We start from the raw sequence: 114,591 nt of genomic DNA on the forward strand, positions 1-114,591 counted from the left end.
CTCGGCGTGGCGCTCGCCGCGCGTACCGGCCCGGTCGGGCGGGCCGCTGTCCTGGCCGTGCTCGCCGGGCTCACCGCCGCCAGCGAGAAGGTCAGCTTCACCGCCGTCATCCAGCGCACCCCCGGCCTGCGCGAGCTCGACGAGCTGGGCCGGCGATCCGACTGACGTGACCAGACCGGCACCCCTCGCCGGCGCCGGCCGGGTGGCCGGAGCGGCCGCCCTCATCGCCGTACTCACCGTGGTCGCCCGACTGGCCGGCTTCGGGCGCACCGCCGTGTTCACCTGGACCCTCGCCCCGACCGACCTGGGCGGGGCGTACGTGGTGGCCAACGCCGTGCCGAACGTCATCTTCGAGATCGTCGCCGGTGGGGCGCTGGCCAGTCTCGTCGTACCGCTGCTGGCCGGGCCGGTCGCGGCCGGTGACCGGCGGGCGGTGAACGCCACCACCGGCGCCCTGCTCACCTGGACGTTGACCCTGCTGGTGCCGCTGGCGGTGCTGGTGGCGCTCGCCGCCGGCCCGATCGTCGGGCTGCTCGGCGAGGGCCTGACCGACGCCCAGCAGGCCAGCGGCGAACGGATGCTGCGGGTCTTCGCCCCGCAGGTGCCGCTCTACGGCGTCGGCATCGTGCTGACCGGGGTGCTCCAGGCGCACCGGCGCTTCGCCTGGCCGGTGATCGCGCCGCTGCTCAGCAGCATCACCGTGATCGTCGTCTACCTGACCTTCACCGCCGTCGAGGGGCGGCTGGCCACCGTGGGCGGGGTGAGTCCCGGCGGCGAGCTGATCCTCTCCGGCGGCACCACCGCCGGGGTGGTCGTGCTGTCGCTGTCGCTGCTGGTCCCGCTGCGCCGGCTCGGGCTGCGGCTGCGCCCCGGGTACGGCTTCCCGGCCGACGCCCGTGCCCGGGTCGGCGGGCTGGCGGTGGCCGGGGCGGTCACCGTCACCACCCAGCAGATCGCGCTGGTCGTCAGCCTCAACCAGGTCACCTACGGCGCCACCACCAATCCCGGCGTCTACCAGCTCGCCCAGACGGTCTACCTGCTGCCCTGGGCGGTGCTGGCGGTGCCCCTGGCCGTCGCCGCGTACCCGACCCTGGCCGCCGCCCGGGCCGCCGACGACGAGCCGGCGTACCGGCGGACGCTGGCCCCCGCGGTCCGGGGGGTGCTGGTCTTCAGCAGCCTCGGCGCCGCCGCGCTGGTCGGTGTGGCCGCGCCCATCGGCTGGTTCTTCTTCCCGGCGGACGCCGCGCCCGCCGCCGCCGCGGCGGTCGCCGGCTTCGCCCCGGGGCTGCTCGGCTACGGCCTCTTCGCCGTGCTCACCCGGGCCCTCTACGCCCGGGGCGAGACCCGGACGGCGACCTGGGCCACCGCCGTGGGCTGGCTCGCGGTGCCGGTCGCGGTGCTGCTGCTCGGCGCGCTCCTGCCGCTGCGCGACCGGGTGCTCGCCGTGGCCCTGGCCAACTCCGCCGGCATGCTCCTCCTCGGTGGCCTGCTGCTGCTCGCGGTGGCCCGCGCGGCCGGCCGTCCGGCGCTGGCCGGGGTGGGCCGGGCGGCGGCCGCCGGACTGGCCGCCGCCGGACTGGCCGCGCCCGCCGGGGCGGCCACCGCCCGGTGGCTCGCCGACCTCGGCGGCGGCACCCCGACGACAGCGCAGGCGCTCGTGCAGGGCATGCTGTCCGGGGCCGTGGTCGGGGCGGTGTTCCTCGCCGTGGCCTGGCTGACGGACCGGCCGGACGTGCAGCCGCTGCTGGCCGGGGCGCTGCGCCGCCTCGGCGGTCGCCGCCGGACCCCGCCGCGCGACCGGCAGGACGGCGGCGCGCCCGGACCAGGGGACGGGAAGGAGACGGTGTCCCGGTGAGCGCGAGGAGTGAGCCGGGTTTGCGAGCCCCGCAGTCGCGAACGACGGTGGGTCGGGTGAGCGCGAGGAGTGAGCCGGGTCTGCGAGCCCCGCAGTCGCGAACGAGAGGTGAGCACGGATGACCGACGCGACGCCGGCGCCGGGCCGACCCGGCACGGTGGTCCTGCTGCTCGCCTCCAGCACCGGCGGGGTGGGCCAGCACGTGCGCTCCGTGGCCCGCGGTCTCGCCGCGGCCGGCACCCCGGTGCTGGTCTGCGGACCCGCCGCCACCCAGGACCAGTTCGACTTCACCGGCGTCGGGGCCCGTTTCGCGCCGGTGGAGATCCCGGCCAGCCCCACGCCCGCCGACGCGCGGGCCGTCTCGGTGCTGCGCCGGACGCTCGCCGCCGAGACCGTCCAGGTCGTGCACGCCCACGGGCTGCGCGCCGGGCTGGTCGCCGCGCTCGCCCGGCCCGCCGCGCCGCTGGTCGTCACCTGGCACAACGCGGTGCTCGCCGGCGGGCTGCGCGGGCAGCTCTCCCGGCTCGCCGAGCGGGTGGTCGCCCGCGCCGCCCGGGTCGCGCTGGGCGCCTCCACCGACCTGGTCGAGCGCGCCGCCGCGCTGGGCGCCGCCGACGCGCGGCTCGCCCCGGTCGCCGCGCCGGCCCTGCCCGCCCCACGCCGCCGCCGGGCCGCCGTGCGCGCCGAGTTCGGTGTCGCCGCCGACCAGCCGCTGGTCCTCTCGGTCGGCCGGCTGCACCCGCAGAAGCGGTACGACGTGCTGGTCGACGCCGCCGCCCGGTGGCGGGCCCGGACCCCGCCGCCGGTGGTCGTCATCGCCGGCAGTGGGCCGGCGTACCTGCAACTGGCCGCCCGGATCTCCACCGCCCGCGCGCCGGTGACCCTGCTGGGCCACCGCACCGACGTGGCGGACCTGCTCGCCGGCGCGGACGTGGCCGTGGTGACCAGTGACTGGGAGGCACGCCAACTCTTCGCGCAGGAGGCGCTGCGGGCCGGCGTACCGCTGGTGGCGACCGCCGTGGGCGGGCTGCCGGAGCTGGTCGGCGACGCCGCGGTGCTGGTGCCGGCGGGCGACGTCGACGCGGTCGACGCGGCGGTGCGCACCCTGCTCGACGACCCGAGCCTGCGGGCCGACCTGGCCCGCCGCGGCGCCGCCCGGGCCGCGATCTGGCCCACCGAGGAGGACACCGTCGCCGCCCTGGTCGCCCTCTACGCCGAGCTCGGCCCCGATTCCGCCGGGCCGGCGACGCCCGGCGCGGACACCCCGTCGACGGGACGCCGGTGATGCTGCGCAGACTCACCCCGCTCCTGCTCACCCTGCTCGTGGTGGTGCTCGGCGTGACCGCGCTGGCGGCGCGTCCGGAGACCGGCGCGCCCCGGCGCACCGCCGACTTCGTGGTGCTGGCCGGGGTCGCCGGGCTGCGGTGGGAGGACGTCGACCCGCAGCACACGCCGACGTTGTGGCGGATGGCCCAGCAGGGCTCGATCGGGTCGCTGTCCACCCGTTCCGCACACCGCCCCACCTGCCCGGTGGACGGCTGGCTCACCCTCGGCGCGGGCAGTTACGCCGCCTGGAACGGCAGCCGCCAGCCGGGCGCCTGCCCGCCGGCCAACGTCGCGATCGAGCAGCCCGACGGGATCGGCGCGAACCTGCCGGACCAGGGCAGCGTGGTCGCCCACAACGCCGACCGGCTGCCGTGGGGCACGGTGCCCGGCTCGCTGTCGGAGTCGGTGCGCTGTTCGGTGGCGGTCGGCCCGGGCGCCGCCGTCGCCGCCGCCCGTCCGTTCGGGCGGGTCGACCGGTACGCCGCCGAACTGCCCGAGGACCCCGCCGACCTGCTCGGCTCCTGCGTGCTCAGCATCGTCGACCTGGGCACCGTGGCCGGCGACGACCCGGCGGTGCGCGCCGAGGAGGCGCGGGCGGCGGACGCCGCGCTGGCGAAGGTGCTCGCCGCCCGCCCGCCCCGCTCCCTGGTCATGGTGGCCGGGGTCTCCGACACCGAGGCGCCGTCGCGGCTGCACGTGGTGGTCGCCGACGGGCCCGGTTGGGAGGGGGGCTGGCTCACCTCGGCCAGCACCGCCCGCGAGGGCTACCTGCAACTGGTCGACCTGGCGCCGACGGCGCTCGCCGCGCTGGGCCGGCCGATGCCGGAGCGGCTCTTCCTCGGCCGCCCGGCGGTCCGGGTCGCCGACCGCCCCGACGACCTGGCCGCCGCGATCGCCGCCCCCGCCGACGCCGACCGGGAGGCCGGCGCCCAACGAACCGTCGCCGGGTGGTTCTTCGCCCTGCTCGCCCTGGCCGAGGTGGCCCTCCTCGTGGCGGTGCTGCCGCTGCTGCGCCGGGCCCGCCGGCTCGCCGGCCCGCACAGCCCGCCGCCGGTCTCCCGGCGGGTGGTGGCGAGCGTCGAACTGCTGCTCATCGCCGTCGCGCTCGCGGTGCCGGCCGCCCTGCTCGCCGACGCGGTGCCGTGGTGGCGCGGCGACGACGCGGGCTGGTGGTTCGGGCTGGTCACCCTGGCGCTGATCGTGGCCACCACCGCCCTGGTGCGCTTCGCGCCCGGCCACGACCGGACCCTCGGGCCGCTCGGCGCGGTCGCCGGGCTGGCCACGCTGATCGTCGGGGCGGACGTGCTCAGTGGCGCGCGGTTGCAGCTCAACGGCGTGGTCGGCTACTCGGCCCTGGAGGGCGGCCGGTTCTCCGGCCTGGGCACCGTGGGCCTGGGGGTGTTCCTCGCCGGCTCGCTGCTCAGCGCCGGCTGGCTCGCCCAGCGGGTCCGCCGGGGGTGGCGGCCGATGGTGGTGGTCGCCGTCGGCGGCACGGCGGTGGTGGTGGTCGGCAGCCCGTACCTCGGCGCGGACCCGATCGGCGCGGTGGCGCTGACCGCCGGGGTGGCCGTGGCCGCCGCGATCAGCACCGGCGGCTGGTTGACCGTGAGCCGCCTGGTCTGGGCCGGCATGGCCGGCCTCGCGCTGACCATCGGATACGCCGTGGTGGACCTGCGCCGGCCGGCGGAGGAGCGGGGCGCGCTGGGCCGTTTCCTGGCCGCTCTCGGCGACGGCACCGGCGGGTTGACCCTGCACCGGTCCAGCACGGCGAACTTCGACACGCTGGTGAACAGCCCGCTGACCGTGCTGGCCGTGGTGGGCGCCCTGGTGGTCTGGTTCGCCCTGCTCCAGCCCTGGGGCGGGCTGATGCGGCTGTTCGGCATCTACCCGGCGGTGCGGGCCGCGATGGCCGGCACCGCGGTGGCGGCGGTGATCGGCGGGGTGCTCGGTGGCTCGGCCCTGGACGTGGCCGGGGCGGCCGGTGCCCTGGTGGTGCCGATGGCGGCGCTGGCCTCGCTGCGGGTGCTCGACCACTCCACCGACCGCACCCGGCCGGGGACCGGCCGGCAGCGCGGCGACGGGCCGGACGCGCCGGCCGGCGGTGGCACGCCGGACGGCGGACCGGACGGCGGCAGCGCCCCGGCCACCGGTGGGAGCGACGGCGCGGACGCCGCCGGGCGCAGCCCGGCCCGGCCCGGCGTGGACGGCGGCGGCTCGGGGGACGACGACGCCCCGGCGCCCGGCGACGATCGGCGCGGGGAGGGCCGCGACGGCGACGGCCCGGGCGCCGGTGGCCGGTCGGCGGGGGAGGGCGACGACGCCGGTACGGGTGGGCCGGTCCTGCCCGCCGCGCGCACCCCGGACCGGGCCGGTCGAGCGTCGACCGAGGTCGCGACGGGGTGACCGGATGAGGCTCGGGGCGTGCCAGGTCGGGTGCGACGCCGGGTCGGGGCCGGAGAGGTGTTACCGTGGAATCCCGTGGATCGCGTGATCACTTTGCTGATCGGCACGGCGGTTCGCACGACCGCTACGGACGACACGGGAGCAGGCCTTGGCCCCTTCAGCACGGACGACCAGGCACATTTTCGTCACCGGGGGCGTCGCCTCCTCGCTGGGTAAGGGCCTCACCGCCTCCAGCCTCGGCAACCTGCTGACCGCGCGCGGGCTGCGCGTGGTGATGCAGAAGCTCGACCCGTACCTCAACGTCGACCCGGGGACGATGAACCCGTTCCAGCACGGCGAGGTCTTCGTCACCGAGGACGGCGCGGAGACCGACCTCGACGTCGGGCACTACGAGCGCTTCCTCGACCGGGCGCTCTCCGGCAAGGCGAACGTCACCACCGGCCAGATCTACTCGGACGTGATCGCCAAGGAGCGGCGCGGCGAGTACCTGGGCGACACCGTCCAGGTCATCCCGCACATCACCAACGAGATCAAGTCCCGGATCCTCGGCATGGCCGACCCGGACGCCGACGGCCAGGCGCCCGACGTGGTGATCACCGAGGTCGGCGGCACGGTCGGCGACATCGAGTCGCTGCCGTTCCTGGAGGCGATCCGCCAGGTCCGCCACGACCTGGGCCGGGACAACTGCTTCTACCTGCACGTGTCGCTGGTGCCGTACCTGGCCCCGTCGGGCGAGCTGAAGACGAAGCCGACCCAGCACTCGGTGGCGCAGCTGCGCAGCATCGGCATCCAGCCGGACGCGCTGGTGCTGCGCTGCGACCGGGACATCCCGGACAAGGTCAAGGAGAAGCTGTCGCTCTACTGCGACGTCGACTCCGAGGCCGTCGTCGCCGCCCCGGACGCGCCGAGCATCTACGACATCCCGAAGGTGCTGCACCGCGAGGGCCTCGACGCGTACGTGGTGCGCCGGCTCGGGCTGTCCTTCCGTGACGTGGACTGGGCCAGCTGGGACGACCTGCTCGACCGGGTGCACCAGCCGCACCACACCGTCACCGTCGCGGTGGTCGGCAAGTACGTCGACCTGCCCGACGCGTACCTCTCGGTCAGCGAGGCGATCCGGGCCGCCGGCTTCGGCCACCGGGCCCGGGTGCAGCTGCGCTGGGTGCCCAGCGACGACTGCGTCACCCCGGCCGGCGCGGCGGCCGCCCTGGCCGGCGCGGACGGCATCCTCATCCCCGGCGGCTTCGGCGTACGCGGCATCGAGGGCAAGATCGGCACCGCCCGGTACGCCCGGGAGAACGGCATCCCGCTGCTCGGCCTCTGCCTCGGCCTGCAGTGCATGACCATCGAGGTGGCCCGTCACCTCGCCGGCCTCGACGGGGCGAACTCGCTGGAGTTCGACGAGGAGGCCACGCACCCGGTCATCGCCACCATGGCCGACCAGGAGGACATCGTCGCCGGCAAGGGCGACCTGGGCGGCACCATGCGGCTCGGGGCGTACCCGGCGAAGCTGGCCGAGGGGTCGATCGTCGCCGAGGCGTACGGCAGCACCGAGGTCAGCGAGCGGCACCGGCACCGGTACGAGGTGAACAACGCCTACCGCGACCAGCTCACCAAGGCCGGCCTGCACATCTCCGGCACCTCGCCGGACGGGCGGCTGGTGGAGTTCATCGAGCTGGACCGCAGCCTGCACCCGTTCTTCGTGGCCACCCAGGCCCACCCGGAGCTGAAGAGCCGTCCGACCCGTCCGCACCCGCTCTTCGCGGCGTTCGTCAAGGCGGCCGTGGCGTACTCCGAGGCGGACCAGCTCCCGGTCGACCTGGACGCGGTGGCCGACGCCCCGGCGGCGAAGAAGCCGTCGCGCAACGGCGCCTCGGCGAAGGCGGCGTCGGCGTCGTGAGCGCCGTCGCGCACCGCTACGAGCTGCGGGACCGGCAGGAGCGCTACCGCGGGCGGATCTTCGACGTGGTCACCGACGAGGTGACCATGCCCGGCGGCGGCACCGCCACCCGCGACTACGTCCGGCACGTGGGCGCGGTCGCCGTGGTGGCGCTCGACGACGCCGGCCAGGTGGTGCTGGTGCGGCAGTACCGGCAGCCGGTCGGGCGGCACCTGTGGGAGCTGCCCGCCGGGCTGATGGACGTCGACGGCGAGGACCTGCCGGCCGCCGCGGCGCGGGAGCTGGCCGAGGAGGCCGACCTGACCGCGGGCAGGCTCGACCTGCTGGTGGACGTGCACACCTCGCCGGGCTTCTCCGACGAACTGGTCCGGGTCTTCCTCGCCCGGGACCTGGCCGACGTCCCCGCCGCGCAGCGCCACGAGCGCAGCGAGGAGGAGGCGGACATCCAGATCGTCCGGCTCGACCTCGACGAGGCCGTCGGCATGGTGCTCGCCGGGGAGATCACCAACGGCCCGTGCGTGGCCGGGCTGCTGGCCGCCGCCCGGGCCCGCGACGCCGGCTGGTCGGCGCTGCGCCGGGCCGACGCCCCGCTGCCCCGCTGACCGATCTCGGGTACGCCCGCGAAGGGGCCGCACGGTACGCCGTGCGGCCCCTTCCGCGTCCCCTGCCTTCCGCGTCCCCTGCCTTCCGCGTCCCCTGCCTTCCGCGTCCCCTGCCTTCCGCGTCCCCTGCCTTCCGCGTCTCCGCGTCTCCGCGTCTCTCTGCCTCGGTCCGCGCCCGCGCCTCGGTATCTCGATCCGTGCCGTGCGTCCGGGCCGGGTGGTCCGCCACTGTGCGTCCGTGTCCGCAGGGCCGTCGGTGGCGTCGGCGGTGGGGCACCGGCCGGATACGGAGCGTGTCGGATGGTACCCAGGGGCACGGTGTCGACACCCGCTGTGCGTCCTCCCGCTTCCGACCGGCGGCACCCGCCACACGGTGCGACGATGAGGGAGAACGCCGAGCGGGGGCGCGGGCCGTACGCCTGACACATCGTCAGGCGGATCGGGCACCGGGTGTCACTGTGCTGGCTCCCGGAGCGAGGTCGCGCGCCTAGACTGCCGCCGGCGGGACCGGTCGACCGCGCCGGCAATGGGGCCGGCGCGGGGCCGAGCAGTCGGGGAGTGAGCAGCCCCGGAGAGAGGTGTCTGCATCGTGAAGGTCGGAATCCCACGCGAGGTCAAGAACCACGAGTACCGCGTGGCGATCACGCCGGCGGGCGTCAACGAGTTCGTCCGCAGCGGCCACCAGGTCTTCGTCGAGTCCGGCGCCGGCGTCGGGTCGAGCATCACCGACGACGAGTTCGCGGCGGCCGGCGCCAAGATCCTGGCCACCGCCGACGAGGTGTGGGACACCGCGGAGCTGGTGCTCAAGGTCAAGGAGCCGATCGCCGAGGAGTACCACCGGATGCGCGAGGGGCAGGTGCTCTTCACCTACCTGCACCTGGCCGCCTCGAAGGAGTGCACGGACGCGCTGATCGACCGCAAGGTCACCGGCATCGCGTACGAGACCGTCGAGCTGCCGGACCGGTCGCTGCCGCTGCTCGCCCCGATGTCCGAGGTGGCGGGCCGGCTCGCCCCGCAGGTCGGCGCGTTCTACATGATGCGCACCGGCGGCGGGCGCGGCGTGCTGCCCGGCGGCGTCTCCGGCGTGTACGCGGCCAAGACCGTGGTCATCGGCGCCGGCGTGTCCGGCATGAACGCCGCCGCCATCGCGCTGGGCCTGCAGTCCGAGGTGCTGCTGCTGGACAAGAACGTCGCCCGGCTGCGCCAGGCCGACGCCATCTACCGGGGCCACCTGCAGACGGTCGCCTCCAACGCGTACGAGATCGAGCGGGCCGTGCTCGACGCGGACCTGGTCATCGGCGCGGTGCTGGTGCCCGGCGCGAAGGCCCCGACCCTGATCTCCAACGAGCTGGTCAGCCGGATGAAGCCCGGCAGCGTGCTCGTCGACATCGCCATCGACCAGGGCGGCTGCTTCGAGGACTCGCGCCCCACCACGCACGCCGACCCGGTGTACAAGGTGCACGACTCGATCTTCTACTGCGTGGCGAACATGCCCGGCGCGGTGCCGAACACCAGCACGTACGCGCTGACCAACGTCACCCTGCCGTACGCGCTGGAGCTGGCCAACCAGGGCTGGCGGGAGGCGCTGCGGGCCGACCCGGCGCTGGCCCTGGGCCTGAACACCCACGACGGGCAGGTCGTCTACGGCCCGGTCGCCGAGGCGCACGGCATGGCGACGCTGCCGCTGGCCGAGGTGCTGGCCTGACCGCGACGCACGAGCGGGCCGACGCGGGCGGGCAGCCCGCGCCGGCCCTGCGCCGTGCCGTGCGCGGCTACCTCGACCACCTGACCGTCGAGCGCGGGCTCTCGGCGAACACGCTGTCGTCGTACCGCCGGGACCTGGAGCGGTACCTGGCCACCCTGGCGGCGGCCGGGGTCACCGACCTGGCCGCCGTCGGGCCCGGCGTCGTCGAGTCGCACCTGGCCCGGCTGCGGGCCGGCGACGACGCGCACCCGCCGCTGGCGGTCTCGTCCGCCGCCCGGGCCGCCTCCGCCGTGCGCGGGCTGCACCGCTTCGCCCTGCGCGAGGGGATGGCCGGCGCGGACCCCAGCCGGGACGTCCGCCCGCCCACCCCGCCGCGCCGGCTGCCCCGGGCGCTGCCGGTCGACGACGTGGTCCGGCTGCTGGAGACCGCCGGGGCCGCCACCGGGGACGGCGCGGCGCTCGCGCTGCGCGACCGGGCGCTGCTGGAGTTCCTGTACGGCACCGGCGCGCGCATCTCCGAGGCGGTCGGCGCGGCGGTCGACGACCTCGACGTCGACGAGGGCACCGCGACGCTGCGCGGCAAGGGCGGGCGCACCCGGCTCGTGCCGATCGGCGGGTACGCCGTCGAGGCGCTGCGCGCGTGGCTGGTGCGGGCCCGTCCCGGGCTGGTCGCCGCCGGGCGGGGCACCCCGGCGGTCTTCGTCAACGCCCGTGGCGGCGCGCTCACCCGCCAGGGCGCCTGGACCATCCTGCGCCGGGCCGCCCAGCGGGCCGGGCTGCCGGTGGACGGGCCGCACGCGGTCTCCCCGCACACCCTGCGCCACTCGTACGCCACCCACCTGCTCGACGGCGGCGCCGACGTGCGGGTCGTGCAGGAACTGCTCGGTCACGCCTCGGTGACCACCACCCAGGTGTACACGCTGGTGACCGTGGACCGGCTGCGCGAGGTGTACGCCACCGCGCATCCCCGCGCCCTCGGCTGAGCACCGGAGCGCACCCGGCCGGCGGGGACGCCCGACACGCCGGACCGGTACCGAACGCGCCGCTGGTCGGTGGCGTAGAGTCGGCTTCGGCGCGGACCTCCTGGGAGCGACATCCGGGGTGCGCAGCGGCGCCGCGAAGGACGTCGGACGGCTCCGACGCCGGGTGGTCGTCGGGAGGGGGCAACGAGGACATGGCTGGCAACGGTGACCGTGCCGACGCCTGGACGTCGGAGCTCCGCGAGCAGCAGGCGTCGCTCGGCGCCGACCTGGGTCCGGCCGACCCGGCGGCCTACACGATGCGCAAGCCGATCCCGGAGCCGATGCCCACCGACCGGCACGGCCCGGCGCGGATCATCGCGATGGCCAACCAGAAGGGCGGCGTCGGCAAGACCACCACCACCATCAACCTGGGCGCCGCGCTCGCCGAGTACGGCCGCAAGGTGCTGCTTGTCGACTTCGACCCGCAGGGCGCCCTGTCGGTGGGCCTCGGCGTCAACCCGCACAACCTCGACCTGTCGGTCTACAACCTGCTCATGCAGGACGACGTCACCGCCGAGGACGTCCTGATCAAGACCGACGTCGCCGGGCTGCACCTGCTGCCGGCCAACATCGACCTCTCCGCCGCCGAGATCCAGCTGGTCAACGAGGTGGCCCGGGAGATGGCCCTGGCGCGGGTGCTGCGCAGCATCCGCAAGGAGTACGACTTCATCCTGATCGACTGCCAGCCCTCGCTGGGCCTGCTGGCGATCAACGCGCTGACCGTGGCGCACGGGGTGCTCATCCCGCTGGAGTGCGAGTTCTTCAGCCTCCGTGGCGTGGCGCTGCTGCTGGACACCATCGACAAGGTGCGCGAGCGGCTCAACTTCGACCTGGAGCTCGAAGGCATCCTCGCCACCATGTACGACAGCCGCACCACCCACTGCCGCCAGGTGCTCCAGCGGGTGGTCGAGGCGTTCGGCGACAAGGTCTACCAGACCGTGATCACCAAGACGGTCAAGTTCCCCGAGTCCACCGTGGCCGGGGCGCCGATCACCACCCTCGACCCGGCCTCCTCCGGCGCCCGCAACTACCGGCAGCTGGCCCGTGAAGTGATCGCCGCCCAAGCCGACCGGTAGCCGGAGCGCTGGACGTCCGCGACGTGGACTACGGTCTTCCGGTGACCGCGCCACCCCTCGACCCGCCCACGACGCCGCGGCAGCCGCCCGTGGTGGCGGCCGAGGCCGCCGCCGAGGTGGCGACGGACGCGACGGGTGTGCCGGCGGCGGAGCAGAGCAGCGGCTTCACCGTCCGGCTGGCGAACTTCACCGGCCCCTTCGACCTGCTGCTGCAACTGATCAGCAAGCACAAGCTCGACGTCACCGAGGTGGCGCTGCACCGGGTCACCGACGAGTTCATCGCCTACATCCGGGCCATGGGCGACCAGTGGGACCTCGACGAGACCAGCGAGTTCCTGCTGATCGCGGCCACCCTGCTGGACCTGAAGGCGGCCCGGCTACTGCCCGCCGCCGAGGTGGAGGACGAGGAGGACCTCGCCCTGCTGGAGGCGCGGGACCTGCTCTTCGCCCGGTTGTTGCAGTACAAGGCGTACAAGGAGGCGGCGGCGCACATCGCCGCGCTGGAGGCGGTCGGCGGACGGCGGTACCCGCGCGCGGTCACCCTGGAACCCCGCTACGCCGAGGCGCTGCCCGACCTGGTGCTCGGCATCGGCCCGGAGCGGCTGCGCGCGCTGGCCGTACGGGCGATGACTCCGAAGCCGACGCCCGAGGTGTCCATCGCGCACGTGCACATGGTCCGGGTCAGTGTCCGCGAGCACGCCGAGATCATCACCGGGCGGCTGCGCCGGGCCGGCACGGCCACCTTCTCGCAGCTCTGCGCCGACTGCGAGATCACCCTGGAGGTGGTGGCGCGGTTCCTGGCGCTGCTGGAGCTGTACCGGCAGGGGCTGGTCGCCTTCGTCCAGGAGCAGGCGCTGGAGGAGTTGACCGTCCGGTGGACCGGCCCGGCCGAGGGCGACACCGAACTGCACGTCGACGAGTACGCCGGCGCGACCGAGGCGTCCGACGCCGACCCGGCCGCGACCGTGCCGGGCGACACCCTGCCGACCCGCCCACGAGCGGCCTCCGACGCGGCCGGCGTGGTGGCCTCGGGCAGTGCCACCGACTCGGCTGTCGACGCCGGCCTTTCCGGCGACAGTCGCGGCGGCGGTGACCCGGGCGACGGCGACGACGACCGTCGTGGCGACGGCGGCCCGGCTGTCGGCGGTGACCAGGGCGACAACGGCGACCCCGGCGGCACCAACGGTGACCTGGGTGGGAACGACGAGGAGCAGCGCGATGAGTGACGAGGAGCGCCGGGACTCGCTGGCCGACCAGGCCGCCGCCTGGATCCCCCCGTGGGAGCGCCCCACCCCGCCCAAGGAGCCCGCCCCCGACCCCGCCACCCCGGCCGAGGCGCCCGACGAGCGGGCCGAGGCCGAGATCTTGGCGAGTTACCGTTCGCCAGGAACGGTAACTCGCCAAGATCTCGCCGCTGACCCGGCTGACCCGGCTGACCCGGCTGACCCGGCTGACCCGGCTGACCCGGCTGACCCGGCTGACCCGGCTGACCCGGCTGACCCGGCTGACCCGGCTGACCCGGCTGACCCGGCTGACCCGGCTGACCCGGCTGACCCGGCTGACCCGGCTGACCCGGCTGACCCGGCTGACCCGGCCGACCCGGCCGACCTGGCAGACCCGGCCGCACCGGCCGACCCGGCCGCACCGGCCGCACCGGCCGCCGCCGGCGCCCAGCCGGCCGGCGGTCCGGACAGCGCCACGCTGTCCGGCGCCGGCCAGAGCGCCGCCGTCGACGTCGACGCGGGGGTGAGCGACGCGGGGACGCCCGGCGCCGCCGCGCACAGCGCCGTGCTGCCCGGCACCGAGTCGAGCGACGTGGGCGCGAGCGCCGCCGCCGTGCACACCACCGCGCTGCCCGCCGCCGCCGACGTCGCCGATGCCGCCGACGCCAACGCCGCCAACGCCGCAAACGCCGCAAACGCCGCAAACGCCAGCGATGCGGCAAACGTCGACGCCGCCGTGCCGGCCGGGGAGACGCCGGCGGAGGGCGGCGGCGCGCCGGGCGTACCGAAGCGGGGACGGCGGCGGGTGATGCCCGCGCCGGAGCCGACGCCGGTGCTGGACGACGCCGAGCTGCGCGGCGCGCTGGAGGCGATCCTGCTGGTGGTGGACGAGCCGGTCAGCGAGTTGACCCTCGCCCAGGTGCTGGAGCAGTCCCCGGAGCGGATCGGCCCGGTGCTGGACGAGATCGCCGCCGGGTACACCGCCGCCGGGCACGGCTTCGAGCTGCGCCGGGCCGCGGGTGGCTGGCGTCTCTACACCCGGCCGGAATACGCGACCTACGTCGAGCGGTTCGTGTTGGACGGGCAGTCGGTGCGGCTGACCCAGGCCGCGCTGGAGACGCTCGCGGTGATCGCCTACCGGCAGCCGGTGACCCGTTCGCGGATCGCGGCCATCCGGGGTGTGAACTCTGACGGGGTCATCCGTACCCTGGTCTCCCGCGGGCTGGTCGAGGAGTGCGGCGCCGAACCGGACAGCGGGGCGTTCCTCTATCGGACCACCACGATGTTCCTGGAGAAGCTGGGGCTGAACTCGGTCGCCGACCTTCCCCCGCTCGCCCCGTTCCTCCCCGACGACGTAGAAGAGCTTGCCGATGCGACGCGATGACCGTGCCCCGAAGCCCGACGCCCCCGTGTACGAGGGCGCCGAGCGCCTGCAGAAGGTGCTCGCCGCCGCCGGCGTGGGCTCCCGGCGTGCCTGCGAGGACCTGATCTTCCGGCGTCGGGTCACCGTGAACGGGCGGGTCGCGCAGCTCGGCGACAAGGCCGATCCGACCCGGGACGTCATCCACGTCGACGGGGAGCGGCTCCAGGTCGACACCCGACTGGTCTACCTGGCGATGAACAAGCCGCGCGGGGTGGTTTCCACCATGGCGGACGAGAAGGGACGCACGGCGCTCGCCGACTTCCTCGGCAACCGGGTGGAGCAGCGGGTCTACCACGTCGGGCGGCTCGACGCGGACAGCGAGGGCCTGCTGCTGCTCACCAACGACGGCACCCTGGCGCACCGGCTGATGCACCCCTCGTACGGCGTGCCGAAGACGTACCTGTGCGAGGTGTCCGGGCCGATCCCGCGCAACCTGGGCAAGCGGCTGGCGGCCGGGGTGGAGCTGGAGGACGGGCCGGTGACGGTGGACTCGTTCAAGGTGGTGGACACCCTGGGCAAGACCGCCCAGGTGGAGCTGACCCTGCACGAGGGGCGTAAGCACATCGTCCGGCGGCTGCTGGCCGAGGTGGGGCACCCGGTGGCCCGCCTGATCCGTACCTCGATCGGGCCGATCCGCCTCGGTGACCTGCGGGCCGGGCGGACCCGGCGGCTGACCAACGCGGAGGTCGCCGCCCTGTTCAAGGCCGTGGGTGACTGACCCCCTCGATCGGGGTACCGCTGCCGGTAGGCTTCGACGCGGCCGACGGGCCGACGGGTGGCGCGGGTCGCCCCCGGCGGCGTCGCGCGTGGCCGGCCCGCGAGGCGCGGGCATGATGGACGATGGACAACCGCTCAACGGCGCCGGAGATCACCGGTGACCTGCGAGGTACGGGCTGAGGAGGACAACGGTGGAGGAAAACGTACGGACCGGGCGCTGCGTGGTCGCTGTGGACGGGCCGTCCGGTTCGGGTAAGTCCACCGTCTCGCGCCGGCTGGCCGCCGGCATCGGTGCCCGCTACCTCGACACCGGCGCGATGTACCGGGCGATCACCTGGGCGGTGCTGCGCTCCGGGGTCGACCTGACCGACGCCGAGTCGGTGGCCAAGGTCGCCGGTGAGGTGGACCTGCGCATCGGCACCGACCCCCGGGGGTACGGCGTGACCGCCGACGGCGTGAACGTCGACGCCGAGATCCGCGGTCCCGAGGTGACCGGCGCGGTCTCCGCCGTGGCCGCCGTGCCGGCGGTGCGCGCCCTGCTGGTCGCCCGGCAGCGCCAGATGATCGTCAACGCGGGCCGGATCGTGGTCGAGGGTCGCGACATCGGTTCCGTGGTGGCCCCCGACGCCGACCTGAAGGTCTACCTGACCGCCTCCGAGGCGGCGCGCGCCCGGCGGCGCAGCGCGGAGGACGCGGCGGACGTCGCGGCGACCGCCGCCGACCTGGCCCGCCGGGACAAGCTCGACTCGACCCGCAAGGCCGACCCGTTGCAGCAGGCGCCGGACGCCGTGGAGCTGGACACCACCGAGCTGGGCATCGACGAGGTCGTCGCGAAGCTGCGCGAGCTGCTCACCGAGCGGGGAGTGGCATGAGCGACGACAACGGCGGCTGGGTGGAGCTGCGTGAGCCGGACCTCGACGTCGAGGAGCCGTCGGGGCCGCAGCCGGTGGTGGCCGTGGTGGGCCGCCCGAACGTCGGCAAGTCCACCCTGGTGAACCGGATCATCGGCCGCCGGCAGGCGGTCGTCGAGGACATCCCCGGGGTGACCCGGGACCGCGTCCCGTACGACGCGCAGTGGAACGGCCGGTCGTTCACCGTGGTGGACACCGGAGGTTGGGAGCCGGACGCCAGGGACCGGGCCGCGGCGATCGCCGCGCAGGCCGAGATCGCCGTCGCCACCGCCGACGTGGTGCTGTTCGTGGTCGACGCGATGGTCGGCTCGACCGATGTGGACGAGGCCGCGGTGAAGATGCTGCGCCGCAGCGCCAAGCCGGTCATCCTGGTCGCCAACAAGACCGACAACACCGCCATCGAGATGGAGGCGACCTCGCTCTGGTCGCTCGGCCTCGGTGAGCCGTACCCGGTCTCCGCGCTGCACGGCCGGGGCTCGGGTGAGCTGCTCGACGCCATCATGGACGCGCTGCCCGAGGCGCCGAAGATCGTCGAGAACCGCCCGCGCGGCCCGCGCCGGGTGGCGCTGGTCGGCCGCCCCAACGTCGGCAAGTCGAGCCTGCTGAACCGCTTCTCCGGTGAGGAGCGGGCGGTGGTCGACTCGGTCGCCGGCACCACCGTCGACCCGGTCGACAGCCTGGTGCAGATCGGTGGGGAGACCTGGCAGCTGGTGGACACCGCCGGCCTGCGCAAGCGGGTGGGCAAGGCCTCCGGCACCGAGTACTACGCCAGCCTGCGAACCGCCTCGGCGATCGAGGCGGCCGAGGTCGCCGTGGTGCTGCTGGACTCCAGCGAGGTGATCAGCGAGCAGGACCAGCGCATCCTCTCCATGGTGGTCGAGGCCGGGCGGGCCCTGGTGATCGCCTTCAACAAGTGGGACCTGGTCGACGCCGACCGCCGGTACTACCTGGACAAGGAGATCGACCGGGAGCTGCGCCGCATCCCCTGGGCGATCCGGCTGAACCTGTCGGCGCAGACCGGCCGGGCGGTGGACAAGCTCGCGCCGGCGCTGCGCAAGGCCCTGGCGAGCTGGGAGACCCGGGTGCCGACCGCGCAGCTCAACCAGTGGCTCACCGCCCTGGTGCAGGCCACCCCGCACCCGGTGCGCGGCGGCCGGGCCCCGAAGATCCTCTTCGCGACCCAGGCGGGCGTCGCCCCGCCCCGCTTCGTGCTCTTCACCACCGCGCCCCTGGACGCCGGCTACCAGCGCTTCGTCGAGCGCAAGCTGCGCGAGGAGTTCGGCTTCGAGGGCAGCCCGGTGGAGATCTCGGTACGCCCGCGCAAGAAGCTCGGCCCCGGCGGTCGGGGCAAGGCGCACGGCTGACCCTGGCACACCGGACGCCGGGTGGAGCAGCACGCTCCACCCGGCGTTCCCTTCTGCCCCATCCTCCTAGGCGAAGGTGTTGGCAACAGCGACCCGGGCCGGGTCGGGGTTGGCCCAGCTCCAGTTCGGGTGGGCCCGGTTGGTGAGCAGGACCAGGACCCTGCGCCGGTCCGGCTCGACCAGCATCGAGGTCCCGGTGAATCCGGTGTGTCCGAAGGTGGTGGGCCGGGCGAGTTTGCCCATGAACCAGGGTTGGTTGAGTACCACGCCGAGTCCGTGGTCGGAGGTGCGTCCCGGGCGTTCCGGATCGACTGCGGGCAGTCCGGTGTTGGCATTGCGCAGCATTCGGGCGACGGTGTCCTCGGCGAGGATGCGCGTCCCGCCGTAGCTGCCGCCGTTGAGCAGCATCTGCCCGATGACCGCGACCTCCGCGGCGGTGCCGAAGAGGCCGGCGTGGCCGGCGATGCCGCCGAGGTGGTTGGCCACGTCGTCGTGCACCACGCCGCGCAGCAGGCCCCGGGAGGAGCGGGCGTCGGTGGCGACCAGCCGGTTGGCCCGGTCGGTCGAGCTGAGCCAGGTGTTCGGGTTGAAGCCGGTGTACCGCAGCCCCAGTGGCTCGGTCAGGTTGACCTTGAGGGCCCGGTCGAGGCTGAGGCCGGTGACCTTCTCGACGAGCTTGCCGGCGACCATCAGACCCACGCTGGAGTAGCGGAAGACTGTGCCTGGTACCGCTCCGCTGACCAGTGGTGTGGTCAGCACCGCGCGCCATCGCTCGGTCATCGTGGTGTAGCCGGTCACCTTCGCCCCGACCGGCAGGCCGCTGGTGTGGGCCAGAAGCATCGCGACCGTGACGGCGGACTTGCCGGTGCCGGTGAATTCGGGGAGGTAGCGCACCACGGGCGCGTCGAGGTCGATGCGGCCCTTGTCGACCTGTTGCAGGGTGAGGATCGCGGTGTAGACCTTGGTGAGCGAGGCCAGGTCGAAGATCGAGTCGAGCCGCATGGCGACCCGCTTCGCGGCGGGCAGCAGCACCGGGCCGGCGTCGTAGCGTAGGGCCTCACCCACCGCCAGATGATCGGTCGGCTCACCGTCGGCCAGCGCCCAGACCACCGCACCGGGGTACGTGGGGTGGTTCGGGTTCTCCGGGGTCGGCTGGAGGTACCGCTGGAGCACCACCGAGAGGGTGCGTGGCTTGACGCTGCCCCTGGGCGCGGTCCCTCGGCCCGCAGCCGCAGCGCCCTGGCCGCCGTCACCCGCGCCTGCGGTGTTCCAGGAACCGGCCTGCCCGGCCGGCGGGTTCTTCGCGCAGCCGGTCAGGCCGACGGCGGCAGCGAGTCCGAGACCGAGGACCGAACGGCGATGAATCGACACGGCAGGCATCGTCGCACCCCCGGCATGGTCAAGGCCAGCGACTGCCAGCCCCAACGGCTGCCTTCTCGGCGGACAGCCGCGAGTGACGGCACGGCCGAGCGCCCCGACGTCAACGGCGCCCCGGCTCCACCGCGATCGTCATGGCCTCGGCTGCTGGGCGCGAGCAATTCGACGCCTGGCGCGGTACTCGAGGATCGAGTGGGTGAGCATGAGGACCACCGCGGCCAGCAACAGCACAGCGGCGGCCCACCGGCTCGGAGTGCGCCAGGTGCTGGGTGTGACTTCCGTGAGATGTCCGAGCCCGAGGAGAACGTAGAAGCCCATGCACGCTGCCGCTGCGGCCCACAGCCGGGGGTGATGCAGGGTCCGCCCGAGCAGCCGAACCGTTGGCGGGCGTCGGACGGCCACCCAGGCAGCGCACCCGACCAGGGCGACAGCAGCGCCGGCGAGCAGGATGTCCACGACCGCTGCGACTGCCTCGTAGATCGTCACGGGCCTCACGGTAGCGGGCACCGTACAGCGCCGTCTCGGTGCTCGGACAGCCCTCGTCCGACGCGACGGAGCGCTGCGATGCCGACGGGAGGCCGGCGGCGGCCACCGCGCGGGCGCGGCGACTCGACACAGTAAGGAGGGACTCGCCCTGACCGGTGAAGCGTCACCGACGATCACGCGGCACCGGGCCGGCTCGCACCTGACTGATCGTGGTCCCCGGGAACGCGAAAGGGCCGACCCGAAATTCGGATCAGCCCTTCGGCCTGTGTCGGGACGGCCGGATTCGAACCGACGACCCCTTGACCCCCAGTCAAGTGCGCTACCAAGCTGCGCCACGTCCCGATGCTCCCGCGCGGTGCTCCCCGCGACAGCCGGTACAGCTTAGCGCAGGATCTTCGTTCCGCGCGCACAGGCCCCTGCCGCGTCGCGGCGGCCCGACGGTCACTCGTACGGGTCGCGGGGCGCCGGCACCTGCCGCCAGCTCTCCACCTCCAGGTAGGGGATCTCGAAGTCGTTGACCGGGTCCCGGGCGAGCTGGCTGCTGTAGCGGCCGGTCACCTCGATCCAGGTGTCGTCGGCCAGCCCCGAGGGCGTGTTGCCGCTCAGGGCGACCTTGGTGGGTAGGCCGTCGGCGGCGCAGCAGGACAGCCGCATCCGGGTCAGCACGGGCCGCCCGTCCCGGCCGGCGACGGTGAATCCGGTGACCTTGACCCGCCGGTCGCCGATCGACTGTCCCTTGTCGAACACGGCCCGGACGGCGTAGTCGTACACGGTGATGACGGCCGGGTCGCCCTCGGGCAGCGGCGGGTACTCGGGCAGTTTCCCGGCCGCCAGCGAGGTGCCGGACTGGTTGGCCGCGTACGCGCCGAGGGCCGGCGGGGCGACCAGCAGCAGGCCCAGCGCCGGCAGGATGAGCAGCCAGGCCACCCGTGGCTCGTGGTGCCCGTGCCCGTCGTGGTCGTCGTGGTGCGCGTCGCCGGGGTCCGCGTCGTCCGCCGGGGCCCGGCGCAGGGCGGGGCGCAGGTCGTACCAGAGGGTCATCACCGCCGCGGCGATCAGCAGCAGGCTGGCTGCGATCAGGAAGGGGCGCAGCTCCTCCTTGACGTAGCGCAGGTAGAGGTCGGTGAGGCTGGCGCGCAGCACCGCCCCGCCGAGCAGCAGCAGGACGCATGCCTGGGCCTGACGGTTCACAGCAGCACCATCCCGGTGACGGCGGCGACGACGACCGCGACGACGAACGTGGTGGGGGCGAAGCGGGCGGCGAAGCCGCGCCCGAAGATCCCGGTCTGCATGGCGATCAGCTTGAGGTCGACCATCGGTCCGACCACCAGGAAGGTCAGCCGGGCGGTGAGCGAGAACTGCGACAGCGAGGCGGCGACGAAGGCGTCGGCCTCCGAGCAGATGGACAGCAGGACCGCGAGCGCGGCCAGCGCCAGCACCGAGAGCACCGGCTGGTCGGCCAGCGCCTGCAACCAGCGCTCCGGCACCAGGACGTTGATGCTGGCGGCGGCCATCGCCCCGATGACCAGGAACCCGCCGGCGTGCACGATGTCGTGTCGCACCGCAGACCAGAACGCCTTGCCGCGTGAGGTGTCGTCGAGGTCGGGCCGGCGCGGCAGGCGGATCCAGTCGGCCCGGCCGAGGCGCAGCCACAGCCAGCCCATCACCATGGCGACGACGAGGCTGGCCACCGCCCGGCCGACGACCATCTCCGGGTTGGCGGGGAACGCCACGGCGGTGGCGGTCAGCACGATCGGGTTGATCGCCGGGGCGGCGAGCAGGAAGGCCAGTGCGGCGGCCGGGGTGACGCCCCGGCGGATCAGCGACCCGGCGATCGGCACCGATCCGCACTCGCAGCCGGGCAGCACCACCCCGGCGGCGCTGGCCACCGGCACGGCGAGGGCGGGGTGGCGGGGCAGCGCGCGGGCCCAGAAGGAGCGCGGGACGAAGACCGCGATGGCCGCGGAGAGCAGCACCCCGAAGACCAGGAACGGCACGGCCTGCACCATCACCGAGACGAAGACGGTGGTCCAGGTGGCCAGCGAGGGTGCGGTGAGCAGTTCGGCGAGGGGCTGGCGCAGGACGATCAGCAGGATCAGCAGCGCGGCGAGCACCTCGACCGAACCGATCCGGCCGGTGAGTCTGCCGCCCCGCGCCGTCGGCGCGTCGCCCGTCGGCGTGGCGCCGGAGGACGCCGGACGGGCCGGGTCGGGGCCGGCGTCGAGTGCCGGGGCGGTGCCGTCGGGTGGGGCGGTGTCGGGGTCGGCGGCGCCGGTGCGCTCGGGTGCGACCACGTCGTCTCCGTTCTCGCGAGCGGCGCGACGGGCCGCCGGAGCCGCGGCGGTGCAGGCCCGCGGGGTCGTCGGCCCGCCTGCGCGGCGTCGCCGGGTGCCGTGCGGGGGCCACAGTGTATCGAGCGGCGTCGTCCTGTCACGAGAGGTACGCCGGTGGCGCGCCGGGGTCGGCCGCCCCGGCGCGCCGCGCGGCTCATCGCGGGTGTCGGGGCCCGCGCCGGGCGTACTTCGCGCGGAACTTCTCCACCCGGCCCTCGGTGTCGAGCAACCGCTGCCGGCCGGTCCAGAAGGGGTGGCTGGCGGAGGAGATCTGCACGTCGATCACGGGGTAGGTGTTGCCGTCGGTCCACTCGACGGTCTGGTCGCTGGTCGCCGTGGACCGGGTGAGGAAGGCGAAGTCGGCGGCGCGGTCGCGGTAGACGACGGGCCGGTACTCGGGGTGGATTCCGGGCTTCACGGGGCGGTGGCTCCTTCGGTGCGGTCGTCGGTGAGGTCGGGGAGGGGGAAGCAGTCGGCGAAGGGGTCGGGCAGGGCGCGCCAGGCGGCCTCGCCGTCGGCGAGTTCGGCGTCGGTGAGCAGGCACCGGGCGAGGGTGCGGTGCAGCGCGGCCGGGTCGAGGTCCAGGCCGATGAAGGCCAGGTGCTGGTGCCGGTCGCCGTAGTAGGGGTCCCAGTCCAGCGCGGCGGCGAGCCGGCGCTGGTCGCCGACGTCGGCCCAGTGGGGGTCGGGGAGCGCGGCGAGCCAGCGGCCCGCGGCTGCCATGCCGAGGCCGCCACCGGCGAACTCCCAGGTCACCACGGTTTCCGGCTGGCTGGCCAGCCAGAGGTGTCCGCGGGAGCGCAGGACGTCGGCGTGGACCTCCTCCAGCACGTCGTGCAGCCGGCCGGGGTGGAACGGGCGGCGGGCGCGGAACACCACGGAGACCACGCCGCAGTCCGGGTGGGGCTCGTGGGTGCCGAGCGCGTACCCGGCCAGGCCGCGGGCGAGGACGCCGGGGATCTCCGGGCGGTGCCGCCGGGTGCCGCGCAGCCGCCGGGACAGGTCCCCGGCGTCGACGAGGTCACCGTCGACGCGGACCAGTGTGGCCCAGGGGGCCAGCCGTTCCAGCAGCACCGCCAGCCGGCCGGTCTCGTACGCGCCGTCGCCGGCCTCGCCCCACAGCACGAGGGTGTCGGCGTACTCGATCTGCCGGACGACGACGTCGGCGAGCGCGCGGTGGTCGTCGTCGGCGGCGTGGATGCCGAGGGTCTTCAGGTCGTCGGTGCTGGCGAGGCCGTCGAGCAGGTGTTCGGCGTCGACGACGGTGACGTACGAGTCGACGCGCAGCAGGTCGGTCAGGGGTGTGCCGTCGACCGGGCAGTGCGCGCAGGCGGCGGCGACCGCCTCCGGTTCGACGACCTCGGGCAGCATCAGCAGCAGGTCCCGGTCGGGGTGGGTGCGGGCGAGCCGGGCCAGGGTGGGCAGCACGTCCTCGCGCAGGGTGCAGGAGACGCAGCCGTGCGCCAGGTCGACCCGTTCGTCCTCCAGCAGGCCGGTGCCGCTGCGGACCACCCGGCGCACGGCCCCGGCCCGGACGCCGCTGATGTCGTGGCGTACCAGCAGCAGGGTCGGGTCGGCGGCGAGCAGCGCCCGGGCGGCGGCGAAGGTGGCGGCCGGCCAGAAGCCGCTGAGCACGGTCAGCGACGGGCGGGTGTCGGCGGTCGGTGCGGCGGCGTCGGCGGGAGCGAGTGGGGATGTCGGCATCGGGATCCTCTCGACTCTGTTTGAAAACGATTGTCATTATAGGATGACCCGGGGCGGCGGGATCGGAGCCCCCGCCCGTCGAGACGAGGAGTCCTGTTGTCCAGACGCTGTGACGTCACCGGCGCCGTGCCGAGCTTCGGCAACGCCGTGTCCCACTCGCACCGCCGCACCCGCCGGCAGTGGCGGCCGAACCTCCAGCGGCACCGTTACTGGCTGCCGTCCGAGCGGCGGTGGGTCACCCTGACCCTCACCGCCCGCGCGCTGCGCACCGTCGACCGCGACGGCATCGAGAAGGTCGTGGCGCGCGCCCGCGCCCGGGGGGTGCGGCTCTGATGGCCCGGCAGACCGACGTCCGCCCGGTGGTCAAGCTCCGCAGCACCGTCGGCACCGGCTACACGTACGTCACCCGCAAGAACCGCCGCAACGACCCGGACCGACTGGTCCTGCGCAAGTACGACCCCCTCGTCCGCCGGCACGTCGACTTCCGCGAGGAGCGCTGATGGTCCGCCGGGTCCGGCGCGGGCGGCAGGCCCGGCGGGTGCGCCTCGCCGACCGGTACGCCGAGTGCCGGCGGGCCGTCCGGCACCCGGACCCGGCGGTGCGCGACGAGGCGGTACGCCGGCTGGCCCGGCTGCCCCGCGACGCCGGCCCGGTCCGGCTGCGCCGGCGCGACCAGGTCGACGGCCGCCCCCGGGATGTGCTGCGCCGCTTCGGCCTGTCCCGGGTACGGATGCGGGAACTCGCCCTGCGCGGCGAGCTGCCGGGGGTGCGCAGGGCGTCCCGGTGACCCCATGGCGACGGCCGGCGCGCGTCCACTCGGCCGCGCCGGCCGTCGTCCCGGGTCGGCCGGTCAGGCCGGGGCGGGGGAGAGCGCGGTCGGGCCCATCACGAAGTCCGGGTCGATCTGGGCGGTGAGATCCTCGCCGGCCCGCTCGTTGGCCCAGGCCGCCGCGTTGCGCCGGTGGAACTCGTGGGCCTGCCGGGTGAACGTCGGCCAGTCCTGCACGGTGGCGTCGACGGCCTCGGTCAGTCGGCCCAGCACCGCACGGTTGGCCGGCTCCAGCTCGTCCAGCGGGCCGACCGTGCCGCGTTCGGCCCGCCGGACGTAGGGCGAGCGGCCGAGGCAGGCGAGCAGGTCCTCCCCGACGTGCTCGCGCAGGAAGTCCACGTCGGAGTCGTCCTCGACCTTGTTGCCGACCACCGACAGGGCGACGCCGTAGTCGCGGGCGTAGGCGGCGTACTGGCGGTAGACGCCGACGCTGCGCAGGGTCGGCTCGCAGACCAGGAAGGTGCGGTCGAAGCGGGTGAACAGCCCGGAGGCGAAGGAGTCGGCCCCGGCGGTCATGTCCACCACCACGTACTCGTCCGGCGGGTCGGCCAGGTGGTTGAGGAGCAGCTCCACCGCCCCGACCTTCGAGTGGTAGCAGGCGACCCCGAGGTCGGACTCGGTGAACGCCCCGGTCACGGCGAGCCGGACGTCGCCGACCCGGCGTACGTGCGACGCCCAGATCGGGTTCTCCTCGGCCACCCGCAGCAGCCGGGAGCCGGCCCCGGGCGGGGTGGTCTTGACCATCGCGGCGGCCGAGGTGATACGCGGGTTGTCGCCGCGCAGGTACTCCTTGATCCGGGGCAGCGCCTCGCCCAGGGGCGGCAGCTGGGCGGCCTGCTCCGCCGTCGCGCCGAGCGCGACGGCCAGGTGCTGGTTGATGTCGGCGTCGACGGCGAGCAGCGGGCGGCCGGCCGCGACGAGGTGGCGGGCGAAGAGTGCGGCCAGGGTGGTCTTGCCGCTGCCGCCCTTGCCGACGAATGCGATCTTCATCGTGCCCGCTCCCACGCTTCAGTAATGGAAACCGTTTCCATGAGCGTGACTCTAGCGGTCCACCGGTCCACCCGAGGCGCAGGCCGGCGCCGTGTCGCCCGTCCGGGCGTCGCCCAGGGCCGGTTCCAGCACGTCGCGCGGGAAGCGGTGGACGGTGCGCAGGGCCGCGTCCCGGTCGCCGCCCGCCTCCACCATGAACAGCAGATGGCGTACGCCGGGCAGGGCCGCGGCCCGCGCGACGGCGGCCCGGCAGCGGGTCGGCGCGCCCACCGGATGGATGTCGATCAGGTGCGCGGTGTAGCGGTGCGGGTCGCGCCCGGCGCCGGGGGAGCCGTCGAGGCGGACGTGTCGTGCCGCCCCGGCCAGCAGGCCCGGCAGGCCGGCGCGCACGGCGCACGCGGCCTCCTCGTCGCTGTCGGCCAGGTGCGCCAGGTGCGCGCTGGCGTGGGCGACCCGGGCGGGATCGTGGCCGTGTCCGGCGGCCACCCGCGCGTACCGGGCCAGCAGCTCCGCCTTCTCCGGCAGGTCGGCGTGCATGCCCAGCAGCAGTGGGAAGCCGTGCCGGGCGGCCAGGTCCACCGTCGAGGGAGAGGTGGCCGCCACCCACACCGGCAGTGCCCGCGCCGGCCGGGGGACGACCGGGACCGGCCGGAACGGGAAGCGCCGGTTGCCGGCCACCGTCGCCGCTCCGGACACCCACCGGGCCAGCACGTCGAGCGCGTCGGCGAACCCCTCGGTGTAGCGGTCCAGGCCGGTGCCGAAGACCTCCAGGTCGACCCAGGGACCGCCGCGGCCGACACCGAGCCGGAACCGGCCGCCGGAGATCGTGTCGAGCAGGGCCGCCTCCTCGCCGAGGGCGACCGGGTGCCGGTCGGACAGCACGCACGCCGCCGTGCCGACCGTGATCCGCCGGGTCGCGCCGAGCAGGTGCGCGGCGACGGTGGTCGCCGAGGGGATGACGCCGTACGGGACGAAGTGGTGCTCGGCCAGCCAGACCCCGGCCCAGCCGGCGGCCTCGGCCGCCAGGGCGTAGCGGTGGGCGTCGGCGAGGGCCTCGGCGTGCGTCGTGCCGGGGTGCTGCCCGGCGAGCAGGAACAGGTGGGCGTCCACCCGTCGTCCCGCCCGCCGGGCCGCTCGGCCGTCAGCAGTCACGCAGCTCGGGGGACTGGTTGAGCAGCTGCCCGCGGGTCGAGATGAACCGCTGGTACGCCTCCGAGCCGACCGCCGACAGCCGGAACGCGGCCACCCGGTGGCAGTTCTGGAACGCGAGCTTGACCGCGAAGTGCCGCTCCAGGGCCCCCCGGATGGCGTCGCTGGCCAGCGCCCGCAGCAACTGGCCCCGCTCCGCCTCGCTCGGCGGCGGGACCACGTTGTCGGCGAAGTCCACCTCGGACGCCCGCAGGTCGTCGACGACCCGGGTGACCAGCTGCCAGGCGTACGGCAGGGAGTCGCGGACGCAGGTGACGAACTCGGCGTCGTCCACGGGGCCGGACTCGGCGGCGTCCAGCAGGGCGGGTGGGACGGTGAGCGACATGCACTCCTCCTCAGTGTCAAAACGACAACCATTGCCATCAGGCGGTGCGGAGTGAGCACATCACGTCACGCAGGGTGGCGTCAACGACCGTCGGCCGGGAAACGCCGGAACACCGGCCGCAGCCGCCGGCCGTCCACCCGGCCGAGCCAGCCCCCGTCGAGAACGGGCGCTATTGCTGCGGCAGGTGGGTCGAGCGGCCGAGGTAGGTGACCGGGCCGGGGTCCGGCACGTCGATCTCGTGGAAGCCCAGCCGGTCGTAGAAGCCGCGCGCCCGTACGTTCGCCGTCACCATCCCGACGTGCAGGCCGCCCGACCCGGCCGCGGCGGCGGCGCGCAGGAACGTCTCGACCAGCCGCCGGCCGTGCCCCCGGCCCTGCTGTGCGGGGAGCAGGTCGATGTGCAGGTGCGCCGGGTAGGCCGCCAGCTCCGGCAGCAGCATCCGCTCCGGACGGTGGTGCAGGGCGATCATCTCGTCGTCCGGCGTGGCCGGCGGCCGGGTCGGCACCGGGTAGCGGTGGGCCAGCCGGGGGATCCACTCCTGCCGGTACCGGGCCACGAAGGCGGGCGTGTCGGCGGTGCCGAGGACGTAGCCGGCGACCCGCCCTCCGGCGGTGAGCACGAACGCCAGTTCCGGCTCCAGGTGCAGGTACGGCCCGGCGAACAGGTCGGGCATCAGGTCGTCGCTGGCGTAGTGGCCCCGGGCGTCCCCGCCCGCGTCGGCGGTGCGTACGCAGATGTCGTACACCGCGTCGTGGTCCTCGGGCCGGTACCGGCGGATGGCGGCGACCGGGTCGGCGGTCGATGTGGGCGGCATGCCGGAGACCGTACGGGGTGGAAGCGGTTGCACCGCAAGTAGCGCTCAGGCGCTCTCCCGACGCACCGGCACGGACCGGTGCAGGACCCGGTCGCCCGGGTCGGCGCCGGCCATCAGGGTGCGCACCGCGCCGGCGGCGATACGTTCGACGGGGTGGGTGGCGGTGGTCAGCGCGGGCCGGCCGAGCGCCGCGAGGGGGATGTCGTCGAAGCCGGTCACGGCGACGTCGTCGGGCACCCGTACTCCCTCGTCGGCGAGGACGCGCAGGGCCCCGATCGCCACCGCGTCGGTGATCGCGACGATCGCGTCCGTGTCCGGCCAGCGGCGCAGCACCCGCCGGGCGCCGGCCGTGCCGCCGGCCACGGTGAGCCCACCCGCGGCCGTGCGGCAGGGCAGCCCGTGCGCGCGTACGCAGGCGCGGTAGGCGTCCACCGGGCGGCGCAGGCTGGACGCCCAGGCCGGGCCGGTGAGCATGGCGATCCGCCGCCGGCCGGTGGCGGTCAGGCGCCGCACCGCGGCGGCCGTCGCGGCGGCGGTGTCCACGTCGTGCGAGGGCACCCGGCCGAAGCCCGGCCCGACCACGGTCACCCGCCCGCGCAGCCCGGCCGGCAGCGCGGCGACCAGGGCCTCGTCGTGGTTGACCAGCAGCACGCCGCGCACCGTGCGGTCACCGGCCAGCGCGTCGAGGGCGGCCCGCTCGCCGGGACGCAGCCAGCGCGTCGACACCCCGACGTCGTGCCGGTCGGCCTCGCGCGCCGCCGCCGCGACCAGGCGGGTGGCGTACTGGTCGGTGAGGATGCGGGCCGAGGGCGCGACGATGCCCACCACGATCCGGTGGCCCTCGCCGCGCGCCAGCGACACCGCCAGCGGATGCGGCGCGTACGACAGGGTGTGCGCGGCCCGCAGCACGTCGGCGCGCGCCGACGCGGAGACCGGTCCCCGGCCGCTGAGTGCCCGCGACGCGGTGGCCACGGAGACCCCCGCGGCCCGGGCGACGTCGGCGAGGGTCGGGGTACGCGGCTGTCGCACCGGCCCTGTCTAGCACCGCCGGGCGGGGGAGCGCCGCCCGGGCGCTCCCCCTTCCGACGCATCAGGCGGTGGCGAGGCTGGACTGCCAGGCCTGGTAGCCGCCGAGCAGGTCGGAGACGTCGGGCCGGCCGGTGGCGCGCAGCAGGCTGGCCGCGACCGAGGAGCGGTATCCGCCGGCGCAGTGGACCACGATCGGCCGGTCCGCCGGCACCTCGTCGAGCCGGCGCGGCAGCTCGGCCAGCGGGATGTGCAGGGAACCCGCGACGGCGCCCTGCTCCCGCTCGCCGACGTTGCGCACGTCCAGGACGACCGGCGGCTCCGGCCGGTCCAGGGCCGCGCGCAACTGGGCCGCGGTGACCCGGCTGGCCGGGGTCAGCTCGGCGACCATCTCCAGGAACGCCTGCTCGGGCTCGCGGAGGTAGCCGACCACCCGGTCGAAACCGATCCGGGCCAGCCGTACCACGATCTCCTCCTCGCGGTCCTGCGGCGCGACGACCAGGATGGCCCGGTCCGGGGCGACGACGCTGCCGGCGGTCTCGGCGAAGCGGCCGTCGGCGGGGATGTTCACCGCGCCGCGCAGGTGGCCGGCGGCGTACTCCTGCGGGTCGCGGGCGTCGACCACGACGGCGCCGTCGGCCCGGGCGGCGAGGAACGCGGTGGCGTCCAGCGGCCGGGCCGGGCGGGTGTGGTCGAACAGGTCGCGGGCCTTGCGGTTGAGCACCGCGTCGAAGGCGAAGTAGCCCGGGGCCGAGGGCTGGCCGCCGGTGACCAGGGCGACGAAGTCGGCCTCGCTCATCGGGGCGCAGGCGTAGTTGGTGCGGCGCTGCTCGCCGATGGTGGACTGCCGCTCGGTGGAGAGGTTCTTGCCGCAGGCGGAGCCGGCGCCGTGGGCGGGGAAGACCCGCACCTCGTCGGGCAGGCCCATCAGCTTGCGCTGCACGCTGTCGTAGAGCATCGCGCCGAGTTCACCGGCGGTGACGCCGAAGGAGGCGAGCAGGTCGGGGCGGCCGACGTCGCCGATGAACAGCGCGTCACCGGTCAGCACGCCGTAGGCGACGGCGTCGTCGGCGTGCTCGTGGACCAGGACGCTGATCGATTCCGGGGTGTGGCCGGGGGTCTCCATGATCTGGAGGGTGACGTCGCCGAGGCTGATCCGCTCGCCGTCGGCGAGCTTACGGATCGGGTACTCGGTCTCGGCGCGCCGGCCGTAGCCGATCCAGGCGCCGGTGGCGGCGGCGACCTCCAGGTGGCCGGCGAGGAAGTCGGCGTGGAAGTGGGTGTTGATGACGCCCTCGATGGTCAGTCCACGGGCGCGGGCGTCGGCGAGGTACTCGTCGATGTCCCGACGGGGGTCGACCAGGACGGCCCGCTTGGTGGTCTCGTCCGCGACCAGGTACGACGCCTGGGAGAGGCAGTCCAGGTAGTACTGGGTGAACAGCACGGTGCGCTCCTTCGCAGTGATGCCGGGCGATACGACAACCGTAGCGCATACCCCCCGGGGTATATTCCGGGTCATCGGTCCCGGACTCGGGGGGCCGTTCGGCCCTCCCGGTTCCGGTCGGGGTGGTCCGCCCGCCCTCCGGCGCCGGTCGGCCCTCCGTGTCCGGCGGGGGATGGCGGCGCGCTGCCGGGGAATGGCTGTTCGGGCGGGATGGTTGACGATACCGGTGGGGGTATACGCTGGCGCAAGAGGTACCCCCCAGGGTATGTTTTCCGACGGAGGTGTGTGGTGAAGCTTCGACCCGAGATGACCGGTGAGGCGCTGACCCGGCTCAAGCGGGCCCGGGGGCAGCTCAACGCCGTCATCGAGATGATGGAGAACGGCGAGGACTGCCGCGCGGCGCTGACCCAGCTCGCGGCGGTGTCCAAGGCCATCGACCGGGCCGGCTACAAGATCATCGCCTCCGGGATGCGGCACTGCAACGCCGCGCGGGAGAACGGCGACACGCCGGAGATGACCGAGGAGGAGCTGGAGAAGCTCTTCCTGGCGCTGGCCTGAACATCTGAACACGGTCCGCCCGTGCCGCCTACCGGCGTCGCGGGCGGGTAAGCGCACCCGACCGGGGCGCGGAGGTCTCTTTCCTACATACCCCCCAGGGTATGTAGGACGAGGAAGGGAGAACGCAGTGGCAGTTGAGGTGTCCGTCATCACGACGTCGTCGCTCGGCGACCGCAGTTACCTGGCCACCGACGGGCAGGTCGCGATCGTCGTCGACCCGCAGCGCGACATCGACCGCGTCATGTACCTGGCGGGAGAGAAGGGCGTGCGGATCACCCACGTGGTGGAGACGCACATCCACAACGACTACGTCTCCGGTGGGCTCGAACTGGCCCGGATCACCGGCGCCCGCTATCTGGTCGCCGCGGCCGACGAGGTCGGTTTCGGCCGTCTCGCGGTCTCCGACGGCGACACGGTCCCGGTCTCGGACACCCTGCGGCTGCGCGTCGTCGGCACCCCGGGCCACACCTTCCACCACCTGTCGTACGTGCTCGACGAGGCCGACGGCGGCGACTGGCGGCCGGTCGGCGTCTTCACCGGCGGATCGTTGCTGTTCGGCACGACCGGCCGTACCGACCTGCTCGGCCAGCAGCACGCCCACGACCTGGCCCACCACCAGCACGCCTCGGCGAAGCGGCTGGCGGACCTGCTCCCCGACGGCGCGCAGGTCTGGCCCACCCACGGCTTCGGCAGCTTCTGCTCGGCCAGTCAGGCCGACGCGCCCGAGTCGACCATCGGCCGGGAGAAGCAGGCCAACCCGGTGCTGCGGCTGGCCGCGGACGACTTCGTCACCGAGACCCTCGCCGGGCTGGACGCCTACCCGGCGTACTACGCCCACATGGGCGTGGCGAACACCGCCGGCCCCGCGCCGGTGGACCTCACCCCGGTCGCCCGGGCCGACGCCGCCGAGCTGCGCGAGCGGATCGCCGCCGGGCAGTGGGTGGTGGACCTGCGCCACCGCAAGGCGTACGCCACCTCGCACCTGGCCGGCACGGTCAGCCTCGGGCTGGACGGGCCGATGTCGACCTGGCTCGGCTGGCTGATCGACTGGGGCGTGCCGATCACCCTGCTCGCCGAGACCGCGGAGCAGGTCGCCGACGCCCAGCGCGAGCTGGTCCGCATCGGCATCGACCGGCCCGCCGCCCAGGCCACCGGCCAGCCCGAGCAGTGGACGGACGGGCCGGAGCACCTGCGCGAGCTGCGGATGGCCGACTTCCCGGCGCTGGCCGCCGCCCGCGCCGGCAACACCCCGGCCGGCCTGCCCGACCCGCAGGTCGTGCTGGACGTGCGGATGACCAACGAGTGGAAGGCCGGGCACGTCGAGGGCGCGGTGCACGTGCCCCTGCCCGACCTGCCCGAGCGACTGGCCGAGGTGCCCGACGGCGCGGTCTGGGTGCACTGCGGCTCCGGCTATCGCGCCACCGCCGCCGCGTCGCTGCTGGCCAACGCCGGCCGCGAGGTCGTCGTGATCGACGACAAGTTCGACCGGGCCGGCGCGGCCGGCGTCGCCCTGACCGACTGATCCCCGCCCGGGGCGGCGCCTGCCGCGCGCCGCCCCGGGCCACCCTGCCCCCCGAACACCGAAAGAGGAGACATGAGCACCAACCCCGCCACCCTGAACGCCGCCGAGCTCCGCGAGCTGATCGACTCCGGCCGGGGCCCCCGCCTGCTCGACGTGCGCACCCCGGCCGAGTTCGAGACCTCGCACATCCCGGGCGCCTACAACGTCCCGCTGGACCTGCTCAAGGAGCACCGCGAGGAGCTGCGCCGGCACCTCGACGAGGACGTGGTGCTGATCTGCCGCTCCGGCGCCCGCGCCACCCAGGCCGAGCAGACGCTCGCCGGGGTCGGGCTGCCCAACCTGAAGGTGCTCGACGGCGGGATGATGGCCTGGCAGGCCGCCAAGGCGCCGATCAAGCAGGGCGCCCCGCGCTGGGACCTGGAGCGCCAGGTCCGCCTGGTCGCCGGCTCGATCGTCCTGGTCAGCATCCTGGCCTCGGTGTTCGTCCCCGGCCTGAAGTGGGTCGCCGGGTTCATCGGCGCCGGGCTGACCTTCGCCGCCCTGACCAACACCTGCGCCATGGGCATGATGCTCGGCAAGCTGCCCTACAACCGGGGCGCCAGCTGCGACCTGGACACCGTCGTCGGCCAGCTCCGTGAGGGACCCGCAGCGAAGGCACGGGCGTGACCGCCGGCCTGGCGCTGACCGTCGGGCTGGCCGTCCTGATCGGGGTCAGCCTCGGCCTGCTCGGCGGTGGCGGATCCATCCTCGCCGTGCCGCTGCTGGTCTACGTCGCCGACCTGCCCGCGAAGGAGGCCATCGCCACCTCGCTGCTCGTCGTCGGCGTCACCAGCGCGGTCGGGGTGCTGCCGCACGCCCGCGCGCACCGGGTGCGCTGGCGCACCGGGCTGATCTTCGGCGTCGCCGGCATGACCGGCGCGTACGCCGGCGGCCGGCTCGCCGAGTACGTCCCGGCCGGCGTGCTGCTCACCGGCTTCGCGCTGATGATGCTGGCCACCGCGATCGCGATGATCCGCGGCCGGCGCGCCGCCGCCGGCCGGCCCGTCCCGCACGAGCTGCCCGTGCTGCGGGTGGTCCTCGACGGCGTCGTGGTCGGTCTGGTCACCGGCCTGGTGGGCGCCGGCGGCGGCTTCCTGGTGGTGCCCGCCCTGGCCCTGCTCGGCGGCCTGCCCATGCCCGTCGCCGTCGGCACCTCGCTGGTGGTCATCGCGATGAAGTCCTTCGCCGGCCTGGCCGGCTACCTCTCCAGCGTCAGCGTCGACTGGGGCCTGGCCGCCGCGGTCACCGCCGCCGCCGTCGTCGGCAGTGTCGCCGGTGGCCGGCTGGCCGGGCGCATCCCGGAGGACGTGCTGCGCAAGGCGTTCGGCTGGTTCGTGGTGGTGATGGGCGTCTTCGTCCTCGCCCAGCAACTGCCCGCCGGGCTGCGCAGCAACCCGCTGCTCTGGATCGGCCTCGGCCTCGCCGTGGCGGTGTCGGTCACGCTCACCACCCGACACGGCCGCCGCGCCCCGGACGCCGCGCGGGAGAAGCAGGTCGCCGGCCACGGTGGGCCGCCCGCCTGAGCCGTCCCGGACCCGGGGGCGTCGGTGTGCGACACCGACGCCCCCGGCGTCCCGAAGATCGCGCCGCCGTACGTCCGCCGACGGCCCGACCTCGGCCCGGGTCAGCAGCTCCACCAGCCGCTCCCGCCAGATCGCCGGTGACCGACACCCGGGCGTGCTGCTCGGATCTTGGCGACTTGCTGTTCGTGTCGAACGACAACTCGCCAAGATCTTCGAGTTTCAGGTGATCCGGTGGCGGGCGGCCCCACCGGGCGCGGGCGGTGCGGTTGCCGCCGACGGGGGCGACGCACGCGACTGGCTGGCGTTCGTCGGTCCGGTGTCGTGACCGCCGCCGGCGACTGCTCGGCGACGCTGGGCGTCGGGCCGGCGGTGCCGGGCCGGCCCGCCGGGTGACGGGCCGGCCGGGAGTGTCAGTAGGCGTAGGTGACCGAGATGGTCACGTTGGGGCAGTTGTTCGCCCAGCTGGTCAGGGCGCTCTTCTCGGCGTTGTCCACGGTCAGCCGCCAGCGGATCTTGGTGGCGACCCACTCGTTGACGTAGCGGCAGCGGGCCGAGGCGTACGGCGGGAGCCAGGTGGCCGGGTCCTGGTCGCCCTTGGCCTGGTTGACGTTGTCCGTCACGGCGATCAGGGGACGGCTGTCGCCCAGGTCGTTGGCGTACGCCTGGCGGCGGCTGCTGGTCCAGGTGCGCGCGCCCGAGTCCCACGCCTCGGCGAGCGGGACCATGTGGTCGATGTCGAGGTCGCCGGTGAGGGTCCAGTAGGCGTTGTCGTAGTAGGAGTACCAGCGGCCGCCGGAGAGCGTGCAGGTGCCGCTGACGGTCGGGGCCGAGACCGCCTCGGCGAGCAGCACCTCGTTGCGGGTGTGGCACCCGTCGCCGTCGGCGTCGATCCAGTGCCGGAAGAGGTCCCGGCTGTAGCCGGTGCGGATCTCGGTGGCGACCGGGAGGCCGGCGACGGCGGTGGTCAGCGAGGCGGAGTAGCCGGCGGCCGAGGCGGGGTGGGCGAGGCCGAGGGTGGCGGCCAGGGCGGCGGCGAGGGTCAGTGCCGCCGTGCGCAGCGTACGGGTCATGGGGCGCTCCGTCCGGTGAGAGGGCGTGGTTGCCTGCTCACATATGGACAGAGATTGATGCGGATATCAAGATCGACTTTGTGAACACCGGGCGACGCAGCGTCGTCGATCCGATGACATGTGCCCGTCCGGGCCGCCCGCCTCGGCCGGCTACTCCGGCGGCAGGTGGGCCAGCGCCAGGGTCAGGTCGAGCACGGTCGCCGGGTCGTTCAGGCGCTCGCCGTACAGCTCGCGGATCCGGCCCATTCGGTAGCGGACGGTCTGCGGGTGCACGAAGAGGTCCGCCGCCACGTCGTCGCGCCGTCCCTGGTGCAGCAGCCAGGAGCGCAGCGTCTCGGCGAGCCGCTGGGCGGTCGCCGGGGGCAGCTCGGCCAGCGGGCTCAGCACCTGCTCCCGCAGGTCGGCCAGGGCCTCCGCGTCGGTGCTGAGCACCAGCCGGGACAGGTGTGCCTCGGTGTCCAGCGGCGCCCCGCCCTCCGGCCGCTCCAGTCCGAGGGCCAGCGTCCGCAGCACCCGCTGGTACGACCCCGCCACCCGGGTCCACGGGCGGGCCGGGCCGAGGGCGGCCCGGTGCCCGTGCAGCACGGTGACCAGGCGTCGCCGACGCGCGCCGTGCATGTCCGGCACGAGCAGCACGGCCGTCTCCTCGGCCGGCTCGATCCCGGGCAGGTCCTCGCCGCTCTCCAGGGTGTGCGGGCTGAGCAGGGCGAGCACCGCGCGCAGGTTGCTGCGGGGCAGCACCGCCACGGTGAGGGTCCGGGGCGGGGGCCACTCGGCCCGCTCGGCGCTGCGGTGCAGCACCTCCTCCGGCTCGCCGGCGAGCAGTTGCTGGGTGAGCCGTTCCAGGTAGCGGCGGCGTACCCGCCCGGCGCTGGCCAGCTCGTCGGCGTGCCCGGCCACGCTGGCGGCGGACAGCTCGTCGATGTAGGCGAACATCAACTCGGCGAACTCGGCGACGGTCTCGGCGGACAGGCCGTTGCGCACCGTGGTGGTGGAGACCTCCCGCCAGGCCACCCGGGCCCCCACCCGGTACGCGGCCAGCAGCGCGTCCATGCTCCGCCCGGAGCGGGCCTCGCCGCTGCCCAGCGCGTACGCCGCCTCCAGCGCCCGGTTCAGCGGCGTGCTCGGGTCGGACTCGCCGGCGCGTTCGATGAGCTGCAGGAACGTGCCCAGGGCGATGCGTACCGCGTTCTCGATCTTGTCGCGCATCTGGCCGGTCAGGGTGCCCGAGTAGTCGGGAACCTCGGCGGTGATCGCGGTCACGGTGCGCTCGGCGACCACCGGCAGTCGCCCACGCAGCTGGTCGGCCACCTGCTCGTCCAGCTCCAGGTGGGCCGCCCGGTGAGACGTACCCGCGGAATGGTCGGTCATGCTGTTCTCTCCGAACAAAAATCCGTGCCCAATTCACCTTTGCTGGTCAAGATGTTATCCGCACGGGCGAGCACTCTGGGGAGCATGACCACCACCGTCCCGCGTTCCCCGGCGCGGATCTCCGTCCGGGCCCGGTTGCTCAGGCTCGCCGAGACGGTCACCACCCCGCTGCTGCCGGAGGACTATCTCGACCTGGTCGCGCCGCTGCGCGCCGGCGCCGCCCTGCGCGGGCGCGTCGTCGCCGTCGACGCCGAGACCCGCGACGCCGCCACGCTGACCATCCAACCCGGCCGCGACTGGCGCGGGCACACCCCCGGGCAGTACGTGCGCCTCGGCGTGGACGTGGACGGCGTCCGGCAGTGGCGGGCGTACTCGCTCACCTCCGCGCCGGGCCGTCCCGACGGCCGGATCTGCGTGACCGTGAAGGCGATCGACGGCGGCAAGGTCAGCAACCACCTGGTCCGGCGGCTGCGCCCCGGCACGATCGTCCAGCTCGACCAGGCGCAGGGCGACTTCGTCCTGCCCGACCCCGCCCCCGCCCGGGTCCTCTTCCTCACCGCCGGCAGCGGCATCACCCCGGTCATGGGGATGCTGCGCGCCGGCGCGCACACCCGCTCCGACGTGGTCGTGGTGCACTCCGCGCCCACCGCCGCCGACGTGGTCTTCGGCGCGGAGCTGCGGGACCTCGCCGCGCGGGGCGCGATCCGGCTGGTCGAGCGGCACACCGACACCGACGGGCTGCTCGGCGTCGAGGAGCTGGCCGGGCTGGTGCCCGACCACCTGGAGCGCGAGACGTGGGCCTGCGGGCCGGTGGGGATGCTCGACGCGGTCGAGGCGCACTGGACCTCGGCGGGCGTCGGCGAGCGGCTGCACACCGAGCGGTTCCGACCCACCGTGATCTCACCGGGGGAGGGCGGCACCGTCACCTTCACCCGGGCCGGTCTCACCGTGCAGGCCGACGGCGCCACCCCGATCCTGGAGGCCGGAGAGGCCGCCGGCGCGCTCATGCCGTCCGGCTGCCGGATGGGCATCTGCTACGGCTGCGTCCTGCCGCTGCGCCAGGGCGCGGTGCGGGACCTGCGCAACGGCGAACTGACCACCGCCGTCCCCGGCGACGGCGTCCTCATCCAGACCTGCGTGTCGGCGGCGGCCGGTACCTGCGACATCGACCTGTAAGACGGAGGCCGGACGTGACCGTGATCCAGAAGAAGCCGGACAACCCGATCGCCCACCTGAGCGCCGAGGACATCGAGATCATCGGCAAGGAGCTCGACGCGATCCGGGACCGGGTCCTCGCCGAGCGCGGCGAGTCGGACGCGCGCTACATCCGCAAGGTCATCAAGACCCAGCGGACGCTGGAGATGAGCAGCCGCGCGGTGCTGCTCTTCTCGCTCTTCCCGCCGGCCTGGGTGGTCGGCACCCTGGGCCTCTCCATCGCCAAGATCCTCGAGAACATGGAGATCGGCCACAACATCCTGCACGGCCAGTACGACTTCATGCGGGACCCGAAGATCCACTCCACCACCTGGGAGTGGGACCACGTCTCCCCGGCCGACCAGTGGAAGCACTCGCACAACGAGCTGCACCACACGTACACCAACGTGCTCGGCAAGGACAACGACCTCGGGTACGGCATCATGCGCGTCGACGAGGACCAGAAGTGGCACCCGATGCACCTCGGCCAGCCGCTGTGGAACCTCGTCAACGCCTGCTTCTTCGAGTACGGCATCGCCGCGTACGACCTGGAGCTGGGCCGCAACCTGCGCAAGGGCCGCCACAAGGCCCCCGAGTTCCGGGCCCGGGCCCGCGCGGTCGGCCGCAAGATCCGTCGCCAGGTGCTCAAGGACTACGTGATCCACCCGCTGCTCTCCGGCCCGTCCTTCCTCACCACCCTGGCCGCCACCTTCACCGCCAACCTGGTCCGCAACCTGTGGAGCCACTCGGTGATCATGTGCGGGCACTTCCCGCAGGGCGTGGAGACCTTCGAGAAGACCTCGATCGAGGGCGAGACGCGCGGCGACTGGTACCTGCGGCAGATGCTCGGCTCGGCCAACATCAGCGGCAGCCGGCTGATGCACATCATGACCGGCAACCTGTCGTTCCAGATCGAGCACCACCTCTTCCCCGACCTGCCCAGCTGCCGCTACCAGGAGATCGCCCCGCAGGTGCGGGCGCTGTTCGACCGGTACGGGCTGAAGTACACCACCGGGCCGCTGCCCAAGCAGGTCGCCTCCGCCTGGTGGAAGGTCATCCGGCTCTCGCTGCCCAACCGCAGGACCGCGCAGCCGGTGGACGACCTGCCGACCCGCGCCCTCGCCCCCAGCGGAGCCTGAGCCACCGCCGCAAAACCGGTGGGCGGCGGCGCTGTCGTCGCGGTACGGTCGGGGACATGCAGATCAGGCGCAGCACCGTCGCGGCCGCGCGAGCTTCCCGCTCGCCGGCCGCCGCCGCCTGACCTCCTGACCCTCGAAGCCGGCGACCGGAAACGGTCCGCCGGCTTCGTGCTGTCCGCCCGGGCGCCCTGCCGGGACGGCGGACCCTCTCCGGTCGCGCCCACCGGAAGGCCACCGCCATGACACCCGAGCAGATCCTGCACACCTTCCTCGACCACCACCACCGGCGCGGCCACCGCGACGCGCCGGAGAGCACGCTGGTCCCGCCGCCGGGCGATCCGGTGCTCTTCACCACCTCCGGGATGCACCCGCTGACGCCCTATCTCGAGGGGCGGCCACACCCGGGCGGCCGGCGGCTGGTCAACGTCCAACGCTGCCTGCGCACCACCGACCTGGACGAGGTCGGCGACCGTACCCACCTGACCGTCTTCGACATGCTCGGCTCCTGGTCGCTCGGCGACTACGGCATCGCCGAGAGCCTGCGCTGGGGGCACGAGCTGCTCGTCGACGGCTTCGGCCTGGACCCGGGCCGGCTGCACGCGACCGTCTTCGGCGGCGACGACCAGGTCGGCCCCGACGAGACCGCGTGGCGGACCTGGACGGAACTCGGCGTCCCGGTCGAGGCGCTCCGCGACGACAACTGGTGGTCCAACGGGCCGACCGGCCCGTGCGGGCCCGACTCGGAGATCTTCGTGTGGACCGGCGACGGCCCACCCACCGGCACCCCCGGCACCGACGACCGGTGGACGGAGGTGTGGAACCACGTGCAGATGCGCCACCACCGGCACCCCGACGGACGGCTGACGCCGCTGTCGCAGCCGAACATCGACACCGGGATGGGGCTGGAACGGCTGGAGATGGTGCTGCGGGGCGACCGGTCGGTCTACCCGGGCGCGGGGCTGCGCCCCTGGGTGGACGCCGTCGGCGAGCGGTGGCCACTGGACGAGGTGTCGCTGCGGATCGTCTGCGACCACCTGCGCTCCGCCGTCGTGGTGCTCGGCGACGGCGTGCGGCCGTCCAACACCGGCCGGGGGTACGTGCTGCGCCGGCTGGTCCGCCGCGCGTTGACCGTGCTGTGGCGCGACGACGTGTCCCGGACGCTGACCGGGCTGCCGCCCGGGTTGGCCGGGGACACGCTGCGCCGGTTCCGCCAGCACGGTGACGTCACCGCGCTGCGTGACGTCCTGGCCGAGGAGGAGCGCCGCTTCCGCGGGCTGGTCGGGCGGGGACGGCCGGTGGTGGCGCGGCTGCGGTCGCGAGGGCCACTGGGCGACGCGGACTACCGCTGGCTGCACGACACCCACGGGCTGCCGCGCGACCTGGTCGACGGCCTGCTCGGCGGGACCGACTGAGCGACCCCGCCCGGCGGGTCGGCCTGTCCGGCCTGCCCGGCGACGCCTGTCCGGCCGTGGGTCGGCCTGTCCGGCCGTGGGTCGGCCTGTCCGGCCGTGGGTCGCTCTGTTCGGCTGTGGGTCGGTCTGTCCGGCCGTCGGGTCGGCTCGTCCGGCCCGTGGGTCGGCCCGCCGGCTCGACGGTGGCTGCCGGCCCGCCGGCCAAGCTCGGCCCGCCGGCCAGCCCGGCCCGCCGGCCGGGCTGGCCGGCGGGCCGGATCGGGTGGACCGAAAGGCCGGCGGCCGGTCAGGCGTCGATCTCGATCACCTCGTCGGCCTGCCGGCGCGGCGCGGTGGGCAGGTCGTCGGCCGGCGGGCCCCAGCCCACCCGGACCACCAGGTAGGGCTCCCCGACGTCGGCGAGCAGCTCCCGCATCATCCGGCGCGGCCAGGCCAGCTCGATGGTGTCGCTGATCGGCGCGGTGGACAGCCCGTCGGCGGTCGCGGTGAGCAGCAGCGCCGACAGCGCCTCGCCGCCGCGCAGCCAACCGGCCGGGTCGTCCCGGTCGCCGAAGAGGATCACGTACGCCGCGCCCCGGTCGAAGTCCGTGCCGGCCTGCAGACCCGCCGCCTCGCCGGGGGCGTGGTCGCGTACCGGCACCCGGCGCGGCGCCGGGCGCACGGCGGTCGCCGCGGGAACGCCGTCACCACTGGACTCCGGGCGGTGCGTCCACCGGTGCAGCTCCTCCCGGTACGCCGGGTCGGCCAGCTCGGCGTCGCCGGCCCGGGCGGTGGACACCGCCAGCATCGGCATCTGGTCCGGCCGGACCACGTGCAGGTGCGCCCCCTCCGCCTCGACCGCCGCCCGCAGCCGGGCCAGCTGCTCCGCCGGCACCGGACGGTCGCCGTACGCCCGCCGGTCGGTGCGCCGGCGGGGGATGGCGTCCACCAGCCGCGCCGCGGCCAGGTCGAGCGTCCCCGGCCCGGTGGCCCGCACCCGGGCCAGCAGCCCCGGGTCGGCCGGATCGGGCAACCGTTCCACAGTGGCCGTCCAGCCGCCGGCGGTCAGCGCCACCCGGGCGTGGTGCAGCACGGCACCACAGCTCAGGGTGAGCAGCCGGCCGTCCGGGTCGGTGGTGGCGAGCTGCCGGGACCCGTCGGAGCGCAACTCCAGCGCGGTCGGGGTGACCCGCCAACGCCAGGGTTGGGTGTTGAACACCGACGGGGCGTACAGGGACAGCCGGGCGGCGGCCTCGAGTTCGCGGACGGTCGGCGCCTGGCCCGTGGTGGTGGACGGCTGGGTCATCGGGAAACACCTCCTCCCGCCACCCTGCCCCTGCCCGCCGGGCATCGACAGGGCCGAACGGACCCGACCCCCGGGACCCCCGACCCGGGCCGCGCGGGTCAGCCGTGCGTGGCGAGGAAGTCGAGCATCCGGGTGGTGAGCAGCGTCGTGGCGGCCGCGTCGTACGAGGGCAGGCTGTCGTCGGCGAAGAGGTGCTCCTTGCCGGGGTAGAGGAACAGCTCGGCCTGCGGCGTCGCCTCGACGAGCGCCCGGGCGGCGTCGAGGTCGCCCTCGCCGACGAAGACCTCGTCGGCGTCCATGCCGTGGACCTGCACCGGCACTCCCGCCGGCCATCCGTCACCGAACTCGCCGGGCGGCAGGCAGGCGTCGACGAGCAGCGCGCCCTTCGCGCCCGGGCGGGTCTGGGCCAGTGCCTGCGCCGACACGACGCCGAGGGAGAGGCCGACGTACACGAGCCCGGCCGGCAGCCCGTCGGCGGCCTGCCGGCCCCGGTCGAGCAGCGTGCCGAACCCCACCTCGCGGGCGTGGTCGAGGCCCTGCGCGAGGTCGGGGAGGACCCGCCCGTCGTACAGGTCGGGCAGGTGGACGGTGTGCCCGGCACCCTCCAGCGTCGCGGCGAGGTGACGGACCCCGGGCGTCAGCCCGAGCGCGTGGTGGAACAGCAGGATCTCGGCCATCGGTGCTCCTCTTCCCGGCGGGTCGCTCCCGCCCGCGGCCATCCTGGACCATGGGTCCGACAACGGCCGGCCGGTCCGCCGCGCGGGCACGCCGCCCGGCCGTGACCCCCGGCCGGGCAACCGGGCGTGCGGTGGCCGTGCCGGTGCGGCGGTGTCAGACTGGCCCGGTACGCCGCCGCAGCCAGGGACGTGGACGCATGACGGGACACGGGTACGCACTCCGGCCGGACACCGACACCGGGACGCTGCTCGGCGCCCGGGTCACCCTCGTCGACCCCGACGCGCTGCTGGCCGCCGCGGCAGCCGAGCCGGTCGACCTGCTCACCGACGCCGACCTGCCCGCCGGGGTCCGCCGGGCCCGCTTCACCGTGCGCGCCGAGGCGGGGACGCACCACTTCGAGGCGTACCTGACGGCGGGCCCACCCGGCGCGACGGTGGGGCTGCTCGCGCTCGGCCTGGCCGGCCCGGCCGGGGTGCTGCTGGCCCGCCGGCTGGCCGTCGGCGACCCCCGCGCCGAGCGGGTGCTGGCCGGCGCGGGCCGGGTGGCCGTCGAGGCGTCCCGCCGCCTCGGCCTGCGTCCGCCGGGAGCAGCGGCCGGGCCCCGGCCAGGGCGACGGGGCGCGGCGACCGCCCTCGCCCCCCGGGACGCCGCCGGAGAGGCGGTGCTGCGCGAGGCCGAGGCGCTCGGGCTGCGCCCCGACCTCGACCACCGCGTCGCACCGGGCGCCCGGTCGGTGACCGTGCGCGGCGCCGTGCCCAGCCGGGAGGTGACCCCGGCGCACCTGCGGGCGATGGTCGGCGTGTGGCTGCAGGCCGTCCGGGAACTGGCCGGCGACACCCCCGAGCCGCGGGTGCTGCGCGGGCGGTCGTACACCGTGGGGGTAACGCCCGACGCCGCGCCGCCGGGCACCGCGGCGGTGACCCTCGACCAGGTCGGCGGCCTCGACGACGTGGTCGCCCGGTTCCGCGAGATCGCCGTGTCGTTCCGGCACCCCCAGGTCATGGCCCGCTGGGGCGCCCGCCGCCCGCAGGGCATCCTGATGTACGGCCCGCCGGGCACCGGCAAGACCATGCTGGCCCGAGCGCTGGCCAACGAGATCGGCGCGGACTTCCGCGAGATCCGCACCCCGGAGATTCTCGACAAGTACCTCGGCGGCTCGGAACGCAACATCAAGCAGATCTTCCGGGAGGCCCGCGCCCACCGGCGGCCCACCGTCATGCTCTTCGACGAGTTCGACAGCATCATCAGCTACGCCGGGGCCGGTGGCGACGCCGCCAGCCAGGCGGTGAACGCGGTCGCCGGCATCTTCAAGCAGGAGATGAACACCCTCATCGAGGCCAACCCGGACGTCATCGTCGTCGCCACCACCAACTTCCCGCACCGCGTCGACGCCTCGCTGACCCGCTCCGGGCGCTTCGACGTCAAGCTGGCGATCCCGCTGCCGGACGAGGACGGGCGGGCGGCGATCGTCACCAAGATGGTCCGGGAGCTGATCGCCCGGCACGAACGGCCCGGCTTCCGGATGTTCGCCGACGACGTCGACCCCCGCGCGCTGGCGGCGCTCACCCCCGGGCTCACCGGCGCCGACCTGCGCGAGGTGCTGCGCCGGGTGCAGCTGGCCAAGGCGATGCGTGAGGCCACCGAGGGTGCGCCGGCCGGCCCGATCAGCCAGGATGAGCTGGCGGAGGCGATCGCCGGGCTGCGTCGCGGCTGACGGCGCCCGCGCCCGGAAGGAGAACCGTGTCGTCCACCCTGCTGTCCCGTCGTGACCTGCGCTTCCTGCTGTACGAGTGGCTCGACGTGTGCCGGCTCACCGAGCGCCCCCGCTACGCCGAGCACTCCCGGGAGACCTTCGACGACGTGCTGGACCTCGCCGAGCGGCTGGCCGTCGAGCACTTCGCCCCGCACAACCGGGCGGCGGACACCAGCGAGCCGACCGTCGAAGGCGGACGGGTACGGATGATCCCGCAGGTCAAGGCCGCGCTGGACATGTTCGCCCGGACCGGGCTGCTGGCCGCCAGCATGGACGAGTCGGTCGGCGGCATGCAGTTGCCGCACGTCGTCTCCGCCGCCGCGTTCGGCTTCCTCCAGGCCGCCAACGTCGGCACCTCGGCGTACCCGTTCCTGACCCTGGGCAACGCCAACCTGCTGCTCGCCCACGGCAGCGCCGAACAGGTCGACACCTACGTGCGGCCGATGGTGCAGGGCCGGTTCTTCGGCACCATGTGCCTGTCCGAGCCACAGGCGGGCAGCTCGCTGGCGGACATCACCACCCGGGCCGAGCCGCAGGACGACGGGACGTACCGCCTCTTCGGCACCAAGATGTGGATCTCCGGCGGGGACCACGAGCTGGCCGAGAACATCGTGCACCTGGTGCTCGCGCGGATCCCCGGCGGGCCGCCCGGGGTGAAGGGCATCTCGCTGTTCGTGGTGCCGAAGATCCTGGTCGGGCCGGACGGCGCGCTCGGCGCCCGCAACGACGTCACGCTGGTCGGCCTCAACCACAAGATGGGCTACCGGGGCACCACCAACACCCTGCTCAACTTCGGTGAGGGGGTGCACCGCCCGGACGGCCGCCCCGGCGCGGTCGGCCACCTGGTCGGCCCGGCGCACCAGGGCCTGGCCCAGATGTTCCACATGATGAACGAGGCGCGCGTCGGGGTGGGCGCGGGCGCCACCGCGCTCGGCTACACCGGCTACCTCAAGTCGCTGGCGTACGCCCGGCAGCGCCCCCAGGGCCGCCCGGTCACCGACAAGGACCCCACCGCGCCGCAGGTGCCCATCGTCGCCCACACCGACGTACGCCGGATGCTGCTGGCCCAGAAGAGCTACGTGGAGGGCGCGCTGGCGTTGGTGCTCTACTGCGGACGGCTGCTCGACGAGGAGCGGACCGCCCCGGACCCGGCCGACCGCGAGCGGGCCCACCTGCTGCTGGACATGCTCACCCCGATCGCCAAGAGCTGGCCGTCGCAGTGGTGCCTGGCCGCCAACGACCTCGCCATCCAGGTGCACGGCGGCTACGGCTACACCCGCGACTACGACGTCGAGCAGCACTGGCGGGACAACCGGCTCAACCCGATCCACGAGGGCACCCACGGCATCCAGGCGCTGGACCTGCTCGGCCGCAAGGCCACCATGCGCGACGGGGCCGCGTTGGCCGTGCTGCTGGAGACGATCCGCGCGAGCGTGAGCCGGGCCTGGAAGGCCGACGGGGAGGCGGCCGAGCTGGCCGCGCGCCTCGGCGCGGCGGTGGACCGGATCGCCGCCACCACCCGCCGGCTCTGGGCCGGCGGCGACCCGGCCCTCGCCCTGGCCAACGCCGGCGTCTACCTGGAGGCGGTCGGGCACGTGGTGGTCGCCTGGATGTGGCTGGAGCAGCTGCTGGCCGTGGACGCCGCGCCGTCCGACGCCGACCCGGACTTCTACGCCGGCAAGCGGCAGGCGGCCCGGTACTTCTTCCGGTACGAGCTGCCCCGCACCACCGCCTGGTTCGACCTGCTGGACAGCCTGGACCGGACCACCCTGGAGATGCGCGACGAGTGGTTCTGACCGTCCGCTTCCGGGCCGGCGCGGGTGGAGGCCACGGGCGTCACGTGGCAGGCTCACCGCCATGATCGACGACTTCGCGTTCCCGGAGGCTCTGCCCCGCTGGGACGACGTCGAGGCGGGCGAGACCGAGGTGTGGGCGACCGAGCACGAGACGCGCGAGGAGATCGTCGACCGCTACCGTCGGGTGTGGCGTTACTCGGACGCGACGGACTGAGGAACCGTCGAACGTGGGTTCCTGGCGGACTGCGAGGGAACTGACCACGGCGCGGTGCCATGGTCGGGCGCTTCGGTCGTGGAGCCGGATCGACCACCGTCCCGGCCCGGGAGCCGGCTGGATATCCTGACGCGCATGGATTCCGGGGACACGACGGACTCCGACCCGCTGTCGCGGGAGGACCCGATGGCGACGTTGCGCAGCTGGTGGCGGCTGCCCGGGCCGGTGCGGGCGGAGGTCCGGCGGCTGAGCCTGGAGCGGCGGCACCACCCCGACGAGGAGATCGCCTGGACGGCGTGGCGCTGGGCGCAGGTCGTCCTGCCGCCCGGCGCGCCGGAGCCGGGGCGGGCCCGCAACATCCTCAGCGCCCTCGGGTTCTGGACCGAGATAGTGGTCGACCTGGTCACCGGGGCGCAGCCGACGGACCCGCCGGCTCCGCACTGGCTGGACCGCAGGCGGGCCCGCCGCATCCTGCGCCTCGGTCCGCCGGTGCGCTGAGGGCACCCGGTGCGGCGGTGGCCGACCCGGTCGCTCAGCCCTGCGCCAGCAGCCGTTCCCGGACCTCGCGGCGCAGGATCTTGCCGATCTGCGAGCGGGGCAGCTCCTCGACCACCACCACCCGGCGCGGCACCTTGTACGCCGTCAGGTGCTGCCGGCACGCGGTACGCAGGCCCTCCGGGCCGGTGACGCAGTCCTCGTGCAGCACCACGACCGCCACGACCTCCTCGCCGCCGTGCTCGCCGGGCAGGCCCACCGCCGCCGCGTCGACGACCCCGGGCACCCGGCGCAGCGCGTCCTCCACCTCCGACGGGTACACGTTGAAGCCGCCGGTGATGATCAGCTCCTTGATCCGGTCGACCACCCGGACGAATCCGTCGGCGTCCATCACCACCACGTCGCCGGTGCGCAGCCAGCCGCCGGGCAGCAGCACCGCGGCGGTCTCTTCCGGACGGTTCCAGTAGCCGGAGAAGACCTGCGGGCCGCGGATCAGCAGCTCACCGGCCTCGCCCGGAGCCCGGTCCACGGACGGGTCCTCCGGGTCGACGATGCGGACCTCGGTGGACGGGAACGGCACCCCCACGGTGCCGGGCCGGCGGGTCGGGGAGACCGGGTTGCCCAGCGCCACCGGCGAGGTCTCGGTCATGCCGTACCCCTCGACCAGCAGGCCACCGGTGACCGACTCCCACAGCTCGACGGTCGACGGCGGCAGGGCCATCGCGCCGGAGATCGCATACCGCACGGAGGTCAGGTCGACGCCGCGCTCCCGGGCCGCCGTGGCGAGCTTCTCGTAGATCGGCGGGACGGCGGGCAGGAAGGTCGGCGGGCGGCGGCGTACCGCGTCGAGCACCTGGTCGACGTCGAAGCGGGGCAGCAGCACCAGGGTCGCGCCGATGTCCACCGAGAAGGTCAGGCAGAGCGTCAGCCCGTACGCGTGGAACAGCGGCAGCACGGCGTACACCGTCTCCTCGCCGTCGCGCAGGCCCGGCACCCAGGCGCGACCCTGCGCGGCGTTGGCCCGCAGGTTGCGGTGGGTGAGGATGGCGCCCTTCGGGGTGCCGGTGGTACCGCCGGTGTACTGCAGCAGCGCCGTGTCGTCCGGACCGGGCGCGGGATGGTCGGCGGCGAGCGGGGCGGCGTCGGCCAGCAGCGCGTCCCAGCTCAGCGCGCCGGGCGCCGGGGCGGTCATCGCCGACCGGGCGGCGCGGGCCTTCGGCAGCGGCAGCCGCAGCGCCCAGCGCTTGAGCCGGGGCAGCGCCCGGCTCAGGTCCACCGCGACGACCGTTTGCACCGCGCCGGCCCCGCGCACCAGCGGCGCGACCTTGTCCCAGACCACGGCGACCCGGGCGCCGTGGTCGGCGAGCTGGTGGGCCAGTTCCTGCGCGGTGTAGAGCGGGTTGTGCTCGACCACCACCGCGCCGAGGCGCAGCGCGGCGTAGAAGGCCACCACGTGCTGCGGGCAGTTCGGCAGCACCAGCGCCACCCGGTCGCCCGCGCCCACCCCGAGCCGGCGCAACGCCTCCGCGGCCCGCGCCACCTGCGCGTCCAGCTCGGTGTACGTGGTGGTGGCGCCGAAGAAGTCGAGGGCGACCCGGGGACCGAACCGGCGGGCCGCGGAGCGCAGCAGGTCGACCAGCGAGTCGTCCGACGGCGCGATGGTGGCCGGGACGTCCGGGGCGTAACTGCGCAGCCAGGGCCGCTCGGTCAGGTCCATCGGATCTCCCGTCGCTGGTGGTGGCGCGCCGTCCGGTGGCGCCGGCGTCGTGTGCCCAGGGTAACTTACGGGCCGGTAACCTACGGTGGCGTAGGTGCCTGGCGAGTCGCTATCGCCGCCGTCCCCGGCACCGTCGGCGGTGCCGCGCGGTGGCCGCCACCGCGCGGCGCCGGACGCCTCGGCTCAGCGGCGAGGCGGCACGGCGTCAGCAGCCGGTCCAGCGCACCGGGGTCACCCGGCCGTGGTCGTTGCGGAACCCGACGATCGCGCCGGTGTCGGCGATGGCGCTGGCGCCGACGCCGATCCGGTCACCGCCCCCGGGCAGGACCCGGGAATCACCACCCCGCACGACGCGGTCCCCACCGACCACCACCCCACGGGCGTTGACGTCCGCCACCCAGGGCAGCTCGTCGGCGAGGCGCGACCAGGAACGGTCCCGCAGGTCCCATCGCACCCGCATCTGGTCGGAGCCACCGAGGTCCACCCGGCCGACCGCCCAGTGTCCCTCCGCCGCGTCGACGTTGACCGACCGCGCGCCGGGCACGGTCAGCGATTCGCGCCGCCCGTCCAGGTACCGGGCCCAGCCGCTCCACCTGGCCGTCTCCCAGTCCCCGGAGGTGCCCACGACGGTGCCGTCGCGCGTGACGCCCAGGGCCCAGGCGGTGGCCGGTACGTCGAGCACCTCCACCGTGCCGGGGCGCGCCGCCGGCCAGCGCAGGGCGAGCTGCCGGCCGGTGCCGGCCTCCTCACCCGATCCGACGATGTCTCCGGCGGCGTTGATCGCCGTCGCCCCGGCCGAGCCGGACGGGCTCGGCAGCAGCTCGAACGTCCCGTTCCGGTACACCCAGGGTCGGTTCCGGCCCTCGGCCCAACCGTTGCCGACGACCACTCCGTGCGAGTTGACGTCCGCCACCGAGTCGGCCAGCGGCGACTCCACCGTGGTCAGCCGGCCTTGCCGCCAGACCAGCAGGAACAACTGGTTGCTCTCCTCGCCACGGCGCAGGGCCGTGCCGGCGACGAACCGGCCGGTCGGGTCGACGGCGGACGCCTCGGCCCGGTAGACGTCGGCGGGGAACGGCAGGGTGGTGACGGTGCAGGCGCGGGTGGCGGTCCTGGGCGCGGCGGAGGCCGCCCCGGAGCCGGCGACGCCGAGCGAGGTGGACAGCAGTCCGGCGACGGCCGCCGCCAGGATCGTGCGTCGAGCGAGGTGGGTCATGACGGTTCTCCCCGTGTCGGGCCCGGTGGTGCCGGGCGTCGAGTCATGACCGACCCACGCCCCACCGGCCCGCACGGTTGCGGTCCTGTCGGATCGCCGACGCGCGCCCCCGTAGACGCACCCGGTACGGCCGCCGGGTCAGCGGCGGCCGGCGGAGTGGTGCTGCATCGCCTGCCGTCCCCGGACGAACGCCAGCACGATCACCACGATCAGCGCGATCGCCCCGATGATCATCAACCAGCGGGCCGCCTCCAGCAGCAGCCCGAGCAGGAGAAGCGCGCCGCCGACGACCCCGACGACCCAGAGCATGGCCCGCATGTCCGCCACCTTTCCGAAGAGTTGACGGCTGCCTTCCCCGCCCTGCCGGGCGGCATGCCGCGGACGGCCGGAAAAGGCCAGGTCAGCGCCGGGCGACGTAGACCGTGTTCGCCGATTCGCCCCCGGTGAGCGGGTTGGCGAATGCGACGACGTGCGCCTGGGAGGTCGGGAACACCTCGGCGAGCACCCGGCCGAAGTCGGCGTCCGGCGGGTCGTCCGACCAGAGCGCGAAGACCCCCTCCGGGTGCAGCAGCTCGGCCAGCCGGCGCAGCCCGTCGGGTGTGTAGAACGGGGCGTGGCTGGGGTGCAGGACGTGCCGGGGGGAGTGGTCGACGTCCAGCAGCACGGCGTGGAACCGGCGGCCGGGGTGCTCCGGGTCGAGGCCGTCCCCGCCGGCCACCGCCGCGAAGAAGTCGGCCCGTACGAACCGGGTACGCGGGTCCGGCGCCAGTCCCGCGGCGAACGGCAGCAGCTGCCGGCGGTGCCAGTCGATCACGTCCTCGATCGCCTCGACCACCACCAGGGACCGGACCCGGGGATCCTCCAGCGCGGTCCGGGCGGTGTAGCCGAGGCCGAGCCCGCCGACGGCCACGTCGAGGTCGTCGCCGCCCAGCGCCGCCAGGCCCAGCCGGGCCAGCTCGATCTCGGCGACGGGGAAGAGGCTGGACATCAGGAAGTCGTCGTCGAGTTTCACCTCGTACACGTCGACGTCGAGGGCCGGGTCGCGCCGCCGGCGCAGGCTGATCGCGCCGATCGGGGTCTCTCGCCAGGCCAGTTCCTCGAAACGCGCGCCCACCCCGGCCTCCTCGCCGTCGCCTGTCGTGCCGGGATGCTACCGGTACGGGCGGGATCCGCGCGGATTTCCGGTGCGGCGCGCATCCCCGCCGGCACCCCGGGTACCCGGGAAAAGATCGGGACGTCGACGGACGGAGGAGACCTGTGGTGGCTCAGATGCTGGCCGGACGGCTGCACGTGACCGATCGGGCGCTGCGGGTGGAGACGGTGCCGGTGCCCGAACCCGGCCACGGGCAGGTACGGATCAGGGTGGCCGCGGCCGGCGTGTGCCTCTCCGACGTGCACCTGATCGACGGCACCCTCACCCCGCTCTACCTGCCCGACGACGTGGTGACCCTGGGTCACGAGGTGGCCGGGGTGATCGACGCGCTCGGCGAGGGGGTGCAGGGCTGGCAGCCGGGGCAGCGGGTGCTGCTCCAGGCGGGGGAGCGGGACCGGCGGGGCACCGTCCTCACCCGGGGCGTCGACTACGACGGCGGGTGGGCGGAGTACGCCCTGGCCCGGCAGGACACCGTCGTGCCGATCCCCGACGACCTCCCCTTCGAGCAGGCGTGCATCATCCCGGACGCGGTCTCCACGCCGTGGGCGGCGGTCACCGACACCGCTCGTACCCGCGCCGGCGAGGCGGTCGCCGTCTGGGGCGTCGGCGGCCTCGGCGCGCACGCCGTCCAACTGCTGCGGCTGGTCGGGGCGGCCCCGGTGATCGCGGTGGACCCGCTGCCGGCGGCCCGGGAGCGGGCGCTGGCCCTCGGCGCGGACACCGTGCTCGACCCGGGTGAGGTCACCTTCCGCGACGCGGTGCGGGAGCTGACCGGCGGCCGGGGGCTCGACGTCGCGTTCGACTTCGCCGGGGTGACGGCGGTACGCGAGCAGGCGCTGACCGTGCTGGGCCGCCGGGGCCGGCTGGTGCTCGCCGGCATCGCCAACAAGCCGGTCACCATCGCCTCGGACAGCCCGTTCAACTACTTCCAGCAGGCAGTGCTGGGGCACTACGGCTCGGAGGCCGAGCACGTCGAGCAGTTGGTCGGCCTGGCCCGGGCGGGTCGGCTCGACCTGGCCGGCTCGGTCAGCGACGTGCTGCCACTGGCCGAGGCGGCGGAGGCGGTCCGCCGGGTCGAGTCCAAGCAGGGCGACCCGATCCGCCTCATCCTGCGTCCCTGACCAGGCGGGCCGCCGGGCCGGCGAGGGTCAGTGGGAGGGTCCGCCGGCAGGTCACCGGGACCGCGTGGCGGGTCAGGCGGGCCGGCGGGCGACCACCAGCGTGTCGAGGGCGTCGCGGGTCGCGCCGTTCACGGTGACCGGCCGGCGGACGGTGTCGGCCCGCTGCACCCGCAGCCCGTCGAGCCCGGCGACCACCGCCTCCGGGGTCAGCAGGATCTCCGGGTCCCGGGGGCCGCCGACCCCGCTGTCGAGGTTGGCGCGGTCGTGCCCGACCACGACGATCGTGCCGCCGGGGCGCAGCGCCGCCCGCGCCCCGGCCAGCGCCGCCGTGGACTGCGCCGGCGGCAGGTGCAGGTAGGCGAGGACGACCAGGTCGTACCGGTCGGGTTCGGGGAGGTCCGTGGTGACGTCGCCGACCCGCCAGCGCACCGCTACGCCCCGGCGCGTGGCCAGGTCCCGGCCGCGGTCCACCGCCACCGGCGAGAAGTCCACCGCGGTGACCCGCCAGCCCCGCCCGGCCAGCCAGACCGCGTTGCGGCCCTCCCCGGCGGCCAGGTCCAGCGCGTCACCCGGGGGCAGGTCGGCGGTGGCCTCGACCACGAAGCGGTTCGGCTCGGCCGTCCAGACCAGCTCCGGCGCGGCGGCGTACCGGGCGTCCCAGTCGGTGCTGTCCATCCCGTGGTTATACGCCACCGTCGGGCCCGCCGGATGCCGGGACGACGACGCAGGGTCTCCGGGACATCGACGGAACGCATATCCTGTGCCCCGACGACTCGCCGGAAGGGACACCATGCCGTCGCGGCAGGACCAGCTGCACTCGTACCAGTTCACCGTCCAGCGGGCGGTCGCCGCGCTGGTCATGCGGGAGACCGATCCGGCGCAGTCGCCGTTTCGCCGGCTGGCCGGCGCGGGCCTGGCCAGCGTGCTGGTGGCCGCGATCGTCCTCGGTGGCTTCGCCCTCTACGGCCTGTTCGCCGGTGGCGGCAGCAAGTGGCGCGATCCCGGCGCGGTGATCGTGGAGAAGGAGTCCGGCGCCCGGTTCGTCTACCGCGACGGCAAGCTGCACCCGGTGCTCAACTACGCCTCCGCGCTGCTGATCATCGGCGCCGACCGGTCCAGCACCGTGCTGGTCTCCCGCCGGTCCATCGAGGGGGTGCCCCGGGGCCTGCCGCTGGGCATCGCCGACGCGCCGGACTCGCTGCCCGCGCCGGGCCGGCTCTCGACGACCCCCTGGACGGTCTGCTCCCTGGCCCCGACGCAGGCGGACCGGTCGGCCCCCCGCTCGGCGCTGCTGATCGGGCAGGACGCCACCGGCGGACGCCCCGCCGGGGAGGAGGGGGTGCTGCTGCGGCACCCGGACGGCAGCCTGCACCTGCTCTGGCGGGAGCGGCGCTACCTGCTGCGGGACACCGCCCGGGTGCTGGCGGCCCTCGCCGCCACCCGGGAGCGGGCCGTGCCGGTCGCGCCGGCGCTGCTCAACACCCTGCCGGCGGGGGCGGACCTCGCCCCACCGGCCCTGTCCGACCTCGGACAGTCCTCGACCGGGGTGTCCGGCGCGGTGGTCGGTGACGTCTACCTGGTCCGCAACTCCGGTGGTGGTCGCCAGTACGCCGTGGCCCTGCGGGGCGGCCTGGCCGGCATCACCGAGTTGCAGGCGGCCCTGCTGATGGCCCGCACCGGCCAGGACGAGCCCGATCCGATCAGCCTCGGCCGGTTCGCCGCTCTGCCGAAGCTGCCCGCTCTCGTCCCCACCGGCCCCGCCGCCCCGCCGCCCGCCCCGCCCCGCCTGGCCGGCGTCGACGGCGGCGGGATCTGCGTCCGGGTGGGCGACGACGGCGAGGTCGACGACGTACGGGTCGGGGCGGGCGTGCCCGACCTGGCCGCGGTGGCCCGTACCGCTCCCACCGGGCGCGGGGTGCTGGCCGACCACGTGGTGGTGGAGCCCGGCCGGGGCGCGGTCGTCGAGTCCGTCGCGGCGCCCGGCGCCACCGGCGGCGCGATCTCCGTCGTCACCGACCTGGGCCGGCGGTACGTGCTGGCCGACGCGGAGGTGCTGGGCATGCTCGGCTACCGCGACGTGCGCCCGCTGCGGCTGCCGGCCGGGCTGGTCAGCCTGGTGCCGGCGGGCAGCCCGCTCGACCCGACCGCCGCCCGGGCGGTGGCCGCCCCCGCCTGACGCCCGACGTCGGCAGGCCGGCGGCGGCCCGTCCGTCCCCGCTCGGCGGGCGGGGACGGACGGCCGGTCACTGCGCGGGCTTGCGCAGCACGGTGACGGCGAAGTCGGCGTCGTCGCGCCACGGGCGCAGGTCCCAGGTGGCGAAGCGCTGCTCGGGGCGCAGCCGGGCGGCGACGGCGTCCGCGTCGAAGTCCTCGATCCGGTAGCCCCGGTCGGTGCCGAAACCGACCAGTACCACCCCGTCCGGGCGCAGGTGCGCGGCGATCCGGGACAGCACGGCCTGCTCGGTGCCGGGGGCGACGAAGGCCATCACGTTGCCGGCGACCACGGCCGCGTCGAACGGCTCCGGCTCGCCGGCCGCGGCCAGGTCCAGTTCGGCGAGGTCACCGACCAGCCAGCGCGGGCCCGGGTGGTCGGCCCGGGCGGCTTCGACCAGCGCCGGATCGGCGTCCACCCCGACGACCCGGTGACCCCGTGCGGCCAGCGCCGCTCCGACCCGGCCGGTGCCGCAGCCGGCGTCGAGGATCCGCGAGCCGGGCGCCACGGTCGCGTCGACCAGGCGGGCCTCGCCGGCGAGGTCCGCGCCGTCGGCGGCGAGCTTGCGGAAACGGTCGATGTACCACTGCGAGTGCCCGGGACCGGTCTCGGTCGCCCAGCGGGTGGGGTTGGCCATGCCGCCACGGTAGCCGCCGCCCGGCCGGGCGGCGCGGCGGTCAGGCCACCCGGGCGACGGTGATGAACTCGTTGTACGTGAAGAGCTTGCCGAGCGCCCTCGGGAACGGGAACGAGTACTGCCGGGTCACCGTCATGCCGAGGTCACGGGCCGCCTGCGCGGCCTCGTCGAACCCGACGAACCGGACGTGGGTGGCGTCGCTGGCGTACCCGCGCTCCTGCGGGGTGATGAAGACGACGGTGCCGCCGGAGCGGACGAACGGCAGGTAGGAGGAGATGACCTCCAGCGCCTGGGCGGCCGGCAGGTGCTCCAGCAGGTGCGCGGCGAGCAGCGAGTCGAAGGCGTCGGGCCGCGCGTGCGGGGAGCGGAAGAACTCCTCGATCGTGTACGCCTCGTGCCCGGCGGCCCGGGCGTGCGCGACCGAGGTCGGGTTGTGGTCCACCCCGACCGCGTCGCCGCCGAGGTTGGCCAGGTTGCGGCCGAGCCCGCAGCCGACGTCGAGGGTCCGGCCGAGGTGCAGGCGGCGCAGGTTCCACCGGTACGGCGCCTGTACGTCGAGCAGTTGCTTCCAGCGCGCGCCGCCGAGGCGTTGCAGCCGGCGGGTGTAGTCCTCACCCTCGGTGCTCGCCGCGGTGTCCTGACGTGTGTGTTCCATCGCCGGCCCCTTTGCCTGTAGCGGATACGGACAAGGTGGTGCTCACGCACCTCCGGCGTCACGCGCGCAGCGCGTACCGCCGGCCTCCCCCCGCACCCGCCCGTCGCGGGCCCCCGCACGATGCTACGGACGACGCGGCCTCCCGTCAGCATGATCGAGCGGGTGCTTCGTGGTGTGTCGCGGCGACTGCGGAGGGTGATCGGATCTCGGGCCCCGCCGGGGAGGGGCGCCGGCACGAAGGAGGGCGCAGGCCCGCGAAGCACGCATCGCGCGCCGAGGACGCTATTGATCAATAACAAGACATATGGCGATTTACCTTGGTAATCTCGAATCCGGTACGTCCCGGGAGTGCGCCATGGGCAACTGGGTTGTCTCTCTGGCCGGGCCGCGGCGCGTGAGCCTCGAGCCCTGCCCCACCGATCCGCTCGGCCCGGGCCAGGTCCGGGTCCGCACCTGCTTCTCCGGCATCTCCGCCGGCACCGAACTCACCCTGTTCCGGGGCAGCAACCCCCGGCTCAGCAAGGACTGGGACGATCTCACCCGGATGTTCGTCCCCCGGCAGACCCCGGTGCCGTACCCGCTGGTCGGCTTCGGCTACGAGGAGGTCGGCGAGGTCGTCGAGGTGGCGGCCGACGTCGACGACCGCGTCCCGGGGCAGCTCGTCTGGGGCATCTGGGGGCATCGGGCCGAGGCCGTCCTGCCGGCCGGCGCGGTCACCCCGCTCGCCCCCGGGCTCGACCCGCTCGCCGCCGTGTTCGCCCGCCCCGGCGCCATCGCGCTGACCGCCGTCCTCGCCGGCGACCTGCACCTCGGCGACTGGGTCGGGATCTTCGGCCAGGGCGTCATCGGGCTGCTCGCCACCCGGCTCGCCACGCTCTCCGGCGCCCGGGTGGTCGCTGTCGACCGGGTGCCCGCCCGGCTGGCGATGGCCGCCCGCCTCGGCGCGCGACGGACCGTCGACGCCGGCGTCGAGTCCGCGGCCGGCGTGCTGCGTACGCTCAGCGACGGCCGGGGCGCGGACGTCTGCCTGGAGCTGTCCGGGGCGTATCCGGCGCTGCACGAGGCCATCCGCGCCACCACCCACGCCGGCCGCGTCGTGGCGGCCGGCTTCTACCAGGGCGGCGCCGAGGGGCTCGGCCTCGGCGAGGAGTTCCACCACAACCGGATCCAGCTGGTGGCGGCCCAGGTCTCCGGGCCCGCCCCCGCGCCCGGCCTGGCCGGCCGGTGGTCCGGCGCCCGCATCGCCCACACCTTCATGGACCTGGTGGCCGAGGGCAGCGTCGACCCGCTGCCGCTGGTGAGCCACGTCGTGGACGCCCGCGCGGTGGCCGACGCGCTGGCGTTGCTCGACCGCGGTGCCGATGACGTCCTCCAAGTCGTGCTGAGGTTCTGATGACCCTGCCACTCGCCTGCCAGGAGCAGTTGCTCCCCGGCGCCGACCTGCCCCAGAAGTTCGCCCTCGCCCGCGCCCTCGGCTACGACGGCATCGAGCTGCGCGGGCGGGGTGACCTCGCGTTCGCCCGCCGCCTGCCGGAGCTGCGCCGGGCCCGCGCCGAGGGGGTGGTCATGCCCACCGTCTGCGTGGAGATGGACCACTTCATCGGCGACTTCGTCCCGGCGCTCTCCCGGGACGCGGTGGCCAACCTGCGCTCCCAGCTGTCCGTCATCGCCGAGCTGGGCGGCGTCGGCGCGATGACCCCGGCCGCCTGGGGGATGTTCTCCCGCCGGCTGCCGCCGTTCGAGCCGCCCCGCTCACCCGCCGGTGACCGGCAGGTGCTCGTCGACGCCCTCGGCGAGCTGGGCGAGCACGCCCGTGCCGAGGGCGTCACCCTCTTCCTCGAACCGCTCAACCGGTACGAGGACCACATGGTCAACCGGCTCGACGAGGCCGTGGCGCTCTGCGCGGCCGTCGGGCTGCCGTCGGTGCGGGTGGTGGCCGACACCTTCCACATGAACATCGAGGAGGACGACGTGCACGCCGCGCTGCGCGCCGCCGCGCCGTACCTGGGGCACGTGCAGGTCAGCGACTCCAACCGGTACCAGCCGGGCGCCGGGCACCTGGACTGGCCGGCGCTGCTGCGCACCCTGGGCGACATCGGCTACCCGGGCTGGCTGGCCGTGGAGTGCCGGCTGCGCGGGGACCCGGTCCGGGCCCTGCAACAGGCGGCCACCGTGCTGCGCCACGCCCGGCCCCGGCAGGCGGCGGCATGAGCGCCGGGACCGCCGGCACGGCGACCGGCGAGCCCGCACCCCGGCCCGCCGGGCCCGGCCGGCGCGTCGCCGACCCGGCTCCGGGGGAGCGGATCGCCGCGCTCCGCCGGCTGGCGATCGCCACCCTCGACGCGAACTGGGAGCACGACCACACCGTGCCGTCGCGCACCCTCTACCCGCACCAGTGGAGCTGGGACTCCGCGTTCATCGCGATCGGGTCGGCGCACGTACGCCCGGACCGGGCCTGGCGGGAGCTGCACACCCTGTTCGCCGCCCAGTGGGCCGACGGGCGGGTGCCGCACATCGTGTTCAACCCGGCGCTGCGGGTCGGGTCGTACTTCCCCGGTCCGCAGTTCTGGGGCTCGACCGCCGCCGACGGGGCGCCCGCCGTCGCGACCTCGGGCATCGTCCAGCCGCCGGTGCACGCCCAGGCGGCCTGGCTGGTGCACCGGCGGGCCCCCGCCGAGGCGTCGCGGGAGGCGCTGCGCCGGCTCTACCCGCGGCTGGTCGCGCAGCAGCGGTACCTGACCCGACGCCGCGACGTCGGCGGCGCCGGGCTGGCCTGCATCGTGCACCCGTGGGAGTCCGGCCTGGACAACAGCCCCGCCTGGGACGCGCCGATGGACGCCGTCCCCGCCGACGCCGCGGTGATGCGGGCGTACCGGAGGCACGACACCGCGTACGCCGACGCCGCGCACCGCCCCACGGACCTGGACTACGCGCGCTACGTCGCGATCGTCGACTCCTACCGGGCCCACCGCTACCGCGACGACACCCTGGCCGGTCGGCATCCGTTCCTGGTCGAGTGCCCGCTGTTCAACGCGGCGCTGGGCGCGGCGGAGCACGCGCTGGCCCGGATCGCCGGGGTCGTCGGCGCGGACCCGGGCCCGCACCGGGAGCGCGCCGCCCGGGTCACCGAGGCGCTGGTGCGCCGGCTGTACGACCCGGACACCGGCACCTTCCATCCGCGTGACCTGCGCACCGACCGGCTGCTGCCGGCCCGTACGGTGCTCGGGCTGATGCCGCTGCTCCTGCCCGACCTGCCCGCCCGACAGGTCGAGGCGGTGATCGTCGAGGCGTGCTCGCCGCGATTCGGCCTGGCGGCGCGGATGGAGCGCCCGCTGCCCACCCACGACCGCACCGCGCCGGACTTCGAGCCGCTGCGCTACTGGCGCGGTCCGGCCTGGATGAACACCAGTTGGCTGCTCTGGCGCGGGCTGCTCACCCACGGCCGGCGCGACCTGGCGGCCGGGCTGCGCGAGTCCATGCTGGAGCTGGTGGCCACCGGCGGCTGCCACGAGTACTTCCACCCGGACACCCGGGCGGGGCTCGGGTCGGCGGCGTTCAGCTGGACGGCGTCGCTGCTGCTCGACACCCTCGCCGAGGGCTGAGGCGCGGTCCCGTGCCGGTCCCGTCCCGTGCGCGACCCTGTGCCGGCGTGGCCCCGGCCGTGCTCAGGCGTGGTCGGTGGAGCCGGCGGCGACCCGCAGCGCGCCCAGCGGCGCGTCGTCGATCGCGTACCCGAGCGCGTCGACCACCTCGACCACGCCGCTGACCCGCGCGGTCAGGCGCAGCGCCAGGTGTACGCTCGACCAACGGTCGAGCTGGCCGGTGAGGGTCACCACGCCACCGTGGACGGTCACGTCGACCGTGTCGTCGGCGACGCCGAGGACCCGGCGCAGCACGTCGCCGACCACGTCCCGGCGGATGTCGGCGTCCGGGCGCAGGTGCACCCGGAGCAGGTCGCCCCGGGTCACGATGCCGACCAGCCGGCCCAGGTCGTCGGTCACCGGGAGCCGTTTGACCTGGCGGCGGTCCATGATCCGGGCCGCCTCGGTGACCGTGGTGTCGGGGGAGACGCAGACCGGCGGAGTGGTCATCAGATCGGCGGCCAGGGTCGCCCCGGCCTTGGCCCGGGCCTCCCCGTCGTGCCGGCTGGGGAAGATCCGCCGCTCGTGCGGGCGGCCCAGCAGCTCGACCTTGTGCAGCAGGTCGGCCTCGGAGACCACGCCGAGCACCCGCCGGGCGCCGTCCACCACCGGCACCGCGGTGACGTGCCGGCCGGTCAGCAGGTCCACGATCTCGCGGTACGCGGCACCCTCCCGGACCGCCGCGACCTCCGTCGTCATCACGTCCTGCACCTGCCACGTCCGCATGGCGACCTCCTCGTCCCGCCCTCGACGCTAGGCGGCGCGGGCGGGGGCGGGCAGGGGCGCAGGGGCCCTGCCGCCGGGCCGGAAGTCCCGCCGGTCCACCAGCGGCTCGGCGATCGCCCGGTGCGTCGGGACCGGCGGGGAGGCTACGACGTCGTGATCCGCAGCTCGTCGAGGAGCCGGCGGACGCGACGTTCGATCTCGTCCCGGATCGGTCGTACACCGGCCAGGTCGAGACCGGCCGGGTCGTCGAGATCCCAGTTCTCGTAGCGGGTGCCGGGGAAGACCGGGCAGGCGTCCCCACAGCCCATGGTGACCACCACGTCGGCGGCCCGGACGACCTCGTCGGTCCACGGCTTGGGGAACTCCTCCGAGATGTCGATGCCCCGTTCGGCCATCGCCGCGACGGCGGCCGGACTGACCTGGCCGGCGGGCTCGCTGCCGCCGGACCAGGCCACCGCACGGTCGCCGGCCAGGTGGGTCAGGAACCCGAGGGCCATCTGGGAGCGGCCGGCGTTGTGGGTGCACAGGAAGAGCACCACGGGCCGGCCGTCGAGGTGGTGGCCCTCGACCCGGGCGAGGGCGTGCAGCCGCTGACGGGCGAAGCGTTCGGCGAGCAGCGGCAGGTAGTGGGGGATGGTGCTGCCGGTGGCGAACTGGTCGTAGCTGGCGTGCAGGAACCGTTCGACGGTCTCGGGGCCGTAGCTGCCGTCGAACTCGGCGGCCAGCCGGGCCGCCGCGGTGTGTAGGGCGAGGTGCTGGTCGACGGAGAGGTCGGCGCGCGGGTGCGGGCGGGTGTCGGTCATGACTGGCTCCGGAGGAGGACGGCGGGGGCGAGACGGTCGACGCGGTCGGCGAGGTCGGCGTACGCGGCTTCGAACGCCGCGTCGGTGTCGGCCCGGACCGGGTCGGGGACGGACCAGTGCAGCCGGGGACGCACGGGTCCGGTGAGTTCCTCGTGGGCGTTGTCGCACACGGCGATCACCAGGTCGTCGTCGCGGACGACGTCGTCGACGTGCGCGGTGCCGGTCGGGTCGAGGTCCAGCCGGTGGCGGTGGGCGACCGCCACCGCCCGGGGGTGGACCCGGCTCGCCGGCCTGGTGCCGGCCGAGGCGGCGGCACCGTGGGTACGCCGTCGCCACAGGGCGGCGGCGAGCTGCGAACGGGCCGAGTTGTGCGTACACACGAAGACGACCCGGTCCACCCCGGGCAGTGGCGGCGCGGCGAGCGCGGCCATCGCCTCCGGCCGCAGTCGCAGGTACGTACGCCGTCGGTCGCCCTCGGAACGGGCCCTGACGACGAGGCCCGCCTCGGTGAGCACCTTCACGTGGTGGGCGACCAGGTTGGTCGGCAGGTCGAGGGTCTGGGCGATCTCGCCGGGCGAGGCGTCGCCGATGGTGAGCGCGTCCACGATCGCGAGCCGTGAGGCGTCCCCGAGCGCGGCGTGGATCCGGGCCCGCGCGATCACGGAATCAAGCTCAGTTTTCATTGAGTCAATTCTCGTTGAGCTTCCTGCTCGATGTCAAGGAGGATCCCGTCGTCCATCCGCGCGGGCGGTTCAGCAGCAGGTGGTCAGGTACGACCGGAGCTCGGCGAGGGCGGCGAGCGTCCCCTCGCGGTCGGCCCGGTACCAGACCGTCTTGCCGTCACGGCGTGCGGTGACCACCGCGCCCCGGCGCAGCAGCGTCAACTGCTGCGACGCCGTGGCCTGGCTGATGCCGGCGCGCTCGGCGACCTCGCCCACCGACAGCTCCGCGCCCCGGGCGAACAGCATCATGATCCGCTGCCGGGTGGGGCTGGCCAGGGCCTTGAGGAACTCCTGCGTGCGCGGGTCCAGTCCGGCGGGGGCGTCGCCGCTGGTGGGGTCCGCCGGCTCTCCGGTCAGCGCCTGACTCATGGTCACACCCTCTCTCCCGGACATCATATTGTCATTTAACGAAACGACGATATGATCTCTGAATGACGTCACGAACCGAACCCGTGGTGGTCGTCGGCGGCGGCCAGTCCGGCCTCGCCGCCGCCCGGGCCGCCCGCCTCGCCGGCCTGCGACCGGTCGTCCTGCACGCCGGAGCGGAGCCGGTCGGCTCCTGGCCGGACTACTACGACAGTCTCACCCTCTTCTCGCCCGCCCGGCACAGCGCGCTGCCCGGGCTGGCGTTCGGTGGCGACCCCGACCGCTACCCGCGCCGGGACGAGGTCGTGGCGTACCTGCGCCGCTACGCCGACGGCCTCGACGTCGACATCCGCACCGGGGTCCGGGTCCACGCGGTGCACCCGCGTCCCGACGGGGGATACCTGGTCCGTACCGAGGCGGGGGACGAGATCGCCGCGGCGGGGGTGGTCGCCGCTGGCGGATCCTTCGGCAACCCGTACCTGCCGCGCCTGCCGGGCCAGGACGACTACACCGGGGAACTGCGACACGTCGCCGGCTACCGCCGGCCCGACCGGTACGCCGGCCGGCGGGTGGTGGTGGTCGGCGCCGGGAACTCCGCCGTCCAGGTCGCCCACGAGATCGCCGGGTACGCGCGGGTCACCCTCGCCACCCGGGGGCCGGTGCGGTTCCTGCCGCAACGCGTCCGAGGCCGGGACCTGCACCACTGGCTGGACGTCACCGGCCTGGACCGGCTGCCGGCCGCCGTCGTGCGCCGCGTCGTCCGGGGCGCGACGGTGATCGACAGCGGCGTCCACCGGGCCGCCCTCGCCGCCGGGCTGATCACCCGTCGGGAGATGTTCACGGCGTTCACCCCCGACGGTGTCGTCTGGAGCGACGGGGCGGCGGAGCCGGTCGACGCGGTCCTGTTCGCCACCGGCTACCGCCCGGACGTCGGGTACCTCGACCCGCTCGGTCTGCGGGAGCCGGGCGCGCCCCGGCCGGTGGGCGGGGTCTACGCCGACCGTCCGGGCCTCGTCCACCTGGGGTGGGAGTTCCAGCGGTCCTTCGCCTCCAACACCTTGCGCGGGGTCGGCCGGGACGCGGCGCACGTGATCGCCGCGCTCGCCGGGCACCTGTCCGGCCGGCCCGGGCGTCGGGCGGGTGCGCCGGCGCGGTGAGTGGGGGTCTACGACCCGACGGCCGGTTCGACGGTGAGCAGTGCCGCCAACTGGCGCAGGATGCCGGGACGGGCCCGGTAGTAGACCCAGGTGCCACGCCGCTCGGCGTCCACCAGGCCCGCCTCCCGCAGCGTCCGCAGGTGGTGGGAGATCGTCGGCCCGGTCAGGTCGAAGGCGGGGGTGAGGTCGCAGACGCACGCCTCGCCGTCCTCGGCCGAGGCGATCATCGACATCAGCCGCAGCCGTACCGGGTCGCCGAGCGCCTTGAACGCGGGGGCGAGGATCGCGGCGGTCTCGGCCGGCACGCGACCCTGCGCCAGGGGCGGGCAGCAGGGCGTCTCCCCGTTCAGGTCGGCGACGGTGAGCGGCAGCGCTTGTTTCGGCATGGGTCTAGGTTGACATCTGTCTAATCAACGTGCAACCGTTTGATTAGACGGCCGTCGAGACAGGCGGTCGCAGGTGGGGTCCGGCCGGGCGGGGTGGCGACGGCCGGGTAAGCTCGATCGTCAATCGGCGATCGACGATGATGAGGTGGGAGAGATGGGTGACCTGCTCGACCGGGACGCGGCCCGGACGTACGCGTCCTGGTTCCGCGCCCTGGCCGACCCGACCCGGGTGCAGATCGTGGAGTACCTGGCCCGGCACGCCCGGCCGATGAGCGTGGGGGAGATCGTCTCGGCGGTCGGGCTCGCCCAGTCCACCGTCTCCCAGCACCTCAAGATCCTGACCGAGGTGCGGTTCGTGCTGGTCGAAGCGGTCGGCACGGCCCGCCACTACCGCGTCAACGACGCCTGCGTCGGCTGCTTCCCCTCCGCCGCCGACGTCGTCATGGGGCGTCCCGCCCCCACGCCGAACGGAGTCTGCTGATGGCCGACGTCACCGTCCGCCCGATGACGGCCGCGGACGCCGAGCGGGTGCTGGCGATCTACCAGGCCGGGCTCGACGGGGGCGACGCGAGCTTCGAGACGGTCGCGCCCACCTGGGCGGCGTTCGACGCCGGCCGGCACGCCGCGCACCGCCTCGTCGCCGTCGACGCCGACGACACCGTGCTCGGGTGGGTCGCCGTCTCGCCCACCTCGGCCCGCCCGGTGTACGCCGGGGTGGTCGAGCACTCCGTCTACGTCGACCCCGCCGCGCGGGGGCGGGGGGTGGCCGCGCTGTTGCTGGACGCCCTGATCGCCGCCACCGAGGCGGCCGGGATCTGGACCATCCAGTCCGGGATCTTCCCGGAGAACACCGCCAGCCTCGCCCTGCACCGCCGGGCCGGTTTCCGGGTCGTCGGCACCCGGGAGCGGGTCGGCCGGCACCACGGCCGCTGGCGCGACGTGGTGCTGCTGGAGCGGCGCAGCCCCGTCGTGCGCTGACCGACCCCGGCCGGACCTGCCGGGGCCCCGTCCGCCCTTCTGATTAGACAGTTTTCGAGACAGAGGAGTTGTCCCATGAGTGTCCTGGACGAGCTGCCCGTCGTGGTGATCGGCGCCGGACCGGTCGGCCTCGCCGCCGCGGCGCACCTGCACGAGCGTGGCCTGCCCTTCACCGTCCTGGAGGCCGGTGCCGGCGCCGGCGCGGCGGTACGGCAGTGGGGGCACGTGCGGGTGTTCTCCCCGTGGCGCTACGACGTCGACCCCGCCGCCCGCCGGCTGCTCGACGAGTCCGGCTGGGTCGCCCCCGACCCCGACGCCCTGCCCACCGGGGCCGAACTCGCCGCCGACTACCTCCAGCCGCTCGCCGAACTGCCGGCGATCAAGCCGCACGTGCGTTTCGGCGCCCGGGTGCGGGCGATCAGCCGGCTCGGGCTGGACCGGCTGCGCACCGCCGGCCGGGAGAGCACGCCGTTCCTGGTCCGCCTCGCCGACGGCGAGGAGCTGCTCGCCCGCGCGGTGATCGACGCCTCGGGCACCTGGGGCACCCCCAACGTGCTCGGCGCGTCCGGCCTGCCCGCCCGCGGCGAGCAGGAGGCCGGGGCGTTCCTGGAGCACGCCCTGCCCGACGTGCTCGGCGCGGACCGGGACCGGTTCGCCGGGCGGCACACCCTGGTCGTCGGGGCCGGCCACTCCGCCGCCAACACGCTGCTGTCCCTGGCCGAGCTGGCCGCGGCCGTGCCGGGCACCGAGGTGACCTGGGCGATCCGGTCGGCCAGCCCGACCCGGACCTACGGCGGCGGCGACGCCGACGCCCTGCCCGCCCGGGGCGCGCTCGGCGTCCGGCTGCGCGAGCACGTCGACGCGGGGCGGATCCGCCTGCTCACCGGCTTCTCGGTGCACGCCCTGACCCCGACCGGCGCCCGGGTCGCGGTGGTGGTGCGCCACGCCGACGGCACCGAGGAGTCGCTGCCGGTGGACCGGGTCGTCGCGGCGACCGGCTTCCGGCCGGACCACTCCCTCGCCGCCGAGCTGCGGCTGGACCTGGACCCGGTGCTGGGCGCCACCCGCGCGCTCGCCCCGCTGATCGACCCGAACGAGCACTCCTGCGGCACGGTGCCCCCGCACGGTGTCGACGAGCTGTCGCACCCCGAGACCGGCTACTACGCCGTCGGCATGAAGAGCTACGGCCGGGCCCCCACCTTCCTCATGGCCACCGGCTACGAGCAGGTCCGCTCGGTCGTCGCCGCCCTCGCCGGCGACTGGGACGCCGCCCGTGACGTCCAGCTCGAACTGCCCGAGACCGGGGTGTGCAACAGCGACCCCGCCGACTCCGCCACCGGGGAGAGCTGCTGCGGTCCCGCCCCGGCCGCGCGCGGGCTCGCCACCGGCGTCGCGGGTGGGCTGCTCGCCGCGCCGCTGTCCCTGGTCACGCTCGACGCGGCCCCCTCCGGCGCGCAGGCCGGCTGCTGCGGCTGATGCGCGCCACCGTCCCGGCGCCCGCCGACCCCACGGTCGACGGGCGCCGGGCCCACGCGTGGCGGCTCGTCGCCGCCCTCGCCGTCACCCAGACGGTCGGCTACGGCACCCTGTACTACGCCTTCCCGGTCCTGTTGCGACCGATGGCGGCCACCCTCGGCGCGTCCGCCACCACCGTCACCGGCGCGCTCACCGTCTCGGTCCTCGGTGGAGCGCTCATGGCGGTGCCGGTCGGGCGGTGGCTCGACCGGCACGGCGGCCGCGCCCTGATGACCGTCGGCTCGGTCGCCGCCACCGCGTTGCTGCTGGCCTGGTCCCAGGTGCGGACCGTCGGGCAGCTCTACGCCGTGCTGGTCGCCATCGGGGTCACCGGCGCGATGGTCCTCTACGAGCCGGCCTTCGCCGTCGTCGTCTCCTGGTTCGGCCCGGACCGGCGCCCGACCGCCCTGCTCGTGGTGACCCTCGTCGCGGGGTTCGCCAGCACCGTCTTCATGCCTCTCACCGGCCTGCTGGAGGCGCACCTCGGGTGGCGCGGCGCGTTGCTGGTCCTGGCCGCCGTGCACGGGGCGGTCACCGTGCCGCTGCACGCCCTCACGGTGCGCCGTCCCCGCTCCGGCCACCCGACCGGCCGCACCGGGCGGGCCGACGACGCCGACCGGCGGGCCCTGGTGGTCACCGCGATGCGGGACGCGAGGTTCCGGATCCTGGCCGCCGCCCTCACCGCGCACGGGGTGGCGACCAGCGTCATGACGGTCCACCTCGTCGGGTACCTGGTCTCCCGCGGTCACCCGCCCACCGTCGCCGCCGCCACCGCCGGCCTGCTCGGCGTCCTCTCCGTCACCGGCCGGCTCGTGCTGGCCGGCGCCCGCCGGCGGGTGCCCGTCGCGACCGTCGTCGCCGTCGTCTTCGGCGTCCAGGCGGTCGCGGTCGCCGCCCTGCCGTGGTTGGCCGGCAGCCGGGCCGGCGCCGTGGTCGGCGTCGTCGGTTTCGGACTCGGCTTCGGCGTGGCCAGCCTCGCCACCCCCGCGCTGCTCGCCGACCGGTACGGCGCGACCGCCTACGCCAGCATCGCCGGCCGGCTGGCCGCGGCGGTCACCGTCGCCAAGGCGGTGGCCCCGGTGGCCGCGGCCACCGCGCTGGGGGGACCGGGCGGCTACCCGCTCCTGCTGGCGGTGGTCGCGGCGTGCTGCGCCGTCGCCGCCGTCGGCATGCTCGCCCGCGCCGGCTCCCCGTCACCGGTCGGTCCCGGCCCCTCCGGCTGAGCGGTGGCGGCGCGGCCGGGCGTGATCGGAAACGGCCGCCCGTGCGCCCTGAGCCCGGTGCGGGCGGTCGGTCGCCGGTCGTTTCGGGCGCCCGACCGCCCGCCAGGGCCGTTTGCGCCGGCCGGGGGCGGGTAACCGCGCACGGATTCCCGCTCCGGGGCCGGGCGGACGCGGTGTCGGAATGCCGACCCGGGTCCGGATCGGGGCCGGGTCGTACGGGCGGGAGCTCGGTGGACGGCAGGAGGCCGTGGTGCGCTTTCCCCTCTTCGTCGACGCGGTGGCCCGTCGGGCGGAGCTGCGGCCGGACCAGGCGGCCGCGATCTCCCGCGCGGTGCTGCGCACGGTGGCCGAGCGGGTTCAGGCCGGCGAGGCCGACGACCTGGCCGCGCAGCTCCCGGACGACCTGAGCGCCTATCTGGCCGGGCCGGCGGAGGCCGGCGGGGCGGGGCGGCCCGACACGTACGGCCCGCTGGAGTTCCTGCGCCGGGTGGCCGAGCGGGCCGGTGTCGAGCCGGCCACCGCGCAGGTCGGTGTCCGGGCCGTCTTCGCCACGCTGAGGGAGGCGGTGACCGTCGGGGAGTTCCAGGATCTCGTCGCCCAGTTGCCGGAAAGTTTCACCCGGGGCATCGACCCGGCGCCGCCGCGGCCGTACGATGGGTGACGCCCGGAGCGCCCGCGCACCCCTCCTGAGCAGCCGTTAAGGGGCCGGACGGGGCGGAAAAACAGTGGCCTTCGGGGCCTCTCGCCGAAAATTTACTTGCCGGTAGGCACTTAAGCGGAAACTCCTCTACGCGCTAGAGGGATGATCGGTTGAATTTCGGCGACCGATCACCGCCGGCCCGTCGGACCTTCGGGCCGACTCCGATCGATGGCCTTCCTCCCCGGCCATCGAGCCATATTCTGCATCCATTGTGAAGTCCTGGGGGGGATCATGATCACAATCATCCATTCCTGCGTGCCCATCCCCAGTGGAGCTCACCCGGCTCCCTGAGATGGCACAACCAATGATCATCGAACGTTTCGCGGCCGTCGCGTCCGATCGACCCGACCGGCCGGCCATCCTCGGCGACGCCCACGAGGTCGACTACGCCGCACTCACCGCAGCCGCCGGGGGACACGCCGCCGCGCTCACCGCCGCCGGCCTGCGCGCCGGAGACCGGGTGGCCCTGCTCACCGGGCACGGCGCGCCGACCGTCACCGCCATCCTCGGCGCCCTCGCCGCCGGTGGCGCGTACGTGCCGCTGGACCCGGGGTTCCCCGTCGCCCGGCTGCGACACATGCTCGCCGCCGCCGACGTGCGCGTCATCGCCTGCGCCGCCGCGCACCGGGAACTGGCCGAGCGGCTGCGCGCCGACCGACCGGACACCCCGGTCGTCGTCCTCGACGGCACCGCGCCCGCCCCGCTGCGCCCGCTGCCCGTCGACCCGGACGCCCCGGCGTACGTGCTGTTCACCTCCGGCTCCACCGGCGTGCCGAAGGCCGTCGCGCAGACCCACCGCAACCTGCTGCACGTGGTGGACAACCAGATCCGCGCCCTGTCCATCGGCCCGGACGACCGGCTCAGCCTGCTCGCCTCGTTCAGCTTCGACGCGGCCATCCCCGACCTGTGGCCGGCGCTGCTCACCGGCGCCGCCGTCGTCCCCGTCGACCTGCGGCGGCACGGGCTGGCGTACGCGGTCGAGCAGCTCGCCCGGCACCGGGTCACCGTCTACCACTCCACCCCGACGGTCTACCGGTTCCTGCTCGACACCCTCGGCCCGCGCCGGCTGGACGCCGTGCGGGTGGTGCTGCTCGGCGGCGAGCAGGCCACTTACGCCGACGCCGCCCGCGGCGCGGGCCGCTTCGCCCCGGACTGCGTGCTGGTCAACGGCTACGGCGCGACCGAGATGACCTTCGCCGCCCGGTATGCCCTGCGGTTCGACCGGACCGACCCCACCGCCACCGGCCCGCTGCCGATCGGCACGGCGCTGCCCGGGTACGAGCTGCGCCTGGCGCCGGGCAGCGACGAGATCGTGGTGCGCAGCCGCCACCTCGCCCCGGGCTACCTCGGCCGGCACAGCGACCGGTTCGGGGTGGACCCCGACGGCGTCCCCACGTACGCCACCGGCGACCTCGGCGCCCGACTGCCCGGCGGCGACCTGGTCTGTCTCGGCCGGCTCGACCGGCAGGTCAAGGTCCGGGGCTTCCGGGTCGAGCTGACCGAGATCGAGGCGGTCCTCGCCCGGCAGCCCGGCGTCGCCGCCGTGCGCGCCGTCGCCCGCGACGGCGCGCTGCTGGCGTACGCGACCCCGGCCGGCGCGACACCCGACCCGGCGGCGCTGCGCGCCGCGCTGGCCCGGGAACTGCCGGAGTACGCGCTGCCGCGCGCGGTCGTCGTGCTCGACGCCTTCCCGCTCACCGTCACCGGCAAGGTCGACGAGCGCGCCCTGCCCGACCCGCCGCAGGAGGTCGCCCCCGGCCAGGAGCCGGCCACGCCGACCGAACGGGAGCTGCACGACATCTGGTGCGCGGTGCTCGGCCGCCCGGCGGTCGGGCGCGAGGAGAGCTTCTTCGACGCCGGTGGCCAGTCCCTGCTGCTCGGCCAGGTGCAGCAGCGCATCACCGAACGGTTCGGGGTGACCCTGCCGATGGTCCGGCTGTTCGGCCACCCGACGGTCGCGGCGCAGGCCCGGCTGCTCGACGCGGCGACCACCGTGGACGTCGCGCCCACCCTGCCCGCGCCGGCCGCCCCGTCGGTGCCCGCCCGCGAGTACACCGGCGACGAGATCGCCGTGGTCGGCCTGGCCGGGCGCTTCCCCGGCGCTCCCGACGTGGCCACCTTCTGGTGGAACATCTGCGCCGGCGTCGACTCGGTGCACGAGCACACCGACGAGGAGTTGGCCGCGCTCGGCATCGGGCCGGGCCTGCGCGCCGACCCCCGGCACGTCCGGGCCGCCGGCCGGCTCGACGGGGTCGCCGACTTCGACGCCGAGTTCTTCCACATGGCGGCCGAGGAGGCCGCCCGGACCGACCCGCAGCACCGGCTGTTCCTGGAGACCGCCTGGGAGGCGCTGGAGGACGCCGGGCACGACCCGTCCCGCTTCCCCGGGCTGATCGGCGTCTACTCGGCCACCTCCGCCAACCGGTACTTCCTCTTCCACCTGATGGACAACCCGGCCGTGGTCGGGCAGGTGGATCCGGACGACTGGGAGGCCCGGCTGATCGGGCGGCAGTTCACCGACCACCTGCCCGGTCAGGTCGCGTACCGGCTGGGGCTGACCGGGCCGGCCGTGGCCGTGCAGAGCGCCTGCTCCAGCTCGCTGGTCGCGGTCTGCCTCGCCGCCCAGAGCCTCGCCGACTACCAGTGCGACATCGCCCTGGCCGGCGGGGTCAACGTCACCTGGCCGCGCTACCGGGCCGGTGGCCTGGCCTCCCCGGACGGGCGCTGCCGCGCCTTCGACGAGGCCGCCAACGGCTCCGGCTTCGGCTCCGGGGTGGGCGTGGTCGCGCTGCGCCGCCTCGCCGACGCCCAGGCCGACGGCGACCGGATCCACGCCGTGCTGCCCGGCTGGGCGGTCACCAACGACGGCGCCGACCGGGCCGGCTACGCCGTGCCCGGCCCCGCCGGCCAGGCCGCCGCCGTGGCGAACGCCCTGGCCGCCGCCGAGGTCGCCCCCGGCGAGGTCCGCTTCATCGAGGCCCACGGCAGCGGCACCCCGCTCGGTGACGCCATCGAGGTGGCCGCGCTGCACGAGGTGTACGGCGGGGCCGCGCCCGCCGAGTCGTGCGCGCTCGGCTCGGTCAAGACCAACATCGGCCACCTCGACGCCGGGGCCGGCATCGCCGGGCTGATCAAGGCGGTGCTCGCCGTCCGGCACGGGGTGATCCCGCCGAACCTGCACTTCACCCGTCCGCACCCGGAGATCGACCTCGCCGGCGGTCCCTTCTACGTGCCCACCAAGGTCCGCGACTGGCCGGAGGGGCCGCGCCGGGTCGCCGGGGTCAGCTCCTTCGGCGTCGGCGGCACGAACGCGCACGTGGTCGTCGAGCAGCCGCCGCCGGCCGAGCCGGTGGACGCGGTGGACGCGCCCGCGTACCTGCTGCCCGTCTCGGCGCGGACCCCGGCGGCGCTGCGGGCGGCGCTGACCCGGCTGCGGCAGCACCTCGCCGGGGCCGCCCCGGCGCTGTCCGAGGTGGCCGCCACCCTCGCGCTGGGCCGGCGCGCCTTCGCCTGCCGGGCGGCCGTGGTGGCGGCCGACCCGGCCGGCGCCGTCGCCGCGCTGGACGAGCTGCTCGCCACCGACGCCCGCCTCGCCGGCGACCCCGGTGAGCTGCGCGAGCTGGCGGCGGCCTGGCTCGCCGGCCGGGACGTGGACTGGACGGCGCTGCACCCCGAGGGCGCGGTCCGGCGCACCGGGCTGCCCACCTACCCGTTCCAGCGCCAGCGCCACTGGATCGACCCTCCTCAGAAAGGCACGCGGTGAACTGGTTCCTCTCCGCCGGCCGCCGTGACCCGGCACCGGTGCAGCTGTTCTGCCTGCCCTACGCCGGCGGCGGCGCGAGCGTCTTCCGGCACTGGCAGGACGGGCTCGGCGCGGACGTCGAGGTGCTGCCGGTGCAGCTGCCGGGGCGGGAGAACCGGATCAGCGAGGACCCGGAGTTCCGGGTGGCCGACGTCGCGTCCGCCGTCGCCGGGCGGGTCCGCGGCCCGTACGTCATCTACGGCCACTCGATGGGCGGCCGGGTCGGTTTCGAGGTGGTCCGCGAGCTGCGCCGCAGCGGTGGTCCGCTGCCGCTGCGGCTCTACGTCGGCGGCGCCCGCGCCCCGCACGTGACCGCGCCCAGCCTCTTCGACGGGCTGTCCCGGGTGGACGACGACGAACTGCTGCGCCGTCTCGGCGCGGGGGGCGGCCTGCCCGCCGAGCTGCTGGCGCACCCCGAGCTGGTCGAGCTGCTGCTGCCGCTGCTGCGCGCCGACTTCGGCCGGGTGGACAGCTACCGCTACGTCCCGGACGAGCCGCTGCCGGTGCCGATCGTGGCGTTCAGCGGCCGGCACGATCGCGCCGTGACCCGCGCGCACAGCGACGCCTGGCGCGAGCACACCGCCGCCGGCTTCACCCTGCGGGACATCGACGGTGGGCACTTCTTCCTCACCGACCGGCTCCCCGAGCTGCTGGCCGCGATCCGCGCCGACCTCGACGGGGCCGTGCCCGCCGCCGCCGACCCGGCCGCCGACCCGGCCGCGTCCGGCGGCCGGGCGGCCGCTGTCGGTCCGGTCGCGTCCGGCGGCCGGGCGGCCACTGCTGGCCCGGTCGCGTCCGACGACAGGGCGGCCACTGCCGGCCCGGCCGCGTCCGACGACCGGGGGGCCATTGTCGGTCCGGCCGCGTCCGGTGAGCGGGCGGCCGGTGTCGCCGGCCCGGTGGGCGGGCACCGGGTGCCGCTCGGCGACACCGGGTGGTCGGTGTGGCGCGACGCCATCCTGCGCACCACCGGCTTCCCCGCCGACGGGCTGACCATGCTCTCCGCCCCCACCGCCGCCACGGCCGCCGACGAGCTGCTCGCCACCGGCGACGGCGCGGAGCGCTACGACAAGGAGGTCGCCGAGGCGTTGACGGCGACCGGGCGCCGGCTCACCGAGCTGGCCGCCGATCCGCTGCTGCGCGAGGCGGTCACCTGGCAGAACCGGGACGCCCTGGTCGCCCTCGACGGTCTGGCGCGCGGCGGCCCCGACCCGGCCCGCAACGTGCGGCGGCGGGATCGCGAGCGGGCCCTGTTGAAGTACTGGCAGCGGTACTGCGGCAAGAACGAGACGGTCGGCTTCTTCGGGCCGAGCTGCTGGGTCACCCTCGACCCGGCGCGGCCGGAGACCGTTGACGCGCGTCCGGGACCGGGCCTGACCCGGCGCCGCTGGGTGTGGTTCGAGTCCTGGGCGCTCAGCGCCTACGCCGACCGGATCGGCGCGGACCCGGCGGTGCGCCGGTGGTGGCCGCCGATGCTCTGCCCGCAGGTGAGCCTCGCCGGCCGGGCGCTGCGCCGGCCGGGCCGGCCCCCGGTGACGCTCGCCCCGGTCGAGGCGGCGCTGCTGGCCGCCGTCGACGGCCGCCGCCCGGCCCGCGAGCTGGTCGCCGACCCGACGATCGGGCTGCGCCGGCCGGAGGACGGCTACGCGCTGCTGGACCGGCTGGTCGAACGCGAGCTGATCACCTGGGACGCGGGCCTGCCGGTGAGCCCGGACGCGGAGGACGTGCTGCGGCGACGGATCGAGGCGATCGGCGACGAGACCGCCCGCCGCGACGCCCGCGCCGGCTTCGACCGGCTGTGCGCCGCCCGCGACGCGGTGGCCGCCGCGGCCGGCGACCCGGAGCGGCTGCGCGTCGCCCTGGACGCGCTCGACGCCACCTTCACCGAGCTGACCGGGGAGTCCCCGCGCCGCCGCGCCGGCCAGATGTACGCCGGGCGCACCCTCTGCTACGAGGACACCAGCCGGGACCTCGACGTGGTCTTCGGCAAGCCGCTGCTGGACCGGATCGCCGCCCCGCTCGGGGTGCTGTTGCAGGCGGCCCGCTGGCTGGTCGACGCACTGGAGCGGGCGTACGGTGCCGCGTTCCGGGAGCTGCACGACGAGCTGCGCGCCGAGGCGGGTGACGCCCCGGTGGCCCTGTCCGACCTGTGGTACCTGGCGCAGGGCATGTTCTGGGGCGACGGGCCGCGACCGGTCGACGCCGTCGCCGCCGAGTTCGCCGACCGGTGGGCCGGGCTGTTCGGCCTCGCCACCCTTCCGCCCGGCACCACCGAGGTCCGGCTCTCCGTGGCCGACCTGGCCGCCCGCGTCGCCGAGGTCTTCCCGGCCGCGCGACCGGCCTGGCCCAACGCCCGGCTGCACAGCCCGGACCTGCAGATCTGCGCCACCGACGTGGCGGCGCTGGCGCGCGGCGAGTACACCGTGGTCCTCGGTGAGCTGCACGCCGCCTGGGCGTCCTTCGACTGCCACGTCTTCACCCCGTCGCACCCGGACGTGGGCCGGCTGCGCGACGCGCTCACCGAGGACCTCGGCGAGCGGCGGATCCGGCTGCTCCTGCCGACCGAGTGGCCCCGCCGCACCAGCCGGGTCGCCGAGGCGCTGACCGGTCCGACCGACCGGCAGCTGGCCTTCGTCGCGGCGCCCGGCGCCGACCCGGACCGGGTGCTGCCCACCGTGGACCTGACCGTCACCGAGTCCGACGGCCGGCTGTTCGCCACCGCCCCGGACGGTGCGCGCTGGACCCTGACCGAGGTCTTCTCCCCGCTGCTCAGCGCGCACGCCGTCGACGGGTTCAAGCTGGTCGCCGCCGCGCCGTACACGCCCCGGATCACGCTCGGCGAGATGGTGGTGGCCCGGCAGACCTGGCGTACCACGGTCGGCGCGAGCGGGCTGGCCGCCGTCACCAGCGAACGGGACCGGTTCCTCGCGGTCCGGGACTGGCGTCGCCGCCTCGGCCTGCCCGAGCAGGTGTACGTCAAGTTCGGCACCGAGACCAAGCCCTGCTTCGTGGACCTGAGCAGCCCCGCGTTCAGCGCCATGCTCTGCGCCATGGCGCGGGCCGCCCGCACCGACGGCGGTGACGACGCCTCGCTGCTGGTCAGCGAGATGCTGCCGACGGCCGAGGACGCCTGGGTGCCCGACGCGGCGGGCCGCCGCTACTTCAGTGAGCTGCGGCTGCACATCGTGGACGCCGACGAGCGGGAGGCCCGCCGATGAGTCACCTGATCCCCCTCGGCGACACCGGCTGGTCGGTGTGGCGCGACGTCGTGCTGCGTACCGCCGGCTTCCCGGCGGGCGGACTGGCCGCCTTCGCCGCGCCCGAGGCGGCGGACGCCGCGGACGCCCTGCTGGCCGGCGAGGGCGCCGCCGACGTGTTCGAGAAGGCCTTCGCGGCGGCGCTGGCCGACGGCTCCACGGTGGCCGGCGAGATCGCCGCCGACCCGCTGCTGCGCGAGGCGGTCACCTGGCAGAACCCGGAGATGCTGATCGCGCTGGACGGCCTGCTGCGCACCGATCCGGCGGTGCGCAACGTGCGGCGGCGCAAGCGGGAGCTGAGCCTGCTGCGCTACTGGCAGCGCTACTGCGGCAAGGCCGAGACGATCGGCTTCTTCGGCCCGGTCTGCTGGGGCCGGCTCGACCCGGACGACCCGGCCACCCGGCTGCGGCCCGGCCCGGCGCTGGTGTCCCGGCGCGAGGTCCACTTCGAGGCGTGGGCGCTGATCGCGTACGCCGACCGGCTCGCCGACGACCTGGCGGTGCGGCGCTGGTGGGCGCCGACGCTGCCGCCGCACCTGAGCCTGTCCGACCGGCGGGTCACCCGGCCGCTGCTGCCCCCGACCGAGCTGACCGCCGTGGAGGCCCGGCTGCTGGCCGCCTGCGACGGACGCACCCCCGCCGTGACCCTCGTGCAGCGGCTGCTGGCCGACGGGGAGACGGGCCTGCGCAGCGCCGACGACGCCTACCTGCTGCTCGACCGGCTGGTCGACCGGAGCCTGCTGACCTGGGACGCCGGCCTGCCGGTCAGCCCCGAGGCCGAGCACGTGCTCCGCGAGCGCATCGACGCCATCGGTGACGCGCCGGTGCGCGCCGAGGCGGCGGCCGCCTTCGGCCGGCTGTGCGCGGCCCGCGACGCGGTCGCCGCGGCGGCCGGCGACCCGGAACGGCTCGGCGCCGCGCTGGCCGCGTTGAACGCCGAGTTCACCGCCGTCACCGGCCGCCCCGCCACCCGTCAGGCCGGGCAGATGTACGCCGGCCGCACGGTGCTCTACGAGGAGACCGCCCGCGACCTGGACTTCACGGTCGGCTCGACGGTGCTGGACGCGCTGGCCGAGCCGCTGGCGATCGTGCTGACGGCCGCGCGGTGGCTGACCGCCGAGGTCGGCGCCGCCGGGGAGCGGCTCTTCGCGGACCTGCACGCCGAGCTGCGGGGCGACGGGCCGGTGCGGCTGGCCGACGTCTGGGCCCTGGCCCAGGGGCTGCTGCTCGCCCCGGACGGCCCGATCGCCCGGGCCGGCGCCGGGCTGACCGCCCGCTGGGCCGAGCTGATCGGCCTGGACGCGGTGACACCGGGGCAGACCGAGCTGCGGTTGCGCAGCGCCGACCTGGCGGAGCGGGCCCGCGTGCTGTTCGCCGCCGACCGCCCCGGCTGGCCGTCCGCCCGCCTCCACAGCCCCGACGTGCAGATCGCCGCCGACGGGCTGGACGCGCTCGATCGGGGCGACTTCCTGCTGGTGCTCGGCGAGCTGCACCCGGCGTACGTGCCGTTCGACAGCGCGGTGCTGACCCCGTTCCACCCCGACCAGCCGGCGCTGCGGGCGGCGCTGGACGCCGAACTCGGCCCGGCCCGGGCCCGGGTGCTCTACCCGGAGAGCTTCCCGCGGATGACCACCCGCATCACGTACGCCCTCAACGGTCCCCGGGACCGGCAGTTCGGCATCGACACGGCCCGGGGCGCCGACGTCGACCGGCTGGCCCGCTCCACCGAGGCCCTGGTGGAGGACGACGGCGGTCAGTGGGTGGCGGTGCTGCCCGACGGCACCCGCTGGCCGCTGATGGAGATCTTCGCCAACCTGCTCGGCGCGATGCTGCTGGACAGCTTCAAGCTCCTCGCACCGGCTGCGCACACCCCCCGGATCACCATCGACCGGCTGGTCGTGGCCCGGCGGACCTGGCGGACGACGGTCAGCCGGACCGGCCTGGCCGGCGTCACCGGCGAGGCCGAGCGGTTCCTCGCCGTCCGCCGGTGGCGGGCGGACCTGGGGCTGCCCGAGCGGGTGTTCGTCAAGGTGGGCACCGAGATCAAGCCCTGCTACGTCGACCTCACCGCCCCGCTGCACGCCCAGTCCCTCTGCGCCATGGTCGACGCCGCCGCGAAGAGCGGCCCCGACGTCACCGTGACCGTCAGCGAGCTGCTGCCCGACCCGGCGGACGCCTGGGTGACCGACGCGCAGGGGCGCGGCTACGTCAGCGAGCTGCGCCTGCAGATCACCGATCCAGTCAGCTACCGGGGAGAGCACGGGTGACCGACATCCTGTCCATCAGCGCCGTCGACGGGGAGACCCTGCCGTGGCCGGAGGCGACCCTGGCCGACCTGATCGCCGCCCAGGCCGCCCGCACCCCGGACGCGGTCGCGGTGCGCCAGTGGGACGACCGGCTCACCTACGCAGAGCTGGTCGGTCAGGCGGCCGGGCTGGCCGCCGCGCTGCGGGCCCGGGGCGTCGGCCGGCACACCCGGGTCGGGGTCTGCGGCCGACGCCGACCCCGGCTGGTCGTCGACGTCCTCGGGGTGCTCCTGGCGGGTGGCTGCTACGTGCCGGTGGAGCCGGACGGCCCCCGCGAGCGGCTGCGCGAGATCCTCGCCGACGCGCAGGTGTCGCTGCTGGTCGGCGACGCCGCGACCGAGTTGACCGAGGCGGCCGACCTGCCGGGCGTCGAGGTGGTCGAGTCGGCGGGCCCGGCCCCGCTGGCCCCCTGCCCGGCCCGGCCCGGTGACCCCGCGTACGTGCTGTTCACCTCCGGCTCCACCGGCCGGCCCAAGGGGGTGCTGACCTCCCACCGCAACCTGGTCGAGTTCGTCACCGGCTGCGCGGCGGTCAGCGACGCCGACGCCGGGGTGCGCAGCCTCGGCATCGCCTCGCTCGGTTTCGACGTCTCCGTCATGGACCTCTTCCTGCCGCTGCTGCTCGGCGGGGCGGTGCAGCTGGTCGGCGCCGAGGACCGCGCGGACCCGGTCCGGCTCGCCCGGTTCATCACCGCGCACGAGGTGAACTGGGGTTTCATCACCCCGATCGTGCTGTCCCTGCTGGACCCGGCCGAGGTGCCGGGCTGGCGCACGGTGTTCTGCGGCGGCGAGGCGGTCCCCGCCGAGCTGGCCGCCCGCTGGGCGCCGGGGCGGCGTTTCATCAACGGCTACGGCCCGACCGAGACCACCGTGCTGGCGCTCACCGGCGAGCTGACCGGCGCCGAGAGCGACCCGGTGCCGATCGGCCTGCCGCTGCCCAACCACCGGGCGTACGTCGTCGACGCCGAACTGCGCGCGGTGCCGCCGGGGGAGACCGGCGAGCTGTTGATCGGCGGCCCCGGCCTGGCCGACGGCTACCTGCACCGGCCCGGCCTGACCGCCGAGCGGTTCGTCCCCGACCCGTTCTCCGGCCTGCCCGGCGAGCGGCTGTACCGCACCGGTGACCTGGTCCGGCAGGCGCCCGACGGGCGGATCGTCTACCTCGGGCGCGCCGACCGGCAGGTGAAGATCCGGGGCCAGCGCATCGAGCTGGGCGAGGTCGAGGCCGTGCTGGCCGGCGTCCCCGGCGTCGACCGGGTCGTCGTCGAGGCGGTGTCCGGGCCGGCCGGCGCCGAACTGGTCGCGGTCCTCACCCCGGCCGACGCGCCGGACGACGAGACGATCCGGGGGTACGCCCGGACACGGCTGACCGCCGCGATGCTGCCGGCCCGGCTGCTGCGCCGCGACGACCTGCCGGTCAGTCCGGTCACCGGCAAGCTGGACCGGCCGGCGCTGCGCGCCCTGGCCCTGGCCGCGCTGCACACCGGCCCCGACGATCCGACCGGCCCGGCCGATCCGACCGATCCGACCGGCCCGGCCGACCCGGTGACCCGGACGGCGACCCGGATCTGGGCGCGGCTGCTCGGCGCGGTCCCCGGACCGGACACCGACTTCCTCGCCGCGGGCGGCAACTCCATCGCCGCGATGCGCCTGGTCGCCGCGCTCCGCGCCGAGCTGGGCCGGCACGTCGACACCCGGGACGTGCTGACCGGGCGCACCTTCGGCGGCCTGGTCGCCCGGCTGCGTACCGCCGCGCCGGCCGAGGCCGAGGAACTGCGCACCGGCAACCCGCCCACGCTCTCCCCGCCGCAGCGCCGGCTCTGGTTCGTCGACCAGCTCGCCCCCTCCAGCGCCCCGTACAACATCGCCGTCGCGCACCGGCTGAGCGGCCCGCTGGACATCGCCGCGCTGGGCGTGGCGCTGCGGGCCGTCGCCGAGCGGCACGACGTGCTGCGCTGGCGGATCCCGCAGACCGCCGGGGTGCCGTACGCGGTCTGCGAGGAGCCCACCGACGTGGCCGTGCCGGTGGTCGACCTGACCGGCAGCGCCGACGCCGAGGCGGAACTGGCCGGGATGCTCGCCGCCGGCGCCGCGCACGCCTTCGACCTGGCCACCGGGCCGCCCTGGCAGGTGACCGTCTACCGGCTCGGCGCCGAGGCGCACGTGCTGGCGATGACCCTGCACCACGCGGTCTTCGACGGCTGGTCCGAGGCGGTCCTCTACGACGACCTCGCCGCCGCGTACGCCGCGGCCGTCACCGGTGCGCCCCCGACGCTGCCGCCGCTGGCCGCCACGTACGCCGACTACGCGGTGTGGCGGGCCGAGCGGGACCGCCGCCGGGGCGCGGCGGACCTCGCCTGGTGGACCGAGCACCTGCGCGGCGTGCCCACCGTGCTGGAGCTGCCCCGCGACCGGCCCCGCCCGGCGGTGCAGACGTACGCCGGCGCCGAGTCGGCGGTCACCCTCTCCGCGGCCGCCGACCGGGCGGTACGCGCCCTGGCCGCCCGGCGCGGCACCACCGTCGCCACGGTGCTGCTCGCCGGCTTCGCCGAGCTGCTGCGCCGGCTCACCGGCGGCGACGACCACGTGATCGGGGCGATCGTCGCCGACCGCCGGGTGGCCGCGTTCGACGACGTGGTCGGCTTCTTCATCGACACCGTGCCGGTGCGGCTGCGCACCGGCGGGGCCGGCTTCGGTGAGCTGGTCGACCGGTGCGCCGCCGAGCTGCACGAGGTCACCGCCCACCCGGGCGCACCGCTGGAACGGGTCGTGGAGGCCCTCGGCGTCGGCCGCGACACCTCCCGCGCGCCGCTGGTGCAGGTGCTGTTCAACGTGCTCAACTTCGCCGCGCCCCGGCTGACGCTGACCGGGCTGACCGGCGCGCCGGTCCCGGTGCCCAAGCCCGGCTCGCCCTTCGACATCACCGTCTACGTGGTCGAGTCCGACGGCCGCCTCGGCGTCGAGGTGGTGCACAACCCGGACCTGTTCGACGCCGACCGGATCGACGCGCTCCTGGCCGACCTGGCCGAGCTGGTCGGCGCGCTCGCCGCCGACCCGGACGCACCGGCCGACGCGGTCGCCGCCGCGCTGCCCCGGCCCACCGTACGGACGGCGCAGCTCGGCGCGATGACCGTGGCCGCCACCGAGCCGCCCCGCGCCCCGCTGCCGGCCGGCCCGGGCGGGCTGACCGACACCGAGGAGCTGATCGCCGGGATCTGGCGCGAGGTCCTCGAACGCGACCAGGTCGGGGTCACCGACAACTTCTTCGACATCGGCGGGCACTCCCTGGCGCTGGCCGCGGTGCACGCCCGGCTCACCGCCGCCACCGGCCGGTCGATCACGATGCTCGACCTCTTCCGCCACCCCACCATCCGGGCGCTCGCCGCCAACCTCGACGGCGCCGCCGACCGGCCGGAGCTGGCCCGCGCCGCGCTGCGCGCCGCCGCCCGGCGCAGTCGTACCCGCCGCAACCCACCTCGCCGCCCCGGCGGCACCGCGTGACGAAGGACAGCCTCATGAGCAACCCGACCGATACCGACCTGCCGGCCGACGACGGCATCGAGCCCATCGCCATCGTCGGGCTGGCCGCCCGCCTGCCCGGCGCGGCGGACGTGAACGAGTTCTGGCGCAACCTGGTCGACGGGGTCGAGTCGGTCACCGAACTGACCCGGGAGGAGCAGCTGGCCCGCGGCGCCACCGCCGAGGAGGTCGACGACCCGGGCTGGGTCAACCGGGCCCCGCTCGTCGACGGGTACGACGAGTTCGACGCGGGCCTGTTCGGGATGACCGCCCGGGAAGCGGAGATCACCGACCCGCAGCACCGGCTGTTCCTGGAGAGCTGCTACACCGCCCTGCAGGACGCCGGCTACGACCCGGCCCGCTACGACGGCGCGGTCGGCGTGTACGCCGGCACCGGCGGCAACACCTACCTGCACCGGTACGTGCTGCGCAACAAGCGCGTCGGCGGTGGCCCGCACAGTGCGGTCTCCATCGCCAGCGGCAACTCGCCGAACTACGTCGCCACCAACGTGTCGTACCGGCTGGACCTGCGCGGGCCGAGCCTGACCGTGCACACCGCCTGTTCCACCTCGCTCGTCGCGTTCCACCTCGCCTGTGAGGCGCTGCGCAACGGCGAGTGCGACATGGCCCTCGCCGGTGGCGTCAACATCGAGCTGCCGCACGTCGGCTACCTGGGCATGGACGGCTTCACCTCGCCCGACGGCCGGTGCCGCCCGTTCGACGCCGCCGCCAACGGCACGGTCTGGGGCAGCGGCGTGGGCGTCACCCTGCTCAAGCGCCTCTCCGACGCGATCGCCGACGGCGACGCGATCCGCGCCGTGGTGCTCGGCAACGCCATCAACAACGACGGCGCCGGGAAGGTCGGCTTCACCGCCCCCAGCGTCGACGGGCAGGTGGAGGCGATCGCCCAGGCGGTCGGCATGGCCGGGATCGACCCGCGCACCATCAGCTACGTCGAGGCGCACGGCACCGGCACCGCGATGGGCGACCCGATCGAGGTCACCGCGCTGTCCACCGTCTACACCAAGGACACCGACGACCGGGGCTGGTGCGGCATCGGCTCGGTCAAGTCGAACATCGGCCACCTCAGCCAGCCCTCCGGCATCGTCAGCGTGATCAAGACGGTGCTGGCGATGGAACACGGCCTGATCCCGCCGACCATCAACTACGAGACCGCGAACCCGGCGATCGACTTCGCCGACACCCCGTTCTACGTGGCGAACACCCTGACCAAGTGGGACACCGACGGCACGCCCCGCCGCGCCGGGGTCAGCTCGTTCGGCATCGGCGGCACCAACGCCCACGTGGTGCTCGAGGAGGCGCCGGCGGCGTACCGGGAGCGGCGGGTCCGTCCGGCGCACCTGCTGCCCGTCTCGGCGCGGACCGCCGGCGCGCTGGAGACCGCGGTGCGGCGGCTCGCCGAGCACCTGGAGTCCGCCACCGACCGGGGGCCGGAGTACCTCGCGGACGTCGCGCACACCCTGCGCGTCGGCCGCCGGCAGTACCCGCACCGGGTCGCCGTGGTCGCCACCGACCTGGCCGACGCGGTCGCCGCGCTGCGCACGAAGCGTCGCCGGCAGGCCGGCGTGGTCGAGGGCACGGCGCCCCGGCCGGCCTTCCTCTTCTCCGGCCAGGGCTCGCAGTACGCCGGCATGGGCGCGCAGCTCTACGCCGAGGAGCCGGACTTCGCCGCCGCCGTGGACGAGTGCGCGCAGCTGCTCCGCCCTGAGCTGGGCCTGGACATCCGCGACCTGATCCTCGGCCGCGACCCGGAGGCCGGCGAGAAGCTCACCGAGACCCGCTACACCCAGCCCGCCCTCTTCGTCGTCGAGTACGCCCTGGCCGTGCTCTGGCAGTCCGCCGGCGTGCGGCCGGCCGCGATGATCGGCCACTCGATCGGCGAGTACGTCGCCGCGACCGTGGCCGGGGTGCTGAGCCTGCCGGACGCCCTGCGGGTGGTCGCCGCCCGGGGCCGGCTGATGCAGTCCGTCGCGCCGGGGTCGATGCTCGCCGTGCCGCTGGACGAGTCGGTGGTCGCCGAGCGGCTGCCCGAGGGGGTCACGGTCGCCACCGTCAACGGCCCGGGCACCTGCGTCGTGGCGGGCCCGAGCGACGCGGTCGCCGCGTTCGCGCAGACGCTGGACGTCAAGGCCAAGGCGCTGCGCACCTCGCACGCCTTCCACTCGCCGATGATGGAGCCGATCCTGGCCGAGTTCACCGCCCTGATGGGCACGGTGACGCTGCGGCCGCCGACGGTGCCGTTCCTGTCCAACGTGACCGGTGACTGGATCACCGACGAGCAGGCCACCGACCCGGCGTACTGGGCGGCGCACCTGCGCCGACCGGTGCGCTTCGGCGCCTGCGTGGCGACCCTGCTCGCCGAGGGCACCTGGTCGCTGCTGGAGTGCGGCCCGGGCCGGCAGCTGGCGAACCTGGCCCGGATGCAGGTGGCCAAGGCGTCCGAGGCGCAGCGGGCGCTCGTCCCGCTGGGCAGCCTACCCGGCCCGGGCGAGCCCACCGGTGACCTCGCCACCCTGCTCGGCACGGCCGCGGCGCTCTGGTGCGCCGGCGTCCCGGTGCGGCTGGGCGCCGACCCGGACGCCCGGCGGGTGCCGCTGCCGACGTACCCGTTCGAGCGTCGCCGCTACTGGGTGGACCCGGACCCGCAGGAGCAGGTGGCCGCGGCGCCGGTGGAGACCGGCCCGCGTCCGCTGCCGGAGTGGTTCGCGGTGCCGGTCTGGCGGCAGGCCGCCGCCGACCCGGCGGCCGCGCCGCTGGGCCGCTGCCTGGTCCTCGTCGACGGTCCGCGCGGCGACGCGCTGGTCGCGGCGCTGCGGGCCGCCGGCGCCGAGCCGACCGTGGTACGCCCCGGCGACGGTTTCGCCGCCGTCGACGGCGGCTACCGGCTGCGCCCCGGCGTCCGGGAGGACCACGACGCGTTGGTGGCCGCCCTCGGCGCCGACCTGCCGGACCGGCTGGTGCACGCCCTCGCCCTGGACGGCGCGCCGGCCGGCACCGACCTCGCGGCCGCCCGGGCCGCCCAGGACCGGGGCTTCTTCAGCGCCCTGCACCTGGTGCAGGCGCTCGCCGGCGCCGGGCTGACCGCCGAGGAGCGCACCCTCACCCTCGACCTGGTCACCTCCGGCATCGGCGACGTCACCGGCGCCGACCTGCTCCGGCCGGAGCACGCCACCCTCGCCGGCCTGGCCCGGGTGCTCCCGGCCGAACTGCCCGGGCTCGCCGTCCGGCTGCTCGACGCGGACCCGGCCGGCTCCGACGTGGACCCGGTGGTGGCCGAGCTGCGCCGCCCGGTCGACCCGCGGCGGGCCGAGCTGGCGTTGCGCGGGCGGCGTCGCTGGGTGACCGACTACGAGCAGGTGACCGTGGACGCCGAGGCCGGGCCGGGCCCGCTGCGCGAGGGCGGCCGGTACGTCGTCACCGGTGGCCTCGGCGGCATCGGCGTCACCCTCGCCGAGGACTTCGCCCGCCGGGTGCGGGCGAAGCTGGTGCTGCTGGCCCGCTCCGGCCTGCCGCCGCGCGAGGAGTGGGACCAGCACCTCGCCGTGCACGGCGGCGCCGACCGGGCCGGCCGGGCGATCGCGGCGATCCGCCGGATGGAGGCCGCCGGCGCCTCGGTGCTGGTCCTCGCCGCCGACGTCACCGACCCGGCCGACCTGCGCCGGGTTCGGCAGGCCGCCGAGGAGCGGTTCGGCGGCATCGACGGCATCGTGCACGCCGCGGGCCTGCCCGGTGGCGGCATGGCCGAGGTGAAGGAGCGGGCCGAGGCGGAGCGGGTGCTCGCCCCGAAGCTCACCGGCACCCTCGCCCTGGCCCAGGTCTTCGGTGACCTGCCGATGGACTTCGTCGCGCTCTGCTCCTCGATCACCTCGGTGATCGGCGGGTTCGGCCAGGTCGACTACTGCGCGGCCAACGCCTTCCTCGACGCGTACGCCCGCTCCGGGGCGGGCTTCCGGGCCCCGGTGGTGGCGCAGAACTGGGGCGGCTGGGCCGAGGTCGGGATGGCCGTGGAGACCGACTCGCCGGCCGGTTTCCGGGCCGCCGGTCGGGACACCGTGACCAGCGCGGTGGAGCACCCGGTGCTCACCACCAAGGTCGTCGGCGCGGACGGCACCGTCCTGCACGGACTGGTCTCCGCCGACACCCACTGGCTGCTCGACGAGCACCGCATCGGCGGGGTGCCGGTGGTGCCCGGCACCGCCCACCTGGAGTCGGTGCGCGCCGCGGTGGTCGCCGCGCTGCCCGCCCCGGCCGCCGACGCGGCGGTCGAGCTGCGCGACGTGGTCTTCCTGGAGCCGTTCTCGGTGCCGGACGGGACCGTCGCCCAGTACCGGGTCGAGCTGACCCCCACCGACGAGGGGGTCGACTTCACGGTGCGCAGCCTCGCCGCGGGCACGACGCGCACCCACGTGCGCGGCGCGGCCGGCTGGACCACCGAGCCCGCCCCGCCGGCCCGGGTGCCGGCGGTCACCGGCCGCCGGGTCGACGACGACGCGTCGTTCGGCCGGGGCCGCACCAGCATGCTCACCTTCGGTCCACGGTGGCACGCGCTGGCCGAGCACCACCTGGGCGAGGGGGAGGAGCTGGCGCACGTCGTCGCCCCCGCCGAGGTGGCCGCCGACCTGCCCGCCTGGGGGCTGCACCCGGCGCTGCTGGACGTGGCCACCGCGTTCGGCCGTGGCCAGGGCGAGGGCACCTACCTGCCGCTGTCGTACGGGCGGATCGTGGTGCGCGGGCCGCTGCCGGCGCAGTTCCACAGCCACCTGCGGCACCGGACCGGGGCGAGCGTCGAGGTGGTCGCCGCCGACCTGTCGTTGACCGACGCGCAGGGCCGCGAACTCGTCGCGATCGGCGACTTCGTGCTGCGCCGGGTCGACCAGGGTGCGGTGACCGGGGGACTGGCCGCCGCCGGCGCCGGCGAGCCGAGCACCCCGGCCGGTGACGCGGTGACCGAGGACATCCGCCCGGTCGACGGGGCCGAGGCGTTCCGGCGCAGCCTGAGCGCCGGTCTCGGCGCCCAGGTGGTCATCTCCACCCGCACCGTCGAGGACGTCCGGCACCGGTCGTCGCGGGTGAGCACCAGCGACCTGGAGTCCGACGGCGAGTCGGCCGTGGCCGTCCCGACGGCCGCCGCGGCCGGTTCCGCCGCGCCGCGCACCGAGCTGGAGAGCACCATCGCCGCGGTCTGGCGGGACGGCCTGGGCGTGGCCGAGGTCGGCGTCGACGACGACTTCTTCGCCCTCGGCGGCAACTCCCTGGTCGCGGTGCAGCTGATCGCCGCGATGCGCAAGGCGACCGGGGTGCGGCTGCCGATGCGCAGTCTCTTCGAGACCCCGACCGTGGCCGGGCTGGCCGCCCGGATCGAGGAGCTGCGCGCCGCCGCCCCCGCCGACGCCCCGGCCGCCCCAGCCACCGTTGCCGCCATCCCGCGGCTGCCCCGCGCCTGACGTCGAGATACAGGAGTGACAGAGCAATGAGCGACACGATCGCCACGCTGCCGGTGGTCGTCGAGAGCGACGGCACACCGCTGACCGAGCTGATCGGCCGGCGCCGCGCGGAGCTGCGCGCCACCCTCACCGAGCACGGCGGGCTGCTGTTCCGCGGCTTCGACGTCGGCGGGGTGGACGGCTTCGACGCGGTCGTCCGGGCGTTCTCCGGCGAGCCGCTGACCTACACCGAGCGGTCCTCACCCCGGCACGCCATCAAGGGCCGGGTCTACACCTCGACCGACTACCCACCGGACGAGGAGATCTTCCTGCACAACGAGAACTCGTACCAGGCGTCCTGGCCGCTGACGCTGTTCTTCTACTGCATCACCCCGCCGGACACCCTCGGCGCGACCCCGCTGGCCGACGTCCGCCGGGTGTACGAGGCGATCGACCCGGACGTGCGGGAGGAGTTCGTCCGGCGGCGCTGGATGCTGGTGCGCAACTTCCACGCCGACTTCGGCACCCGTTGGCAGGACGTCTTCGGCACCGCCGACCGGGCCGAGGTCCAGGCGTACGCGGCGCGCAACCGGATCGAGCTGGAGTGGGTCGGCGCCGACGGCCTGCGTACCCGGGCGGTCCGTGACGTGGTGCACCTGCGGCCCGGCTCGGACACCCCGCGCTGGTTCAACCACGCCACCTTCTTCCACGTGAGCACCCTGCCGAAGGACTACCAGGAGGGGCTGCTCGCCATGTTCGGCCCCGACGGGCTGCCCTCGAACACCTACTACGGCGACGGCGGCGAGATCCCCGCCGACGTGCTGGACCACCTGCGGGCCGCGTACCGGGCGGCCAGCGTCCGCTTCGACTACCACCGCGACGACGTGCTGGTGGTCGACAACATGACCGCCGCGCACGCGCGGGAGCCGTTCACCGGCCCCCGCAAGATCGCCGTCGCGATGGCCGAACCGCACACCCCCGAGAGCGCTGGAGACAACTGATGGCCGAGCCCCGATTCCTGGTCGTGCGCAACGACGAGGAGCAGTACTCGATCTGGTCGGCCGACCGTGAGCTGCCCGCCGGCTGGCACGACGCCGGCTTCGCCGGCTCCCGCGAGGAGTGCCTGGCCCACGTCGAGGTGGTCTGGACCGACATGCGCCCCCGCTCGGTACGGGAGGTCTCGTCGTGACCCGCGAGTGGACCTTCCCCGCCTCCTTCGCGCAGGAGCGGGTGTGGCTGGCCAACCAGCTCGACCCCGGGTCCCCGGTCTACAACGTCTCCGGCCCGTGGCGGGTCCCGGCCGGTGTCGACGCCGCCACCGCGATCGAGGTGCTCGACCGGGTCGTCGCCCGGCACGAGGCGCTCCGCACCCACCTGCGCGTCGACGACGGCGCCCTGGTGCAGGTCGTGCGGGAGCACGAGCCGGTGACGGTCCCCGTCGAGGACCTGCGCGAGCTGCCGGAGGCCGAGCGCGCGGCCCGGTTCGAGGCGCTCTGCGTCGACCTCGCCCGCACGCCGATCCCGTTGGACGCCCCGCCGCTGTGGCGGGCCCGGCTGGTCCACCGCGGCGACGCCTGGCTGCTGCTGTTCGTGGTGCACCACGCCGTCTTCGACAGCCGGTCGGCGGTGCTGATGGTCGACGAACTCGACGCCTTCGCCCGGGCCGCGTCGACCGGCGCGAGCGCCGCCGTGCCCGAGCTGCCCATCCAGTACGCCGACTTCGCGGCCTGGCAGCGGGACCAGCTCAGCGGCGCGGAGCTGGACCGGCAGCTCGACTTCTGGAAGCGGCACCTGACCGGCGCGCCGGCCGTCACCGGGCTGCCCCTGGACCGGCCCCGCCCCGCCCAGCTCGGCTTCGCCGGCGACGAGGTCCGCTTCGCCCTGCCCGACGGGCTGCTCGACCGGATCGGCCGGCTCGCCGTCGGCGCGTCGGCCACGCCGTACATGGTGCTGCTGGCCGGCTTCGCCGCGCTGCTGTCGCGGATCTCCGGCGACAGCGACGTGGTGGTCGGCGTCTCCACCGCCGGGCGGGACAGCGCCGAGGTGATGCCGCTGATCGGCATGTTCGTCAACCCGGTCGCGCTGCGCTGCGACGTCGGCGGCGACCCGAGCTTCACCGAACTGCTCGGCCGGGTTCGCGACGGCCTGGTCGACGCGATGGAGCACGGCCAGACGCCGTTCCAGCGCATCGTCGAGGCGGTCGACCCGCAGCGCGACCCGTCGGTGCAGCCGATCTTCCAGACCGCGCTGAACTTCATCCCCGACTCCGGCCTCGACCCGGTGGAGCTCGGCACCGCCAAGGACGACCTGGCCTTCGACGTCACGGCCGGGGAGAGCCGGCTGGTCTACCGCACCGACCTGTTCGACCGGTCCACCGCCGAGTCGGTGGTCGCCCGTTACGTGCGGCTGCTCGAGGCGGCGGTCGCCGACCCGCAGCGGCCGGTCTCCGCGCTGCCGCTGCTCGACGACGCCGAGCGGGAGCTGGTCCTCGGCGGGTGGGCCGGCGCCGGCACGGCGGGTGTGCTGCCCACCGTCGTGGACGAGGTGCAGCGGCAGGCCGCCGCCACCCCGGACGCCACCGCGCTGGTCTGCGCCGACGTGCGGCTGACGTACGCGCAGCTGAACGCCGCCGCGAACCGGCTCGCCCGGGTGCTGGTGGCCCGGGGCGCCGGCCCGGAGACCCGGGTGGCGCTCGCCCTGCCCCGCTCGGCGGAGCTGCTGGTCGCCGTCCTCGCCGTGCTCAAGGCCGGCGCCGCGTACGTCCCGGTGGACACCGGCTACCCGGCCGGCCGGATCGCGTACCTGCTCGCCGACGCCGAGCCGGCGCTGGTGCTGGCCCTGCCGGAGACCGCCGCGCTGGTCGGCGGCGACCCGGTGCTGCTGGACGGCACGACCGGCGCCGACCGGTCCGACGCCGACCTCACCGACGCCGAGCGGACCGCCCCGCTGCGCCCCGAGCACCCGGCGTACGTGCTCTACACCTCCGGCTCCACCGGCCGGCCCAAGGGCGTGGTGGTGGAGCACCGGGCCGTCGCGGCGTACCTGGCCTGGGCCCGGGACACCTACCCGGGGCTGGCCGGCACCGCGCTGCTGCACTCGCCGGTCTCGTTCGACCTCACCGTCACCGGCCTGCTCGGCCCGCTCACCGCCGGCGGCACGGTCCGGCTGGCCGCGATCGACTCGCCGCAGGCCCGCGAGGGTGGACGCCCCAGCTTCCTCAAGGTCACCCCGAGCCACCTGCCGCTGCTCGACGCGGAGCTGTCCCCGACCACCGACCTGGTGATCGGCGGGGAGGCGCTCACCGGGGAGCAGCTGGCGGGCTGGCGCGCCGCCCACCCGGACGTGGCGGTAGTCAACGAGTACGGCCCGACCGAGGCGACCGTCGGCTGCGTGGCCGCCCGGATCGGGCCCGGTGAGCCGGTGGCCGCCGGCCCGGTGCCGATCGGCGGGCCGACCGCCGGGGCGCGGGCGTACCTGCTCGACGCCGCGCTGAACCCGGTGCCGTCGGGCGTGGTCGGGGAGCTGTACGTCGCCGGCGACCAGCTCGCCCGCGGCTACCTGGGCCGGCCCGCGCTCACCGCCGAGCGTTTCCTGCCCTGCCCGTACGGGCCGCCGGGGCAGCGGATGTACCGCACCGGCGACCTGGCCCGCCGCCGCGCCGACGGCACCCTGGACTACCTGGGCCGCCGCGACGACCAGGTCAAGGTGCGCGGCATGCGCATCGAGCTGGGCGAGATCGAGTCGGCGATGCTGGCCCACCCGGAGGTGCGCGAGGCGGCGGTGGCGGTACGCGCCGAGTCCGGCGAGCCGACGCTTGTCGGCTACCACGTCGGCACCGCCGAGGAGGCCCACCTCGCCGCCGAGCTGGCCCGGGAGCTGCCCGCGCACCTGGTGCCGACCGCGTTCGTCCGGCTCGACGCGCTGCCGCTGACCCCCAACGGCAAGCTCGACCGGGCGGCGTTGCCCGCCCCGGCCGCGACGGCCTCCGGCGACGGCTACGTCCCGCCGCGCACCGACGCCGAGACCCTGGTGGCCGAGGTGTACGCCGACATCCTTCAGGTGGAGAAGGTGGGCGCGCACGACGACTTCTTCGCCCTCGGCGGCAACTCGCTGCGCGGGATGCGGGCGATGGCCCGGATCCGCGCCGAGGTCGACGTCGAGCTGCCGATGCGGGCGCTGTTCAGCAGCCCGGTGGTGGCCGACCTGGCCGCGGTGATCGAGCAGCGCATCGCCGCCGAGCTGGACCAGCTCTCCGACACCGAGGTCGCCGCGCTGCTGGCGGCCGAGAAGGACACTCCCGCATGACGGACCTGAAGGATCCCACCCGCGAGGCGGCCCGGGCGGCGCTGATCGCCCAACGGCTGCGCCGGCGCCAGGCCGCGCCGACCGCCCGGATCACCCCCCGGCCCGAGGGCGCGCCGGTGCCGCTGTCGTACGCCCAGGAGCGGGTCTGGTTCATGGACCAGATCGCGCCCGGCGAGGCGGCGTACCACATCGCGGTGCCGTTGCGGGTGCGCGGACCGCTCGACGTGACGGCGCTGCGCGCCGCCCTGGCGGCGCTGACCGCCCGGCACGAGTCGCTGCGCACCCGCTTCCCGGCCGACGCCGACGGCCGTCCGACGGCGGTGATCGAGGAGTCGGTGACCGTCCCACTGACCATCGTGGACGCCCCCGACGAGGCGGCCGCGCAGGCGCTGGTGGAGGCCGCCGCGGCCGAGCCGTTCGACCTGGTGACCGGGCCGCTGCTGCGCGCCCTGCTGATCCGGCTCGCCGACGACGACCACGTGCTCTTCCTCGGCAAGCACCATATCGTCGGTGACGGCTGGTCGGTCGACGTGCTGCTGCGCGACTTGATCACCTGCTACCGGGGCGGCGAGCCACCCGCCCTGCCGGTGCAGTACGGCGACTTCGCCCACTGGGAGGCCCGGGAGCTGGACGGGCCGGCCGCCCGGGAGCACCTGGACTGGTGGAAGCGGCGGCTGGCCGGGATCACCCCGTTGGAGCTGCCGCTGGACCGGCCCCGTCCGGCCACCCAGACCTACCGGGGCGACTTCGTCGAGTTCCAGGTGGACCGGGCGGTCACCGACGGGCTCGCCGCGTTGACCCGGGAGTGCGGCGGCACCCTGTTCATGACGCTGCTCGCCGCGTACCAGGTGCTGCTGTCCCGGCACGCCCGGCAGGACGACTTCGCCGTCGGGGCGTCCGTGGCCGGCCGGTCCGCGCCGGAGCTGGAGAACGTCGTCGGCATGTTCGTCAACATGCTGCCGCTGCGCGCCGAACTGGCCGGCGACCCCACCTTCACCGAACTGCTCCAGCGCACCCGCCGGGCGGTGCTCGACGGCTTCGAGCACGCCGAGGTGCCGTTCGCGAAGGTGGTCCACGAGCTGGGCCTGCCCCGCGACGTCAGCCGCTCGCCGGTGTTCCAGGCCATGTTCGTGCTGCAGAACTACGAGATGGGTCGTTTCACGGAGGCCTCCGGCAACACCGAGGTGACCTTCCGGTGGACGCCGATGGAGCTGCGTGCCACCCGGTTCGACTTCGAGCTGCACGCCGTCGAGGTGGCCGACGGGATCTGGGGCAAGCTGGTCTTCAACACCGACCTGTTCGACCGGGAGACCGTCGAGCGGGCGGCCCGGCGCTGGGTCACCCTGCTGCGGTCGATCGTCGCCGCCCCGGACACCCCGGTCTCCGCGCTGGACCTGCTCGCCACGGACGAGCGGGAGCTGCTCGCCGGGTGGAACGACACCGCCGCCGAGTTCCCGGCCGCGCAGACCCTGCACGGGCCGATCGCGCAGCGCGCGGCGGCCACCCCGGACGCGGTCGCCGTCACCATCGACGGCCGGTCGGCGACGTACGCCGAGCTGAACGCCGCGGCGAACCGCGTCGCCCACCGGCTGCGGGCGGCCGGCGTCGGGCCGGAGACCCTGGTCGGGGTCTGTGCCGAGCGGTCGGTGGAGCTGGTGGCGGGCCTGCTCGGCGTGCTCAAGGCCGGCGGCGCCTACCTGCCGCTGGACCCGGAGTACCCGGCGGACCGGCTCGCCTTCATGGTCGACGACGCCGCCGCGCCGGTGGTGCTGGTGCAGCGGCACCTGCGCGACGTGCTGCCGGACACCGGCGCGACCGTGCTCGCCCTCGACGACGAGGCCGTCTGGGCCGACCAGCCCACCGACGACCCGGTCCCGCTGGCCGGCCCGCAGCACCTGGCGTACGTCATCTACACCTCCGGCTCGACCGGCCGGCCCAAGGGGGTGCCGAACACCCACCGGGGCATCGTCAACCGGCTCGACTGGATGCAGAAGACGTACCGCCTCGGCGCCGACGACGCGGTGCTGCAGAAGACACCGGCCAGTTTCGACGTCTCGGTGTGGGAGTTCTTCTGGCCGCTGCGCGAGGGCGCCCGGCTGGTGCTGGCCAGGCCCGGCGGGCACAAGGACGCCGGCTACCTGCGGGACCTGCTGGTCGCCGAGCGGATCACCACCGCCCACTTCGTGCCGTCGATGCTGACCGTCTTCCTCGCCGAGGACGGCGTCGAGGCGGCGACCGCGCTGCGCCGGGTGATCTGCTCCGGTGAGGAGCTGCCGCTGGTCTCGGCGGTCGACTTCACTGCCCGCCTGCCCTGGTGCGAGCTGCACAACCTGTACGGCCCGACCGAGGCGGCCATCGACGTCAGTGCCTGGCACTGCGACCCGGCGCTGCTGCCCGGCCTGACCGGCGTGCCGATCGGCGGCCCGATCGCCAACCTGCGGCTGCACGTGCTCGACGAGCGCGGTGAGCCCTGCCCGATCGGGGTGGCCGGCGAGCTGCACATCGGCGGGGTGGGGCTGGCCCGCGGCTACCACCGCCGGCCGGCGCTGACCGCCGAGCGGTTCGTCCCCGATCCGTTCTCCGGCGAGCCGGGCGCGCGGCTCTACCGCACCGGCGACCTGGCCCGCTGGGTGATCGCCCCGTCCGCACCCGGCGAGGCCGCCGGGTCGGCGGCCGACGGCCGGCCGGCCGGCGTCATCGAGTTCCTCGGCCGGATCGACCACCAGGTCAAGCTGCGCGGCCTGCGCATCGAGCTGGGGGAGATCGAGAGCGCGCTGCGCGAGCAGCCCGAGGTGACCGAGGCCGCGGTGATCGTCCGGGAGGACAGCCCCGGCGACAAGCGGCTCACCGCCTACCTGGTCGGGGCGGCCGAGCACACCGCGCTGCGGGCCGCGCTCAAGGAGACCCTGCCCGAGTACATGGTGCCGGCCGCGTTCGTCACCCTGGACGCCCTGCCGCTGACCCCCAACGGCAAACTCGACCGCCGGGCGCTGCCGGCCCCGGTGGTGACCCGGGAGGCGTCGGTCGCGCTGGTCGAGCCGCGCGACGACACCGAACGGCTGCTGGCCGGCATCTGGCGGGACGTGCTCGGCGTCGACACGCTCGGCATCGACGACGACTTCTTCGACCTCGGCGGGCACTCCATGCTGGCCACCCAGGTGGTGGCCCGGATCCGCAAGGCGGAGCACGGCGGGCGTGCGGTCGGCGTGATGGACCTGTTCCAGCAGCGGACCATCCGCGACCTGGCCGCGTTCATGACCGGCGGCGACGGCGGTGACGAGCCGCGTCGGCTGCTCTACGAGCTGACCAAGCCGATCCCCGCCGCGCAGCGGGTGCTCAGCTACGTCTGCGTCCCGTACGGCGGCGGCAGCGCCATCGTCTACCAGCCGCTGGCCGACGCGCTGCCCGCCGGCCACGCCCTGTGGTCGCTGGCCATCCCCGGCCACGACGTCGGCCTGTCCGAGGACGCGCTGCCGTTCGAGGAGCTGACCCGCCGGGTCGCCGACGAGATCCTGGAGCGCGTCGAGGGCCCGATCGCGCTCTACGGCCACTGCGGCGTGGGCAGCGCCATCGTCGCCGAGGTGGCCCGCAAGGTGGAGGCCGCCGGCCGGGAGCTGGAGGCCCTCTACATCGGCGCGATGTTCCCCTTCGCCCGTCCCAAGGGCGCCTTCGCCGCCCTGCGCACCCGGCTCGAACGGCTGCGCAGCAACCGGCACTACGCCAGCTGGCTCAAGTCGATGGGGGTGGACACCGACGAGCTGGATCCGGAGCAGGCCGACCGGATCATCAGCAACATGCGGGCCGACTCCCGCGCCTCCGAGGAGTACTTCACCGGCCTGCTCGACCGGGGCGCGGCGAAGCTGCGCGCGCCGATCGTCTCGGTGGTCGGTTCGGAGGACCCGGTCACCGACTACCACACCGAGCGGTACGCCGAGTGGCAGTTCCTCAGCGACACCCTCGGCCTGGTGGTGCTCGACCAGGCCGGGCACTTCTTCCTCAAGTACCGCGCCGAGGAGCTGGCCGAGATCGTCACCCGGGTGCACCCCGCGGTGGCCGCCGGGGACGTCTCGGCGCTCGGCCCGGCCGCCCGGGGCGAGGACGCCGGCTGGGTGGTCGCCGACCACCAGCGGGTCGGCGTCGACGACGGCCGGGCCAAGGACGTGGTGAAGCCGAGCATGGCCCGGTTCGTCGCGGTCACCGTCGGGCAGCTCGTCTCCACCACCGGTTCGGCGCTGACCGCGTTCGCCCTGCCGATCTGGTTGTTCACCCGGACCGGCTCGGTGGCCGACCTGGGCCTGCTCTGGGCGTTGGCGCTGATCTGCGGTGTGCTGATGCTGCCGGTGGCCGGCGCGGTCACCGACCGGGTCAGCCGGCGGAAGATCATGATGATCGCCAGTTGCAGCGCCGGCTCGGTCCAGTTGGTGCTCGCCGGGCTGCTCTGGACCGACACCCTCGCCCTCTGGCACATCTACGCCCTCGTCGCGTTGAGCCAGGTGGCGGCGTCGTTCCAGCGGATCGCGTTCCAGTCGGCGGTGCCCCAGCTGGTGCCGAAGCGCTACCTCGGCCACGCGATGGGCATCACCCAGCTCTCCACCGGCGTGGCGATGCTGCTCATGCCGGTCTTCGCCGCCGGCCTGCTCGCCGCGATCGAGCTGAAGGGCATCCTGCTGATCGACGTGGCCAGCTACCTGGTCGCGGTGCTGACCCTGGCCGTGGTCCGGTTCCCGGACCTGCTCGGCTGGCGGCCCCGGGAGCGGCTGCTGGTGGCCATCGCCAACGGCCTGCGCTACTCGTGGCAGCACCGGGGCTTCCGGTTGATGCTCGCCTACTTCGCCATCGGCAACATCTTCCTCGCCCCGGCGCTGGTGCTCACCACGCCGCTGGTGCTCTCCTTCGGCACCGCGACGCAGGTGGCCCAGGTCGCGCTGGCCGAGGCGGTCGGCGCGGTGGCCGGTGGCGTGCTGATGGCGATCTGGGGCGGACCCCGGCACCGGCGGATGATCGGCGTGCTGATCGGCAACCTCGGCACCGCGATCGGCTGCGTCCTGATCGGCCTGGACGCCTCGCTGGTCATGGTCTGCGTCGGCTTCTTCTGGCTGGCCATGGCGATGACCACCGCGCAGTCGATCTACGCGACGATCGTGCAGGTCAAGGTGCCGCAGCGGTTCCACGGCCGGGTGTTCAGCCTGAACCAGACCATCACCTGGTCCACCCTGCCGATCGGGTTCGCGGTCCTGGCCCCGGTGGCGACCGGGCTGTTCGAACCGATGCTCGCCCCGGACGGGGCGCTCGCCGGGTCGGTGGGCGCGGTGATCGGCACCGGCACCGGCCGTGGCATCGGCTTCGCGTACGTCTGCTTCGGGCTGGTCCTCGTCCTGATCACCCTCGGCGGCTTCGCGATCCGGATGCTGCGCCGCTTCGACATCGAGGTGCCGGACTCGCTGCCCGACGACCTGATTGGCGCGCAGGAGCGGGAACGCCGGCTCGCCGCCCGGGCCGCCGAGCGGGATCGGGAGGCGGTGCCCGCCTGAGCCGGCCGGCAGGTGGGGATCCGCCCGGGACCCGGATCCCCACCTGCCGCCGTCACCACGGCGCGGGCGGGTCGGTCAGGTCGTCCGCCGCCGGCTCCTCCGGCTCCGCCACCCAGGCGGAGAAGACCGGCACGCCGTGCCAGGGCCCCGTCCCGCCCCGCCGGTCGGTGGCCACCGCCACCACCGCGTACGGGTGGCCGAAGCGCAGCTCGGCGGTGCGGCGTACGCCGTCGGGGGGCAGGCTCTCCAGCACGGCCATCCCGGTGACCGCGGCGGCCTCGAAGCCGTACCGGCCGTAGCGGGCCATCGCCGCCTGCCGCGCCTCGACGTTCGGATCGGCCGCACCGAGCAGCCCGCCCAGCGCCCGCGCCGCCGTACCGAAGCCCAGCGTCGGGTCGGTCAGTTCGTGCTCGTCGCGCGCGGACCAGCAGGGCAGTACCGCCTCGTACCGCTCCTCGCGGCCGTCTCGGGCCCACACGGGCACCTGCTCCTCCCGCAGCGACCAGGCCGGTCCGGCGCCGAGCGGCAGGTCGAACAGGGACCGGCAGTCCGCCGGCGGGCCGTCCCCGTCGAGCGCCGCGCCGCTCAGCTCGTGGGCGGCGGCCAGCACGTCGCCGGGAGCCACCGTCGGGTCGGCGGCCACCGACAGCACCACCAGCCCGCCCCCGTCGCGCTCCACCGCCGACGCGGCGTGCACGGCGACGTCGCCCGCCGTCGCCGTCGCCGCGATCCACGCCCGGTGACCGTGCTCCGGGGCGCGCAGCACCCGGTCGAGCCGGCCCGCCCACGGCCCGGCCCCGCCCAGCGCCGCGCCCGGGGCGAGGTCGAACGGGTCCGCCCACGAGATCCGGGTGGCCAGGGCGCTGGCCAGCATCACCAGCACCCGGGGCGAGGCGGCCAGCGGGAAGCGGTCGATCAGGCCGAGGGTGTGCTCGCGGGCCCAGGCGTCCAGGCCCGCCTGGTCGGGCAGCGGGCCGGTCGCGGTCGTCCGGGGCAGGCCGCTCCGCCACCCGTCCAGCCCGGCCGGGTCGGAACCCGGCCGGTGCCAGAGCGCGGTCGCCGAGCCGACCAGCGGGTGCGGCGCGTCCAGCAGCGTGGTGGCCAGCCCGGCGGCGGTCGTCGCGTCCACGCCGAGGACGTCGTCCAGTTCGTCGCGGAGTCCACCGGTGGCGGCCGGCGCGGCCAGGGCGAGCAGCAGCCAGGCGCCGAGCGGGGAGGCCACGTGGTGCCGGCCGCCGATCACGGCGTGCAGCCGGGCGGCGTACCGGGCCAGCGGGGCGTGCAGGGTCGTCGTCATGCCACCACTGTGCCCACCGGTGGCCCGGTCGGCATCCCGGTCAGGACCAGAGTTCGAACGGCTCGTCGATCCGGTCGCCGGCCAGGAACGGGGTCAGCAGCTCGGGCAGCCGACCCGGGTAGAACCGGTCCGGGGCGGCCACCACCTCCGCGACGGGCCACCAGCGGAACCCGAAGTAGTCCTCCACCTCGTAGTCCAGCCGGTCGGCGCCGTCGACGTCCGGGGCGACGGCGTCGAGCCGTACCGTCATCACCACCTCGTCCTGCAGGTGTCGCCGCTGCCGGTGCACGAAGCTGGCCCGGCGTCGCCACGACGGCGGCCCGAGCCGGTCGGCGGTGACCACGAACCCGGTCTCCTCGCGCAGCTCGCGCAGGGCCGTCTCGGTGTACGTCTCGCCCGGGTCGACCCCGCCGCCCGGCAGCTCCCACCAGGTGCCCAGCCGGGGGTGCTCGGGGTCGCGGGTGTGGAACAGCAGGATCTGCCCCCGCGCGTCGCGCACCACCAGGCGCACGGCGGTGCGTTCCACCACGGGCAGGTCGCCCGGCAGCTCGATCATCGGTCCCCCTGGCCCGCCCGACCCCTGGCAGGATGGCGGTCGTGACGGATGTCTTCGGTGAGGTCGCGGCCAGTTACGACGAGGCGCGGCCGGGTTACCCGGCGGCGGTCGCCGACACCATCCTCGCCTATCACGGCCGGACGCCGTCGCGGCTGGTCGAGGTGGGGGCGGGCACCGGGCTCGCCACCGCGACCCTGCTCGCGGTGGGCGCGCCGATGACCTGTGTGGAGCCCGACGCGCGGATGGCCGAGGTGCTGTCGGCCCGCTTCCCGGCCGTGGAGGTGGTCCCCGTCCGGTTCGAGGCGTGGACTCCGCCGCCCGGCGGGGTGCCGGTGCTGGCCTGTGCGATGGCCTGGCACTGGCTCGACCCGGCGACCCGGTGCGTCCGGGCGTACGACGCGCTCGCGCCGGGTGGCGCCCTGGCCGTGTTCGCCCACCGCTACGACTACGTCGACCCGGCCCAGGGCGCGGCGATCCGGGCGGCGTTCGAGTCGGTCGACCCGGTCCGGCAGGCCGACCCGGCGGACGGCTGGTTCGGCACGGAGATCACCGAGAGCGGGCTCTTCACCGATGTGCGCACCGAGTCGTTCCGCCGGGACGAGCCGCTGTCCACGGCCGCCTACCGACGACTGGTCAGCACCTTCTCCCCGCAGCTGCGCCGTCCGCCGGCCCTGCGGGAGCGGGTGCTGACGGCGGTCGGCGCGGCGGTCGACGGGTTCGGCGGCACGGTGACCCTGGACCTGCGCACCACGCTGGTGCTGGCCCGCCGTCCCGGCTGACGGGCGCGGCCGGGAGGCGCGGCGGCCCGGGGACGGCTAGGCTGCCCGCCGTGGCAGGTCTGTTGAGGAACGTCGCGGCCCGGCTCAACCGGGTGACCGGGAGGGCGCCGGCGCCGGCCGGCTCGCCGGGGGTGATCCCCGCCCAGGTGGCCCGCCGGCGCCAGGTCGGCGCGTTGCAGCGCCGGGAGCTGACGTACGCCCCGGAGCTGGACGGCCAGGCCGACCCGGGCGAGATCGTGTGGACCTGGGTGCCGTACGAGGACGACCCCCGGCAGGGCAAGGACCGCCCGGTGCTGGTGGTGGGCCGGCACAGCCGGACGCTGTTCGGCCTGATGCTCTCCAGCCAGGGCGAGCGCGACGGGCAACGGCACTGGCTGGCGCTCGGCCCGGGGGAGTGGGACCGGGACAACCGCCCGAGCTGGGTGCGGCTGGACCGGGTGCTCACCATGCGCGAGGACAGCATCCGCCGGGAGGGCGCGGTGCTGGACCGGGACCGCTTCGACCGGATCGGCCGGGCGCTGCGCGCCGGCTACGGCTGGCGCTGACCGGCGCGTGCCGCGCCCGTGCTCGGGTGGGCGCAGGGCCGGACGAGGTCGTCCGGGTGACGACGGTGTCCGGCGGCGCTGGGTCAGCACTCCGCGAGGCGGGGGGTGTCGACGAGTTGCCGGGGCGCCCGGCGGCCGGTGACGCCCTTGGCCCGGTACATCGCGGCGTCGGCGGCGCAGAGCGCCTCGGTGAGCTGGGTGGGGCCGGTGACCGGGGCCAGGCCGACCGAGGCGGTGACCCGGACGGTGCGCCCGGCCAGCGGGATCGGGGCGGCCATCGCCTCGCAGAGCCGCCGGGTGGCGTGGTCGATCCAGCGGCGGTCGACCGAGGGGGTGCTGAGCAGCCCGGCGAACTCGTCGCCGCCGAGGCGGGCGACGAGGTTGTCCCCGGCGAACGCGGTCAGCCGCTGCGCGACGCTGATCAGCACCTGGTCGCCGGCGGCGTGGCCGTAGCGGTCGTTGACCTGCTTGAAGTCGTTGAGGTCGAGCACCACGGCGATCAGCGGCTGCCCACCGGCGTCGGTGAGCAGGGCCGCGGCGATGCGGTAGAAGGCCCGGCGGTTGGGCAGCCCGGTCAGCGGGTCGTGGCTGGCGGCGTGCCGTTCCGCGGCGAGTTCGGCCTGCAGGTACGCGATCTCGGCCTCCGCCCGTAGCGCTCGGCGGCGCAGCTGCCACACCGAGACCAGCGCGCCTGCCGCGGAGATGCCGGACGCGAAACTCAACGGATCCGGCACGAGACCTCCCTCGCGACGTCGTGGACGGCCGGGCGGCGTCGGCCGGCGGGCCGTGCCGGGCCGTCGTTTTCCCAGGTGGCTGCCCGGGTGGGGTAACCGAAAGTGAACGGATGGGTACCGTTCACGTGCGTTATCATGCTCGCTGTCCGATGCAGATGCAATAGCAGATGCACGTGCAGCACGGCCCGGCCCGGCGTCGCGACCGCACTGGCCGCGTCAGGCGTCCACTCGCGACACCGGCGGGCTCTCCACGCACAGAAAGACCCCTCATGCAGCAGCCCGAGAATGGCGTACCGGTCACCCAGCTACCGCCGTTGCGGTGGCGCAAGAGCCGGCGGAGCAACCCCAGCGGCAACTGCGTCGAGCTGGCCGCGCTCCCCGGTGGGGCGGGCATCGCGGTGCGCAACTCGCGTCACCCGGAAGGGCCGGCGCTGATCTACACCGTGGCCGAGATCGCGGCCTTCGTCCGCGGCGCCCGGGACGGGGACTTCGACGACCTGATCCACTGACCGGCCGGCTCCCGCCGTCGGGACGGAATCAGCCGTGTGGACCAGTACACCTCACCGTGGGTCCATGGCATGCTTACACGTCGGTCGGGTCGGGCTGTCCGGTCGACGTAGGGCGCGCACGCGGAGGGCGGCACGTGACGATGGCTACCGCGGAGGGGGGTCCGGCGACCGGACCCACCGTGCTGCGCATGCTGCTCGGCGCCCAGCTCCGCCGGCTGCGCGAGGCCAGCGGCGTGACCCGGGAGGGCGCCGGCTGGGAGATCCGCGCCTCCGAATCCAAGATCAGCCGGATGGAGCTGGGCCGGGTCGGCTTCAAGGAGCGCGACGTCGCCGACCTGCTCACCCTCTACGGCGTCGACGCCCCCGAGGAGCGGGCGGCGCTGCTCAAGCTCGCCCGGGACGCGAACAGCCCCGGCTGGTGGCACCGCTACGGCGACGTGCTGCCCAGCTGGTTCCAGTCGTACCTCGGGCTGGAGGCCGCGGCGTCGCTGATCCGCACCTACGAGGTGCAGTTCGTCCCCGGGCTGCTGCAGACCGCCGGGTACGCGCGGGCCGTGGTCCTGCTCGGCCACCGGCACGCCACCGCCGAGGAGGTCGAGCGCCGGGTGGAGCTGCGGCTGCGCCGCCAGCAGCTGCTGCGCCGCGAGCGCCCGCCGCAGTTGTGGGCGGTGGTCGACGAGGCCGCCCTGCGCCGGCCGATCGGCGGGCCGCAGGTGATGCGCGAGCAGCTCGACGCCCTGGCGGCGGCGACCCGCTCGCCGCACGTCCGGCTCCAGATCATCCCGTTCGCCGCCGGCGGGCACGCCGCCGCCGGCGGCGCCTTCACCATCCTGCGCTTCGGTGACGACGACCTGCCCGACATCGTCTACATCGAGCAGCTCACCAGCGCCATCTACCTCGACAAGCGCGAGGACCTCGACTACTACGCGGTGGCGATGGAGCGGCTCTGCGTGGAGGCCGCGCCGCCGGAGCGCACGCCGGAGATCCTGGCCCGCATCCGCGACGAGCTGTACCCGGCCTGACCGCCCGCCCGGGGCGACACGGGCGCCCCGGATGCCACTACGATGGTCCCCGACCGACGACAGTGGACGGACGCCGTCGTCGCGGGTCGCGCGAGAGGTCGTGGAGGCAGCTGTGAGCACCGACGCCCCGGGTGTCACCCCGAACCCCGTCCACCCGAGCGACCGGATCGACACCTCGGTGGCGCACCCGGCCCGCCGCTACAACTACTGGCTCGGCGGCAAGGACAACTTCCAGGCCGACCGGGAGTCCGGCGACGCGATGGCCGCGCGCTTCCCGACCATCCGGACCAGCGCCCTGGAGAACCGCCGTTTCCTGCAGCGGGCGGTGGGCTACCTGGCCCGCGAGGCCGGCATCCGGCAGTTCCTCGACATCGGCACCGGCATCCCCACCGCCGACAACACCCACGAGGTCGCCCAGCGGATCGCCCCCGAGTCGCGGGTGGTCTACGTGGACAACGACCCGATCGTGCTCGCGCACGCCCGGGCGCTGCTGACCAGCTCGCCCGAGGGCGCCACCGCCTACATCGACGCCGACCTGCGCGATCCGGAGAAGATCCTGCACCACCCCGACCTGCGGCGCACGATCGACCTGTCCCGGCCGGTCGGGCTGATGCTGGTGGCGATCCTGCACTTCGTGCCGGACTCCGACGACCCGTACGCGGCGGTGCGCCGGCTGCTCGACGCGCTGCCGCCCGGCAGCTACCTCGCCGCCTCGCACGCCACCCACGAGTACCTCCCCCCGCAGATCGCCGAGGAGGCGAAGGCGGCGGCGAAGGGCGGCGGCCCGCACGGGATCATCAACCTGCGCACCCTGGAGGAGTTCACCGGCTTCTTCGCGGGCCTCGACGTGGTCGAGCCGGGCATCCGCTCGGTCGCCGAGTGGCGGGCCGAGTCCGAGCCGCAGCCGCGTCCGTCGGTGGTCGAGGTCAGCATGTACGGCGGGGTCGCCCGCAAGCCCTGATCCCCGGCACGGGTGCGCCGAAATTCCGGAAAAATCCCTCCATCCGGGTCGCTGCCCGGCACGGCGGTTGGTGTGCGATCAGCACAGCAGGCAGACTGGACCACCATGTCTTCGCTCACGCCTGCCCTGCGCCTGCACGACCGCTACGTCCTGGTCGAGCGGATCGGCCTGGGCGGGATGTCCGAGGTGTGGCGCGCCGACGACGAGGTGCTGCACCGGCCCGTCGCGGTCAAGGCGCTCGCCGCGCAGCTCGCCAGCGACCGCGAGCTGCGCGCCGTGATCCAGCGTGAGGCGCGCGCCGCCGCGCGGCTGGCCCACCCGCACGTCACCCAGGTCTACGACTACGGCGAGGCGGCCCTGCCCGGCGGCGTCGTCGTGCCGTACCTGGTGATGGAGCTGGTGGCGGGGCAGAGCCTCGCCGACCGGCTCACCGGTGGCCCGCTCGCCTGGCCCGACGCGGTCCGCACCGCCGGCCAGATCGCCGCCGCCCTGGCCGCCGCGCACCGCATCGGCGTGGTGCACCGCGACGTCAAGCCGGCCAACGTGATGCTCACCGAGACCGGCGCCAAGGTGCTCGACTTCGGCATCGCCGCCCTCGCCGGTCCCCGGCACCCGCTGACCGGCGCCGAGGGCGAGCTGATGATGGGCACCCCGGCCTACTTCGCGCCGGAGCGGCTGACGCCCGGCCCGCCGAACCCGGCCAGCGACGTGTACGCCCTCGGCGCGCTGCTCTACCGCGCCCTCACCGGCCGGCCTCCACTGCCCGTGCAGACCTGGGAGGACGCGCTGGAGGTGCACGCCGCGCGGCCGCCGGTGCCGCCGCTGCGGGTGCCCGGGCTGCCCGCCGACGTCGCCGAGCTGACCATGGCCTGCCTCGCCGCCGACCCGGCCCGCCGCCCCACCGCGGCCCAGCTCGCCGGCCGGTTCGGAGCCGCCCCGCCGGCCGATCCGCCGACCGCGCTGCTGCCGACCGTGCCCGCGCCGGCCCATCCGCCCACCCTGATCGACCGCTCCGCCGCTGCGGCCCGGCCCGCCGCCGGCCGGGTCGCGCCGCCGGCCCCGGCCCCCCGGCGGTCGAACCGGGCGCTCGGCGTGCTCGTCGCCGCCGGTGTCGCGCTGCTCGTCGGCCTGGTCGGCGTGCTCGCCGTCGACGGCGACGAGTCCGAGCGGCCCACCCCGGCCGCCCCGGCTCCCACGACGCCCGTGCCGGAGCCGACGACCGTCGAGCCGCCCCCGCCCACCACCAGCGCCCCGTCCCGTGGCGAGCGGCCCACGCCCCGTACGGCACGCCAGCTCGCCGCCGAGTTCGCGGCGCTGATCGACCGGGCCGAGGCGGCCGGCGACGTCGACCCGGCGACGGCCGAGGAGCTGCGCGACCGGCTGTCCCGGCTGGAGGACGGCAAGCCCAAGGACCGGATCAAGCGGCTGCGGGAGCTGGCCGGCACCCTCGCCGAGGCGGTGGAGAAGGACCGGATCGACGACGGCACCGCCGCCGACCTGCGGGACCTGCTCGCCGGCTGGCCCCGCTCGCGCGGCGACGACGACTGACCCGGCCGGGACCGGCGCGACCCGCTCGCCCACCGGGCCGGGTGTCGTCGGCGCCGTCGTGTCGAGCCCGGCGACCGCCTCCGGGTCGGGCCGGTCCGGCAGCGTCCGGCCCCGGGCCGCCGCTCAGCCGAGCGTGGCCCGCACGACCTCGCCGGGCTCCGCGCCGGCCCGGGCCACCGCGGTGCCGTCCGGCCGCCACACGCCCGAGCCGCCGGCCGTGCGCGGGTACCGGCTGCCGGACGGGCCGGCGAAGCTCGCCGTCGCCACCCAGACCCGGTGCGCGGCGGCGACCCGCCGGGCCCGCTCCTCGGGCACCCCGGCGTCCTCGGGCGACTCCAGCACCCCGGCGACGTAGACGTCGGCGCCGAGCGCCACCGTGCGCGCCGCGTGCGCGTCCACGCCGGTGTCCTTGCAGACGGCCAGGCCCAGCCGCCAGCCGTCCACGTCGCACACCGCCGGCTCGTCGCCGGGCACGAACCGCGCGGACTCCGCCGCGCCGAGGAACATCTTGCGGTACACCACCCGCACGCCCGTCGCGTCGACCGCGAGCATCCCCAGCCACGGCCGGTCCGCGTCGCCGACCGGCGCGCCGACCAGGGCGAGGGCGCCGGTCGCGGCGCACGCCTCGACCAGCGGCGCGAGCCGTGCGTCGGTGACGTCGAGCGGCGCGGCGTCCAACTCGTACCCGGTGAGGGAGAGTTCGGGGAAGACCACCACCCGGGCGTCGGCGACGTGCACCGCCGCCGCGTGCGCCGCGACGTTGGCGACGACGTCGTACGGCACGCAGGGCGGCTGGGCGACGGCGACGGTGAGCGGTGGACGCACGGCGACCCCTTCGGGTGGATCCGGACTCCGCGAGGCGGTGGGCGGGATCGCGTGGTCGATCCGCCGCGCGCCTCGTAGCTTTGTCCCATGATCCCAAGCTCTCTGGCGCTCAGTTCCCGCACGGTCGTGTCCGCCGCCGAGCCGCCCTCGGACGGGCTGGTCGGCCACGTGACCGGCCTGGTGGAACGGCTCGGCGGGCCGGGCGCGGGGTTGGCCGTGGCGCTGGAGAACCTCTTCCCGCCCATTCCCAGCGAGGTGATCCTGCCGCTGGCCGGCTTCACCGCCGCCCAGGGGAAGATCAGCCTGGTCGGCGCGATCGTGTGGACCACGCTCGGCTCGGTGCTCGGCGCCTGGGTGCTGTACGGCATCGGCGCGGCCCTCGGCCGGGACCGGATGCGGGCGATCGCGGCCCGACTGCCGCTGATCAAGCTCAGCGACGTCGACCGGACGGAGGCGTGGTTCCTCCGGCACGGCGTCAAGGCGGTGTTCTTCGGCCGGATGATCCCCATCTTCCGCAGCCTCATCTCCATCCCGGCCGGGGTGGAGCGGATGCGGATCGGGACCTTCCTGCTGTACACGACGCTGGGCAGCCTGATCTGGAACACCACCTTCGTGATGGCCGGCTACCTGCTCGGCGACAACTGGCACCTGGTCGAGTCGTACGTCGGCTCCCTGCAACGGGTGGTCATCGTGGTCTGCGTCGCCGCGGCCGGCTGGTTCGTGGTCGGCCGGGTTCGCCGGGCCCGTCGGGTGCGGGCCGCCGCGTCCGCCCCCGAGCCGGACGAGGCGCCGTGGGGCGTCGTGGCGGTGGAGAGCGCCGGACCGGGCCGGGGGACGGTCTACCGGGCGTCGTCCTGGTCCCGCGACGGCTGACCCGGGGCCGTCGAGGAGACGTCCGGCCCGCTCGGCGGCGATCCCCGTCGGTCCCCGGGCAGGTGGGAGCCGTAGAGTCGCGCCCGTGATCGAGATCGGCGCGCGGGTCGACCTGGCCCACCCACCGCACCGGCTCTGGCGTGCTCTGACGGACCGGGAACTGCTCGCCCGCTGGTTCGCCGACGTCGACGCCGGGCCCGGGGGACGGCTGCTGCTGCACACCGCCGGACTGCCGGGCTTCGACGCCGCCGTCGACGCCGAGGTGGTCGAGTCGCGGGCGCCGGAGTCGCTGGTGCTGCGCTGCGACGAGGCCGGCCGCCGCAGCCGGCTGAGCTGCGCCGTCGTCGGTACCGCCGAGGGGTGCCGGCTGACGGTCACCGAGACCCTGGAACAGGGCGCCTGGCCCGCCGGGCTGCGCGCCGACCGGGAACGGCACCACGAGCAGGCGCTGACCGTGCGGCTGCCCGCCATGCTCGACTGGCTGGCCTTCCGCGAGGTCGACCTGCGCCGGGACGAGGGCACCGCGACGGCGGAGCTGCCGCTGCTGCCGGCGTACCGGCCGCCGGGGCGCGGGCGTCGGCGGGTGCTGGTGTGGACCGCCGGCGCGGTGGTCGCGGTCCTGGTCGGCGGCGCGGTGGCGGTCTGGGCCCTGCTGCCCGACCCCCCGCAGCGCTCCGCCGGGCTCGACCCGCTGCCGCCGCCCACGGTGGCCGCCACCACCAGCCGCCCGCCCCGGGCCTCCGGCCCGGCCACTCCCGGCCGCTCCGTCACGGCGGCGACCGCCCGCCCGAGCCGCAGCGCCTCGCCCCGGGCCTCCCGGACCCCCGCACCGGTCACCCCGCAGCCCGGGGTACGCGCCCGCTACGAGACGGCCTCGACCCGGCTGTTCGGCTGGACCGGCGAGGTGGTGCTCGACAACACCGGCGACGGCCCGGCGGAGGGCTGGACGGTGGTGGTCACGCTCGCCGCGTCCGGCACGGTCACCGGCGCCAGCGGGGCCGACTGGCGGCAGGACGGCGAGACCGTCACCTTCACCGGCACGCCCGTCCCGGCGGGGCGGTCCCGGACGATCCGCTTCGACGTCCGCGACGCCGACCCCCTCAGCCGGTCGCCGCGCGGCTGCACGGTCGACGGCGAACCCTGCGCCGGTCTCTGACCCGGCGCGAGAACCCACCGACGCGTCCCGGCCGGCGCGGTACGCCCGCGTGGTGACCGGCCGTCCGGGCGCGCCCACCGCTGCGGTCCCGCCGCCGCGGAGATCGGCGTCGTCGACGAGGTCGAGCCCGACGAGGGCCGCCGCCGCATCGCGCGCCGCCGCGGCGGGGTCGCCGGTGATCCGATCGTCCGTCGCTTACGTACTGCCCTGCGGGGACCGGGAGAGGGGCGCGCATGGCGGGATCGGAGCCGGACAGCAACGCCCGTCCGGCGGCGGGGGAGACGGCCGGACACGCGCCGCCGGTCGTCGAGGTGACCGGGGCGCCCACCGATGAGCCGGCGGACCGGTCGCCGTACCCGAGCGCGGCCCGACTGCTCGCCGCCGCCGCGATCGTGGTGCTGGCCCTGGGCGCGCTGGCGGTGACCGCCACCCTGGCCAACCCCGACCGGCTCGGGATCGCCTTCTCCGGAGGCCGGCCGAGCGCGCCGACGCCCGCCCCCGCCGCACCCGGTCGGGGCGGGACGGCCCGGGCCGCGGCCGCCGAGCAGGCGCTGACGGCCCCGCTGGGCGACCTGCGGCGGGGCACCTTCGAGCTGGTGGACGGGTTGTCGTCGTTCCGGCTGCGCACCGAGGACCTCGGCGACGACCTCTACCAGATCAGCAGCCCGGCCGACTCGGTCGTGCTGCCCCGGCCGGAGGTGCGGGGCGAGCGGGTGCAGGTGCGCCTGGTCAAGACCGGCGGCCACGGCCGGGGCGCCGTCGACGTGGTGCTCAACTCCCGGGTCACCTGGCGGCTGCGCCTGATCGGCGGGGTCAGCGAGCACCTGCTCGACCTGACCTCCGCCCGGCTGTCCGGGGTGGAGCTGATCGGCGGCGCGGCCCGCATCGACCTGCGCCTGCCCGAGACCCGGGGCGCCCTCACCGTGCGGATGACCGGCGGGGTCCACCAGTTCGTGGTCCACGCGCCCGGCCGGCCGCCGGTCCGTATCCGCGTCGGCGCCGGCGCCGGCGAGGTCACCCTGTACGACGACCGGCGCGACGGGGTCGGCGCCGGCGAGATGATCAGCTCCCCGAACTGGGACCGCGCGGTCGACCGGGTCTACGTCGACCTGGTCGCCGGCGCCCACACCGTCACGGTGCGCCCCGACTGATCGCCGGTCCGCGCCGTCGTCCGGGTGGCCCGGCATAGAGTCGGGCGATGGACCGTACCGAATCGCTGCCGGCGCAGACCCGACCGCCCGGCGTGGCCCCGGCCGACCCGGGCAGCGTGCTGCTGCCCGGTCACGACGTCCCCCTCGGGCGCTACACCACCGTGCGCCGGCTGCTGCCGCAGCGGCAACGCCGGATGGTCGGCGCCTGGTGCTTCGTGGACCACTTCGGCCCGGACGACGTGGCGCAGCGCCCCGGCATGGAGGTCCCCCCGCACCCGCACACCGGCCTGCAGACCGTCACCTGGCTGCTCGACGGAGAGATCGTGCACCGGGACAGCCTCGGCAACGTCCGGCCGATCCGCCCCGGCCAGCTCAACGTGATGACCTCCGGGCACGGCATCGCGCACTCCGAGCGGTCGCCGGCGACCCACCCGCCGGTGATGCACGGCGTACAGCTGTGGGTGGCGCTGCCCGATCCGGCGCGGGCCGGCGCGGCCGACTTCGCCCACCACGCCGAGCTGCCCCGCTGGCGCGACGGCGAGCTGGACCTGACCCTGCTCGTCGGTGAGCTGGGCGGCGAGCGCTCCCCGGCGGTGGTGCACACCCCGCTGCTCGGCGCCCAGTTGGAGGTGCGCGGGCCGGCCCGGGCCACGCTGCCGTTGCGCCCCGACTTCGAGTACGGCCTGCTGGCGATGTCCGGCGCGGCGGAGGTGGACGGGCTGGCCCTGGCCCCCGGCGCGTTGCTGTACCTCGGCGCGGGGCGGGACCGGTTGGCGCTGTCCGCCGACCCGGGCAGCCGGCTGATGCTGCTCGGCGGGGAGCCGTTCGAGGAGCCGCTGGTGATGTGGTGGAACTTCGTCGGGCGCTCGCACGAGGAGGTGGCCGCGGCCCGGGACGACTGGATGGCCGGCCGCCGCTTCGGCTCCGTGGCCGACGACGCGGCCCCGCCGCTGCCCGCCCCGGAGATGCCGACCACCCGGCTCAAGGCCCGCGACCGGCGCGGCGGCCTGCGCGGCTGACCGGCAGGAGTGCCCACCGCCCGGACGGGTAGTCGCCGGTATGACCAGTCTGATCGCGGGTACCGAGGACCGGAAGCGCCTGGTGCGCCGGCTCGCCGGTGGTGGCCGGGGCTTCGCCGAGCAGTACGGCTTTCGGGTCACCAACAATCCGTCCAGCCTGTTCCAGCTGCTCTGCCTGGCGGTGCTGCTGGCCCGCCGGGGCGACTTCCGGCGGGCCCTGGACGCCGCCCACGCCCTGCCGGACAACGGCTGGGACAGCGCCGCCCGGCTGGCCCGCTCGCTGCACGCCGACCGGGTGCGCGTGCTGCGCGAGGCCGGCCAACGCGGCGACGTCGACGCGCTGGCCGACCTGCTCGGCGACCTGGCCCGTACCGTCGTCGAGCGCTATCGGGGCGACCTGCGCCGGCTGCGTGCCACCGCCGGGCACGACCCGGCGCGGGAGCGGGCGTTGCTGACCGCGTTGCCCGGGGTGGACGACCAGGTGGCCGACCTGTTCCTGCGCGAGACGCAGGCGTTGTGGCGGGAGGTGGCCCCGGTCGCCGACCGCCGGGCCCTCGTCGCGGCCCGCCGCCTCGGCCTGGGGCGCTCCGCCGACGACCTGGCCGCGCTGGCCGGCAGCGGGGAGTCGGAGCGGCTGGCGTGGCTGGTCGGCGCGCTCGCCCGGGTCGACCTGGAACAGCGCTACGCGGAGGTGGCGCGGTGAGTCGCGGCCCACACTTCGTCGAAAATCAGCCGTACGGAGGATGTCATACCGTATGGTAGGCGTGGCAGTGATGCCCGCCCGGTTCGGGCGAACATCCACCGCCTGGCGGTACGCGACCCGGTTCGGGCGTGGACCCGCCAGCGACAGGTACGTGTGGCGCCCCAGGTCGCGGTTCGTGGCCGGGGGCGCCCGCCTGTTGCGCCCGCTCAGCGGGCCAGGCCGGCGAGCAGGTTCACCGTCGCCGCGATGATGATCGCGCCGAACAGGTACGACAGCAGCGCGTGCCGCAGCACCGTCCGACGCATCTCGTGGCTGGTCAGGTTCGTGTCCGACACCTGGAACGTGGCCCCCACGGTGAACGCCACGTAGGCGAAGTCCGCGTAGCAGGGCTGTCCCGGCTGGTTGAACTCGATGCCGCCGTCCGGGCCGGTGTAGTACAGCCGGGCGTAGCGGGTGGTGAAGACGGTGTGCACCACGCACCAGGACAGCAGCACGCTCGCCATCCCCAACGCGCCGTAGAGGTCCCTGGACAGCGCCGGCTGCCCGGTGCGGGTGCTGATCAGCACCAGCGCGACGGCCAGCAGGCTCGCCAGGCACGCCACCAGCAGCAGCACGTCGCGCACGGCCCGGTTCGGGTCCTCGTACACCGCCAGCTCGCCGGTGCGCCGGGCGTCCAGCGGCCACAGCGTCCGCCAGACCAGCACCAGCCAGCTCACCGCCGCCGCGTCCCAGCCGACCAGCGGGCCGAGGCCGGGGGAGACCAGCGCGCCGAAGAGCCCCCCGGCCACCACCCCGACCACGCCCATCACGCTCAGCTGGACGGCGGCCGGGGTGTGCCCGTGCGGTCCCCGCAGCGTCACGTCCGCCGTCCGGGTCGCCGGCCGCCCGCCGCCGCGCCGCCCGCCGCCGCGCCGCCCGCCGCCGCGCCGCCCGCCGTCACCGCGGACGGGTCAGATGCCGCGCAGGTGCTGGGACACCCGCGGGTGCCGGTCGCGGGCCTGGGCGGCCCGCTGTGACGCGTCGACCTCCGGCGCGGCGTCGATGCCGGCGGAGCGGGCCACCTCGGTGCCGTTGGCGTAGTCCACCGGCGGCAGCGCGCGCAACGCCTGGAGCACCTCCGGCGGCGCGCCCTCCCGTTCGGCCTCGCGCACGACGTCGTCCTTCTCCGCCGGGTAGTCCAGGCTCGACAGGTACTGCAGGACGTCGGTGTAACTCGCCATGGCGTGAGCTCCCTCGCCGCCTCGATATCCGGTCACGACCGGCGCCGGTTACCCCCTCGGCCCGGCCTCACGCGCCGCCCGGGCGGAAATCCGCGCCGTTTCCGACGCCCCGTCGCGGGTACGCGAGCCCTCCGACGTCGAGGGGAGCGCGCCCGATGAACTACGACACCTTCGTCGACCAGGTGGCCCGGCGCAGCCGGGTCGACTCCGAGCGGGCCGTGGCGTTGATCCACGCCACCCTGGAGACGCTGACCGAGCGGTTGACCGGGGGTGAGGTGCTCGACCTCGCCACCCAGCTCCCGACGCCGTTGCAACTGGTCCTCAAACCCACCCCGAGCACCGAGGCGGCCGACCGGTTCGGCGCCGCCGAGTTCGTCGCCCGGGTCGGGCGGCGGGCGGGGATCGACGAGCCGGCGGCCCGCGACGCCGTACGGGCGGTCTTCACCACCCTGCGCGAGGCGGTCAGCGGCGGCGAGTTCGACGACCTGGTGGGCCAGTTCCCGCGCGACTACCGGGAGCTGGTGGAGCCGGCGCTGGCCCCCGGCGCGAGCGTGCTGCGCCGCGCCTGAGCGGGCGTCCCGCAGGGGGTGGCGCGTGGACACGCACACAGCCGTTGACCAGGGCAACCAGCTGGTGTGCCGGATTGGCGGCCGGTCTGAGCCTGCCCTAACCTTGACCGCACGAGGGGAGTACTTCCCACGAACCATGCCGGTCAGTACGGCGTGCTCCAGGCACGCCTCGGGTGGTTGCCCACGAAGTGTGGGTGAAGGAGACCTCGAACATGGCACGGTGTTCGAGGAGGCTCCATGACGGATGTGTCGTACCTGGCCGCCGATCTCCAGTCGGTCGGCACGCCCACGCTCTGGGCGGTCACCATCGCGGGCGTGCTCGCCCTGCTGGTGCTCGACTTCCTGGTGACCCGCCGCCCGCACGAGGTCTCGCTCAAGGAGGCCCTCGGCTGGTCGGCGTTCTACATCGCCCTGCCGCTGGCCTTCGGCGGCTGGATCTGGGCGCGCTACGGCTCGCAACAGGGAGTGGAGTACCTCACCGGTTACCTGGTCGAGAAGTCCCTCTCGGTCGACAACCTCTTCGTCTTCATGCTGCTGCTGGCCGCCTTCGCGGTGCCGGCCGTGCTGGCCCAGCGGGTGCTGCTCTACGGCATCGCCGGCGCGCTCGTGCTCCGCGCGATCTTCATCGCGCTGGGCGCCGCCGCCCTGCAGACCCTCGACTTCGCCTTCCTGCTCTTCGCCGTCATCCTGATCGTCACCGCGATCAAGCTGCTGCGCGACGCCCTCTCCGGGCACGAGCAGGAGGTCGACATCAACAAGATGCGCTCGGTGCGGCTGCTGCGCCGGTTCATGCCGGTGGTCGACGAGTACCACGGCACGAAGATGACCATCCGGCAGAACGGCAGGCGGGCGCTCACCCCGCTCGCCCTCGTGGTGGTCGCGGTCCTCGCCACCGACGTGGTCTTCGCGGTCGACTCGGTGCCCGCCGTCTACGGCATCACCGAGGACCCGTACCTGGTCTTCGCCACCAACGCCTTCGCCCTGCTCGGCCTGCGTGCGCTCTACTTCGTGCTGCACGCCGCGCTGAGCCGGCTGGTCCACCTCAGCTACGGCCTGGCGGTCATCCTGGCCTTCATCGGCGTCAAGCTGGGCCTGCACTGGGCGCACGGCATCTGGAAGGGCGTGCCGGAGATCCCGACGCTGGCCTCCCTCGGCGTCATCATCGGCGTGCTGGTGGTGGTCACCCTCACCAGCCTGCGCGCCACCCGCGACCAGCGCCCCGGCGACCGTGAGGTGGTCGCCGAGCGGCGCTGACGCGGGCGGTCCCCCCGGTCGCCGCCGGCCGGGGTACCCGCGAACGCCTCCGCCCGCCGGGCGGCGGTGGTACGACTGACGGGTGGGAATCGTGTCACCGGGCTTCCAGGGCCGGCGCCGCTCCAGCGGGCCGGCCCTGCCGCCGGGGCAGTACCTGACCGAGGACTTCCCGGTGCTGTCGGCCGGGCCGACGCCGAAGGTGCCGCTGGACACCTGGGAGTTCGTGCTCGGCGCCGAGTCCGGCGCGGAGTTCCGCTGGAGCTGGCCGGAGTTCACCGGCCTGCCGCAGGAGACGCCGACGGTGGACATCCACTGCGTCACCCGCTGGTCCAAGCTGGGCACCAGCTGGCAGGGCGTCTCGCTGGACGCCCTGCTCGACGGCGTGGACACCGCCGCCCGGTACGCGCTGGTCCACTCGTACGGCGGGTACACCACCAACCTGCCCCTGGACGACCTGCGCGGCGGCCGGGCGTGGGTGGTGCACACGTACGACGGCGCGCCGCTGCCGGCCGCGCACGGCGGCCCGGCCCGGCTGCTGGTGCCGCACCTGTACCTGTGGAAGTCCGCGAAGTGGGTGCGCGGCATCCGGCTGCTCGTCGACGACCAGCCGGGCTTCTGGGAGACGGCCGGCTACCACGACTACGGCGACCCGTGGCGCGAGCAGCGCTACCAGGGCGACTGAGGTGACCGCGCCCACCACCGGCCCTCCGGTGGCCGCCCCGCTGACCTGGCGGGTGGCCCGGCTGGCGCACCGCCGGGCCGAGACCCCGACCGCGCAGACCCTGGTCCTCGACGTGCCGGGCTGGCCGGGGCACCTGCCGGGGCAGCACGTCGACGTGCGGTTGACCGCCGAGGACGGCTACCAGGCCGCCCGGTCGTACTCGCTGGCCGGGCCGGCCGACGGGGAACGGATCGCGCTGACCGTGCAGCGGGTGCCCGACGGCGAGGTGTCGCCGTACCTGATCGACACCTGGGCCGAGGGTGACCCGGTCGAGGTGCGCGGCCCGGTCGGCGGCTGGTTCGTCTGGCGGCCGCAGGAGAGCGCGCCGGTGCTGCTGGTGGCCGGCGGCTCCGGGGTGGTGCCGTTGATGGCGATGGTCCGCGCCCGGCGGGCCGCCGGCAGCCGGGCGCCGTTCCGGCTGATCTACTCGGTGCGCACCCCGGCCGACGTCATCTACGCCGACGAGCTGCGCCGCCGCGTCCGCGACGACCACGGCCTGGACGTGGCGTACGTGTACACCCGGCAGGCGCCCGAGGGGTGGCGGGGCGAACCGCACCGGATCGGGCTGGCCGACGTCAACACCCACGGCTGGCCGCCGGAGCTGGAGCCGCTCTGCTACGTCTGCGGCCCCACCGGCTTCGTGGAGACCGTCGCGGACCTGCTGGTCGGGCTGGGACACCCGACCCGGCGGGTGCGCACCGAACGCTTCGACCCCACCGGTTGAACGGCGAGGAGATCCGATGACCGACCTGTCCTACCTGGACGGCAACATGCTCGACGGTCCGCTGCGCGAACTCTTCGCCGTCGACCTGAGCGCCGCCACCGGGCGCTGCGACAACTGCGGGATGCGCGGCCCGGTGGCGGGACTGCACGTCTTCTCCCACGCCCCCGGCCTGGTGGCCCGCTGCCCGTCCTGCGCCGAGGTGATGCTGCGGCTGGTCCGCGCTCCCGACCGGGCCTGGCTGGACCTGCGCGGCGCCACCTTCCTCCAGGTACCGATGCCGCTGGACCGGCCACCGTCGCGCTGAGCGCCGCCGGTCGGGCCGTGCCGGTCCGGTCGTATCCCGCTGGACAGCGCGGCGGGCGGCCCGCGAGAGTGGTCCGCCGTGAGACACCTGCGCACCGCCGGCGTCGTCGGCATCCGCCGTCCCCGGCCCACCGACGCCGCCGAGTTCGTCGCCGCCGCCCGGCGCAGCCGCGAGCTGCACCATCCCTGGCTCGCCGCGCCGGACACCCCACAGGCGTTCGCCGCGTACCTGGCCAAGAGCCGCCGCCGCGACCAGCAGAGCTTCCTCATCTGCGACCGGCCGAGTGGGCGCCTCGCCGGCTACGTCAACATCAGCGGGATCATCATGGGCCCGTTGCGCGGCGGTTTCATGGGCTACGCCGCGTTCCTGCCGTACGCCGGGACGGGACACGCCTCGACCGGCGTCGGGCTGGTGCTGGCGCACGCCTTCGACACGCTCGGCCTGCACCGGGTGGAGGCGAACATCCAGCCGGGCAACGAGCCCTCGCGGCGGCTGGCCCGCAGGCTCGGCTTCCGGCAGGAGGGGTACTCGCCGGACTACCTGTTCATCGACGGCGCCTGGCGCGACCACGAGCGCTGGGCGATCACCGCCCCGCCGTCCGACGGCTGAGCGCCGGGGCGGCCCACGACCGCCCCGGCCCCGCTCAGCGGCCCGGCCCGCGCGCCTCCCGGCGCTGCCCGCCGAGCCGCTCGATGCGGCCCTGCTTGTGCTCCACCCGCCGGCGCTGGCGGGGCGTGAGCTGCTTGCGCCCGCTCTGCCTCAGGTAGATCGGCTGTCGCTGGTCGTTGGACATCGGCATGGTCATGGGGCTGTCCTCCCTCCGGCCGGAGCTGACGGTGGACCACCACGCTGCGCCGATGCCGGGTGAGCCGACCCCACCCGGGAAGGGTGAGGCGGCGGCCGGCCGCCGCCTCACC

Annotated in this window: 100 protein-coding genes and 1 tRNA gene (1 of these 101 cut by a window edge); 65 read left to right on the forward strand and 36 right to left on the reverse strand. The window is 75.3% G+C overall.

The features are described from left to right. From GA0070614_RS26900 to der, 14 genes are all read left to right on the forward strand, one after another. A protein-coding gene (locus tag GA0070614_RS26900; RefSeq protein ID WP_088978567.1) for a hypothetical protein crosses the window boundary here: on the forward strand, nt 1-165 show its 3' portion. 702 nt of this gene lie to the left of the window's left edge; 165 of the gene's 867 nt are visible here — the last part of the coding sequence; the start codon falls outside the window, past its left edge; its stop codon occupies nt 163-165. 1 nt (nt 166) lies between these two features. Further along, the gene (murJ, locus tag GA0070614_RS26905) at nt 167-1,855 is read left to right on the forward strand and encodes a murein biosynthesis integral membrane protein MurJ (protein ID WP_088978568.1); all 1,689 of its coding nucleotides are present in this window, start codon (nt 167-169) and stop codon (nt 1,853-1,855) included. Between the two features lie 118 nt (nt 1,856-1,973). Next, complete coding sequence (locus GA0070614_RS26910) at nt 1,974-3,140, forward strand: glycosyltransferase family 4 protein (protein ID WP_088978569.1); 1,167 nt, start codon at nt 1,974-1,976, stop codon at nt 3,138-3,140. Beyond that, nucleotides 3,140-5,584 (forward strand): hypothetical protein, encoded by a 2,445-nt coding sequence (locus tag GA0070614_RS26915; RefSeq protein ID WP_088978570.1) that lies wholly within the window; start codon nt 3,140-3,142, stop codon nt 5,582-5,584. The genes GA0070614_RS26910 and GA0070614_RS26915 overlap by 1 nt, the downstream gene beginning before the upstream one ends. 148 nt (nt 5,585-5,732) lie before the next feature. Beyond that, a complete protein-coding gene (locus tag GA0070614_RS26920; RefSeq protein ID WP_088978571.1) occupies nt 5,733-7,484 on the forward strand; it encodes a CTP synthase in 1,752 nt (583 codons plus the stop codon). Continuing rightward, entirely contained in the window at nt 7,481-8,086 is a 606-nt protein-coding gene (locus GA0070614_RS26925; RefSeq protein WP_088978572.1) for an NUDIX domain-containing protein, read from the forward strand. Before GA0070614_RS26920 ends, GA0070614_RS26925 begins: the two co-directional genes overlap by 4 nt. 589 nt (nt 8,087-8,675) lie before the next feature. Then, complete coding sequence (gene ald / locus GA0070614_RS26930) at nt 8,676-9,791, forward strand: alanine dehydrogenase (RefSeq protein ID WP_088978573.1); 1,116 nt, start codon at nt 8,676-8,678, stop codon at nt 9,789-9,791. Continuing rightward, nucleotides 9,788-10,774, forward strand: a complete 987-nt coding sequence (locus GA0070614_RS26935) for a site-specific tyrosine recombinase XerD (RefSeq protein ID WP_088979694.1) — start codon at nt 9,788-9,790, stop codon at nt 10,772-10,774. Before ald ends, GA0070614_RS26935 begins: the two co-directional genes overlap by 4 nt. 191 nt (nt 10,775-10,965) lie before the next feature. Continuing rightward, nucleotides 10,966-11,889 carry a ParA family protein gene (locus tag GA0070614_RS26940; protein ID WP_088978574.1) on the forward strand — a complete coding sequence of 308 codons (924 nt, stop codon included), beginning with the start codon at nt 10,966-10,968 and terminating at the stop codon, nt 11,887-11,889. A gap of 23 nt (nt 11,890-11,912) precedes the next feature. Then, nucleotides 11,913-13,115: a segregation and condensation protein A gene (locus GA0070614_RS26945; protein WP_172892513.1), complete on the forward strand. Its 1,203-nt coding sequence runs from the start codon at nt 11,913-11,915 to the stop codon at nt 13,113-13,115. 562 nt (nt 13,116-13,677) lie between these two features. After that, nucleotides 13,678-14,496 carry an SMC-Scp complex subunit ScpB gene (scpB, locus tag GA0070614_RS31305; RefSeq protein ID WP_231933778.1) on the forward strand — a complete coding sequence of 273 codons (819 nt, stop codon included), beginning with the start codon at nt 13,678-13,680 and terminating at the stop codon, nt 14,494-14,496. Beyond that, nucleotides 14,483-15,253 (forward strand): pseudouridine synthase, encoded by a 771-nt coding sequence (locus GA0070614_RS26960; protein WP_088978575.1) that lies wholly within the window; start codon nt 14,483-14,485, stop codon nt 15,251-15,253. The genes scpB and GA0070614_RS26960 overlap by 14 nt, the downstream gene beginning before the upstream one ends. A gap of 190 nt (nt 15,254-15,443) precedes the next feature. Beyond that, entirely contained in the window at nt 15,444-16,124 is a 681-nt protein-coding gene (gene cmk / locus GA0070614_RS26965) for a (d)CMP kinase (RefSeq protein WP_088978576.1), read from the forward strand. Continuing rightward, nucleotides 16,121-17,527, forward strand: coding sequence for a ribosome biogenesis GTPase Der (gene der / locus GA0070614_RS26970; protein ID WP_088978577.1), 1,407 nt, complete (start codon nt 16,121-16,123; stop codon nt 17,525-17,527). The genes cmk and der overlap by 4 nt, the downstream gene beginning before the upstream one ends. A gap of 66 nt (nt 17,528-17,593) precedes the next feature. Here the strand turns inward: der and GA0070614_RS26975 are convergent, their stop codons facing one another. From GA0070614_RS26975 to GA0070614_RS27005, 7 genes are all read right to left on the reverse strand, one after another. Beyond that, entirely contained in the window at nt 17,594-18,700 is a 1,107-nt protein-coding gene (locus GA0070614_RS26975; RefSeq protein ID WP_231933398.1) for a serine hydrolase domain-containing protein, read from the reverse strand. Between the two features lie 336 nt (nt 18,701-19,036). Beyond that, the gene (locus GA0070614_RS26980) at nt 19,037-19,390 is read right to left on the reverse strand and encodes a hypothetical protein (RefSeq protein WP_157745098.1); all 354 of its coding nucleotides are present in this window, start codon (nt 19,388-19,390) and stop codon (nt 19,037-19,039) included. Between the two features lie 268 nt (nt 19,391-19,658). After that, nucleotides 19,659-19,732: transfer RNA gene (locus tag GA0070614_RS26985), tRNA-Pro, on the reverse strand. Nucleotides 19,733-19,831: 99 nt separating this feature from the next. Then, on the reverse strand, nt 19,832-20,581 hold the full coding sequence (locus tag GA0070614_RS26990; protein WP_088978580.1) for a TIGR03943 family putative permease subunit: 750 nt from the start codon (nt 20,579-20,581) through the stop codon (nt 19,832-19,834). Continuing rightward, a complete protein-coding gene (locus GA0070614_RS26995) occupies nt 20,578-21,519 on the reverse strand; it encodes a permease (RefSeq protein WP_172892634.1) in 942 nt (313 codons plus the stop codon). The genes GA0070614_RS26990 and GA0070614_RS26995 overlap by 4 nt, the downstream gene beginning before the upstream one ends. A gap of 358 nt (nt 21,520-21,877) precedes the next feature. Next, nucleotides 21,878-22,141: a type B 50S ribosomal protein L31 gene (locus tag GA0070614_RS27000; protein WP_088978582.1), complete on the reverse strand. Its 264-nt coding sequence runs from the start codon at nt 22,139-22,141 to the stop codon at nt 21,878-21,880. After that, nucleotides 22,138-23,427: a CobW family GTP-binding protein gene (locus GA0070614_RS27005; RefSeq protein ID WP_088978583.1), complete on the reverse strand. Its 1,290-nt coding sequence runs from the start codon at nt 23,425-23,427 to the stop codon at nt 22,138-22,140. Before GA0070614_RS27005 ends, GA0070614_RS27000 begins: the two co-directional genes overlap by 4 nt. A gap of 96 nt (nt 23,428-23,523) precedes the next feature. Here GA0070614_RS27005 and rpmB point away from each other — a divergent pair, with 96 nt between their 5' ends. The 3 genes from rpmB to rpsN are packed head-to-tail and all read left to right on the forward strand — an operon-like array spanning nt 23,524 to nt 24,214. After that, nucleotides 23,524-23,760 (forward strand): 50S ribosomal protein L28, encoded by a 237-nt coding sequence (gene rpmB / locus GA0070614_RS27010; protein WP_088978584.1) that lies wholly within the window; start codon nt 23,524-23,526, stop codon nt 23,758-23,760. Continuing rightward, a complete protein-coding gene (gene rpmG / locus GA0070614_RS27015; protein WP_088978585.1) occupies nt 23,760-23,927 on the forward strand; it encodes a 50S ribosomal protein L33 in 168 nt (55 codons plus the stop codon). The genes rpmB and rpmG overlap by 1 nt, the downstream gene beginning before the upstream one ends. Then, nucleotides 23,927-24,214 (forward strand): 30S ribosomal protein S14, encoded by a 288-nt coding sequence (gene rpsN / locus GA0070614_RS27020; protein ID WP_088978586.1) that lies wholly within the window; start codon nt 23,927-23,929, stop codon nt 24,212-24,214. Before rpmG ends, rpsN begins: the two co-directional genes overlap by 1 nt. Nucleotides 24,215-24,277: 63 nt before the next feature. On the opposite strand, the gene GA0070614_RS27025 is transcribed toward rpsN, so the two are convergent. From GA0070614_RS27025 to GA0070614_RS27050, 6 genes are all read right to left on the reverse strand, one after another. Continuing rightward, a complete protein-coding gene (locus GA0070614_RS27025; RefSeq protein ID WP_088978587.1) occupies nt 24,278-25,246 on the reverse strand; it encodes an ATP-binding protein in 969 nt (322 codons plus the stop codon). A gap of 51 nt (nt 25,247-25,297) precedes the next feature. Continuing rightward, a complete protein-coding gene (locus GA0070614_RS27030; protein ID WP_088978588.1) occupies nt 25,298-26,356 on the reverse strand; it encodes an LLM class flavin-dependent oxidoreductase in 1,059 nt (352 codons plus the stop codon). A 31-nt stretch (nt 26,357-26,387) separates the two neighbouring features. Continuing rightward, entirely contained in the window at nt 26,388-26,780 is a 393-nt protein-coding gene (locus GA0070614_RS27035) for an SCO5389 family protein (protein WP_088978589.1), read from the reverse strand. Nucleotides 26,781-26,949: 169 nt separating this feature from the next. Continuing rightward, complete coding sequence (locus GA0070614_RS27040) at nt 26,950-27,594, reverse strand: GNAT family N-acetyltransferase (protein ID WP_088978590.1); 645 nt, start codon at nt 27,592-27,594, stop codon at nt 26,950-26,952. A gap of 45 nt (nt 27,595-27,639) precedes the next feature. Further along, nucleotides 27,640-28,623 (reverse strand): LacI family DNA-binding transcriptional regulator, encoded by a 984-nt coding sequence (locus GA0070614_RS27045; RefSeq protein WP_088978591.1) that lies wholly within the window; start codon nt 28,621-28,623, stop codon nt 27,640-27,642. A gap of 61 nt (nt 28,624-28,684) precedes the next feature. After that, nucleotides 28,685-30,064 (reverse strand): rhodanese-like domain-containing protein, encoded by a 1,380-nt coding sequence (locus GA0070614_RS27050; protein ID WP_088978592.1) that lies wholly within the window; start codon nt 30,062-30,064, stop codon nt 28,685-28,687. Between the two features lie 288 nt (nt 30,065-30,352). Between GA0070614_RS27050 and GA0070614_RS27055 the strand changes: the two genes are divergently transcribed. From GA0070614_RS27055 to GA0070614_RS27070, 4 genes are all read left to right on the forward strand, one after another. Beyond that, the gene (locus GA0070614_RS27055; protein WP_172892514.1) at nt 30,353-30,622 is read left to right on the forward strand and encodes a metal-sensitive transcriptional regulator; all 270 of its coding nucleotides are present in this window, start codon (nt 30,353-30,355) and stop codon (nt 30,620-30,622) included. 127 nt (nt 30,623-30,749) lie between these two features. Then, entirely contained in the window at nt 30,750-32,144 is a 1,395-nt protein-coding gene (locus tag GA0070614_RS27060) for an MBL fold metallo-hydrolase (protein WP_088978594.1), read from the forward strand. Between the two features lie 72 nt (nt 32,145-32,216). Beyond that, on the forward strand, nt 32,217-32,810 hold the full coding sequence (locus GA0070614_RS27065; protein ID WP_088978595.1) for a rhodanese-like domain-containing protein: 594 nt from the start codon (nt 32,217-32,219) through the stop codon (nt 32,808-32,810). Beyond that, entirely contained in the window at nt 32,807-33,706 is a 900-nt protein-coding gene (locus GA0070614_RS27070) for a sulfite exporter TauE/SafE family protein (protein WP_088978596.1), read from the forward strand. Before GA0070614_RS27065 ends, GA0070614_RS27070 begins: the two co-directional genes overlap by 4 nt. 410 nt (nt 33,707-34,116) lie before the next feature. Here GA0070614_RS27070 and GA0070614_RS27075 read toward each other — a convergent pair whose 3' ends face one another. Together GA0070614_RS27075 and GA0070614_RS27080 are read right to left on the reverse strand one after the other, a co-directional pair. Continuing rightward, complete coding sequence (locus tag GA0070614_RS27075) at nt 34,117-34,776, reverse strand: HNH endonuclease family protein (RefSeq protein ID WP_088978597.1); 660 nt, start codon at nt 34,774-34,776, stop codon at nt 34,117-34,119. Between the two features lie 150 nt (nt 34,777-34,926). Beyond that, the gene (locus GA0070614_RS27080) at nt 34,927-36,147 is read right to left on the reverse strand and encodes a PucR family transcriptional regulator (RefSeq protein ID WP_088978598.1); all 1,221 of its coding nucleotides are present in this window, start codon (nt 36,145-36,147) and stop codon (nt 34,927-34,929) included. Nucleotides 36,148-36,231: 84 nt separating this feature from the next. On the opposite strand from GA0070614_RS27080, the gene GA0070614_RS27085 reads away from it, so the two are divergent. The 3 genes from GA0070614_RS27085 (at nt 36,232) to GA0070614_RS27095 (ending at nt 39,892) form a co-directional block, all read left to right on the forward strand. After that, nucleotides 36,232-37,323, forward strand: a complete 1,092-nt coding sequence (locus tag GA0070614_RS27085; protein ID WP_088978599.1) for a ferredoxin reductase — start codon at nt 36,232-36,234, stop codon at nt 37,321-37,323. Between the two features lie 14 nt (nt 37,324-37,337). Continuing rightward, a complete protein-coding gene (locus GA0070614_RS27090; protein WP_088978600.1) occupies nt 37,338-38,480 on the forward strand; it encodes a fatty acid desaturase family protein in 1,143 nt (380 codons plus the stop codon). Nucleotides 38,481-38,719: 239 nt separating this feature from the next. Then, complete coding sequence (locus GA0070614_RS27095; RefSeq protein WP_088978601.1) at nt 38,720-39,892, forward strand: alanine--tRNA ligase-related protein; 1,173 nt, start codon at nt 38,720-38,722, stop codon at nt 39,890-39,892. 286 nt (nt 39,893-40,178) lie between these two features. On the opposite strand, the gene GA0070614_RS27100 is transcribed toward GA0070614_RS27095, so the two are convergent. Next, complete coding sequence (locus GA0070614_RS27100; protein ID WP_088978602.1) at nt 40,179-41,177, reverse strand: Acg family FMN-binding oxidoreductase; 999 nt, start codon at nt 41,175-41,177, stop codon at nt 40,179-40,181. Nucleotides 41,178-41,275: 98 nt separating this feature from the next. Beyond that, nucleotides 41,276-41,854, reverse strand: a complete 579-nt coding sequence (locus GA0070614_RS27105) for a dienelactone hydrolase family protein (RefSeq protein WP_088978603.1) — start codon at nt 41,852-41,854, stop codon at nt 41,276-41,278. 197 nt (nt 41,855-42,051) lie between these two features. Between GA0070614_RS27105 and GA0070614_RS27110 the strand changes: the two genes are divergently transcribed. The 4 genes from GA0070614_RS27110 (at nt 42,052) to GA0070614_RS27125 (ending at nt 46,116) form a co-directional block, all read left to right on the forward strand. Beyond that, nucleotides 42,052-43,569 (forward strand): ATP-binding protein, encoded by a 1,518-nt coding sequence (locus GA0070614_RS27110; protein WP_088978604.1) that lies wholly within the window; start codon nt 42,052-42,054, stop codon nt 43,567-43,569. Nucleotides 43,570-43,595: 26 nt separating this feature from the next. After that, complete coding sequence (locus tag GA0070614_RS27115) at nt 43,596-45,404, forward strand: acyl-CoA dehydrogenase (RefSeq protein ID WP_088978605.1); 1,809 nt, start codon at nt 43,596-43,598, stop codon at nt 45,402-45,404. Nucleotides 45,405-45,465: 61 nt separating this feature from the next. Then, nucleotides 45,466-45,618: a hypothetical protein gene (locus GA0070614_RS27120; protein WP_197701355.1), complete on the forward strand. Its 153-nt coding sequence runs from the start codon at nt 45,466-45,468 to the stop codon at nt 45,616-45,618. A 135-nt stretch (nt 45,619-45,753) separates the two neighbouring features. Next, nucleotides 45,754-46,116 (forward strand): hypothetical protein, encoded by a 363-nt coding sequence (locus tag GA0070614_RS27125; RefSeq protein ID WP_088978606.1) that lies wholly within the window; start codon nt 45,754-45,756, stop codon nt 46,114-46,116. A gap of 34 nt (nt 46,117-46,150) precedes the next feature. On the opposite strand, the gene GA0070614_RS27130 is transcribed toward GA0070614_RS27125, so the two are convergent. The 4 genes from GA0070614_RS27130 to GA0070614_RS27145 form a co-directional block, all read right to left on the reverse strand. Then, a complete protein-coding gene (locus GA0070614_RS27130) occupies nt 46,151-47,830 on the reverse strand; it encodes a long-chain-fatty-acid--CoA ligase (protein ID WP_088978607.1) in 1,680 nt (559 codons plus the stop codon). A 205-nt stretch (nt 47,831-48,035) separates the two neighbouring features. Further along, complete coding sequence (locus GA0070614_RS27135) at nt 48,036-49,046, reverse strand: hypothetical protein (protein WP_088978608.1); 1,011 nt, start codon at nt 49,044-49,046, stop codon at nt 48,036-48,038. Between the two features lie 138 nt (nt 49,047-49,184). Further along, nucleotides 49,185-49,364 carry a hypothetical protein gene (locus tag GA0070614_RS27140; RefSeq protein ID WP_088978609.1) on the reverse strand — a complete coding sequence of 60 codons (180 nt, stop codon included), beginning with the start codon at nt 49,362-49,364 and terminating at the stop codon, nt 49,185-49,187. A gap of 82 nt (nt 49,365-49,446) precedes the next feature. After that, entirely contained in the window at nt 49,447-50,160 is a 714-nt protein-coding gene (locus tag GA0070614_RS27145) for a polyamine aminopropyltransferase (RefSeq protein WP_088978610.1), read from the reverse strand. Nucleotides 50,161-50,315: 155 nt separating this feature from the next. On the opposite strand from GA0070614_RS27145, the gene GA0070614_RS27150 reads away from it, so the two are divergent. Beyond that, entirely contained in the window at nt 50,316-51,320 is a 1,005-nt protein-coding gene (locus tag GA0070614_RS27150) for a zinc-binding dehydrogenase (protein ID WP_197701501.1), read from the forward strand. Between the two features lie 72 nt (nt 51,321-51,392). Here the strand turns inward: GA0070614_RS27150 and GA0070614_RS27155 are convergent, their stop codons facing one another. Next, the gene (locus GA0070614_RS27155) at nt 51,393-51,995 is read right to left on the reverse strand and encodes a class I SAM-dependent methyltransferase (RefSeq protein ID WP_088978611.1); all 603 of its coding nucleotides are present in this window, start codon (nt 51,993-51,995) and stop codon (nt 51,393-51,395) included. A 115-nt stretch (nt 51,996-52,110) separates the two neighbouring features. On the opposite strand from GA0070614_RS27155, the gene eccB reads away from it, so the two are divergent. Beyond that, nucleotides 52,111-53,496 (forward strand): type VII secretion protein EccB, encoded by a 1,386-nt coding sequence (gene eccB, locus GA0070614_RS27160; RefSeq protein ID WP_088978612.1) that lies wholly within the window; start codon nt 52,111-52,113, stop codon nt 53,494-53,496. A 67-nt stretch (nt 53,497-53,563) separates the two neighbouring features. Here eccB and GA0070614_RS27165 read toward each other — a convergent pair whose 3' ends face one another. Next, a complete protein-coding gene (locus GA0070614_RS27165) occupies nt 53,564-54,169 on the reverse strand; it encodes a class I SAM-dependent methyltransferase (protein ID WP_088978613.1) in 606 nt (201 codons plus the stop codon). Nucleotides 54,170-54,209: 40 nt separating this feature from the next. Next, the gene (locus GA0070614_RS27170; protein ID WP_088978614.1) at nt 54,210-54,824 is read right to left on the reverse strand and encodes a methyltransferase domain-containing protein; all 615 of its coding nucleotides are present in this window, start codon (nt 54,822-54,824) and stop codon (nt 54,210-54,212) included. Between the two features lie 394 nt (nt 54,825-55,218). Between GA0070614_RS27170 and GA0070614_RS27175 the strand changes: the two genes are divergently transcribed. Genes GA0070614_RS27175 through GA0070614_RS27185 form a run of 3 tightly spaced genes read left to right on the forward strand, consistent with a single transcriptional unit; the run spans nt 55,219 to nt 58,426 of the window. Beyond that, entirely contained in the window at nt 55,219-56,217 is a 999-nt protein-coding gene (locus GA0070614_RS27175) for a zinc-dependent alcohol dehydrogenase (protein WP_231933399.1), read from the forward strand. Continuing rightward, entirely contained in the window at nt 56,217-57,035 is an 819-nt protein-coding gene (locus GA0070614_RS27180) for a sugar phosphate isomerase/epimerase family protein (protein WP_088978616.1), read from the forward strand. The genes GA0070614_RS27175 and GA0070614_RS27180 overlap by 1 nt, the downstream gene beginning before the upstream one ends. Continuing rightward, nucleotides 57,032-58,426, forward strand: a complete 1,395-nt coding sequence (locus GA0070614_RS27185; protein WP_231933400.1) for an MGH1-like glycoside hydrolase domain-containing protein — start codon at nt 57,032-57,034, stop codon at nt 58,424-58,426. Before GA0070614_RS27180 ends, GA0070614_RS27185 begins: the two co-directional genes overlap by 4 nt. Before the next feature lie 63 nt (nt 58,427-58,489). On the opposite strand, the gene GA0070614_RS27190 is transcribed toward GA0070614_RS27185, so the two are convergent. From GA0070614_RS27190 to GA0070614_RS27205, 4 genes are all read right to left on the reverse strand, one after another. Continuing rightward, nucleotides 58,490-59,191 (reverse strand): CBS domain-containing protein, encoded by a 702-nt coding sequence (locus GA0070614_RS27190; RefSeq protein WP_088978617.1) that lies wholly within the window; start codon nt 59,189-59,191, stop codon nt 58,490-58,492. A gap of 143 nt (nt 59,192-59,334) precedes the next feature. Further along, entirely contained in the window at nt 59,335-59,994 is a 660-nt protein-coding gene (locus GA0070614_RS31310) for an arsenate reductase ArsC (protein WP_088978618.1), read from the reverse strand. Continuing rightward, nucleotides 59,991-60,677: an arsenate reductase/protein-tyrosine-phosphatase family protein gene (locus GA0070614_RS27200; protein WP_088978619.1), complete on the reverse strand. Its 687-nt coding sequence runs from the start codon at nt 60,675-60,677 to the stop codon at nt 59,991-59,993. The genes GA0070614_RS31310 and GA0070614_RS27200 overlap by 4 nt, the downstream gene beginning before the upstream one ends. 69 nt (nt 60,678-60,746) lie before the next feature. Then, a complete protein-coding gene (locus GA0070614_RS27205; protein ID WP_088978620.1) occupies nt 60,747-61,085 on the reverse strand; it encodes an ArsR/SmtB family transcription factor in 339 nt (112 codons plus the stop codon). Nucleotides 61,086-61,147: 62 nt separating this feature from the next. On the opposite strand from GA0070614_RS27205, the gene GA0070614_RS27210 reads away from it, so the two are divergent. After that, on the forward strand, nt 61,148-62,239 hold the full coding sequence (locus GA0070614_RS27210) for a flavin-containing monooxygenase (protein ID WP_088978621.1): 1,092 nt from the start codon (nt 61,148-61,150) through the stop codon (nt 62,237-62,239). An 8-nt stretch (nt 62,240-62,247) separates the two neighbouring features. Here the strand turns inward: GA0070614_RS27210 and GA0070614_RS27215 are convergent, their stop codons facing one another. Then, nucleotides 62,248-62,625: an ArsR/SmtB family transcription factor gene (locus tag GA0070614_RS27215; RefSeq protein WP_088978622.1), complete on the reverse strand. Its 378-nt coding sequence runs from the start codon at nt 62,623-62,625 to the stop codon at nt 62,248-62,250. A gap of 154 nt (nt 62,626-62,779) precedes the next feature. Here GA0070614_RS27215 and GA0070614_RS27220 point away from each other — a divergent pair, with 154 nt between their 5' ends. The 14 genes from GA0070614_RS27220 to GA0070614_RS27285 all read left to right on the forward strand — a co-directional run bounded on the left by GA0070614_RS27220 (nt 62,780) and on the right by GA0070614_RS27285 (nt 95,204). After that, entirely contained in the window at nt 62,780-63,106 is a 327-nt protein-coding gene (locus GA0070614_RS27220; RefSeq protein WP_088978623.1) for an ArsR/SmtB family transcription factor, read from the forward strand. Then, a complete protein-coding gene (locus GA0070614_RS27225) occupies nt 63,106-63,603 on the forward strand; it encodes a GNAT family N-acetyltransferase (protein WP_088978624.1) in 498 nt (165 codons plus the stop codon). The genes GA0070614_RS27220 and GA0070614_RS27225 overlap by 1 nt, the downstream gene beginning before the upstream one ends. Nucleotides 63,604-63,678: 75 nt before the next feature. Continuing rightward, nucleotides 63,679-65,079: an FAD-dependent oxidoreductase gene (locus GA0070614_RS27230; protein WP_088978625.1), complete on the forward strand. Its 1,401-nt coding sequence runs from the start codon at nt 63,679-63,681 to the stop codon at nt 65,077-65,079. After that, nucleotides 65,079-66,341, forward strand: a complete 1,263-nt coding sequence (locus tag GA0070614_RS27235; RefSeq protein WP_088978626.1) for an MFS transporter — start codon at nt 65,079-65,081, stop codon at nt 66,339-66,341. The genes GA0070614_RS27230 and GA0070614_RS27235 overlap by 1 nt, the downstream gene beginning before the upstream one ends. Before the next feature lie 181 nt (nt 66,342-66,522). Then, nucleotides 66,523-67,002, forward strand: coding sequence for a DUF2267 domain-containing protein (locus tag GA0070614_RS27240; protein ID WP_231933401.1), 480 nt, complete (start codon nt 66,523-66,525; stop codon nt 67,000-67,002). A 343-nt stretch (nt 67,003-67,345) separates the two neighbouring features. Beyond that, nucleotides 67,346-70,804, forward strand: a complete 3,459-nt coding sequence (locus GA0070614_RS27245) for an AMP-binding protein (protein ID WP_231933402.1) — start codon at nt 67,346-67,348, stop codon at nt 70,802-70,804. After that, a complete protein-coding gene (locus GA0070614_RS27250; RefSeq protein WP_231933403.1) occupies nt 70,801-74,061 on the forward strand; it encodes a thioesterase domain-containing protein in 3,261 nt (1,086 codons plus the stop codon). Before GA0070614_RS27245 ends, GA0070614_RS27250 begins: the two co-directional genes overlap by 4 nt. Next, the gene (locus GA0070614_RS27255) at nt 74,058-76,367 is read left to right on the forward strand and encodes a lantibiotic dehydratase (protein ID WP_088978627.1); all 2,310 of its coding nucleotides are present in this window, start codon (nt 74,058-74,060) and stop codon (nt 76,365-76,367) included. Before GA0070614_RS27250 ends, GA0070614_RS27255 begins: the two co-directional genes overlap by 4 nt. Continuing rightward, nucleotides 76,364-79,906, forward strand: a complete 3,543-nt coding sequence (locus GA0070614_RS27260; protein ID WP_088978628.1) for a non-ribosomal peptide synthetase — start codon at nt 76,364-76,366, stop codon at nt 79,904-79,906. Before GA0070614_RS27255 ends, GA0070614_RS27260 begins: the two co-directional genes overlap by 4 nt. A 14-nt stretch (nt 79,907-79,920) precedes the next feature. Further along, nucleotides 79,921-85,389, forward strand: coding sequence for a type I polyketide synthase (locus tag GA0070614_RS27265; protein ID WP_088978629.1), 5,469 nt, complete (start codon nt 79,921-79,923; stop codon nt 85,387-85,389). 26 nt (nt 85,390-85,415) lie between these two features. Further along, nucleotides 85,416-86,369, forward strand: coding sequence for a TauD/TfdA family dioxygenase (locus GA0070614_RS27270; protein ID WP_088978630.1), 954 nt, complete (start codon nt 85,416-85,418; stop codon nt 86,367-86,369). Further along, the gene (locus GA0070614_RS27275) at nt 86,369-86,557 is read left to right on the forward strand and encodes an MbtH family protein (RefSeq protein WP_088978631.1); all 189 of its coding nucleotides are present in this window, start codon (nt 86,369-86,371) and stop codon (nt 86,555-86,557) included. Before GA0070614_RS27270 ends, GA0070614_RS27275 begins: the two co-directional genes overlap by 1 nt. Continuing rightward, entirely contained in the window at nt 86,554-89,673 is a 3,120-nt protein-coding gene (locus GA0070614_RS27280; RefSeq protein WP_088978632.1) for a non-ribosomal peptide synthetase, read from the forward strand. The genes GA0070614_RS27275 and GA0070614_RS27280 overlap by 4 nt, the downstream gene beginning before the upstream one ends. After that, nucleotides 89,670-95,204 carry a non-ribosomal peptide synthetase/MFS transporter gene (locus tag GA0070614_RS27285; RefSeq protein ID WP_088978633.1) on the forward strand — a complete coding sequence of 1,845 codons (5,535 nt, stop codon included), beginning with the start codon at nt 89,670-89,672 and terminating at the stop codon, nt 95,202-95,204. The genes GA0070614_RS27280 and GA0070614_RS27285 overlap by 4 nt, the downstream gene beginning before the upstream one ends. 52 nt (nt 95,205-95,256) lie before the next feature. On the opposite strand, the gene GA0070614_RS27290 is transcribed toward GA0070614_RS27285, so the two are convergent. Together GA0070614_RS27290 and GA0070614_RS27295 are read right to left on the reverse strand one after the other, a co-directional pair. Then, nucleotides 95,257-96,501, reverse strand: a complete 1,245-nt coding sequence (locus GA0070614_RS27290; protein WP_088978634.1) for a hypothetical protein — start codon at nt 96,499-96,501, stop codon at nt 95,257-95,259. A 40-nt stretch (nt 96,502-96,541) separates the two neighbouring features. Further along, on the reverse strand, nt 96,542-97,057 hold the full coding sequence (locus tag GA0070614_RS27295) for an NUDIX hydrolase (RefSeq protein WP_172892515.1): 516 nt from the start codon (nt 97,055-97,057) through the stop codon (nt 96,542-96,544). A 41-nt stretch (nt 97,058-97,098) separates the two neighbouring features. Between GA0070614_RS27295 and GA0070614_RS27300 the strand changes: the two genes are divergently transcribed. After that, a complete protein-coding gene (locus tag GA0070614_RS27300) occupies nt 97,099-97,836 on the forward strand; it encodes a class I SAM-dependent methyltransferase (RefSeq protein ID WP_157745099.1) in 738 nt (245 codons plus the stop codon). A gap of 50 nt (nt 97,837-97,886) precedes the next feature. After that, on the forward strand, nt 97,887-98,381 hold the full coding sequence (locus tag GA0070614_RS27305) for a type II toxin-antitoxin system PemK/MazF family toxin (RefSeq protein WP_088978636.1): 495 nt from the start codon (nt 97,887-97,889) through the stop codon (nt 98,379-98,381). Between the two features lie 83 nt (nt 98,382-98,464). On the opposite strand, the gene GA0070614_RS27310 is transcribed toward GA0070614_RS27305, so the two are convergent. Then, the gene (locus GA0070614_RS27310; RefSeq protein WP_088978637.1) at nt 98,465-99,115 is read right to left on the reverse strand and encodes a GGDEF domain-containing protein; all 651 of its coding nucleotides are present in this window, start codon (nt 99,113-99,115) and stop codon (nt 98,465-98,467) included. Nucleotides 99,116-99,384: 269 nt separating this feature from the next. Here GA0070614_RS27310 and GA0070614_RS27315 point away from each other — a divergent pair, with 269 nt between their 5' ends. The 4 genes from GA0070614_RS27315 (at nt 99,385) to GA0070614_RS27330 (ending at nt 103,155) form a co-directional block, all read left to right on the forward strand. Beyond that, the gene (locus tag GA0070614_RS27315; protein WP_088978638.1) at nt 99,385-99,624 is read left to right on the forward strand and encodes a DUF397 domain-containing protein; all 240 of its coding nucleotides are present in this window, start codon (nt 99,385-99,387) and stop codon (nt 99,622-99,624) included. A gap of 140 nt (nt 99,625-99,764) precedes the next feature. Continuing rightward, nucleotides 99,765-100,646, forward strand: coding sequence for a helix-turn-helix domain-containing protein (locus tag GA0070614_RS27320; protein ID WP_088979703.1), 882 nt, complete (start codon nt 99,765-99,767; stop codon nt 100,644-100,646). 112 nt (nt 100,647-100,758) lie between these two features. Then, nucleotides 100,759-101,607 (forward strand): SAM-dependent methyltransferase, encoded by an 849-nt coding sequence (locus tag GA0070614_RS27325; RefSeq protein ID WP_088978639.1) that lies wholly within the window; start codon nt 100,759-100,761, stop codon nt 101,605-101,607. Between the two features lie 105 nt (nt 101,608-101,712). Next, the gene (locus GA0070614_RS27330; protein WP_088978640.1) at nt 101,713-103,155 is read left to right on the forward strand and encodes a serine/threonine-protein kinase; all 1,443 of its coding nucleotides are present in this window, start codon (nt 101,713-101,715) and stop codon (nt 103,153-103,155) included. Nucleotides 103,156-103,278: 123 nt separating this feature from the next. Here GA0070614_RS27330 and GA0070614_RS27335 read toward each other — a convergent pair whose 3' ends face one another. Further along, nucleotides 103,279-103,980 carry a carbon-nitrogen hydrolase family protein gene (locus GA0070614_RS27335; protein WP_088978641.1) on the reverse strand — a complete coding sequence of 234 codons (702 nt, stop codon included), beginning with the start codon at nt 103,978-103,980 and terminating at the stop codon, nt 103,279-103,281. 87 nt (nt 103,981-104,067) lie between these two features. On the opposite strand from GA0070614_RS27335, the gene GA0070614_RS27340 reads away from it, so the two are divergent. The 5 genes from GA0070614_RS27340 to GA0070614_RS27360 all read left to right on the forward strand — a co-directional run bounded on the left by GA0070614_RS27340 (nt 104,068) and on the right by GA0070614_RS27360 (nt 108,882). Continuing rightward, on the forward strand, nt 104,068-104,853 hold the full coding sequence (locus GA0070614_RS27340) for a DedA family protein (RefSeq protein WP_088978642.1): 786 nt from the start codon (nt 104,068-104,070) through the stop codon (nt 104,851-104,853). A gap of 85 nt (nt 104,854-104,938) precedes the next feature. Beyond that, nucleotides 104,939-106,009: an SRPBCC domain-containing protein gene (locus tag GA0070614_RS27345; RefSeq protein WP_088978643.1), complete on the forward strand. Its 1,071-nt coding sequence runs from the start codon at nt 104,939-104,941 to the stop codon at nt 106,007-106,009. 233 nt (nt 106,010-106,242) lie between these two features. Continuing rightward, a complete protein-coding gene (locus GA0070614_RS27350) occupies nt 106,243-107,160 on the forward strand; it encodes a hypothetical protein (protein WP_231933404.1) in 918 nt (305 codons plus the stop codon). 47 nt (nt 107,161-107,207) lie between these two features. After that, complete coding sequence (locus GA0070614_RS27355; RefSeq protein WP_088978644.1) at nt 107,208-108,179, forward strand: pirin family protein; 972 nt, start codon at nt 107,208-107,210, stop codon at nt 108,177-108,179. 40 nt (nt 108,180-108,219) lie between these two features. Further along, nucleotides 108,220-108,882 carry a hypothetical protein gene (locus tag GA0070614_RS27360; protein ID WP_088978645.1) on the forward strand — a complete coding sequence of 221 codons (663 nt, stop codon included), beginning with the start codon at nt 108,220-108,222 and terminating at the stop codon, nt 108,880-108,882. Nucleotides 108,883-109,088: 206 nt separating this feature from the next. On the opposite strand, the gene GA0070614_RS27365 is transcribed toward GA0070614_RS27360, so the two are convergent. Together GA0070614_RS27365 and GA0070614_RS27370 are read right to left on the reverse strand one after the other, a co-directional pair. Further along, nucleotides 109,089-109,742, reverse strand: a complete 654-nt coding sequence (locus GA0070614_RS27365; RefSeq protein WP_197701356.1) for a DUF1345 domain-containing protein — start codon at nt 109,740-109,742, stop codon at nt 109,089-109,091. A 90-nt stretch (nt 109,743-109,832) separates the two neighbouring features. Then, nucleotides 109,833-110,102 (reverse strand): DUF2795 domain-containing protein, encoded by a 270-nt coding sequence (locus GA0070614_RS27370; protein WP_088978646.1) that lies wholly within the window; start codon nt 110,100-110,102, stop codon nt 109,833-109,835. Between the two features lie 155 nt (nt 110,103-110,257). On the opposite strand from GA0070614_RS27370, the gene GA0070614_RS27375 reads away from it, so the two are divergent. The 6 genes from GA0070614_RS27375 to GA0070614_RS27400 all read left to right on the forward strand — a co-directional run bounded on the left by GA0070614_RS27375 (nt 110,258) and on the right by GA0070614_RS27400 (nt 114,283). Continuing rightward, nucleotides 110,258-110,671, forward strand: coding sequence for a DUF2267 domain-containing protein (locus GA0070614_RS27375; protein WP_088978647.1), 414 nt, complete (start codon nt 110,258-110,260; stop codon nt 110,669-110,671). Nucleotides 110,672-110,908: 237 nt separating this feature from the next. Continuing rightward, nucleotides 110,909-111,925 carry a TerC/Alx family metal homeostasis membrane protein gene (locus GA0070614_RS27380; protein ID WP_088978648.1) on the forward strand — a complete coding sequence of 339 codons (1,017 nt, stop codon included), beginning with the start codon at nt 110,909-110,911 and terminating at the stop codon, nt 111,923-111,925. 91 nt (nt 111,926-112,016) lie between these two features. Continuing rightward, nucleotides 112,017-112,607, forward strand: a complete 591-nt coding sequence (locus GA0070614_RS27385) for a sulfite oxidase-like oxidoreductase (protein ID WP_197701502.1) — start codon at nt 112,017-112,019, stop codon at nt 112,605-112,607. Nucleotide 112,608: 1 nt separating this feature from the next. Continuing rightward, on the forward strand, nt 112,609-113,370 hold the full coding sequence (locus GA0070614_RS27390) for a ferredoxin reductase (protein WP_088978650.1): 762 nt from the start codon (nt 112,609-112,611) through the stop codon (nt 113,368-113,370). A 16-nt stretch (nt 113,371-113,386) separates the two neighbouring features. Next, the gene (locus GA0070614_RS27395; protein ID WP_088978651.1) at nt 113,387-113,674 is read left to right on the forward strand and encodes a DUF6510 family protein; all 288 of its coding nucleotides are present in this window, start codon (nt 113,387-113,389) and stop codon (nt 113,672-113,674) included. Nucleotides 113,675-113,752: 78 nt separating this feature from the next. Beyond that, on the forward strand, nt 113,753-114,283 hold the full coding sequence (locus GA0070614_RS27400) for a GNAT family N-acetyltransferase (RefSeq protein WP_088978652.1): 531 nt from the start codon (nt 113,753-113,755) through the stop codon (nt 114,281-114,283). A 34-nt stretch (nt 114,284-114,317) separates the two neighbouring features. On the opposite strand, the gene GA0070614_RS30360 is transcribed toward GA0070614_RS27400, so the two are convergent. Continuing rightward, entirely contained in the window at nt 114,318-114,479 is a 162-nt protein-coding gene (locus GA0070614_RS30360) for a hypothetical protein (RefSeq protein WP_157745100.1), read from the reverse strand. Nucleotides 114,480-114,591 lie beyond the last annotated feature (112 nt).

This window comes from Micromonospora coxensis (assembly GCF_900090295.1).
Lineage (GTDB): Bacteria > Actinomycetota > Actinomycetes > Mycobacteriales > Micromonosporaceae > Micromonospora > Micromonospora coxensis.

What these genes read in the sequence shown, in the direction of transcription:
- GA0070614_RS27245 (WP_231933402.1), top strand. Translation starts at nt 67,346, where the DNA reads ATGATCATCGAACGTTTCGCGGCCGTCGCGTCCGATCGACCCGACCGG.
- GA0070614_RS27180 (WP_088978616.1), top strand. Translation starts at nt 56,217, where the DNA reads ATGACCCTGCCACTCGCCTGCCAGGAGCAGTTGCTCCCCGGCGCCGAC.
- GA0070614_RS26910 (WP_088978569.1), top strand. Translation starts at nt 1,974, where the DNA reads ATGACCGACGCGACGCCGGCGCCGGGCCGACCCGGCACGGTGGTCCTG.
- GA0070614_RS27190 (WP_088978617.1), bottom strand. Translation starts at nt 59,191, where the DNA reads ATGCGGACGTGGCAGGTGCAGGACGTGATGACGACGGAGGTCGCGGCG.
- GA0070614_RS27140 (WP_088978609.1), bottom strand. Translation starts at nt 49,364, where the DNA reads ATGCGGGCCATGCTCTGGGTCGTCGGGGTCGTCGGCGGCGCGCTTCTC.
- GA0070614_RS27105 (WP_088978603.1), bottom strand. Translation starts at nt 41,854, where the DNA reads ATGGCCGAGATCCTGCTGTTCCACCACGCGCTCGGGCTGACGCCCGGG.
- GA0070614_RS27165 (WP_088978613.1), bottom strand. Translation starts at nt 54,169, where the DNA reads ATGGCCAACCCCACCCGCTGGGCGACCGAGACCGGTCCCGGGCACTCG.
- GA0070614_RS27320 (WP_088979703.1), top strand. Translation starts at nt 99,765, where the DNA reads ATGGCTACCGCGGAGGGGGGTCCGGCGACCGGACCCACCGTGCTGCGC.
- GA0070614_RS27220 (WP_088978623.1), top strand. Translation starts at nt 62,780, where the DNA reads ATGGGTGACCTGCTCGACCGGGACGCGGCCCGGACGTACGCGTCCTGG.
- GA0070614_RS27240 (WP_231933401.1), top strand. Translation starts at nt 66,523, where the DNA reads ATGCCGACCCGGGTCCGGATCGGGGCCGGGTCGTACGGGCGGGAGCTC.
- GA0070614_RS27005 (WP_088978583.1), bottom strand. Translation starts at nt 23,427, where the DNA reads ATGCCGACATCCCCACTCGCTCCCGCCGACGCCGCCGCACCGACCGCC.
- GA0070614_RS27350 (WP_231933404.1), top strand. Translation starts at nt 106,243, where the DNA reads ATGGCGGGATCGGAGCCGGACAGCAACGCCCGTCCGGCGGCGGGGGAG.
- GA0070614_RS27040 (WP_088978590.1), bottom strand. Translation starts at nt 27,594, where the DNA reads ATGCCGCCCACATCGACCGCCGACCCGGTCGCCGCCATCCGCCGGTAC.
- GA0070614_RS27025 (WP_088978587.1), bottom strand. Translation starts at nt 25,246, where the DNA reads ATGAAGATCGCATTCGTCGGCAAGGGCGGCAGCGGCAAGACCACCCTG.
- GA0070614_RS27225 (WP_088978624.1), top strand. Translation starts at nt 63,106, where the DNA reads ATGGCCGACGTCACCGTCCGCCCGATGACGGCCGCGGACGCCGAGCGG.
- GA0070614_RS27200 (WP_088978619.1), bottom strand. Translation starts at nt 60,677, where the DNA reads ATGAAAACTGAGCTTGATTCCGTGATCGCGCGGGCCCGGATCCACGCC.
- GA0070614_RS31310 (WP_088978618.1), bottom strand. Translation starts at nt 59,994, where the DNA reads ATGACCGACACCCGCCCGCACCCGCGCGCCGACCTCTCCGTCGACCAG.
- GA0070614_RS27155 (WP_088978611.1), bottom strand. Translation starts at nt 51,995, where the DNA reads ATGGACAGCACCGACTGGGACGCCCGGTACGCCGCCGCGCCGGAGCTG.
- GA0070614_RS26960 (WP_088978575.1), top strand. Translation starts at nt 14,483, where the DNA reads ATGCGACGCGATGACCGTGCCCCGAAGCCCGACGCCCCCGTGTACGAG.
- rpmG (WP_088978585.1), top strand. Translation starts at nt 23,760, where the DNA reads ATGGCCCGGCAGACCGACGTCCGCCCGGTGGTCAAGCTCCGCAGCACC.
- rpsN (WP_088978586.1), top strand. Translation starts at nt 23,927, where the DNA reads ATGGTCCGCCGGGTCCGGCGCGGGCGGCAGGCCCGGCGGGTGCGCCTC.
- GA0070614_RS27380 (WP_088978648.1), top strand. Translation starts at nt 110,909, where the DNA reads ATGACGGATGTGTCGTACCTGGCCGCCGATCTCCAGTCGGTCGGCACG.
- GA0070614_RS27185 (WP_231933400.1), top strand. Translation starts at nt 57,032, where the DNA reads ATGAGCGCCGGGACCGCCGGCACGGCGACCGGCGAGCCCGCACCCCGG.
- GA0070614_RS27360 (WP_088978645.1), top strand. Translation starts at nt 108,220, where the DNA reads ATGACCAGTCTGATCGCGGGTACCGAGGACCGGAAGCGCCTGGTGCGC.
- GA0070614_RS27100 (WP_088978602.1), bottom strand. Translation starts at nt 41,177, where the DNA reads ATGACCCAGCCGTCCACCACCACGGGCCAGGCGCCGACCGTCCGCGAA.
- GA0070614_RS27210 (WP_088978621.1), top strand. Translation starts at nt 61,148, where the DNA reads ATGACGTCACGAACCGAACCCGTGGTGGTCGTCGGCGGCGGCCAGTCC.
- GA0070614_RS27255 (WP_088978627.1), top strand. Translation starts at nt 74,058, where the DNA reads ATGAGTCACCTGATCCCCCTCGGCGACACCGGCTGGTCGGTGTGGCGC.
- GA0070614_RS27120 (WP_197701355.1), top strand. Translation starts at nt 45,466, where the DNA reads ATGATCGACGACTTCGCGTTCCCGGAGGCTCTGCCCCGCTGGGACGAC.
- GA0070614_RS27170 (WP_088978614.1), bottom strand. Translation starts at nt 54,824, where the DNA reads ATGGAACACACACGTCAGGACACCGCGGCGAGCACCGAGGGTGAGGAC.
- GA0070614_RS27275 (WP_088978631.1), top strand. Translation starts at nt 86,369, where the DNA reads ATGGCCGAGCCCCGATTCCTGGTCGTGCGCAACGACGAGGAGCAGTAC.
- GA0070614_RS27075 (WP_088978597.1), bottom strand. Translation starts at nt 34,776, where the DNA reads ATGACCCGTACGCTGCGCACGGCGGCACTGACCCTCGCCGCCGCCCTG.
- GA0070614_RS27375 (WP_088978647.1), top strand. Translation starts at nt 110,258, where the DNA reads ATGAACTACGACACCTTCGTCGACCAGGTGGCCCGGCGCAGCCGGGTC.
- GA0070614_RS27150 (WP_197701501.1), top strand. Translation starts at nt 50,316, where the DNA reads ATGCTGGCCGGACGGCTGCACGTGACCGATCGGGCGCTGCGGGTGGAG.
- GA0070614_RS27395 (WP_088978651.1), top strand. Translation starts at nt 113,387, where the DNA reads ATGACCGACCTGTCCTACCTGGACGGCAACATGCTCGACGGTCCGCTG.
- GA0070614_RS27230 (WP_088978625.1), top strand. Translation starts at nt 63,679, where the DNA reads ATGAGTGTCCTGGACGAGCTGCCCGTCGTGGTGATCGGCGCCGGACCG.
- GA0070614_RS27340 (WP_088978642.1), top strand. Translation starts at nt 104,068, where the DNA reads ATGATCCCAAGCTCTCTGGCGCTCAGTTCCCGCACGGTCGTGTCCGCC.
- GA0070614_RS27285 (WP_088978633.1), top strand. Translation starts at nt 89,670, where the DNA reads ATGACGGACCTGAAGGATCCCACCCGCGAGGCGGCCCGGGCGGCGCTG.
- GA0070614_RS27110 (WP_088978604.1), top strand. Translation starts at nt 42,052, where the DNA reads ATGACGGGACACGGGTACGCACTCCGGCCGGACACCGACACCGGGACG.
- GA0070614_RS27315 (WP_088978638.1), top strand. Translation starts at nt 99,385, where the DNA reads ATGCAGCAGCCCGAGAATGGCGTACCGGTCACCCAGCTACCGCCGTTG.
- GA0070614_RS27035 (WP_088978589.1), bottom strand. Translation starts at nt 26,780, where the DNA reads ATGTCGCTCACCGTCCCACCCGCCCTGCTGGACGCCGCCGAGTCCGGC.
- GA0070614_RS27270 (WP_088978630.1), top strand. Translation starts at nt 85,416, where the DNA reads ATGAGCGACACGATCGCCACGCTGCCGGTGGTCGTCGAGAGCGACGGC.
- GA0070614_RS27235 (WP_088978626.1), top strand. Translation starts at nt 65,079, where the DNA reads ATGCGCGCCACCGTCCCGGCGCCCGCCGACCCCACGGTCGACGGGCGC.
- GA0070614_RS27330 (WP_088978640.1), top strand. Translation starts at nt 101,713, where the DNA reads ATGTCTTCGCTCACGCCTGCCCTGCGCCTGCACGACCGCTACGTCCTG.
- GA0070614_RS27125 (WP_088978606.1), top strand. Translation starts at nt 45,754, where the DNA reads ATGGATTCCGGGGACACGACGGACTCCGACCCGCTGTCGCGGGAGGAC.
- GA0070614_RS27215 (WP_088978622.1), bottom strand. Translation starts at nt 62,625, where the DNA reads ATGCCGAAACAAGCGCTGCCGCTCACCGTCGCCGACCTGAACGGGGAG.
- GA0070614_RS27085 (WP_088978599.1), top strand. Translation starts at nt 36,232, where the DNA reads ATGACCACCACCGTCCCGCGTTCCCCGGCGCGGATCTCCGTCCGGGCC.
- eccB (WP_088978612.1), top strand. Translation starts at nt 52,111, where the DNA reads ATGCCGTCGCGGCAGGACCAGCTGCACTCGTACCAGTTCACCGTCCAG.
- GA0070614_RS27295 (WP_172892515.1), bottom strand. Translation starts at nt 97,057, where the DNA reads ATGATCGAGCTGCCGGGCGACCTGCCCGTGGTGGAACGCACCGCCGTG.
- der (WP_088978577.1), top strand. Translation starts at nt 16,121, where the DNA reads ATGAGCGACGACAACGGCGGCTGGGTGGAGCTGCGTGAGCCGGACCTC.
- GA0070614_RS27290 (WP_088978634.1), bottom strand. Translation starts at nt 96,501, where the DNA reads ATGACGACGACCCTGCACGCCCCGCTGGCCCGGTACGCCGCCCGGCTG.
- GA0070614_RS27355 (WP_088978644.1), top strand. Translation starts at nt 107,208, where the DNA reads ATGGACCGTACCGAATCGCTGCCGGCGCAGACCCGACCGCCCGGCGTG.
- GA0070614_RS27135 (WP_088978608.1), bottom strand. Translation starts at nt 49,046, where the DNA reads ATGACCCACCTCGCTCGACGCACGATCCTGGCGGCGGCCGTCGCCGGA.
- GA0070614_RS27265 (WP_088978629.1), top strand. Translation starts at nt 79,921, where the DNA reads ATGAGCAACCCGACCGATACCGACCTGCCGGCCGACGACGGCATCGAG.
- GA0070614_RS27370 (WP_088978646.1), bottom strand. Translation starts at nt 110,102, where the DNA reads ATGGCGAGTTACACCGACGTCCTGCAGTACCTGTCGAGCCTGGACTAC.
- GA0070614_RS26940 (WP_088978574.1), top strand. Translation starts at nt 10,966, where the DNA reads ATGGCTGGCAACGGTGACCGTGCCGACGCCTGGACGTCGGAGCTCCGC.
- GA0070614_RS26915 (WP_088978570.1), top strand. Translation starts at nt 3,140, where the DNA reads ATGCTGCGCAGACTCACCCCGCTCCTGCTCACCCTGCTCGTGGTGGTG.
- GA0070614_RS27130 (WP_088978607.1), bottom strand. Translation starts at nt 47,830, where the DNA reads ATGGACCTGACCGAGCGGCCCTGGCTGCGCAGTTACGCCCCGGACGTC.
- GA0070614_RS27080 (WP_088978598.1), bottom strand. Translation starts at nt 36,147, where the DNA reads ATGACCGACCATTCCGCGGGTACGTCTCACCGGGCGGCCCACCTGGAG.
- GA0070614_RS27065 (WP_088978595.1), top strand. Translation starts at nt 32,217, where the DNA reads ATGAGCACCAACCCCGCCACCCTGAACGCCGCCGAGCTCCGCGAGCTG.
- GA0070614_RS30360 (WP_157745100.1), bottom strand. Translation starts at nt 114,479, where the DNA reads ATGACCATGCCGATGTCCAACGACCAGCGACAGCCGATCTACCTGAGG.
- GA0070614_RS27095 (WP_088978601.1), top strand. Translation starts at nt 38,720, where the DNA reads ATGACACCCGAGCAGATCCTGCACACCTTCCTCGACCACCACCACCGG.
- GA0070614_RS27205 (WP_088978620.1), bottom strand. Translation starts at nt 61,085, where the DNA reads ATGAGTCAGGCGCTGACCGGAGAGCCGGCGGACCCCACCAGCGGCGAC.